Genomic DNA, 114128 nt, shown 5'->3' on the forward strand with positions numbered 1-114128 from the left:
TGTCGACTTCATCCACGCCTATACGGGCTACATCGCGCCCTCCCTGCGGGACATGCCGCGCGGCGGGATGGCGGAACGGCAAATCGACATCAGCTACCGCGGGTCGATCCAGCCGCTGGAATTCGGCGGCCTGGGTTTCGAGAAGCGCGGGATCGGCTATGACGTTGCGGCAGCGACCGCGGGCGTGAGCGATCTCACCATCGATATTTCGAGCCGGTGGGAAGACCGCATCAACGGCACCGCCTGGTTCGATTTCCTCGGCCGCTCGAAGGTTGTGCTGGGCGTGGAATCGGGATCGAACCTGTTCGATTTTGACGGCAAAGTCGCCGCCTGGTGCCGGACCTATGAGGCGGAGAATGCGGGACTCGATCGCGATTCCCGGGAGTTCTACACCAAGGCGCACGACGCCTACCTCCATCGCTTCGAAGGGAACGTGAACTACGCGCAGATTTCCCCCCGGCACTTCGAGGCTGCCGTCTGCAACGCCGCGCAGATCCTCTACGAAGGCACCTATTCGGGAATCTTCCTCCCAAATCGACACTTCTTTCCGTTGAAGCGCGACCTGTCGAACCTCGCGGAGGCCCTGGATTTCGCCCGCGACGAGGCGCGTCTGAAAGAGTTCGTCGACCGCACCTACGCCGAGGTGGTGCTGAACCCCGCCTATCACTACGAGCATTTCGTCGCGACCTTCGACGACGCCGTCGAGCGGCGGATGGAGCGCAAGGCCATCGCGCCTGCCAGCAGCCCGGCACGCAACGCCGTCTCAAAGACGCCCAAGGCGCTGCTGTTGATGGCCCACGAGCCGAGCATCGATCCCCGCATCGACTGGTTCGCCGACAGTCTGGCAGAGACGTTCGAAGTCTGCGAGATCGGCGTCTACCGCCACGATGCGGAAATGACAGACCCGACTGTCGAGAGAGTGACGGACCGCCGCTCGCGCGTGCGGGTCAACGGCCATATCACCAACTGGAATTTCATCAACGCGGACGCGAGCAATCCGGCGCAGGGGCATCTCGGCCTCGACACGATCAAGAACCTGTTCGTCCTCGCCCAGTTGCCGGCGCGCAGCCTTGGCGATGCCATCGGCGCGCTCGATGCCGACGAGGACGATCTCTATCGGTTCCGCTGGTTCTGCCGCTATTTCGTGATGCGCAATTCCGCCCTGCTGCACGCGGCTCGGCTGATCGGCGGGTTCGACGTGGTTGTGGCGGTCGATCTCGACACGCTACCCGCAGCCATCGCCCTGGCGGAGGAATACGGCGTTCCGGTCATCTACGACGCCCATGAATACTGGCCATACTCGAACCCGGACACGCGCCATTGGGAAGTCGAATTCTGGTCGAATCTGGAGCGGACACTTCTCGCCCACACGGCTCTACGGGTGACGGTGTCGCCGCAGATGGCGCACGCCATGGCCGATGCCTACGGGTGCTCATTCGGCTATATTCCAAACTGCACCGCACTCGGCTCGGAAAAGGCGGTCGATCTGGAAGCCGCCCTCGCCCAAAACGCGGAACGATCAGACGTCATTTTCCTCTTCCAGGGAAATTTTGCCCCGTTTCGCGGCATCGAGAAGCTGATCGAGGCGTGGGATTCCGTCGACCCGCGCGCGAAGCTGTGGCTGCGCGGACCCGACAGCAACCTCAAGACCACGCTGATGCAGCAGGCTCGCAGCAAGGGCCTGCTGGATCGGACCGTCTTCTTCCCCGATGCGGTCGCCGAGAAGGATCTCATCACCTCAGCGCGAGAAGCCGATGTCGGCCTCATCTCGTATGAGCCGCAGAACATCAACTATCGGTTTTCATCACCCAACAAGCTGTCGCAGTACATGGCAGCCGGGATGCCGATCATCACGAACGAGATCGAGTTCGTGAAATCCATCGTGCTCGGCAATGGCGTGGGCTCGGCGGTCAATTTCAGCGACAAGGCCGCGCTCGTTCGCGAGATCAATCGTTACGTCGCCGACCGCCCGCTCATCCAGACCCTGTCCCGAAAAGCCAGAGAAGTCTTTACCTCCCTGTTCAACTGGCAGGTGGCGAGCGCTCCGACCTACAAGGCCATCAACCAGATGGCAGAAACCCTGGCGTTGAATCCGCGGCCGTTTTCATTCGAATGGATGAGACACAAGGATGAATGGAAGCCTCAGGCGGCGACGATGGAGGCGGACCTGCAGCGCCTCAGCGACGAGATTCACCGTCTCAACACCGTTTATCCCGAACACATCAGCCGGCTCACGGCCGTGATCGAGGGGGCGAGCATTCGCAACATCGTGGTGTACCGGCTGAAGGTGGCGGCGCGCCCGATGGCGCTGGCGCTCTACCACTCGCCTGTGTCGAAGCCGCTTCGGCCGTTCTTCGATACATTGGTCGCCAAGCGCAGGGCACGCCAGCAGGCTGCCAAGAAGTCCTGAGGTCCGGATCGGCGGTCCAAGGCTCGCCGATCCGATGTCGTCATCTGTCCGGGCGCTCCTCGCGAAGCGCCACGTGTGACCGCCTTAGCGGATCACTCCCGGTACGGTCGGGCCGTAATTGTACAGGCGGCACTCGCAGTAATCGCCCGGCTGCTTGCCGTAGCCGCCCACCTGGCACGATGCGCGGCTGCGGCGGTATTCGGGATCGACCACACAGACCAGGCCACGGGACGGACGACGATTGTCCTCACGGTAGCGCGGCGGCCCCTGCGGGCCGGGAGGGCCCGGCGGATAGTATTGAGCCTCGGCGGAGCTCGGCGCGAAGGTCGTAAAGCTTGTGAGCGCCACAGCGACCGCCAAAGCAATCTTGGTCGCATTACGTTGCGTCTTCAACAGAGTCGTCGTCATTCTCAATCCTCACACTTTGCAAGCGGCCCAGAGGCCGGCGGAGCGCTATCAAGTCCCGTCAAAGGCTGCACCAATCCTCGTGAAATCGCTCCCGAACGCGGGTGTGGCTCCTCGAAGCAGCAGATTCGGTCAATCTATCGCGTGGATGTTAACGGCAAAGCCAACAACTGGTTCAGTCCACATTCAAGTTGTGGCCGTCCTCACTATGTTCTGTCGCGAATGGCTTCCTCGTAAGCCTCGGTGACTTCTCGAAGATCCCCAAACGCCTTGATGGCCCCCCCGTCGAGGAAGAGGCCCTTGTCGCAGAACTGCTCGAGCAGCCCAGGCGCATGAGACGCGAATACAAAAATTCGCGCCTTGTGAATGAGGTCATGCATACGATCATGGGCCTTCTTGAGGAAGGTCGCATCGCCTGCGCCAAAAACCTCGTCCAGAACCAGAATCTCCGGATCAATCGCAGTCGCGATAGCGAAGGCCAACCGTGTTCTCATGCCGGTCGAATAGGCGCCCACATGCAGGTGAATGAAGTCGCCCAATTCCGCGAACTCGACGATCTCTTCGCGCTTCTCCGGGATCTCATCCACGGAGACGCCGAACAACAGAAGGCAGAAGTCGATGTTCTTGTAGCCGGACACGTCGTCCCGCAGGCCGAGGCCCACCGTCAGCAAGGCGCCGACGCGCCCCTTGACCTCGACAGACCCCGAGGTCGGCGGATAGATCCCCGCCATCACCCGCATGAGGGTCGATTTGCCGGCCCCATTCAGGCCGATGACGCCCACCCGATCGCCATCCTTGAGATTGAGGTTGATGTCGCGCAGACCGCGCACGATCATCTTGGAGCGATCGTCGAGCCGGAACCGCGATGTGGCAAGCGGCGCTGACAAAATTCGCTTCAGCGATCGTTGGTCCTGCTGAAGAATTGGAAAATCGATAAAGACGTTTTCCATGACAATGCTGGACATATCAGGACCTCAAAGCCAATAGACAATACGATTGCGAAATTTACTGTAGAAGAAATAGGCCGCCACAAAACCAGCCAGCGTAAAACAGCTCGCGAAGACGTATGAGAACACCTCGGGATTCTGGCCGAGCATAGGCGCGCGCAGCAACTGGATGAGGTGATAGAAGGGGTTGATCGTCGCAATCCAGCTGTTGTCGCCGAGCGACGTCGGCATCCACAGGATCGGCGTGACGAAGAACGACACCTGCATGATGTTCTGAACGACCTGCGTCAGGTCGCGAAACCGCGTGCCCAGGATCCCGAGGAAAATGCTGATCCAGACAGCCTGGAGGAACAGAAACATCAACCCGATCGCAACCAGCGGCATGTGGGCGAGGGAGAACTTGCCAAATACGACCGCGACAAGAAACGCGACGATCAACTGATTCCCGAAGATGATCAGGTTTCGCCAGACCACCCGCAGGGTATAGATGATCGGCGATCGATGGACCTGCCGGATATAGACTTCCGCCTCGACAAAGGTCTGCAGGCTCTCGGACGTCACAGCCGAGATATACGACCATGTCACGGTCCCGATGGCCACGTAGGGCATGTAGTCCCGCAGCGACATCTTGAAGAGGATGCTGTAGACTGCGCCCAGGGAGACCACGAAGATCACGGTGGTGGCGAGCATCCAGAACGGTCCGACCCACGATCGGCGGTAGCGCGCCACGACGTCGTACCAGCCGAGCCGCAGCCACAGCCGCCAATCCATAATGCCCACAACCATGTCGTTGGCCGCCGAGCTATGGCCGGATTTTATCAATTTCATTCCTAAGTACCTTCCGCGCCTGACGGAGAACGGCGCGATTCACGCGGGGTCCGGAAACAGCCTGCCATCGAATAAGGGGGAACTCCGACGGAAGCAAAGGGTCGGAACCATGGATCCGTCAGAAAAGACGTGACGACCTGCGTAGAAAATGCCCGACTCCAGCCTCGCGCTAATCAACACCTTCCCAAGGCATTTGCGCGATGAGCAGACGTGGAGCGGCCAAGTCCGTCGCTTGGTCCAGTGAGGGGCATTGCGCCGCCTCCTATGCACATCGTACACACGAAAACGCCCAGCTTGTCAGGCTGCGTCTTTCTACAAAGGGGGAATCAAGCTGTCAATCGACTGGTTATTTGCGGTTCCGACTCCGCCACCGGCCCCTCTGGGAGATGCCCGTTTGTCGCACCTGGCAAGGCTTTCGCGCGGCGGCAGGCTCGTCTTTCAGTGCGTCATTCCGTATGGTCAGGCGTGGCGACGCGGCGTCCGCCCCTGCCCGGGCGGGGATGACCGCGCCTCCCGCCAAGTCGGACCGATTCGTCCCTCGCCGGGCGTTGCCAGCCCCCTCCCATGACCATGATCGTGCGCCCTTCCCGATGAAGCCTGACTCCCTGCCCCCCGATTTCGACGCCGTCGTCATGCTGACGTGGTCGGATTGGAAGACCGAACCGCGGAGCAACCGGTACCATTTCGCCACCCGGTTCGCGCGCGACTGCCCGGTCATCTTCGTGCAACCGGACCTCATCGGGGACGGGACGCGCGTCGAGCCGGTTCCGGGCCATGCCATCACCATCCTCCACGTTCCGCACACTTACGGCCCAGCCCAGTCGCGCGCGCTCTCGGCCGCCCTGAAAGCGCTGGGCGTCAGGCGGCCGTTGCTGTGGATCTACAACGTCTATTTCGAGCACTTCATCCGCAGGGCATCGGCACGCCTGCGGGTCTACCACGCGACCGAGGACTACCTGTCCCCGGAAGAGACCCTGAAGGTCACGGACGCGCCGGTGCAGGCCGCTCTCAGGCGTGTGCTCGCCTCCGTCGACCTCCTGGTGAGCGTGAGCGACGGCGTCGCGCGGACCTATGAGCGCCATGGCGGCTACAGCGGCCCGTCGCTCGTCCTGCGCAACGGCTGCGATTTCCCGTTCTGGCGCGACAGTCAGGCGGCCGACTATCGCCCACCGTCCGACAACGCCAAGGTCGTGCTGTTCCAAGGGGGTATCAACAGCCGGCTCGACTACGATCTCCTTCTGGACCTGACCGCTGCCCTCCCCGATTTTCAGTTCTGGTTCTGCGGCAAGGCGGTCGATGCGCCGGCCGCCTGGGCGAGCCTGAAGGAACGGCCGAATGTCCGGGATTTCGGCCTGGTCTCGTCCGATGAGATCGCCGCCCTCTCCCGCCAGGCGCTCGTCGGCATCATCCCCTTCAGGCAGGACGCGCTCATGCGCCGGTCGCTGCCGCTGAAGGCGTACGAATATGTCGCCTGCGGCCTGCCGGTCGTCACCATCCCCATCGATGAACTGGAACGGGAGCCAGACCTCTTCGCCTTCGCCACGACGGCGTCGGATTTCGCCAGCGCCATCGTGGCCGCAGCGCCGACGCGAACCGACCCCGGCCGGATCGCCGAGCGTCTCGCCGCCGCTTCGCGCCAGTCCTACGACAATCGGTTTCCGGCCCTTGTAGAGAGCCTGTCCGCCACGTTGCCATCCCGGCTGACCCGCAAGCCCCGGGGCAGCCTGCTGATCCTCTATGATGACCAGTCCATGCATGTGCGCACCATCGAGGAGCACCTGGCAGCCTTCAGGGCCTATTCCCGGCATACGGCGTTCTACCTGCCCGCCACAGGCTTCGTGCAGGGGCTCGACGATTCCCGCGAGCCGTTCGATTTCTCGGCTTTCGACGCGGTCATCATCCACTATTCGGTGAGGCTCTCCGTGCCGGAGCACCTGTCACCGGCGATCGCGTCCATTCTGACGGCCTATGACGGTCCCAAGCTCCTCTTCATCCAGGACGAATACGACGCGACCGAGACAGCGCGCGCATGGATCGACCGGCTGGGCATCGACGCCGTCTTCACCACCGTTCCGGAGGCCTTTGTCGAGGCGGTCTATCCGCGCGACCGCTTTCCCAACGTCGATTTCATCCCGACGCTCACGGGCTACGTACCGGAAGATGCGGCCGTCGATGCGCTCGCGACACCGCTCGACGCACGCACCACCCTGATCGGGTATCGCGGCCGCCAACTGCCCTACCATTACGGCGATCTCGGGCGCGAGAAATACGAGATCGGCATTCAGGTGAAGCGGCTCGCGCAAGAGCGCGGCCTGCCGGTCGACATTGAGGTCGAGGATGCAAGCCGCATCTACGGCAACGACTGGTACCGCTTTCTCGGCTCCAGCCGGGCGACGCTCGGGACCGAAAGCGGCTCGAACGTCTTCGATTTCGACGGTGCCCTCGCCAAGGCGTCCGCCGACAATACGGCGTTCGACTATCCGACCTTCCGGGAGCGTTACCTGTCGGGCCTCGAGGGACTGGTTCAGATGAACCAGATCTCGCCCAAGATCTTCGAGGCGATCCGGCTGCGCACGGCACTGGTGCTGTTCGAGGGCGATTATTCAGGCGTCGTCACGGCCGACCGGCATTTCATCCCGCTGAAGAAGGATTATTCCAATTTCGACGCCGTGGTGAAAAAGCTTCAGGACGATGCCTATCTGCGCGACCTGACCGAGCGTGCCTACGCTGAGATCATCGAGAGCGGCCTCTACAGCTACGAGTCCTTCATCCGCGGCGTCGACACCTATCTGGATGGTCGCTTCGAAGGCCGGGTGAAAGGTGAGCTGCTCACCACGCCGGCGCTCAATGCCTTCGCGGAATTCGACACGATCGGCCATTCGGGAAGCGAGCACCCGGCTTCCCTGTTGATCACCAACACGGCGCTGCGGCACCGCCTCACGCTCGACGATTACGGCGCGCTTGCACGCCGTCTCGCGAATGCATCAGGCCTCTCGCCTGCATCGGGCTCCGTTTTAACGCTGCTTGCGCGGGGTCTGTGGAGATCGCTGCCCGACGGCTTGCGCCATGCGCTGGGACAGCGGGTGAGACGGAGCGTCCTGGCCCTGCGGGCCGCGGGCTCGGAGAACCCGCATATCAAAAAGGCGTCGCGGCTCGTGCCGACGCGACTGCGCAATCTGGTGCGCCGCTCGATTCGGTAGAAACGCGCTCCCAAAGCATGCACGACAGGAGGGCGCGGGCCATCCTGTCAGTGGTGGTCGATCAGGCCGCGTAGGATTTGACGGCCGGAAGGAACTTCACGTGCTGCATCATGCAGCGCATCACCGCGTCCTTGTTCGCCTTGGTCCACTCAACCGTCCTGCGCAGGCCTTCCTCGTGCGAGATCTCGGCCTGGAAGCCGAGCTTCTCGCGGGCCTTCGTCGGATCGCCGAACCGCTGGCCTGAGCGGTCCCAATCGCGGGCGGGGGTCATGGCGATCGGCGTCGGGTTGCCGGTCAGGCGATTGACCCGCTCGGCCAGTTCGCGGATCGTCGTCTCGACGCCCGAGCCGAGATTGTAGATCTCACCGGCTTCGCCGCGCAAAGCGCAGGCCATCAGGCCCCGCGCCATGTCCTCCACGAAGATGAAATCGCGGCTGGCGATACCGCCATTTTCCACCGGCAGTTCTTCCCCATGCAGGGCCTTCCACACGAAGGTTGGCGTCACGTTCCGCCACACGGTCGCGGGCGTTCCCCGCCAGCGGCCGGCGCCGAGAATTTCTCCCGGCCCGTACACGTTCTGGAAGCGTGCTTTCACGAACGGCATCGCGTGCCGGGTGAAGTAGTAGTTGCCGTACATCTCGCCGACGAGTTTCGAGATCGAGTATGGGCTGTCGTGGAAGAGCGAGACCGGCGCATCCTCGGTGGTCGCCTGCGCGCCGTCGAAGGTCTTGGCCGCAACCGCGCAGCCCGCTGCCGCATACACGACCTTCTTCAGGCTCTTGATGTCCTTCAGACGCTCGAACAGCTTGAGGCTGGTGATGTTGTTGTTGTCATGATCGGCCAGCGGGTCATGAATGGACGACTGGTTTCCGTGGTAGCACGCCAGGTGATAGGCGTAGTCGAGATCGTCATCGAGTTCGCGCAGGATGCGCTCGTTGGTGATCGACCCCGAGACCAGCTTGACGACCGGATCATCCGGCACGTTGACCGGGTCTGCCGACAGGAAGCTGTCGACGATCGTCAGCTTGCGCGGCTTCTCCTTCAGGATGAGCTTGACCAGGTTCGATCCGACGAACCCGGCGCCCCCCACCACAAGAACATTCTTGCCCTCAAAGCTCTCGGCCATCATCAATCCGTTGTTGTATCAGCGCGCCGGAGGCGCTTTCAGGTGGCTGTAAATCGCCGTCACGCCATGCTGGTCGTACCAGGCGAGCATGCGGCGGATGGTCTGTTCGAACGTGTAGCGGGGCTTCCAGTCGAAAGCCCGCATGGTCTCCGACGGATCGAGCACGACGGCCGGGACATCGTCGGCGCCCGCATCGACCTCCGGAACCGGCTCGGCAAGCGTGACGCCCAGATGATCGACGACGATGTCGAAGATTTCCTTGATGGAATGTCCGGTGCCGGTCGACACGTTGAAGGCGCCCGTGGGGGCCCCCTCCGCCATGACGAGATCCATCACCGAGAAGAAATCATCCATGTCGATGAAGTCGCGCACCGTGCGGGAGCAGAAGCAGCCCTTGCCGGCTTTCAGGCGCGTGTAGAAGGTCGGAATGGGCCCGATGGCAAGGCGCGGTCCCGTCACATTGGCAAGGCGCAGCGACACATACGGCACGCCCGCAATGGCGAGATAGGATTCGCCCGCCTGCTTGGAGATGCCATAGCTCGTGAAGGGACGCGCCGGAGCGGAGACCGGGATCGGCAGGGCGTCGGGCCGGCCGTAGCCAAGCGCCGTGTGGAAATTGACGAAGCGCTTCACACCGGCCGAACGCGCGGCCTCCACCACATGGATGGTGCCTTCCACATTGGTGCGGACATCCTCGATCCAGTTATCGGGATCCTTGTAGGCGGCTGCCGAATGGATGACGTGCGTGGGGCCAAAATCCGTGAACACGCGATCGACGAGCGCGCGGTCATAGACCGATCCCTCGACGACCGTCATGGCCGAATGCGCTGCGGGCAGCGATTCACGCTGCCCGGTGGCGAAATTATCGAGGATGCAGACGGTATCGCCCCGCTCGAGGTAACGCTCAGTGAGGTTCGAGCCGAGGCAGCCGGCCCCGCCGGTGATCAGGATGCGCATGACAGACTTACTCAGGTCCGGATCTCGGCACGGGCTTCCTTGAGGTGGGTGTAGCCGCCCACGACGCCTTCGTTCTGCCAGCGCTCCACCGAGAGCCGGGCGATCTCGTCGAGCGAGGTGAATTCCACGTCGCCAAAATCCGCGAAGGTGCGCGAGGGATCGAGCAGGATCGACGGCGCATCGTCGGGTCCGAGCGGCTTCACCTCGGGCTCCGGATAATCGTTGATCTTCATGGCCTTCACGACCGCGTCGTAAAGCTCCTTGATGGCCACGTCCTTGCCGGACGAGAAGTGGTAGGTGCCGTGTCCCTTGCCCTGCGCCGCCTCGACCACGACCTTGGCGAGATCACCCGCGAAGCAGAAGTCGCGGCGCGCGGGCGTGATGAAGCATTTCTGCCCCTTCGACAGACGGCCGTAGAAGATCGGCAGCGGACCGGACACGTTGCGCGGGCCGATGACGTTGGCGAGGCGGAACGTGACCCAGTCGACGCCCGAGAACTGCACGTAATGCTCGCCCGCGGTCTTCGAGATCGCATAGCTCGAATTGACCGGATTGATCGGGTGATCGAGCCGGATCGGCTGCTGGATCGGCTTGGTGCCGTAGCAGAGCGCGGTCTGGAAATAGATCAGCCGGTCGACCTTGTGGACCTTGCAGGCCTTGGCGATGTTGGCCGTGCCCACCGCGTTGACGGCAGCATCGGATTCCCAGTCGTCGGGGTCCTTGTAGGAGGCCGCCGTGTGCACGACCACGTTCGGCTGGAACTCGCCGAAGAGACGATCGACGAGGGCGCCGTCGACGATGGTGTCCTCGATGAGCGTCAGGTTGGGATGGCTCGTCAGGTTGTCGCGACGGCCGGTCGCGAAATTGTCGATGGCCATGACCGTGTCGCCACGGGCAAGGAACATATCGACCACCGTCGAGCCGACCTGGCCTGATCCGCCGGTTACGAAGACTTTCATGTCACATCCCTGAATTTACTGGGCCGCGCTCAGCTGCGGCGGTGTTTCGTCAACCATGCGCTTATACTCTGCGGCACGGTCGTGGAAGATCTGATGCCACAATTCCAGGCTCAGCAGACCCCAGGTCTTGCGCGAGAAGCGCTCGGCCTTGTCGAAGTTGCCCAGAATGACATCCGTGTTGAAGTACGGCCGCGAGCGGTTCTTCTGCGTCTGGAAGATATCCATGGCAAAATCGTGCAGCTCGCCCGAAAACCACTCTTTCAGCGGAACGGGGAAGCCCATCTTGTCGCGACGGTTCATCAGTTGCGGCGGCAGTTCGCGGCTGAAGGTGGACTTGAGGAAGTGCTTCATCTGCCCGCCCTTGAACTTGATGTCGGCCGGGATGGTGGCGGCGAATTCGACCACCGAGTGATCGAGCAGGGGCACACGCGATTCAAGGCCATGGGCCATCGACATGCGATCTTCCACCTGCAGGAGCGCCGGCAGCAGGCACTTGAAATCGAAATGGGTCATGGAGTCGAAATAGGCTTCCTTGCGGACATTCCGCTCGGAATTGAAGATCGACTGGAACCGGCCGAAGACCGCGCTGCGGTCGAGCGACGACCAGTCGACCTCGTTCTCGAGGTCGGTCGAGCGGTCGATGAGGCGGAAGTAACGCTCGTCGATCGGACCGAACAGGCCCTTTGAGAAGAGCTGCCGAATCAGCGGCTTGTATTCCTGCAGGACCGTCAGATGCGGGATAATGGATTCCGGCGTGACGACGAAATTGCCGTTGCGGTGGTTGCCGTCGATGGCCGAACTGATCGCCTGTTCGAAATACGCGATGAGGTAGCGGGCATAGCCGCCGAAGATCTCGTCACCGCCCTGCCCGCCCAGCACGACCTTCACATGCTCGGCCGCAAGCTTCGACACCATGTATTGCGGAAACGAGCCGGGACCGGCCACAGGCTGGTCGAGGTGGTAGATGACCTTCTCGATGGAATTCTGGAAATCGGACGCCGTGATGTCGATCTGGTGCAGATCGAACCCGGCCTGCTTGGACACAGCCTCCGCGTAGGGGCTCTCGTCATAGCCCGGAAACTCGGTGAACTTTCCGTGGAACCCGACCTTGCCTGAGGCTTCCTCGCGGCCGGCCAGAATGGCGATCAGGCTCGAATCGATGCCGCCCGACACATAGGCGCCGACGGGGACGTCGGAGCGCAGGTGGACCGCGACGGAATCCTCCATGATCCCGGCCATCCGCTCCTCGAACCATTTCGGCGTGTGGTCGAAATCCACGTTGTAGTGGACGTCCCAATAGCGCCGCACCCGGATCTCACCGTTTTCCACGATGATGGCGTGGCCGGGAAGCAGGACATGGACATGTTTGAAGAGGCTGCGGTCACCGATCGTGTACTGGAAGGTGATGTATTCGCTGAGCGCCTCCGGATCGGTGGCGATTTCCGGCAGCACCGGCAGCAGCGCCTTGATCTCGGACGCGAAGTAGAAAACACCATCGACGACGGCATAATAGAACGGCTTGATGCCGAACCGGTCGCGGGCCGCGAAGAGGCGGTCGCCGTCCCAGATGGCGAAGGAGAACATACCGCGCAGGTGATCCAGGCAATCGGCGCCCCAGCGGTCGTAGGCCGCGAGGATCGTCTCGGAATCGGAGCGCGAGCGGAAATTCCACGAGCCTTTGAGCTCGTCCATCAGCTCCAGGTAGTTGTAGATCTCGCCGTTGAAGGTCAGGACCGCCCCGCTCGGGGCCGTCATCGGCTGATGGCCGGATTCGGAGAGATCGATAATCGAAAGACGGCGATGGGCGAGGCCGCAGATGTCGTTGGGCGCATGCCAGAAGCCGCGGCCGTCCGGCCCGCGGTGCGCGATCAGGTTACTCATCGCCCCGAGGACGGATGACAGGTTCTTGATCGGTGTCCGGTCTAGGGCAACCGCCCCGGCAATTCCACACATGGCAACTTAGCCCCGTTTCAGGTCGTCTTCAGGAGTCAGGCTCGCCGGCCCGTTGGGGCCCTCGAACACGTCACTTACCAGCTTGGCGAACAAAGTGCCAATTGGCCGGCGTTACAACGAGATGTTGAAGCGCTCGCCCCACATGCCGAGATTGGCGATCCGCCAGAGCGAGAAGTCGACCTCGCGGCGCCCTTCAAGCATATCGCTGGCGAGCGCGCGAGTGCCTTTTTCGTCCAGAAGGCCGGGATAACGCTTGAGAGTGGTCTCTATTCCCTCGGTAATAAGGCCTTTCAGAGGCCCGCGGAGCCAGGTCTGCTCAGGCGTTGCAAAGCCGAGCTTGTCCCGGCGCTGACGCACGCTTTCCGGCAGAATGCCCTTCATGGCCGTGCGCAGGACCCTCTTCGTGTCGCCCCGGACGATCTTGTGGCTGTTGCCCAACGCCAGATTGAATTCCACCAGCCGGTGATCGAGGAACGGCACCCGCGCCTCGACCGAATGGGCCATGGAATTGCGGTCCTCCCAGTGCAGCAGCATGGGAAGGTTGGACGCCATGGTCAGCACGAGGCACAGGCTTGCAATGTCGGTGATCTTGGGCAGCCCGTTGGTCTCGGACGCGATCTCGAGCACGGAGCGGGCAGGCCCCAGGGTCCGGAAGACGTCGGAATTGGTCCAGTCGTGGAACACCAGGCTCTGCCGCTGGCGGATCAGGAACGCGCGCATCTGCGGCGGCAGCAAAGGCGCCATGTAGCGCGAGATCTGGCTCGTGAACGAGACCCCGTGATACTGGCTGCGCTCGGCCATGGTCCGCAGCAGGGTTCCGTACTGGCGCTGCCGGATGAGATTCGACATGTAGTACATGTACCCGGAGTGATAGCCCGCGAGCTGCTCGTCCGCCCCCTGCCCGTCCAGCATCACCTTGATGCCGACGCGCTTGGCCTCCTCGAACACGCACCATTGGGCAAAGATCGAGGTGGAGCCGAAGGGCTCGTCCTGATGCCAGGTGATGTCGGAGGCGCGCGCAAACACGTCATCGGGCTTGGGAAAGATGTAGTGCGGCAGGGCATTGGTCTGCGCCACCACGGTTTCCATGAACGGCTTCTCGTCAACGCTCTTCTCTGCGTAGCAGGCCGAGACCGTGTTGACCCTGGCGCCATTGCCCTCGCGGGCCAGCATGTCCGACATCACGCAGACAATGGACGACGAATCGAGCCCCCCGGACAGGCACGAGCCGATCGGAACGTCGGATCGCAGGTGCATCCGGATGGAATCCGTGAACAGCTCGTGGAAACGCTCCGCCGCATCGGCTTCCGATAGATCGAGGCCGGAGGAAGCGGGGATCGCGTACCAGCGTCGCGGCGCGACCGATCCCGTGAATTGTCGTCCTGCCTCGATGCTCGCGCAACAGCCCGGCTGGACCTGAAGCACGCCGTCGAACAGCGTCTCGGGGGTATGGTTGGTGACGCCGCTCGACAGGAAATCCCGCACCCGCGGCAGGTTCATGCTGCCCGACAGGCCCGGCAGACCGAGAAGCTGCTTGATCTCCGATCCGAAGGCGACCCCGTGACGGTTGGCCACCACATAGAGTGGCTTGATGCCGAACCGATCCCGCGCCGCAAACAACCGCTGGTCTCGCCGGTCCCAGAGCAGAAAGGCAAACATGCCGAGGAAGCGGTGAAGGCACTCCTCGCCCCACTCCGCATAGGACGCGATGAGGACTTCGCTGTCGCTGTCGGACACGAAGACGTGGCCCTTCGCGCGCAGCTCCTCGCGAAGCTCGAGGTAATTGTAGATTTCGCCGTTGAAGACGAGGTGGTAGCGCCCGGACGGATCCGCCATGGGCTGCAAGCCGGCATCGCTCACGTCGATGATCGCGAGGCGGCGATGGCCGAGGGCGATGGGTCCCGATCGCGAATCGAATTCAGCCCAGCCGGACCCGTCAGGCCCGCGATGGGCGACGATGTCGATCCGCTTGCGATCGGGCGCGAAGCCGAGAGAGCCGTAGAGTCCGCACATGCTAGGAACGATACCCTTTCACGAGAGCCGAGCAGCGAGCCACGAGCTTCTCGCCTTCGGTCTCCCAATTGAGCTGACGCGCCGCCGCCAACGCGTTGCGCTTGTAACAATCAATCGTCGCAGGGTCGAGCGCGTTGATCTGCGCCGCGATTGCCTCAGGCGAGAGCCCTTCCACAAGGCCTCCGAGGTCGTGCCGGCGAACCAGCCGCGCCATTTCCGGCAGGTCGGACACGCACAGGGCAAGCCCGGCCATCACATACTCGAAAAACTTGTTGGGCAGGGCGAAGCGGTTGTGGCGGGAATAACCGGGCAGGATGAAGAGGCCCACATCGAACGCGTTCGCCTCGCGCACAAGCTCCGTCATGGGAACCGCCGGAACAAGCCGGACCCGGTCGCCGAGGCCTGCGGCGGCGATCCGGCGCTCCAGATCGGCCCGATAGGAATCGGATGCCGGGCCGCGGATCGTCAAATCAAACTCGGGCCGCCACAGGGCGACACTCTGGATGGACGCCTCAAGCCCCCGCCCCGGCGCGACGATCCCGTGATACAGCACGCGGATCCGGCCCTCGGTCGGGCGAAAGGGCATGTCCTGGAAAGAGGGGGTGTTGCAGACCACCATGGGGCGCTCCTTGGGCCCATAGAGGGCCTGAAGTCGCTCCGCGATTCCCTCGGACACACAGGTGACAAGCGCTGCCGCTCGGATGCCCGGCCCCTCCAGCGCCATGACGAAGGGCCTGTGCAGAAACCGCCAGGCCCACCGCTCAGCGAATTCATCGGCGGCCAGCTCATGGGTGTCGTACACCACGAGGCCGCCCTGTTCGGCCGCAAGGCGGCGGGCGATGGGAAGAACCGTCCAGTCATTCGCCAGCCAGATGTCGGGCTTTACCCTGGTCGCGCGCTCGTAGAGGCTAGCGTAACGCGCATTGCGCGCCCAATAGGTCGCTTCCGCGGCCCCCGGGGAGAGGCGCGCCCGCTGGGACGCAAAGGCCCGGCTGGCCACGCCTCTCACGCGGTTCAAGGCGCTTCCAGGCGGGCGCGACCAGTCGAGGGCGGGCGTGTGATCGTCCACGGGCCAGGCCGGTGGGTTGGAGAGGGCGCCGGAGAGACCGATCCCGACCACATCCCAGCCGGCCTTCGCGAACGCATCGCCCTGGCGCCGAACCCGCGGATCGTCTGCGATGGCCGACAACGAGAGCAATCCAATAGTTCGACGGTCTGTCACGGCGGCCCGCTCTCGTGGTCCTGTCGGGCCCGCGCAGGCTTGTGTGCGAGGCCTTACCAGTCCGGCAACAGGTCGCGGCGGGACGGTCTTCCGACAAAAAGGAAGCCCGCGTTAAAACAAAAGACGCAAGGGGTCAATGAACCGGGCCAACAGCAGCTTGAGCCAGGGCGAGGATCCCCGCGGGTGACGGAGAGAAAGTCTTCCGATTGGCCCGCCTGCCGCCAGCAAGATGCGGAGATTTCTCGAATACTTGATCCTGCGTCGTAGGAGAACCCCCGCAAGGTCTTCGACGATTCTCTTTTTTCCAACAGCTAAGATAAATTGTTGTTTGCTTACGGCCAAGCTTAGTCTTGAGGGATGCCAGAACCGTGTCGGCGTCTTGTTGACGGAACCATCCCCTCGCCCCGCGGTTTCCAAAGCAGACTCAACCTCGAGGAGGGTTTGTGATGACGACAGGTAGTTCGACTTCGAAGCGAGGCTTCGCGTCGATGGATGGCGATCGGCAGCGCGAGATCGCGAGCAAGGGTGGAAAGAGCGTTCCGGCCGAGAAGCGATCCTTTTCGCAGGACCGGGAACTGGCTTCCGAAGCAGGGCGCAAAGGCGGTCAGGCATCGGGCACCAACCGCCCAAACCAAGAATAGGTCCGGACCGCCCCAGCGATCCGGACGAGCAATGAGGGGGACCTGCACGTCCCCCTTTTTGCTGTCCGGGTGACGGATGGACGGTGTCTTAGACCTTGAAGGTGAAAGCCGCGTCGTCAGCAGATCGGATCGGATCGGTCTGCGCAGACAATGGCAGTGTCGCGGAACCCTCGGGAAGAACGACATGAGGCCACACAAGGCCGGCGCTCTCGAGGGCGTCTGCGAGGGATTGAGCCAAAGGAGCCTGCCGGGATGAGGTGTCGGGATCGGCAACGAGGCTGATGAGCCGGCGATCCTGCACCGTCGTGTGGCGGGACCCCGTCTTTCTGCGGTCCGTCGGCAGTTCCGGCCAATCGAGAGCACTTGCCAGGAGCAGAGCGTGGACAACAATGTTTTCTGCGTGTTCCGGCGAAGTCCAACTCTGAAGGCGAAGTTCCGCGAGTTCGATGGCGCGAGCCCGGTCGTCCGATCCGAAGGCCGCTCGCCCACGAAACACATCCATCACCGGCACCAACGACGGGTGAAGCAGCACAGACACGACATCCGCGTGGTTTGCCTCCGAAACGTCTCCAGTCATCGCGATGACAGTCTCCTCGTTACAGTGTCGCACCTCGCGCTGATCCTATGCCGGCCCCGGAACCTGGAACCAGAAGATGGCGGCGAAGCATCAGCCGACACATTACACCGTCCTCGTCCTGCGTTGGAACCAATCCGCTAAAGACCAGAACAGACATTGTGTCGCCGGGCGGTGAACTTGACGCCAGCCTCGCGAACTCGTCGGGCAGATCCTCATGGCAGAGGCAAGCATCGATTTCGTTAGTGGCCGTCACATTCACCTCCCAAGGCTTAGCCATTGTGCCGATCAAGGGCAACGTATGGTCATGGGGAGAGTTCCTGCTGCGTCAAAGCGCGCAGGCGCGCAAAAGCGCGCGGGGGACACCCCGCACGCTTCTGGACACTTCTTACCGGGCTCTGGGATCAGGGCTTCGGCGCAGGGGTAACCGGGGCCATGGGCGTCGCGGAGCCGCTGGTCGAGGTAGACTTGGTGCTGTCGCGATCCGTGTCGAACGCCGGAGCAGCCTGGAGCTCTGCCTTTGTCATCCGCAGGATGACCCGCTCCGGCTCGCCGTCATCGGTCGTGGCGGTCGTCGTCGTTGTGGTGGCGCTCGGCGCCGGAGCGTTGACCGTGCCGGTGGTCGAGCCGGTGGTCGTGACAGCGTTCTTCTTGGTCATGGCGCTGACCTGCTCGCGGGTCGCGAATTCGAGGGCCGCGAAGGGGACGGCGACGTCCTTTTCGCCGATGCCGAGAAACCCACCGACGCCGACAATAGCCGCTACCGTCTGGCCGTTGCGATCAAGAACGACGTCGTTGATATCGCCGACCGATTCATTGTTGGCGCTGATCACCTTGGTGCCGATCAACTCGGACGCCAGGAGCTGATGGTGCTCGATCTTGGTCATCACCTTTGTAGGAGCGCCCGGCATGGTGGCCGAGGGCGCAGGCGCCATCATGGTCGAACCGGGCATCGCTGGCGACGCCGAAGGAGCTGCGGGGGTCTGCGCAAGTGCCGGGACTGCAAAAACGGTCGCGAGAAGACATGCTGCGATATGTGTCCTGGTCATGGGGAGAACTCCTTCTAGAAAACAAAATAAAATGACGTCCGTGCGTGTCGCACTTGCCACTGTAACGGCGAAATTCTGAGATCGTTCCCGGATCAATGCGATGCTGCGCAGCTATATCGATATTTCTTAGGAGCCATAATAGCCAAGTTCATCCATTATTATCTTATAACGTACTATGGAATAATCCAAAAACACTCAGAAACAACAGTTGATTAGCCTTTGCTTACGCAAAGCTCCCAACGATCACCGACTGCGGGCAATTGGGCGCTTGCGGAAGATCAGCGAAAAGGCCCGCCGCAGGGCGAAAGTTGCAGGCGTCAGCGCTTCGTCGGAGACCAGCCTCGCCCCATCCTTGCGTCGGGCGAGCACCAGCCGCCGGTTGTGGAAGGCTTCCAGTTCCGGCCGGTGGCCGACACTGATCATGGCCGCGTGGGGGAGACGCTGCGTGATCCGCTCCATGAGCGTCTCCTGCGCCTCGCCGTCGAGGGCCGAGGTCGCCTCGTCCATCACGATGATGTCGGGCTTCTGGATGAAGAGCTGCGCGAAGGTCAGGCGCTGCTGCTCGCCACCGGACAGGGTTCTCTCCCACGGACGCTGTTCGTGGATGCGATCGACGAGATGGCCGAGCTCGGCGTCGCGCAGAGCCTGCTTCACATCCTCGTCATCAAGGCTTTCGGTGGGGTTGGGATAGGCCACCGCATGCTTGAGCGAGCCGATCGGAACATAAGGACGCTGCGGCATGAAGAAGAGTTTCGCGCCCTTGCGGATGATGATGGCGCCCTCCCCCCATGGCCACAGACCCGCAATTGCGCGGATGAGCGTGCTTTTTCCGGCGCCCGACTCGCCGACAACCAGCACACGCTCACCCTGGTTGATTCGCACCTGCGTCTCGCCCACGACCGCCGTACCGTCATCCAGATTGACCGATAGCCCGCGCAGTTCGAGGGAAGCCTGCTCGCCGTTCTCGGAGCGTACGATGTGGCCCGTGCCGGGCTCCTCCGCGCGTTCGAGACGATCGAGCGAGACGATGAGGCCGGCTACCCGGTTGGCAGAGGCGGTCCAGTCGGCGAGCTTCGGGTAATTCTCCACGAGCCAGTTGAAGGATTGCTGCACAGTGACGAACGCGGTCGAGGCCTGCATGACCTCCCCAAGCGACATGGTGCCGGCAAGGTATTTGGGCGCACAGAGGATGATCGGGATGACAGGGGCCAGGATGAAGTTGCCGTAGGACACCACGGTCGTTCGCAGATACTGACCGCACAATTCGCGCCAGCGCATGATGACGTTGCCCAGCGCAACGCTCAATCCGCTGCGCTCCTCGGGCTCGCCTCCTAGCAGCGCGATGCTCTCACCGTTCTCGCGCAGCCGTGTGGCCGCGTAACGAAACTCGGCCTCCGCCTGATTCTTGCCCTCGGCCACCTGGACGAAGCGCCGACCGATGAAGAGCATCGCCGTGGTGGTAATGATCGAATAGATCACGGCGATGAAGACGAGGTAGCCGGGGACGTTGAATTCTCGCCCGCCCCATTCGAACGAGATCGACCCGCCCACAGCCCATAGAACGCTGATGAACGTGATGGCCGTGAGAATGGCTGTCGTGACCCCGAAGGCGAAATCGACCGGCGACTCGGTGGCGATTCGCGTGTCATCCGCAATGCGGAATTCGGGGTTCTCGTGCTGGCCCTTGACGAGGTTGAGCTGATAATACCGGCCGTTCTTGAGCCAGCGGTCGATCTGGTAATCGGTCAGCCATGCGCGCCATGCCCGCTGCGTGGTCAGCCGGCCCCAGACGGATGCGACGTTGAAGGCGATGGCCGCAAGGGCCAACGGCACGAAGACAAGCGCGAGTGTGCCCACGACCGAAATGTCGCGTTTCTCCAGCGCATTGAAAAGATCCCGGTTCCAGACGTTGAGCCGGTACTGGACGAAGAGTTGTCCGAGGATGATCGCCAGCAGAGACAGGGTGAGAATCCACGCCTCGCGACGCCTCAACCCCGTCCAGAAACCTGATGCTGCTTTCCAAAACCGGGCGAACAGCCGGCGTCTCTCGAGGGTCGCGCCGTCGTCGTTCACTCTATTCTCCGGCAATGATCAGATTATTGGATGCTGCACCGACAGCGCAGCAGGCCTTCAGGCCCGTGTCGGGATAGCCCTGTCGAGGTGGGTGACGCACAGGCTCGGGCCGGATTCCTTGCCGGCCTGCGCAAGCGGGCTGACCGAACCCAGGCAACCGTGCGGTTGGGCACGGCGTTTCGGCGCCGCGTCGTCCTCGCTTGCGCCGCGGGAGACGGGCTGCCGCTTCACGAGACTGGCGGGCTCTTCCTTCAGCGTCAGCACTGGAAGATCCGTATCCTTGGAATAGTACGTGGTATTGGACTTGGGATCAGAGCTGAACAGCACGTTGCCATTGTCGTCTTTCAAAACCACACGAACATTGGAGACCCCGACAAGCTCCACCACAGAAACGCCATGGCGAGACCCGGCGGGCGACGCGGGAGCCAACCGATCGGCCTTGGCAAAGGACTCCACCCCTCGGCTGACGGCAATCGACGAGGTTCCGACCGCATCCCGCCCGACGTCATCACTGATCGCACCCGGCGCGAAGCTCGCGACCATAAAGGCACTCCCGATCATTCCGGTGACGGCTGCTGGCAGATGGAACATGGTCGTCTCCCGCCGTTCCAAGACTTTGTGGAAAGAGGCTTTCTCGGCAAAACAACGCCACTGTTTCGCCTAGGTTCCGGCACTTCGCGCGAACCTTCGTCAAGGTCCCACATCGGAACATTCGCGGTCTGGACAGCATTATGTTACGACCGGCCTCCTGGTCCTCCCCCGCATTCCCCTTGTGCATTGGCCGGCACCTGACAGACGGGCCCTCGGCCCGTCTGTTTTGTGGGGAGAGCATGAAAAAACCCGGCGGTGAGGCCGGGCTTTTCGAAGACGGCGACGCCGAGGCGTTTAGGCGGACGCCCTCACGTCGCGCCGGCGTGCGCTCTGCTGGAAGAACAGCGCTTGGCTGATGACCGCCGAGACATTGGCGGGCTGGAACGGCTTGGCGATGAGGAAGGCTGGCTCGGGACGCTCACCGGTCAGGAAGCGCTCAGGGTAGGCCGTGATGAAGATGACCGGCACTTCGAAGGTTTTCAGGAGGTCGTTGACCGCATCGAGCCCCGAGCTGCCGTCGGCGAGCTGAATATCCGCAAGGATCAACCCCGGGCGCTTGGATGCCGCAAGCTTGACCGCCTCGGTGCGCGTGCGCGCCACGCCGGTCACGTTGTGGCCCAGACCCTCGACGAGCGCTTCCAGATCCATCGCGATCAGCGGTTCGTCCTCGATGATCATGATGTCGGTCGCCATGTCGGCGGCCAGCTCCCGGCCCGCTTCATCGACAAGGTCACGGACCGAACGGGCATCGGTGGACAGGATCTTGCCGACCTCGTCCTCGCCGAACCCTTCCAGGCAAGACAGCAGAAACGCCTGACGGGGCAGTGGGGTGATCTGGCCAAGCCGAACTTCAGCCGGCAGGTCACGCTGGGTAAGATCGCTGCGGCCATTGACCGAAAGCGAGTTCCAGATCCGTGTGAAGACCTGAAACAGCTCGACCTTCACGTTGCCGTTCGGCGCGATGGTGTCAGGCTCGCTGACCAGCGTCTCAAGAGTTGCCGCAACGTAGGCATCACCGGCCATCTGGCTTCCGGTGAGCGCCCGTGCGTAGCGCCGTAGATATGGCAGGTGTTGGACGACAAGCTGCGCTGTCGACATTCGCGTCCCCTTGAATTTGGCTTTTTGACTTTTGGTTTCGATACGAACCCTCCAACTCGGCAGGTCCGGAAAAGTTCCCGCGCCTGGAACCGAACCACGCGGCGTGCGTTGGGAACTAGGTCACTATGCGCTTACTGCCAAGTTTTGCAAACTGCGACGATTAAGATCGACGGCCAGAAAACACGGTCGCTAGGGGAATTATATGACGGCTGACAAGGGCAATAAGAGCGCCCGTGTTCTTCGGGAGGACGATTTCGGCGATAAGCTCGCATCCGATCCCAAACTCGACACCGTCAGCCAGAAGCGAATCGGCGACCAGTTGAGAGCGATGTACGACGACCTGGTCCAGCAGCCTGTTCCCGACAGATTCAAGGATCTTCTGGCCGCACTGGAAGGGAAAGGCGCGGAGACAAAGAAGTGACCCTCGAGCCCGATCTGCGGGACGACCTTCTGGCCGCTGTGCCGAGCCTGCGGGCCTTCGCGATTTCTCTCTCCGGACATGTGGACCGCGCCGACGATCTGGTCCAGGACACGCTGCTCAGAGCATTGTCCAACCTCCACCGCTTCGAGCGGGGCACGAACCTTAATGCCTGGCTGTTCACGATCCTCCGCAACCTGTTTCACTCTCAATACCGCAAGCGGCGACGGGAGGTGGAAGATCCGGACGGGTCTTACGCGAGCCGGCTGACCGTGCAACCGGAACAGGGCGCACGCCTCGATTTCGAGGATTTTCGGACGGCCCTTTCCACCCTCCCTCATGACCAAAGGGAAGCTTTGCTTCTGATCGGCGCATCGGGATTCTCCTACGAGGAGGCTGCTGTCATCTGCGGATGTGCTGTGGGAACCATCAAGAGCAGGGTCAACCGGGCGCGCTCGCGCCTGAGCAGCATCTTGAAGGTGGATGCGACGGAAGCCATAGGCTCCGACCCCGTGATCCGGGCAGCTCTCCACACCGCGCGATAACTGTCGCCATGAGCCACCTCAGCATACAAAAACGCCGCCCGAAGGCGGCGTTTTCAAAATCATCCACTGACTAGAGCGGTCGACGGCCGCGCAGCAATCCGATGACTGCCGAAATGGCGAAGAGGACGATGGCGACGAAGAAGATGAGTTTCGCGATCTCAACGGCAGTACCGGCGATTCCGCCGAAACCGAAGAGCGCTGCGACAAGTGCGACGATGAGAAAAGTGACTGCCCAGCCCAGCATGATGTTACCTCTACAATTGATAAATCGGCACCTGCCGATGACACAGCGGTAACTCCAAGCGGAACCGTGGAGTTCCGTGAAAAAGACTCATTCGCGCCGTTTGTTACAGTCGAAGCCTCACTCAGCAGGAGTTGAAGACAAACATGGAACGGACCCATCGCCCCCACGTTGCCAACAGGAATGGGGAGAGAACTGACATGAACCATCCGGTTGCCCTGCGCGCCTTTATCGCCTTTTTGGCCGTCAGCGCTGCTGCGGCCGTTGTAGGATTTTCATCTCAGGCGGCTCTTGCAGAGGCGGCGTTTCTGATCGGTGGATCCGTTGCGGCGATGATGTTGCTGCTCGCCGCAGCTGCCAGGCAAAAACACCCTGAGCCGAAGCTCGTGCCCATTCCCATCCGAATTCGGCGCTGAAGCATCTCCAGAAAACAAAAGGCGGCCGCAGGGGCCGCCTTTTTTATGGCCGGTGGTTTTCACACGTCTGCCCGCAGAGCAGGATTGTCGCGCTCAGCATCCGCGCCCCGATTGAGGAGGTGAAACAGGATGATTGCCCCGAAGGTCGCCGTCCCGATCCCGTCCAGAGTGAATCCGCCGATTGAAAGCTTGAAGTTGCCGGCTCCCAGAACGAGGGCCACGGCGACTGTAATCAGGTTGCGCGGATTGGAGAAATCCACCCGGTTTTCGACCCAGATCCGCCCCGCAGTCGCGGCAATCAAGCCGAACACCACAATCGACAAGCCGCCGAGGACCGGACCGGGGATGGTGCCGATGAATGCGCCAAACTTTGGCGACAACCCGAGCACCAGCGCGATGATGGCCGCAATGACGAACACGATGGTCGAATAGATCCGCGTGACCGCCATCACCCCCATGTTTTCCGCATAGGTCGTCATGCCGGTGCCGCCTGAGGCGCCGGAGATCATGGTCGCCAAACCGTCGCCCATGAAGGCCCGGCCGAGATAGGGATCGAGATTGCGCCCCGTCATTGCCCCGATGGCTTTGATATGACCGAGGTTTTCCGCCACGAGAATGATCGCCACAGGCGCAATGAGGCTCATCGCCGAGAGGCTGAACACCGGCGACTGAAACGTCGGCAGGCCAAACCATGCCGCCTGCCCAACCTTGGCGAAATCGATCGCCGCGCCATAGCCGAGCCCATTGGCACCGATCAGATACGCGATGTAGCCAACCGCTCCCCCGACCAGCACCGGCAAGCGCCGCCACATGCCCGGCGCATAGACCGCCACAAGCCCCACGGCGATCACGGTGATGAGCGCGATCCAGCGGGCGAAGGCCGTTCCGGCGGCATTGTCCGGCGTCATTCCCGATGCGCTCGAAATGGCGATGGGTGCGAGCACAAGGCCGATGGCGGCGACGATTGCACCCGTCACCACCGGCGGCATCAGCCGCTCGACCCAGCGATGGCCGGCGATTTGCACCACAATACCAATGAGGAAATAGAGTGCCCCCGCCGCGATGATTCCGCCGAGCGCAAGGGGGATGTTGGGATTTGGCGCGCCCACAGACGCGCCGGTTGCCACGAGAACAGGGCCGATGAACGCAAAGCTCGATCCGAGATAGCTCGGCACCCGGCCGCCCACGACGAAGAAGAAGATGATCGTCGCGATACCCGAAAAGAGGATCGACACGTTGGGATCGAATCCCATGAGAATGGGAGCGAGCACCGTCGCGCCGAACATGGCGACCACATGCTGCAGACCCAGAACGACCGTCTGCCCCATGGGCAGCCGCTCGTCGGGCATGATGATTCCCTCTGTCTTCAGAGTCCATCGTGGAAAGAAGCGTTCTGTCATGGTCGTCCCCCAACTGCGCCTTACGGCATTACATCGTAACGCCGGGTCCCGGCGACGGCCATAAAAGAGGGCAGCGGTACACAGGAGTTCGCGGATAGGCTGCCCGGCCGCCACTTCGCGGGACGCTTCGCAAGCTCGGCCGGCGGATATGACGATCAGGGCATTCTCAGCGGTCACTACAAAGGGCGCGTCGAACCGCAGGCCGTGATGATTTCCATCAACCGGGCCATGTGATCGTTTGAGAATGGACATCGCGCCGCCGCGCCGCCAGACTTCCGTCCTTCACCGATGCGAGACTTGACGATGCGGAAGAATTTCGATGGACCGACGGGCGATGTCCACACTCTCTGGATCGAGGGAACGAGCCTTTCCGGGAACCTTCTCGGAGACCCGGCGCGACGCCGGGTCGATGTCTATGTGCCGCCGGGGAGAGACGACAACGTCCCTCTGCCGCTCCTCGTGGACCTGGTCGGTTACACGTCCGGAGGGCCGGCGCACACGAGCTGGAAGAACTACGGCGAGAATGTTCCAGAGCGCCTCGACAGGCTCATCGGCACCGGCGCGATGCCGCCGGTGGTCGTGGCGTTTCCCGATTGCTTCACGCGGCTCGGGGGCAACCAGTATATCGACAGCCTCGCCACCGGGGCCTGGGAAGGCTTCCTCATCAACGACATGCTGCCGGCAGTCGAGGCGCGTTTTGCCTGTGGGGGCGACGGCCGCCGAGGCGTGTTCGGAAAGAGCTCGGGCGGATTCGGCGCGCTGGTCCATGCCATGCGGCATGGCGGCTCCGTCTGGTCGGCGGCGGCCTCCCATTCGGGCGATGCCGGATTTGACTGCCTTTATCACCTCGGTGAATTCGCCGGCGTGCTGCGCCACCTGGTCGACCATGACATGTCCGTCGAGGCCTTCTGCCGGGCTTTCGAGGCCGGGCCGAAGGCCAAGGACACGGACTGGCACACCATGATGATCCTGGCCCAGGCCGCGACCTTCGATCCCGATCCGGACGCATTCTACGGCATCCGCCTGCCGGTCGACATGCGGACCTGCGAGATCATTCCCGAGCGTTGGGCCAACTGGACGAAATGGGATCCCTTGCGCATGGCCGACGAGGCGCAGCACCTGGCAGCTTTGCGCAGGCTCAAGCTTCTCTATTTCGATTGCGGCGACATCGACCAGTTCAACATGGTCTATGGCTCTCGCCGCCTTCACGACACGCTGGAGAGTGCGGGTATTGCGCATGTGTACGAGGAATTCCACGACAACCATTCGTCGGTGGATTACCGCATGGATGTAAGCCTGCCGCTCCTGGCCAAGGCGCTGAGCTAGTCACGGTCCGCCCGTCGGCGCCATGTCCGATGAGACAATATGTCCGAGGACGGAATTCAGGTGTCCGCTGTGACAGGATCTTGCCTTGAGCAGCACGTGTCCGCATTCCCCGCCTCGGGCGCCCAGTGCCCAAAGCTCATCGTCGGACCACGTCATGCCCACGTGTCCGCCCGCCCCGGCTGACGGACCAATGGCAGCGGCTGCCCTTGAGCCCGCAAGGCCTTCGACCTATGGTGCCGGCCAAGTTGACCTTACGGAGCGGCTCTCTTTATGACTTTCTTTTCCAAGGCGGCGTTGAATCAATTGGCCGCCAATCCTGACTCCATGGCCGCTTTTTATACGACGTCGCGCGCTGCCTTCAAGAAAGCCCTCGGGTCAGCCTTCTCAGGGCAGCCGGAAGATCATATCAAGCTCGCCTTCTGCGCTCTGGTTGCCTACGAGCTCAAGCCGTACGGCTCCAGCGTCGCCTCAACCCTGCCGGCCCTTCTGGCGGAACCCGGTCTCGATTGTGACAATTACGCCCTTCTGAGCTGGTACCTCTATAAGAAAATGGCCTCGTCCGGCGCCGATATCGCGCTTGTCGGATGGGATGGCGGCGCGGTTGGAAACCATGCCCAGCTGCTGATCAGCACCCCTGGCAAGCAAGCCATGCTGGTCGACCCGACTGTGGGCCTGTTCTCGATCGTCGGAAGCTATAATGCACTGGTTGCAGGAGAGCCCGTAGCCACGACGGACCGGGTGTCCTTCTACAGCCGCGACGACATCGACTGGTTCAACGGCAAAGTCGTCAAAGCCGTCACCGATGGCCTGTATGAGCCGGGCGACTTTCTCTATTATTATACGAGCCCCGACGAGTTGCTGTCCTATCTGCCGCTCGCCCGCACGAAGATCCTCGGCGTCGATGACAAGATCCTCACCCTCACCGGAAGCAGCAATCTCGACGGCATCGGCAATGGGCTGAACAACGTGCTGAACGGCAATGCCGGCGCCAACACCCTGCGGGGCCTCTTCGGCGACGATCGGCTTTTCGGGAAGTCCGGCAATGACGTCCTCTACGGCGACCACGGCAACGATTATCTCGACGGTGGCTTTGGCTACGACAAGATGATCGGCGGCCGCGGCAACGACACCTATGTGGTGAACTCGTTGCTTGACGTCGTGCGCGAAGAGGCCGGACAGGGGATCGACACCGTCCGCGCGAGCGTGAGCTACACGCTCGATGTCAATGTCGAGAACCTGGTGCTCACCGGCAGCGGCCATTTGACCGGCACTGGCAATGCGGCCTCCAACACGATCACCGGCAACGCCGGCAACAACGTGCTGAACGGCATGAACGGCTTCGACTTCCTGTACGGCGGCGCCGGAAGCGACACGCTCATCGGCGGCGCCGGAAACGATTTTCTCGATGGCGGCAACGGCTACGATCTCATGATCGGCGGCACCGGCAACGATACCTATGTGGTCAACGGCTGGGCCGACATCGTCCAGGAAGAGGTGGGCGAGGGAATCGACACGATCCAGAGCTGGATTTCCCTGTCCCTGACATCCTTTGCAAACGTCGAGAACCTGACCCTTCTGGGCAAGGCCAACCTGACGGCGACGGGTAATGCCGATTCCAATGTCATCGTTGGCAATGAGGGACGCAACGTCATCGATGGCGGCCTCGGCAACGACATCATCATCGGCGGTGGCGGCAAGGACCTGCTGCGGGATTCCGAGGGCAATGACCGCTTCGTCTTCAAGGCGATCACCGATTCCGGCGTGAGGTTTGCCGACCGGGATGTCATCACGTCCTTCGACCACGGCGACATCATCGACCTGTCGGCCATCGACGCCAACACGAAGATCGGCGGCAACCAGGCCTTCAAGCTGGTGACGGCGTTCTCCGGCACAGCGGGCGAGCTCACCGCGACGCTGACCAATGCGGCCTCACGGGGCTTTCTCATCTATGCGGATGTCGACGGCGACAAGAACCCCGACTTCTCGCTGCAGGTCTACGGCGCGCCGACCTTCGACAAGCTCCATGCGTGGGATTTTATTCTTTAGGCTGCGGGGAACAGCGATCGTTTCGACCCCCCGATCTGCATGCGCATGCGCGAGATGGTGAAGATCTGTTGAGGATGAGCGGGCGGGGGATCAGCATGCCAGTCGCGTTGTCGCTGTATTTGAAGTGTGATATCAGGCGGGCGCTTCCAAGGGCGACCCTTATTCTTCTTGGGAGCGACCTTTCAACCGCTGGAAGACGCGTCTCCTCTTAGAAAGAATGCCCATGTCCGGAGCTTTGAACCAGATCACCAGCTGTGAGGTCTGCGGAAGCAACGATCTGCGCCCCGTTCTGGATCTCGGCAAGCACCCGATGTGCGATGACCTGGTCGCAATCGGCGATAACCGTATTTGCAAAGAATATCCCATCGATATCCTTTTCTGCGATCGCTGCATCACGGCCCATCAGCACTTCCAGATCCCCAAGCATGAGCTGTTTCCGCCGACCTATCACTACCGCTCGCGCCATACGGCGGACGTGATCAACGGCATGCGGCAGCTGGTCGAGGCCTGCGGCGACATGCTCGGGAATCTCGACGGCAAGAAAGTTCTCGACATCGGCTGCAACGACGGGAGCCTGCTGTCCATCTTCGGCGAGCGCGGTGCGGTGACCTTCGGGATCGAACCCACCGGAGCCGCGAGCGATGCTGCCGAGCGGGGTCATACGGTGATCAATGACTTCCTCAGTGAGGATGTCGCGAGACGCTTCGTCAGCGACTTCGGCGCGCCTGACATCATCACGTTCACCAATGTGTTCGCGCATATCGAGGATCTGAAGGGCGTCATTCGATCCCTCAAAGTGCTCGCTGCGCCGAATACGGTCATCGTCATCGAAAATCACTATCTCGGCGCCGTCCTGAAGAAGGACCAGTTCGACACATTCTACCATGAGCATCCGCGTACCTACAGTTTCACCTCTTTCGCGTTCATCGCGGATGCGCTCGGCATGGTGGTGGCGAAGGTGGAGTTTCCCCAACGCTACGGCGGCAACATTCGCGTCTTCCTGAAGAACGCCGAAAGCGATGCCAAGCATGACCGGTGGGATGAGCTGCACGCCATCGAGCAGGCATTCGGGGCCGGTCTCGAGACGTTGTCGTCGCGCATCGCCACATGGCGCAAGAAAAAGCTTGCCGAAATCACGAACGAGGTCCAGCGCCATGGCACGCTTTCAGCCAAGGCGTTCCCTGGTCGCGCGGCGATCCCGATCCGGATGCTGGGTCTCAACGAAACGCACATCGAAGCGGTGTACGAGAAGCCGGCTTCCGGCAAGATCGGGCACTACGTTCCCGGTACGCGCATCCCCATCAAGTCCGACGATGATTTCGTTGCAGGCGAAGGGCCGGTTCTGAACCTCGCCTGGCATATCTCCCGAGAGATCCGATCCTACATGCTCGAGCGCGGTTATTCCGGGCGGATCATCGATATCATCGCGGAAGACGACTTTCGTGAAACGGATCGATAGCGGACTTGGCTAGGGCGTCGATGCATGATCACGGTCATGGATCGACGCTGAAGACTGCGACCGCGTCCGACCCGGAAGTCCGCGGCTCGGTCGGGCCGCCGGCCCATCGAATGACGAAAGCGCACAGCCCGGCCCGGTGATGAAGCACGCGACACCCCCCTCAGCCACACTCTCTGGAGCGTCGCACACCTTCGCCATCTTCCTCGCAGCGGCCCTCGCCTTCGTTGGCCTCGGCTATGTCCTCGCAGCGCTGGGCCCTGCCAATCCCGTAATCGTCGGACGCGGCGTCGATCCCATCCTCCTGCCCAACACCGTCGGCGTGTACCCGGAACCCCTCGACCGCTTCCTGTTGATCTCGCTGGTTCTGTCTGTCCCGTTCCTGGTGGGTGCGGCCATCGGGCTTTCCAAGCGGCTGGGAGAACCACTTGCCGATCCACGGCCCGTCTTTTTTTCTCTTGTCGGCTTCATGCTGTGGATCTGCATCATCCGCGGCGCGACCCCGGAGCTCGCGCGTTTTGTCGACGGCCTGCAATGGACCGCCACTGGTCTGTGCGTGGTCGGAGCCTGTCTGCTGCTGGCGCTTCCCCAGCACCTGCACGGAAAAGCGAACCGTATCTCCCTGCTGACCGCGATCGCCGTCAGCGCCTTGATGATCGCGTCACAGCGCATCTGGACGCTCGACAGCGCGGTCCACTATAACGGCCCGTTCTCATCCCACTACGAGGCTGTCACGTCCGCCCTGGTGCGGATTGCGGGCGGTGGCACCTGCCTTGTGGAGGTCATCCCGCAATATGGATGCCTCGGAGAGTATTTCTCGCCGTTCCTGCAGCTGCTCGGCAGCCGCATCGTGGTCATCACGTCGATCTTCACTGTCCTGTCGATCGTCGCTCTTTCCGCCGCGATGGTGTTCGCCTGGTGGCTCATCGAGCGGCCGCTCATGCTCATAGGATGCCTTCTCGGTTTGATAGTCGCCGTCGCCCTGAACCTGATTTACGACAACCCCGATCAGATCCTGCAGTATTTTCCCGTCCGGTTTCTGTTCCCATCGCTGAGCCTTCTGCTCGCGGTGTGGTACCGGCAATCGCCCGGGCTTGGGCGCACCCTGGCGGCTGGTGCTTTCAGTGGCGTCGCGCTGACGTGGAATTTGGAAAGTGGAATCGCGGTCACCGGCGCCCTCGGTCTTTTCGCCGGCCTGAAACCGTTCATCACCCCCGTAGAAGGGGCCTCATCGCCCTTCGCCGTCGCTGCCGGACGGGTTGCCGCATTCGCCGTGGCCGTGATTCTGGTTCTCGCGCTCTTCATCGCCTATCTTTTTATCAAGTCTGGCTCGACGCCGGATTTTCCGAAATACATCCTGTTTCAGACCGTGTTCTTCGTCACAGGGTTCGGCATGATTCCGATCCTGCCGTTCCCGGATTATTGGACGATGCATGTCGCTGTGCTGTTTTGTACGCTCATCCTGGCGACCGTCTGGGTCTCGTCAGGGACGCGACTTGCGGACCCGAAGCTGGAAATGGCGGCGTATGCTGCCGTCCTCGGCATCGGCCTTCTGCTCTACTATACGGGGCGGTCGCATATCCTGGTGCTGCGGCTTGTAGCCTGGCCCAGCATTCTTCTGTTCTTCTTTCTGCTGGACCGAACGGCTGCGCGCGTGACGAACCGGACCGGGCGCGTGGCAGTCGGTGCCGTCGCGGTTATCAGTTGCGCGTTGCCGGCAGCCTTCCTGCTCAACACGGCTCCAGCCGTCGCCCATCTGGCCGCGACTGTCAGGGCCGCGCCGCCGGACCAGAACGCGCTCGTTCGAGAGGACATCGCTTTCATCCAGGCGCATGCGGCCCCCGCGGAGCGCATCGCCATCGTCGGAATCAATCAAGGCGTTCTGTATGGCGAATCAGGCATGCGTCCCGACCTCGAGGGGCCGGGAGTTGCCGAGATGATCCGTCGAGTCGATCGAGACGACCAGGTCGACATGCTCGTGAAGCGCGGCCCGGATAAGGTCTTTCTCGGCACCGATCTGAGCGCAGCCGCGGAACGCGGTCTACTGGGAACCAATATCGACATCGATCTGGGCGAACTCCGGAAAGCGTACGCGCTAGAAGCTCTCGGCCCGGGCGGGCGGCTCATCCTTCTGCGGCGCAAGCCCTTCGCGGGCAAGGATCTGTTCGACGCCTATCCGGGCGAATAGGGTGTCGAGCTGAACTACGGAACCGGCGCGGACAACGCACGCCGCTGCCATCATTGTATCATAGGACGAGAACGCGCATGGCCTTCGGACCCGACATGTCGATCTACCGCCGAGAGCTGAGAGTTGCCGCTCTCACGGGGCTCGCCATCGTGGCAGCCTATGTGGTGTTCACGCTGCTGACGTTGCCCAAGCCCCCCGAAGGCATCCGCATTCTTGCCATCAACAAGGGCATCTTCGATTCCATGACGCAGGCATTCCAGACCAACTGGACGCGCCTGCTCTGGCCGATGGAATACGAGATGAACCGGATCTACTGGCCACCGGCAACGCTGTTTCCGACCTATGCGGCCGAGCGCTTCCTCGGCCCGCTCGCAAGCTATCTTCTGTTTTCGTGCCTCTTTATCGGCACGGCATTTGCGCTCGCGTTCTATGTCACGCGATCGCTCGTCTTCGCCGCGACCTTGGGTTTCATGTTCGCCTTTGGGACGCAGCTCAACTACACCTACACTTATGGCAGTCTGATCCCGCTCTACCTGATCCTCACCTTCTGCGCCGTGAACCTCACGATCGTCGTCATGCTGCTGCGTGAGGAGGTGACGGCAGGACGCGGATATCTGGCTTTCGCCGGTTCCCTGTGTCTGATCGCCCTGTCGAGCGAGTGGTGGATCAATTACGCCATCGCGCTGATATCGGCCGCCGCCTTCGGCGTGGTGTGGGCGCAATGGCATGTCAGGCCGGTTGTCACGCGGGTCTGCGCGTTCGTCATCGTTGCGACAATTGCGACCCTGGCCGTTTACCTGCTCATCCGCCTGCAATATCCCGGCCAGTTCACGCGCTACGGCGAGGAAGAGGAGTTGCTCCTCACCTACACCAGCCCGGTCATGATGGTGGAGGACTTCCTCACCAACTTCTTCACCTTCCTCTACATGTCGCTCGACAATTATCTTCCGTCATTCGTCTCCTCGTCGAACTCCCTCACCTATCTGGGCCCCGAGAAGATTATTGCCGAGCAGCACGGCTATCACGCGCAGTACCAGCACCTTGTTGTGATGAGCCACCTGTTCATGTGGCGCTTTTATGCGGGCATCGCCGCGACGGTGTTTGTGGGCCTTTTCATCCTCGTCGTCAGGCGCGCGTGGAAGAGCCCCGCTTGGCATCATGCGGTCATCGCCTGCCTGATGCTGATGGTGGCCACCGGGTTCGCGACCCATCTCGCCATCAAGATGCGACCCTACAACTCGGTTCCTGGGCTGTCGTATAAAGTTGTCTTCAGCGTCAGCGCGCTCACCATTCTTGTCGCCTATCTCGTCATGACGGAATGGCGGCGGCTCTCGTCGCCGCGGTCCCGCTGGGTTCTCCTCGGAGCCGTATGGCTGTGTGTCGCTGCTGCGGCAATCACGCGGCCCGGCATGCAGCAGCAGCTCCTGGGTCAGGTGGGCCTGGTCGGCTTCAGGGACCCGCTGGGACAGATCCTGTCCGTGAAATAGCCTTGGGCTCGGCACGCGACGCTTGCCAACTCGCGTGCGCCGACGGGAGCGCATTCCGGGCCGCCGCCGGGCCTCTACTGAATTCGTATCCGCTCAAGGCCGAAATAATTCGCATCCTTCATGGCATGGGCCTTGATCCGCCAAAAGCGATGCGGCGTGGTGACTGGAAGCGTAAAGGTCTCTTCCCAGCGATTTGTCCCCTGATTGCGGCTTGCCACATCAGCCGGCTCCTTCACGGGGAAGATACCCAGGCTCTTCCACGCGCTGCCATCGTCGGACGCCTCGATTTCGATGCTCTCCGGACACCAGTGCCAGGCGACCCATCGGACGACGATGGTCTTTGGAGCGGCGGGCGCGAAGGGCAGTTCAAACCCGACATATTCGCCGACGGCTTCCAGCCCCTGTTTGGCGCTCCGCCAATTGTCGTTCCCGAGAATGATCGAGTCGGGCGGCGCGTCTGGCGCAGACGAACTCGCAAGAGGTCTCGCCGAAGAAATCTGCATCGCGACGGGCACAGACTGCATGAAGACTTCGCGATCGAGTTTGAACAGCGAGACGTGGCGGTCGAACTTCACATCCCTCCAAGCACGGTAAGCCGCTCTTGTGACCAAGGGCACCTCATCGAGCACACGTCGCACCGTTGCGGGTAGATATGTCCCGTCTGGGTCCCAGACTGCCCCCTCGCCTGAGCCCACTTTCATCCACCCGAAAGATGCGACGTGGGAAGCGAATGGTGTGGAGCGCGTGTCGACATCGATCGCGTCCTTGTCTCCCCCCAGCAGATCTTGATACAGCCGGATATTGAACAGGTCCGGATCCCAATGGCCTGGTTTGGGGCCGGCGATTTTCTTGGCTTGCCAGTTATCCACATAACGGGTCAGCAGAAAGTAATCCGGCAGGAATTTGAGAAGATCTTCGTATCTGACCGGCCCTCCGCGGAGGTAGACATCCCGGATCTGCGAGGGATCGAAATAGGCTGGCCCATCGATCAGAATTTTAGGATTGCCGACCGCTTTCAAGTTCGCCGAAGCCCAGCTGCCGACGATGTAGTTAGGAGCCTCTCTCCAGAAAGCGTAGCGGATAGGATAGACGAGTGCGGTCTCGAGACGGCTCAGACTGAACAGCGAAATCGCCAGAACGACACCGCCAGCAACGACCCCCTGATATCGCCCTTGGCCAAAAGCAGGGACAATCGACACCACAAACTGGACGCAATACGCCGCAGAGAGCGCCACGACCCAATAGCAGATGACGAGGTATTGCGGCTGGACCCAAAACTTCTGAAACAAGGCGTAGTAGAGGAAGATGGTGAGCCCGAGGAGCGCGGCAAAAATAAGGGGGAGTCGGTTGCGTTCGCGAAGGATAAAGAGGCAGGCCCCAAGCAGGGCAGCCGCGATCAAGCCAGTGCCAAGACGCGTCCTGAGCGTCGAGAGCCAGTCCCAGAAGGTTGTGACAGAGATCGGAGACTCGCTGGTAAACGTCGATGCCCACGCCCGCCAAACGCGGAAAAAATAGGAATCAACGAAGGCGTATGGGGTCGTCAGAGCAAAGACAGCAAGCGCGATCACGAAGACAGCTGCGCCCCGCCGCGATATACAAGCGATCAGACTGATCGCAGTCCTTTCCTGGACGTGCCGCCAGGATCCCAAACATATGGCCAGCACTGTGACAGGAACCAACAACGGGCCGCCCATTTTCGCGCCCTGCGCCAAGCCGGCCGCGATTCCGATGGCCACAAGGCTCCCGGTTCCGCCGTCGGCTGCGTGGCGAAGGCACACGCCAAGAGAAACGATCATCAAAAAAAACAGCAAGCTGTCTGGATGGATGACGGTTCCGATGAATATCAGTTGGCTCTCCGTTGCGAGGAAGAGCAAACTCACCATCGCGGCGGTCCGTCCAAAGGACCGTCGCGCAAAATTATAGGCTGCGAGGAGCGTGCAAACGGAAAAGCCGATCGCCAGCAAGCGCAGAATGATCGGGCCGGTCGGAAAAAGTGGCAGTCCCGCGAGCTTCAGCGGCATCCAGATCAGAAAAGCCAGATCCGGGTAAAGTCCTCCGTAATACGGCAGCTCCTGGTAATTGATGTTGTACCAGTGGGCCGGAATCACACCCGGCGCGCCTCCGGGCCCGAGGTATTGGGCCGGATTCCCATAAGGCCATGCCGTCATGCCATCGAGTTGCATCGTAATAAGCGCATCATCGTCGATAAACGTCGCCAGCATGAGGGCATCGTCGGCATGTCGCGCGATCGTGGGAAGAAATAGCGCCAGGAAGATCACGAGAACGACGCTGGAGAAAAGATCCGGCGTCAGCAGGTCTCGAATTTCCCGTCCGAAGACTCTGCAGCCCTCTGCCATATTTCGGCGAAAACGCAGGAGCGCCGCCGTTCCCGGCACAGCGCGTGCCTCGATCGTGGAGGTTCCAGTCATGACGGGCGTCCGATCTTAGGGTCTCTCAGCGCTTCGATGGCTGATTGCCAGTTGCCGGCAGCATTCGCTGAGACGAGCGTCCGGACCGAATATTCGAGCTGCTGATCGAGGGCTGCCCGGTCGCCTGGGCGGACCGCGCCACTGTCGTCCCACCGAGAAGCCATCAATTCCCTTACGGCGTATTTCACGTCGTCATCGAGGCGGGAAATCGCCTGGCCAGCGAGCCATGATTCCTGCTCGCGCTTGAGAAGGCGGTCCGCGCTTTCGGAGATCGCCACGGAACTTCTGGCAGCGGCGTCGGCTCTGGCGGATACTGGTCCGCCGATACGCGCGACAAATGCCTGCAACTGCCGTTTGACCGGTCTCGCGACGCGCTCCCAATCAGGGTCCCCCGTGACCACATGAGTGCCTGCGGTGACCGTTCCCGGCTCAGTCGTGAAATCGAGCGTCAGCGTTGATCCCGACGAAAGCGCAACCGCGATCGACCGCTGTCGCGCGAGGCCCTCTCGCTGGAGCGTCACGCGACACGGCATCCCGCCGAACACAAGGTCGAACGCAGCGCTACGTCCGCCGCCAGCGATGTCGCAGGCGTGGACGTCGACCCGCACGTCGACGTTCGGCCCGCCTAGAACCGTCGTCAGGATCGACCAGACATGCGGCATGACATCCTGCGCCACGCTGATACCGGCATCGTACATCTTGTCCTCGCCGTAGCGGACCTCGGCCGCCGCATCGCACCAATCAATCCGGGCAGAGACCGGCGTCCCAGCCTCAGCGACCGTTCTCGCGAACCGATGCAGATACGAGCAATGCAGGAAGGTCAGCGCCGGCATCACATGCACGCCGTTCTCGGCGGCGCGCAGGAAGAGAGTGTCGACGTCGTGCAGGTCCAGGGCCACGGGCTTCTCGACGAGAACCGATATGCCGGCCTCGACCAGACGAAGCGCGGTCTGCGCGTGAAGCCGCGCAGCGTTGACGACAACAGCCGCCACCACGTCATAGGCGTTAAGGGCGTCATCGATCTCCGGCACAACCACGAAATGCGCGCCGGTCGCTCGGCCGAGATCCGCAAGTCGTGCCGGGTTCGCTTTCGACACCACGACGAGCTCATACGGCAGGTTCAGCGTCGCGAGGACCGACAAGAGAATGCGCGCCCATCGCCCGCCACCGACGACAGCAACAGCCTGACGCTTCTCCTTGTCGCTGCTCACGGCCGATCGGGTACGCGAAGGTGCGCTCCGATGAGCGCATGAGAGCGCACGCGCTCGGCATAGGCGTCGATCTGGCTGTCGGTGAATGCCCGCATATCGGCGCCCGCCTGGAACGCCTTGTACCACGCGACAGTCCAGCCGATCGCCTCGTCGACCGGCAGCGCGGTCGACCAGCCAAGGGTTGTCTTGGCAAGCGCACTATCGATGGAAAGAAAACGGCTTTCGTGAAGGCGATCCCGCGAGGTGTCGCACGTCCAGAGGCTATCGGCGCCGAAGGATGCGGAGACCTGCTCGGCTACTTCCATCACAGTGCGGACCGGCTCGCGCGGCGGCCCGAAATTGACCGATGTCGGCGCGGCGGCGGGCGCGCTGAGGCAGCGCTGAATGTAGAGAAGGTAACCGTAGAGCGGGTCCAGCACATGTTGCCAGGGCCGCACGGCATCCGGGTTTCGCATGAAGACCGGGCGTCCGCTCTCGTGGGCGCGAAAGAGATCGGGCAGAAGACGATCGGGCGCCCAATCCCCTCCCCCGATCACATTGCCGGCGCGGGCGGTCACCACCGGAATGCCCCGCTCCGCGAAGAAACTGCGCCGGTAGGCGCTTGTGAGGATCTCGGCCGCAGCCTTCGACGCCGAATAGGGATCGTGCCCGCCGAGAGCCGCACTCTCCGCAAAATCGATGCCGGCCTCGCGGTTCTCGTAGACCTTGTCGCTGGTGATCACGAGGACGGCGGAGACTGCATCCGACGTCCGGAGGCCCTCCAGTAGATTGACTGTCCCCATCACGTTGCTGGCGATCGTCCCGACAGGGTCGGCATAGGCTTCCATGACGAGGGCTTGGGCTGCCATGTGAATGACAATGTCAGGACGGGCCGTCCGAATGGCCTCATTCAACAAGGCCGGGTTGCGGATATCGCAGGTGGCGCTTGCGAGATCGGACCACGGGGACAACAGGCCAAAGAGATTGGGACTTGTCTGCGCGGGCAGCGATAAACCCGTGACGGTTGCTCCCAGGCGTGCCAGCAGCATCGCCATCCACGCGCCCTTAAAGCCGGTATGGCCGGTGAGAAGGACACGCCGTCCCTTCCACAGGTCTCGATCGAGAGCCTCGCCGGACATGCCTACCACCGCTTCCACGGCGCCTGGCCCGACTGCCAGAGTTGTTCGAGATAGCGGCGGTCGCGCAGGGTGTCCATCGGCTGCCAGAAGCCGTCATGAACATAGGCCCCGAGTTCGCCGCGCTCGGCCAATGTCTCGAGCGGGCCGCGCTCCCAGATCGTATCGTCTCTGTCGATCAGATCGAAGACAGAGTGGTTGAGCACGAAGAAGCCACCATTGATATGACCCTCTCCGGAGATTGGCTTCTCGCTGAATTTCTTGACCAGCCCGTCCTCGATGACCGTCGAGCCGAAACGGGCGGGGGGTCTGACGGCCGTCAATGTCGCCTCAAATCCGCGTTTCCGGTGAAAAGCAATGACTTCGCCAAGGTCCACATCGGACACGCCGTCGCCATAGGTCAGGCAGAAGGGTTGATCCGGCTTCAGATATTGCTGGACCCGCTTCAGGCGCCCTCCGGTCTGGGTCAACTCGCCGGTATCGATGATGGTGACCTTCCAGTTTTCCGGCGCATCGTTGAGGTAAGTGATCTCGTTGCGGCCGATATCGATGGACAGGTTGCTGGTATGGAGGCGGTAATTGACGAAGTACTCGATGATGGCATCGATCTTGTAGCCACCGCAGATGATGAAGTCGGTCAGGCCGTAATGCGCGTAGCTCTTCATGATGTGCCACAGGATCGGGTGAGACCCGATCGACACCATGGGCTTCGGGATCCGATCGGTCTCTTCGGCGAGCCGCGTCCCGAGGCCACCTGCCAGCAACACAACCTGCATGTTCGTCATTCGCCTAAACCACTTTTCCGACTGCGTAATATTGGGCCCCGAACGGACACCAGCCCAGTTGCCGGTCGACAGCGCGGAAAAACGGACTGGCGAAGGGCGTGAACAGAATGTTGCGCGTCGCCACCTGCTGGAAGCCGGCGTCCTTCAAGAGGCCGCGCAGCGTTGATGTCGACAGCAGCACGGCATCGTCGTCGATCTCGTTTCGCGACACCACGTAGCGCGTCAGCGGGTTGATCGGGTTGTGCTCGAAGATCGCAACGATCCCGCCCGGACGCAGGACCCGATGCATCTCCCGCGAGAAATTCGGCCATTGCTCCGGCGGCACATGGTGCATGACGCAGATGGCCATTGCCACGTCGAAGCTGTCATCCTCGAACGGCAAGGTCGTGCCGTCATAGCCCAGATAGGTCACATCCGGATTTGCCTCGCGGGCAAAGGGCAGGACCTCGGTTGCGACCTCAACGCCGACGATGTCGAAGCCGAACCGGCGCAGATCCGGATGAATGTAGCCGTGGCCGCAGCCGACATCGAGCAGGCGCGGCTTGTCGAGACCGGGCAATTCGGCCTGGACAATGCGGTGCAGATAGTCGGCTTTCACACTGGTGAAAAAATCGAGCCCCTTGCCGGCGAAGGCGATCGATTGCTCGATCGTGTCCCGGTAGGTCTGCTTGGTCTCATTGAAGTCCATGACGGCGCTCCTCTTTGTAGACTGCGCCAGACGCATTGATGTTCAGGGCTTTTTCGACAATGACTGTCGGCCTGTGCCTGACCTGCTGATAGATGCGCGCGACATACTCGCCCATGATACCGAGAAAAAGCGCATTCAGGCTGATGCCGAACAGGATCAAGACGGTCGTGGTGGCAAAGCCGGCCGGCCAGCCCTCCGGCCAGATCAGCCGCCCGATGACGTAGATGCCGGTGGTGAGCGCGGTTGCGAGGGCAATGGCGAGGCCGATATAGGTCGCGATCCGCAGAGGCACGGTCGAGTGTGCGTAGACGCCCTCGAGACCAAGCTTGACCAATTGGCGAAGGGGAAACTTGCTCTCCCCGAACTCCCGGCGGTTGCGGGTGTAGGCGATACTGCCCTGCTTTCGCGCAAGCTCCGATATGAGGCCGCGCACGTAAGGCTGGGCGTCGTCGATATGCTTGAGCTGATCGAGAATACTCCGGTCCACGAGCCGGAAATCGCCAGCGTCGATCTGATGCGGCGTGTCGGAAATGCTGTCCAGAAACCGGTAGAACGACTTGCGCGCGAGCACCATCAGCCAGCCTTCGCGGCGCCGCGCGCGGATGCCGACTACCACGTCATGGCCGTCCCGCCAGAGTCGGATGAAATCGCCAAACAGGCTCGGCGGGTCCTCCAGATCGCAGTCGATCTGGATCGCCGCATCTCCCCGCGCATAGCGATAGCCGGTAAGGATCGAACGGTTGAACCCGAAATTTCGCGCGAACCGCAACACCTTCACGCGCGTGTCGCGCGCGGCAAGCCGCTCGAGGACCGAAAAGGTCGAATCCGTGCTGTGATTATCTGTGAAGATGATCTCGAACGAAAGACCCGGAAGCGATTCCAATTCTGCAACAATCGCATCGTAGGCGCGATCGATGTTCGCCTCTTCGTTGAAGACAGGAACGATGATGGAGATGAGCTGCTTGGTCATGGAATGATCGATACCATCGTTCATCGAAGCCCAAGACACCATTCCCCGGGACTCGCGTTTCGAGTAAGGTTCGCATTGCGCGTTGCAATGCTCGACGAAAAGGCGAAAAGACGCTCCATTCAACAGACGCAGTCGCTAAAAACCAGACCAGATCCTGGACGACAAGCGAATTTGGCAGGGCGATCAGCGAACGATGTTTCAAGAGGCGTCTAGCTCAAGATCGCGTTGATGTCTATCAGAACGCACGAATCAGCCGCCCAACACCTTGAAAGGGCTCTCGCCGGCCTTGGTTGCCACGGAGTCGAACACTCGCTAGTAAATTTTCACGGGGCCGGACGGTCGGCTTCGAGGCGGCATTCCCGATTATGATGACATATTTCTATGTGTTCCTGACCATTGCGCTGACTGTTTACGGCCAGATCATCATCAAGGCGCGGGCGACCTTTCACGCGACCTCCGCCGAGGGAGCCGGTTTTCTCACCGCGATGTTTCTCGACCCTTGGGTTCTGACTGGCCTGGCGGCGGCGCTCACCGCCAGCGCCACCTGGATGATGGCCGTGCGGGGAGCCGAATTGTCGGTGGTCTATCCGATCATGGCGCTGACCTTCATCGCCGTTCCGGCTCTGGCCGTTCTCATGTTCGGTGAGCGGCTCAGCGGCATGCAGATGGCGGGGCTTTGCCTGATCGTGGTGGGGGTCAGCCTGGCGGCTGTCCCACGCTGACTGCCATCCTGGCCCCCTGCCCCACGGGCTCGTCGTTCAATCGCAACCCTAAGGGCCAATATCCTCGAGAACCGGGAAGCAGCAAGTCCACCGGCCCGCGGGGGCCGCAGGGCTGATCGAGAGGATGGCTGGGGCGGGAGGATTCGAACCTCCGAATGGCGGTACCAAAAACCGCTGCCTTACCACTTGGCGACGCCCCAAAACCTTCTGCGGTGCGGCTGTTCATAGTCGGCACCGACAGCTCTGGCAACTACGATATGCGGCGCCAGATTATCGTCCAATCCGCTATTCTCCGCTTGCGGGGCGGGAGTCCCCCGGTTATAAGTCCGGCCTTCCCGATGCTTAGAGAATGTCGGAGTGTAGCGCAGTCTGGTAGCGCACCACGTTCGGGACGTGGGGGTCGTAGGTTCAAATCCTATCACTCCGACCATTTCTTCCAACGCCAACAGCCGGGGCAGCGACCTCTCTCGCGACTTGTGCGGGCGACCCCCCCCCCCGAGTGCTGCCGCCGATTAAGCCGCCGGTTGGTTCGAGCCTCCCCGGCCGGGGCATTCGTCCAGATCGTCGTTCCCGCCCATGGTCACAAACAGGTCCGTAACCTCAGGATATTCAGCCCGGTTTTGCTGGCGATTCTGGAGGTGGCGGGCTCCGTTTCCGACCCTTGCTATGGCAGCTTTCCCTGTCAGGCGGCTTCACCCTGCAGGTCCGCCGACCTTCTCGTCCTAGGCCCCAGCCGGTCTTTCAGCCTCAGGAAAGGTCGCTCAATGAGGTAATAGGAGGCCGTCGCCAAGGCAAACGTACCCAGCAGGGCGGCGGAATTCTGCAGCCACAGCATCTCGGGAAAGGACTTAGCTGACAATTTGAACATCGGGATATGCCAGAGGTAAAGGCCATAGGAAACCCTGCCAACCCAGCGCAGCCACTCGCTCTCGAGAAGCAACTTCATTGGCCACGCCGGTCTACAAGCGGCCACGGCAATGTAGAATGCCGACATCGACCCGACCAAACTATATCCCCCCAGATACAGGAAACCGTTGGAGAGGAGATCAAATCGAGCCAACCCGAAAAAAACCACCAGCGCCGCAAACCCCAACCAAGACAGTGGGCCGTTGACTTGATCAGACCGCGACCAATAGCCTTCGTGCAGCAACCAAGCGGCAAGCGCGCCCCACATAAGGTTGTCGATTCGTAAATCGGTTCGGAAGTATAGATCGAGGGAAGGACCTTCTTGCCATAGAATCACCCGCCCAATGGTAGGCCATGCCATCAGGACCCCCATTGCAGCCAAGACCGCCATTTTCCTGAAGCGCGTCGCGCAGAGACCGACCAATAGAATCGGCCAGATCATATAAAATTGCTCCTCGATCGAGAGCGACCAAAGATGCGTGTACATGACCTGATGCGCGCCAGCATTGCCGCCGGAAGCCACAAGCAGCCAGTTAAAATAATAAAGGCCCACCCCTAGAGAATCGGTCAAGGTCGTTGCAAGACGAGCCCCTTCGCCTGTCAGCGCCGTGTAGCTGACAACAAAAGCAATGACCACTGCAAGCGCCGGAAGAAGACGGCAGGCACGCCTGAGATAAAATCGCCTGAGATCGACCGTTCCCGTCGCTCTCAACTCTTCGAGAAGAATAGATGTTATCAGAAATCCACTGAGAACAAAGAATAAGTCAACGCCGATATTTCCGCCAGGGAACAATTGCGGATTCGTATGACAAAACAGAACTACGAGGAGAGCAATTCCGCGGACGCCGTCAATTGCTTCAACTTTACCAAGAGTGAATGTATCACCTCATGATCAGATGTGCTCACTCTAGAACCCCAAGCATCGAGATCGATATACCGGACAGGCGAAGTGCATCCCTCTGCCACATTATATCGCTTCGTGCAATAGAATAACATTAAGAATGTTTTCCAGCACGCGGCCGCCGGCAGAAACGCGGCATTCAGCCAGCGTTCTGGTCCAATCAAGCTCGGATCGGCTCTAGCCTGTCCGAATGATTCTGCCGAACCGTCTCAGGTGGTGTCCGGTCGACCGCTCGTTCAGCTCCGGGGACCGCGGCCCACCAGGCGTTTTCCCATGGTTACGGCCCGCCGAAAGACCTTGCGCGGGAACGACGCCTTCAGTCTTGCGATTTCATCAAGATAAACGGTGTTGAGTCGCTTGATTTCTTCAGGATAGACGGTGTTGAGCCGTTCAATCTCGGTTGTGAGTTCCCGGTAGGTCCGGTCGATTTCCGATTGCAGGGCCTGCTGATTTTCGCTCATCCCTTCGATATGAAGCTGCATCTCATCAATCAGAATTTCGTGAGCCGATTTCTCTGCTTTGGAGACGGTTTCCGTCGGCTTGTCGCGGTTCTGCGCCCGGGCGATCCAGTCGAAATCGAACGATGAAACCGCCGTCCCGGGGCGCGTGACGAGTCCGCCGATTTCAAGGTAGACGGGCTGGCTCATCTTTTCCCAATTGAGCGACGACCTGAAATAGGCCTGCGCGTTTCGCGACATTGCCGGGAGTTGGTCGCGCCGCGCGACAAAGGCGTCGATCGCCGCCACAAGCGCTTGGCCGTCGTTGAAATTGACGCAGGTTCCCAGATCCTGTCCAACGACGATGGATTTCACGAAATCCAGATCGTTGCAAAGGACGGGCAATCCGGCTGCCAGATACTGGGACAGCTTATTGGGTGAGCAGAACCGGTTGTTTGCGGTAACGGGCTCGTAAGGGACGATGCCGACATCCGCCTCGCGGGCGCCCTGCAGAAGGTCATCCTCTCGAACCGCATCAGGAAAGAAAACGGTCCGATCAAGCAGGCCCTTGTCCTGAGCCGCCGCCATCAGTGCCGACTTGAAGTCGTTATCCGGCCCCCGAAGCCAGAGTTTTGCGCGCGGGTCTACTTTGTCCCACACGTCGATCAGCTTGTGGAATCCTCGCGTGGGTGCGAACGCCCCCTGGACTATAAAGATCACATCGTCCCGTTGCGCCTGCTGAACAAGCGCCCCTTCGAGATCAAACGCACCCGCCTGTTCCAATGGAACGCAATTGGGAAGTGAGCGGAACGGGTATCCGTAATCCCTTTCCATGAGGTTGGCGAGTTGCGGCGACACGGTGATCGGGAGCGTCACACGCTGGAGCAATCTCTGTTCGAGACCGGCCCAGAATTCCACCTCCCAGTGCCTGAACTCCGCCAATGAAAACGGCCAGTACTCGTGCGCGTCGTAGACGAGCGGGACATCGAACTCCTCGGCGAGGGCAACGGCCGCTGGAAGGGTGTGAAAATCGACCGCAACGATGAGATCAAACCCGCCGGTTCGCCGTCCGGCCTCGAGCAGAGCAGAATTGTGGGTCACGAAAAATTGGCAGAACCAGCGAAAGCGTTTGAGGTCATCGTCGGTCGCATCGAGCGCACCGATGGCATCAGCAAGAGGCCGCAACGGCAACTGCGCGGAGAGGTAGATTTCCTTCATCGCATCCAGTCCCAGCGAGGCGCTCCCGTCGGGCAGGGTGTCGCGGGCGATGAAATTCCAGTGGTTGAGCCCGGCATCGACGCGGACCCGCGTTCTGCGCTCTGACAGCTTCTCGACTGTCGGCGCAGGCCATTCACCGGATTTGAGATCGGTCCCAATCTCGCAAACCTCGAAATTCGCCGCGAGGCCATTTGAGAACCAGTCGACGCGCGGATCGAGGGTCGGCTCATGAGCCATCAACATCAATGCGGTCCGCAGGGCCGGCTTGCTGCCTTGCACCGCCTCGCGGGCGCCGCGTGCCGACCGGGTGCGCAGCAAGCGGTGCGCGACGACCCGGTCGAACTCGTTGACAAAATTTTCATAGTGGTAGGCAGGGTTGCAAACGATTTCCTCAAAGGCGCTATCGGCGAATGCCTTCAGGCGCTTGTCGTCGCGCGCGAAGTCAATGGCTTCAGCCATGTTCGAGAGATCGCGCTTGAGCGGGAAAAAATGGCGGTGAGGAACAAAGATCCCTGAATACTCGCCCTCGAATAGGATTTGGGCTGCCCCGCACGCGGCTGCTTCGAAGTGCCTTGGCGAAATCTGCGCGTAGTTGACGTTGCCCTCGAACCGATGAAGGTATTCGTCATGAGCCCGCCTGTAGAATTCGTAGGCGTACCGGTCCGCATCGGGATAGCGTACCTCGTAGCCCCGGCACCAGTCTGCAACCTCGCCAGTGAAATCAAACAGATTCGAGCCCGATTCGACACCGAGCACCACTTTGGAGCGCCCGAGGAAATCGAACCACGCCGTGCCGTTGATGCGGTCCTCCCACCGGCTTGAAATGTCCACGGTGAGATCGGGCATCGCTGCCGTGGCGGCGGACACATCGTAGCCGATGCCGCGCTTCTCATAGCCCAATCGCCCGAACTCGAGCGGCTGGATCGAGCCGCGATAGCTGATGTCGATCGGCCGCTCGGACATGGGCCTGCGGGTCAGGCCACGGAGCTGGGTGGAGATGTATCCCGTGTAGGCATGAATGAAGTCGACGTCGCCGACGACCTGGCGCGGATAGACTTTCTCTCGTTCAGAGGGCGGCAGGCATGTAATGACGATATCGAATTTTTTCTCGGCAATGTACGCGGCAAACTGCGCCGTCTCGACATGTTCATCCTGCTTCATCAGGATTTTCAGGCCCTCGAAATCCTGAAACGGCCGTTCGAGCACTTGATCGAGCGAAAACAGGTTGGCGGGGGAATACGCGATAGCGCAGTGGATGATGACCCCGGAATACTGGGCCATATCGACCGTGGACGGCAGCCGAAAGGCAGCGCCTCCACGTCCCGGCCAGAGGTTGAGAATCTCGATGTCGTATTGACTGAAGCGTTGCCAATTGCCGATATTCTCGAAGATCGTTGGGATCCCCTGCGGATCGTAATAGCACACCATGAGGAACCGCTCACGGTCCGAACCCGCGCGTCGGCCGACGATCGGCCGGGGACAAGCCGACTGCATATCAATATCCACGCCTTAACCTCCCATACCGGCCAGCAATGTCGGCCATAACGCAGGCCCATGGCCGCGTCGTCGCAAACACCTTTGGCCCGAGCGCGCTCCGGTCGGAGACACGCATACGCAGATTGCGCGACGAAGACTAGGTCGCTGCTCGCTGGCAGCAGGTGTCGCAACACTCGACGGCTCGCCATCTTGAACGCAACCGGGCCGATTGGTGATGCATTGATCTCGTCTTCGCAACAAAGTCATTGGCGGAGATCGCCCTCCGGTTCGCTCACGACCGCCAGGATTTGCTTCGTGCAGGCTTGCCGTTACGGAATGGGGGGACACGACTGATGCGCGCGGGCGCGCCTCATTCGACGGCCTGCTCCCCCTCATTTCGACGCGCGCCTGCCAAGGATCGTTGTTGCGGCACGAACGACGGCCGCTTGGAAGGATCCAGACCAGACATCGCGCGCGACCTTCAACTCTTCGACGGCGCCACACAGCTTATTGTAGGCATGATTCAATTCAGCTACGTTATTTTTGACTTCGCCAGCTCGATTTTCAAGAAATTCGACATAGCGATCGACGTCATCCGGCGGAGCATCAATCGTTTCTGTCCAGAAATCCGCTTCTTCGATTTCGAATTTTAATTTCTCAGCGTCGTATTTCTGAATCAGGCGAGAAAGCTCATTGCAGAGGCGGCGAGAGGCCTGGACATGAGGCCACAACGAGGGCGCGTATTTGAACGTATCGCGGATCTCCGCCTCCGCCCAGCGGCACGTCCCGAGATAGGCTTGGCTCGTCCGCGCCTCTCGCCCTGTCACTTCAGACAGGATGCTCTTCCAGTGCGAAACAAAACTATACTGGGTATGACGCCGAAAAAAATCACTCCCGATTTTGATGCTTGACGTCGGTCGCTCGCGCAACAGCTTGCGCAGAGGATCCGACGGCTCCGCGTATTGCGGCGCACTTGGCTGCTGCGCGACGCGACGCGACGTCATACGTGCGTCGATCAAGCGGCCAATGCTTTCGACGAAGGTCCGATAGCTGAAGCGACCGGACAGCACGACATCGTCGTAGGTCCGCTCCGCCATGGCCGCCAGACTCTCCAGGTCCTCGATCCTGGCAAAGACCTCATCGATATTCGAGAAGTCGGGCTCCAAGGGGATGTAGTGGCGCTCGGGCTGCACCACGTCGGAATAGCGACCACGGATCAGAACCATCGGAGTTTTCAAGGCGGCACACTCGAAAATCCGCGGCGACACCTGCCCAATCGAAATCTCACGCTCGCGCGCTTCGATCACAGGCCTGAGTTCCTCGTAGGTCGGTTTCCGCCCTCGTTCGGCAGCCAACGCAACGTAACGCGCGTGGATCGAGCCGTCGAAGTCGAACACGTTCGATCCGGACTCTGATCCGAGCATCACACGACAGTCTGCGATGAAATCGAACCACGCCTCTCCGTAGATTCTGCTTCGTTCGTCCATGGCAATGTCGTGGGATATCCCGCGAGCCTCGCAGGCTTGCCGCATGCGATTGCCGACCTCGTATTTGAGAAAGCCGAGCTTGCCGAACCTGGCTCCCAGATCGCGCCCTCTGTAGCCAAGTGTGATCGGTCGCTGGCTCAGCGGAAGCAGGCTCCGGTTGGACAGGAGATCTTCGGGAACGTATCCGGTCAGAACCGTGACAAATGTGACGTTAGGAAATTCAGATCGCGGATAGACATAAGCGATCGAATCCTGCGGCACACATGTCAGAACGTAGTCAAATCCAATTCTTTTCAGGGCATCTTTTAGAACATTGGTATCTTCATATTCGTCTTGGACCGCAATGAGCTTCGTCCCGTTGTAGCTTCGCAATGCATCGACGAAGGTTTCCGACACAAATCCCCTGATGGACAACCTCGCACAGTAGTTTAGAATGACAGCATCATAGCTATCCAAATTATCAGGCGTCATCGCATCATGTGTGACGTGCAGATATGCGACATCGGCGTCTAAGTGCCGCCCGAATGCCTCAAGATAATCTAGTGTCGTCTGAACATGTGTGCTCGATGACGTATAGGCAACAAGAACTCTCGGTCTCATAAATCATCCGGTCAGGCGGGTTTCGCAATCAGCAGGGTGTTAGCATGAAACATGTAACAAACTAAGCACCCGAGACACTGGGGGTGGCCGCGAGATAAATATACCACACCTGACGAATGACGCTCGGCCACACGGTCGATCTCATTCGCTTCCGCAACCGGTTTGCGCGCGGGGCGGCTGCCTCTTCCAGCCACGCGGGCCTGTCACCCCGCATCGGTAAGCAACTCGTGACCGGCTCCGCTGTCCGCGAAGGGTGGCCCTGGCGGCGGTGGACCTCTAGACGGGCGCGATGGCCCGGCTTTGCATTGGGCCCTCCTCCCTCAATCCGTCATGGAGTCGACCCGATGAATGCTGCTCACCTGAACATGGTCTGGGCACCGCGCCTGCTGAGTGTCCTGCGAATCGTCGCAGCCCTGATCTTCATGGCCCATGGCACCCAGAAGCTGATGGGCTTTCCGGCCTCGCTCAGTGGCGGACCGGCGGCGATGAGCCTGCCGTGGATCGCTGGGTGGTTCGAGGTGATCGGCGGGGCGATGCTCGTGGTCGGGTTGTTCACGCGGCCCGTGGCCTTCGTGCTGTCCGGCGTGATGGCATTCGCCTACTGGCTCGCCCACGCACCGCGCAGCCCCTTCCCCGTGCTCAATGGCGGCGATGCGGCAATCCTGTTCTGTTTCGTGTTTCTCTACCTGGCCGCAGCCGGCGGCGGGACCTGGAGCCTCGACCGGATGCGCGGCTCGGCCCAGACCGCCTGATCCTGAAAAATGCACCGCCCATGAAAAAGCCGCCCTCGGGCGGCTTTTTTTGATGCCTGGCGGCAGCGCCCTGTTCAGGCGGCCTTGCCGCTTCGCCGCGTCACCGACCAGGCGGCCTGCATGAGGGCGACGGCGAGAGCCGTCTTCACCACGGTGCCGGCAATGAACGGCACGATGCCGACGCTCCAGGCCTTGGCCACGGGCAGAAGCACGCTGAGCCAGCCGAACCCGCACAGCAGGATCACCGCGTGGCCGAGCGTCATCATCAGGGCGACGCGCAGGAGCGACCGGTCCCAGCCCCGCTCGGCCATGAAGCCCATCACGAGGGCCGCTGCCAGAAACCCGACGAGGAAGCCGCCGGTCGGGCCGGCAAAATAAGCAAAGCCGGCGATCATGGGCGGCGTGTTGGCGAAAACCGGCATGCCCATCGCGCCCTGCAGCAGATAGAGCGCCACCGTCGCGCCGCCGAGACGCCAGCCGTAAGACGCGCCGATCATCAGAACGACCAGCGTCTGCAGGGTCAGCGGCACGTAAGGGAGAGGCACCTGCACCTTTGCCGAGATCGTCAGCAGGGCCGAGCCCACCACCATCAGGATGGCGGCCCGCAGCGCCATGAAACGGGCATCGGTCCGGCTGGGCCACAACGAGCCGACGAGGGTGGGAGAAGACGGGAGGGTTGCAGCGCCAGCAGACATGGATGGATCTCCGAATCGCGTATCGGCCATTCACAATGCGGCCTCGCTAGCCTTATAGGTGCGTCCGGCGGGGGCCTCAAGCCGCAATGCGCCGGGAGCATTCCGGCCCATCTCCCGCGCCGCTCCCCAACCCGGTGCCCGAATTTCGCCATGCGCGCATCCCAGTCAGGATCCCGATGTCAGACGATCTCCTGTTCGATACCTCCTCGCCTGCCCGCTCGGGCGAATGCGTGCGGCTGAGCCCGCTCGTGCGCCGGGTCGTGGCCAACAACGCCGGACCGATCACCTTCACGGGCACATGCAGCTACGTGGTCGGGACGGGCCATGTGGCGATCATCGATCCCGGTCCCGACTTGCCCGAGCATGTGGATGCGCTCCTTCATGCGGTGCGCGGCGAGACCGTCACGCATATCCTGGTGACCCACACCCACAAGGATCATTCGCCGGCCGCCCGCGCCGTGAAGGCCGCCACGGGAGCCACGCTTGTCGGCTGCGGGCTGCATCGCAGCGCCCGCGAGCTGGCCCGCGGCGAGGTCAGTCGCCTCGAGGCGAGTTCGGACAAGGAATACGCCCCCGACTGGGAGATGCTGGACGGCGAGGCGATTGCCGGGCGCGGCTGGACGCTGGGCGCGCTGGCAACGCCGGGCCACATGGCCAACCATCTGGCCTTCACCCTTTCGGAGGAAGCGAGCCTGTTTTCCGGCGATCATGTGATGGCCTGGTCGACCTCGGTGGTGGCGCCGCCCGACGGATCCATGAGCGACTACATGGCCTCCCTCGACAAGTTGCGCGGGCGCGACGAGACCATCTACTGGCCCGGGCATGGCGGTCCGGTGCGTGATCCGCAGCGTTTCGTGAGAGCCCTGTCGCACCATCGCAGACAGCGCGAGGTGTCGATTCTCAACCGCCTGGCGGCGGGGGACGTGACGATCCCGGCCATTGTGGCGGCGATCTACCAAAGCCTTGCGCCGGCGCTGATCGGTGCTGCCGGCCTGTCGGTCTTCGCCCATCTCGAGGACCTCGTCGCCCGCGGCGCGGTGGTGACGGACGGGCCGCCCGTGCTGGATGGGCGCTACCGGCTGGCCTGAGCAGGCGCTGCCAGACACCGGGCGACGGACCTGATCCTCACCCGCCGGCAAGGGCGAGATTGGACGTCTCCTCGAGAAAAGCCCGGATACGCGCGGCATTGCCGCCGAGATCGTGCTGGACGACGCGGGAGACCGAGCGGATATCGATGCGGCTGCCATCGGCCCTGGGTCGGATGCGCACGGTCACGTCGTCGGGAAGGCGCAACACGAAAGTGCGCGCCACGGCCTCCAGCCGCCCGGCCCCCTGCCGGCCGCCGGGCGGAATGGCCTCCACGACCTGCCACCCGAGCGTGGTGGCGGCCTTCTGGACAAGGGCGAAAGCCTCGGTAGGCCCCACATCGAGGGTCAGGGGCGCGATCTGCACATAGGCCTGTCTTTGCGCCTCGCGCACCTCCGGCGGGGCATCCGGCGGAACCCGCCCGCCGCGGGCGTCCAACGAAATCCGCGAGCGGGAATAGGCCGGGGGATTGTCCGTATCGGTGGAGATATCGTGGATCGGCGGAAGGGTCGCGGCCTTGAACGCCATGAGAGCCGGATAGGCCAGCACCAATGCGGCGATCGCCAGACCCTTGATCGCGCTGCCGAGACCCTGTCGTCCCTCCTGCCAGATCCGAATGAACGCCACAAAGGAGAGCAGGACCGCCAGCAACGCCATCCCCACTCCGGCTCCCAGCGCGATAAAGCCCGCATCGTATTCGATCAGCCTGAAGCGGATCATGAGGGAAGCGATGCACGCCACTGCAAGGCCGAACCAGGCCACCTTGGGGGACCACCGGGCAGGCCGGGAGAAGGGTTCTTCGATGATCACGTGGCGCATGGGGACGTCATACAAATCTTGTCGCGCCCACGCCACTCTTGTTGTGGCAGTGCCACGCCCGAAGTGGCCGGGATGACGGGCCGCTTGGTTTCGATGTAAACTGTCGCACGCGACCTCAGGAGTTTCCGTCGGTGACGCAGCCCGCCTCTCTCCAGACCCTCGACCCGGATGCCGATTCCCTGCGCGTCTGGTTCCGGTTCATCCGCCTCCATCGCCGGGCCACGAGCACGGTTGCGACCATCCTGCGGTCCATCGGCCTGTCCATCCCGCAATTTGACCTGCTCTCCACGCTGACCGAGCAGGAGGGCCTCAGTCAGCAGGAGCTGGCCCAGAGGCTGTATGTGACGAAGGGGAATGTGTCGGGCCTTCTGGACCGTATGGTGGAGGCCGGACTCGTGGAGCGTCGCGCCATCCCGGGGGACCGGCGCTCAAATGCCCTGCACCTGACGACAAAGGGCCGGCATCTGGCCGAACAGGGGATCGCGGCGCAACAGGCCTATGTCGAAACGACGCTCGGCTCCCTGCCTCCGGAGGATCTGCGGGACCTCGAACGGATCGTTCTGTCCTGGCGCGAACGGGCGCGCAAGGCGGAGGAGGCCCTCCGGGCCGATGAGACGCTGGGGATGATAACCGCGCCGCCCCGTTAGCGTCTTGCAGACGGCTCACTGGTTCACTATTGCGAAAGTTACAGTACTACGGGACCGCACAAGGGAAGCAGCATGACGCCGCATTGGATCAAGACCATTTTGTCGAGCCGGATCACCGAGACCGTCGCCAGGGTCGTGTTCATGTTTCCGTTCTGGGGCAGCGGTCTGGCCAAGCTGATCGACTTTTCAGGCGGCGTGGCCGAGATGGCGCATTTTGGCCTGCAGCCCCCGGCCCTGTTCAATATCCTCACCATCATAGTCCAGCTCGGCGGCTCGGCGCTGGTCATCGCCAATCGCTGGACCTGGCTGGGCGCGGGAGCCCTCGGGGTGTTCACCGCCCTGACCATCCCGATCGTCCATGCGTTCTGGCGGTTGCAGGGCGAGGAGGGGGTTGTGGCCTTCCACACGGCCACCGAGCATGTGGGCATGATCGGCGCGCTGGTCGTGGTGTCGATCCTGTCGGTTCGCCCACGGCCCGAGGCACTTCGTCGCTGAATCGGCCGTTTCCCGCCCGAACGCAACTTTGTTAATCCCGGATTAAGCTTGTGGCGGTCATGTGCTGAAAGCCAGCAAATGATCATGCGGCCGCCCTGAAGTTGTCACCTCACAGGTGGCGAATGTCAGGCCCAGTGCTGCCGACGTGGGAGAACCTTGATGAACCGTCTCGCCGACCGTACCGTGCACGTCCCGACCCGATCTGGAACGCGCCACGATCCCGTCCGGGTGGCTGCAGGCCTGCCCCCGGCTTTCAAACCGGTGGCGCTGCCTGCCCTTGCGGCTGCCGTGGGCGCTGCCAAGATGTCGCCCGCCCGGGCCCCCAGGCCCGACGTCTCGGCCATCCTCCTCCGGCAGGAAGGCGACGACTGACACGTCCCTCCAAACGGAAACGAGCGCCCTCATGGGGCGCTCGCAGGATTGACGATGGGATCTTCTGGTCGAAGCCGGATCGCGTGACCTTCAGCGGACGATGACCGTCGCGTTCGTATCGGTGCGGTTGTAGAGATCGATCACGTCGATGTTGCGCATGCGGATGCAGCCGGACGAGACGGACAGGCCGATTTTCTCGGGCTCGTTGGTGCCGTGGATCCGGTACAGCGTGTCCTTGTTGCCCTCATAGAGATAAAGCGCGCGGGCGCCGAGCGGATTGTCCGGGCCGCCCTTGGTGTGCTTCACATGCGGCCAGCGGGCGATCATCTCGGCCGGCGGGTTCCAATCCGGCCACTCGGCCTTGCGTGCGACCCGCGAGACACCGGTCCAGCCATAGGCCTCGTCGCCCACCGCCACGCCATAACGGATGGCCTTCTTGTTGGGCATGACGAAATAGAGGAAACGGTCCTTGGTATCGACCACGATCGTACCCGGCTGCTCTCCCGTGGGATCGTCGATGAGGTAGCGACCGTAGCGCAGATCCTCCTGCGCCTTCGGCACCAGCGCGATGTATTCCGCGTCACGGGCCGACACCTGCGGCTCGGGGACGCCTTTGAAGTTGCAGGCCGACAGCAGGGCGACGGCGGCCAGAGCGAGGGACAGGCGAGACAAGCGCATCGGTAAAGCTCTGCTGTGCGGCCGCATGGCCCATTTTCGGATCGGCGGCGCCAATCGGCACGTGGACCGAGGGACGAATCGACTCCACCATTGCACGGACTGATGGAAAAATGTGTTGCACCGCGACAACATGGACGCGCACTCGTTTCACTGCAACACTCCCGCCATCGTGTCCTCCCGCTTGAAGATCCCCATGTCCACCCTGTATGTGACCCACCCCGCCGCCCTCCGCCACGAGACGCCCCTCGGCCACCCGGAGCGGGCGGACCGGATCCGCGCGATCGAGACTGTTCTGGAAAAGGAGCGCTTCGCGTCCCTGATCCGGGAGCAGGCTCCGATGGCCGAGATGGAAAGCCTGACGCTGGCGCATCCGGAAAGCCATGTGGTCGCCCTGCGAGACCTGTCGCCCCGCGAAGGGCTGGTGCGGGTCGACGACGACACGGTGATGTCGCCCGGAACCTTCGAGGCTGCCCTGCGGGCCGCCGGCGGCGCGGTCCGCGCTGTCGACGAGGTCATGGGCGGCGCCATCGACAATGCCTTCGTGGCCATGCGTCCCCCGGGCCATCACGCCGAGCGTACCCGCGCCATGGGCTTCTGCTTCTTCAACAACGCGGCCATCGCGGCGCGGCACGCCCAGAAGCGGCATGGCGCCGAAAGGGTGGCGATCCTCGACTGGGATGTCCATCACGGCAACGGCACGCAGGATATTTTCTGGAGCGATGCCAGCGTGCTGTATTGCTCAACCCACGAGATGCCGCTCTATCCCGGCACCGGCGCTCCCTCGGAGCAGGGAGAATTCGGCACGATCCTCAACGCGCCGATGGCGCCCGGGGAAGGCAGCGCGGTGTTCCGGGATGTGCTGACACAGGTGGTGCTGCCGCGCATGGACGCGTTCCAGCCCGACCTCATCGTCATTTCGGCCGGGTTCGACGCCCATTGGCGCGACCCGTTGGGCAGCCTCAATTTGACGGAAGCCGATTTCGGGTGGGCTACCCAGCAGGTGATGGCTCTGGCAGATTCCCGCTGCTGCGGCCGGGTCGTGTCGGTGCTGGAAGGCGGTTACGACCTGGAAGGGCTCGCGAAGTCCGCTGCGGCCCATGTGGACGCCCTGATGGGTCGCGAGATCAAAGCCTAGGCCCGGAGGACACATCCGCCTGCGTCCGGGCGAAGGCGCGGTGACTCATGCCCGACAGGGCGCGCAGCAATTCCCCGAGCGCCAGCATCCGGCCACCGGCAACCAATGCCAGAGCGAGCAGGGCCGCGGCCGGCGATAGCACCAGCGCGATGATCGCCGCCACGCCGCCGCCAGCAAGGGCAAGGCCCTGGATGATGACGAGGCGGCGCTGCTGCGGAAAGAGCGCGCAGGAATCGTTGAGCGGAGCCGCCAGCGCAACGAAGAGCTGGAACAGGGCGATGATGGGAACCGTCTCGCCGAGGCCCGCCAGCGCGGTCGTCTCGAGCCACGGATCGGCAAGCACCAGCGCGCCCGCCATCGCCGCGTAGGCGGTCCCGACCAGCAGCACCAGGCCCACCAGCATGAACCGTCCGAAGACCGGGGTCTGACGGTGGTACGAGGGTCGCAGCTGGTTGAGAAAGACCGGCGTCGAGGCAGCCGTGATGATCTGCGTCGGCACGTCGAAAATCCGGTATGCCAGGGCCGCGTGGCCGGCGAAGACGGCGCTTGCGGCCATCGGCATGATCAGCAGCGGCGACATGACGAAGGCGAGGGAAAAAAACGCGCTCGGCAGATTGTAGAACGGCAGGCTCTTCCAGCGTTTTGCCGTCACGATGATCGCCGTGGCTGACCAGCCCTGAAACACCCCCTGGCGATGCCGCCTCTGCCGCCACATGAGATAGAGCACACCACTGCCGTGACCGACGATATCGGCGACGGCGAAGCACAGGACGTCCTCCACCGGCGAGAGGACGAGCGCCACGAGCGTCACGGGCTGCACGAAGGACTGGATGATCGAGGCGCGGCCGAGCGCCTTGAAATCGCCGTCGCGGGTCGTGCGCGCAAAGGTAAGCCGCAACAGGCCCCGGGCGAGGATGGAGAGAGGCAGCATGGCGGCGAGCTCGAAGCGCATCCACCCGATCTCGGCAGCAGTCAGTGAGGCGGCGGTGAACACGAGCCAGAGGCCTGCGCCGACGCTCATGCACAGATGAAGGGCCGAGCGTGCCTCCGCCTCGTCGCGGGCGGCCACGATCGCCGCATCGTATCGCAGGAACAGCGCGATCCAGGCCAGCATCGCCAGGGTCTGGTAAACGCCGAATTCCGCGAAGGCCTGGATGTCGACGAGCCACGCGGCCACGATCAGCGTCACCAGCGACATGCCGCGGGCGCCGATCAGGCGCAGCGCCAGCGAGGCCGCGTCGCGAAGCGACCTGCCTGCGACCATGCCGTCGATCGCCGCTCGCAGCGAGCTCAGAAACGAGGACGACATCACTGGCCGAGCGCATCTGGCAAACAGCAACGACAAGACCTTTGCCGGCGGCCCGTCGCCGGGCGGCGGACGAGGCTCCGGCTTCCTGTGAGCCTGGTACACCGTATTGTCATCGTCCGCTTGATGAGAAATGTCCCGGGTCTCAGAGGGAGACCGAGCTTTCAGGACTCAATTTGCTCTTCACCGAGCAGCTCGATCCCGAATCCGCTTAACCCTACGTAAGATCGGTGGGAATTGGCAAGGTTGCGGATGGACGCAACGCCGAGGTCGCGCAAAATTTGCGCGCCGAGGCCGATCTCGCGCCATTGACTGGACCGCTGCGCCTCTGATTCCGTCTCCTCGCTCTCGTTAAAACTCGTGGTCGGCACCCCGGCGGTTCCGTCGCGCAAGTAGACCAGAACGCCCTTGCCCTCTTTCGCGAAGCGCTTCATTGCCGCGTTGATGATCTTGCCGCCCTCGAAGATATCCGCCACCGAATCGGCCCGGTGGAGACGCACGGGAATGTTCTTGCCGTCGCCGATCCGCCCGTGAACGAGCGCCACGTGCTGCACGCTGTCGAACGGGGTCGAATACGAAAAGCCGGTGAAGGGTCCCCACTGCGTTTCGACCGGGAACGTCGCGATCCGCTCGACCAGTTTTTCCCGCGACTGGCGATAACTGATGAGATCCGCAACAGAGATGCGCTTGAGGCCGTGCTTCTGCGCGAAGACGTCGATCTGGTCGCCACGCATGACGGTGCCGTCGTCATTGGCGAGTTCGCAGATCACGCCCACCGGCGGCAACCCCGCAAGCTTGCACAGATCCACCGCCGCTTCCGTATGGCCCGAGCGCATGAGCACGCCGCCATCCTTGGCGATGAGCGGAAAGACGTGGCCGGGGCGAACAAAATCCGACGCGCCCATATTGCCATTGGCGAGCGCCCGCACGGTGTTGGTGCGTTGCTCGGCCGAGATGCCGGTGGTGAGCCCGTGCTTGGTGTCGACCGTGACCGTGAAGGCGGTGCCCAGCGGCGCATCGTTGGCCGCCACCATCGGGTCGAGGCGCAGGCGCCGCGCCTCGGCGCCGGTCAGCGGCGCGCAGACGATGCCGCAGGTGTTGCGGATGATGAAGGCCATCTTCTCGGTCGTGCAGAGCGAGGCAGCAACGATCAGATCGCCCTCGTTCTCGCGATCGTCGTCGTCCGTCACGATGACGATGTCGCCCTGCGCAAAAGCTTCGAGGGCCTCGGTCACGCTATGGCACGTCATGGTCAATTTCCCCTGCTCGCTTTCCGGGCCTGTCTGAAACGCGCATGCGCGGACGGCCGGCCTTCGGTTTTTGGCTATGTGGGTGTCTTCTAACGGAAAGGCCAGGCGAGGGCATCTCCGACCTGCGCGCGATGACGCAAGACGTGGTCTGCCAGAACGCATGCCACCATGGCCTCGCCCACCGGCACCGCGCGGATGCCGACGCAAGGGTCGTGGCGTCCCTTGGTCGACACATCCGTTTCGCCGCCGGTGCGGGTAACGCTGGCCCGCGGCGTCAGAATCGAGGAGGTCGGCTTGACCGCGAAGCGGCACACCACCGGCTGGCCGGTCGAGATCCCGCCAAGCACGCCGCCCGCATGGTTCGACAGAAAGGTCGGCGCGCCGGCATTGCCGGGCCGCATCTCGTCGGCGTTCTCCTCGCCGCGAAGCGCCGCGGCCGCGAACCCCTCGCCGATCTCCACGCCCTTGACGGCATTGATCGACATCAGGGCGGCCGCAAGGTCCGCATCGAGCTTGCCGTAGATGGGCGCGCCCAGTCCCGGCGGCACCCCCTCCGCGACGATCTCGAGGACCGCACCGATGGACGAGCCGTCCTTGCGCAAGCCGTCGAGATAATCCTCGTAGAAGGCTGCGGCTTCCGCATCCGGGCAGAAGAACGGGTTGAGGAGCACCTCGTCCCAATCCCAGCGGCTGCGGTTGATGAGATGCGGCCCCATCTGCACCAGGGCGCCCCGGATCGTGATGCCCGGCACGACCTTGCGGGCGACTGCACCGGCCGCCACCCGGGCGGCCGTCTCGCGCGCAGAGGACCTTCCGCCGCCGCGATAATCGCGGATGCCGTATTTCACGTCATAGGTGTAGTCGGCGTGGCCGGGCCGATAGGATTCCTTGATCTCGGAATAATCTTTCGAGCGCTGGTCGACATTCTCGATCAGCAGGGAGATCGGCGTTCCGGTCGTCACCTGCTGGCCGGTGCGCTCGTCGACGAACACCCCCGACAGGATCTTGACCGCGTCGGGCTCCCGCCGCTGGGTGGTGAAGCGCGACGTGCCGGGGCGGCGGCGGTCGAGTTCGGCCTGGATCTCCGCCACATCCAGCGGGATGCGCGGCGGACAGCCGTCGATGACGCAGCCAAGCGCCGGCCCATGGCTCTCGCCGAAGGTGGTGACGCGGAAAAGGTGACCGAAGGTGTTGTGTGACATGGCGCTGACCCCGTGCGCGTCTTTACGAACCAGCGTCCCGAAGGTCAAACACTCTGCGGCCGCAAAGCCGCCGGGATCACTCGACGCGGATGCGGTAGGTCTGGGTCATGAGCGTCTCCGGACCGGAATCGGTGGAAGACCACGGGATATCGATGCTCACCTCGTCGGCACCCTTGAACCCCTTATCGGGCGTGTAGATGTAGGCGAGGCCGCGCACCTTCGTGTTCGGGCAGCGATTGTCTTTGCCCAGCACCTGCTCGTGCGGAACGATTTGCAGCGTCCCGTAAGACGGCTTCTGCCGGATTTTCACCGCCGGTATCTGCGAGGGGTAACAGGTGTCGACCTCGTACCCGAGGAACCCGCCGAGGGCGGAGCGCCCGTTGGCCTTGACCGTGCGGTCGGTCGTCTCGGCCGAAACGGCGGTTGCCAATGCGATGAAGCCTGTCACTGCCAGCACCAGAAAACGCATAGCCCACCCCGTATTTATTTCGCAACTAAGTTGCATAAACGGGTTTGAGGCGTCAACGTTTCCTTTGGATTTATTCCCAGTAGTGCTTGCGCCCCTCGATGACCAGAACCTTGCCCTGCCAGATATCGATGCTGGCGGCATGGCGGGTTGAGACGCCGCAGGCGACGGCGAGGAAGGCGCGTGCGACGCCCCCATGGGCCACCAGCACGGTGTCGCGGGTCAGGTCGTCGAGGATCGGGCGGACGCGGTCGGCCAGCATCGCGTAGCTTTCGCCGCCGCCGGGCGGGGCGTAGTTCCACTTGTCGCGCTCGCGCAAGGCGGCGAGTTGCGGCTCGTGCTTGCGGACCTCTTTCCAGGTCATGCCCTCCCACGATCCGAAGGTGAGTTCCACCAGCCGGTCGTCGAGGCGGTAATAATTGGGATAGAGGCCGATCGCCTCGCGCAGGCGCTCCATGGTCTCGCGGGTGCGGGTCATGGGACTGGCGACGTAATCGAGATCCTCGAATTGCGGCACCAGGGCGCGCAGCCGCCGGCCGGCCTCCTCGGCCTGGACCCGGCCGACATCGTTGAGCGGAATATCCTTCTGGCCCTGCAGGCGGCCTTCCAGGTTCCAGTCCGTTTCGCCGTGCCGGATGAAGTAGATTGTCGGCCTTGTGTCGCTCACGCGCCCTCTTTGTCCAGTGAGAGGTCCGGCGCTTCGGGGTTCTTCATGCCAACCACGTGGTAGCCCGCATCCACGTGGAGGATTTCGCCCGTCACGCCGCGCGACATGTCCGACAGGAGATAGGCGGCGCTCTCGCCGACCTCCTCGGTGGTCACGGTCCGGCGCAGGGGCGAATTGTATTCGTTCCACTTCAGAATGTAGCGGAAATCGCCGATGCCCGAGGCGGCCAACGTCTTGATCGGCCCCGCCGAGATGGCGTTGACGCGAATGTTCTGCGGTCCGAGATCGGCCGCGAGATAGCGCACCGAGGCCTCGAGCGCGGCCTTGGCGACGCCCATGACATTGTAATGCGGCATCCACTTTTCGGCGCCGTAATAGGTCAGCGTGAGCAGCGACCCGCCATTGGTCATCAGCTTCTCGGCCCGCTGGGCGACGGCCGTGAAGGAATAGCAGGAGATCAGCAGGGACTTGGTGAAGTTGCCTTCGGACGTTTCGACATAACGGCCGGTCAGCTCATCCTTGTCGGAGAACGCAATGCAGTGGACCACGAAATCGACCGAACCCCAGAGCGTCTTCACCGCGGCGAAGACCGCGTCGATGCTGTCGGGATCGGTGACGTCGCAATGGCCGACGACTGCCGCATCGAGTTCCTTCGCCAGCGGTTCGACGCGCTTCTTCAACGCATCGCCCTGATAGGTGAAGGCGAGTTCGGCGCCGTGCTTGCGCGCTGCCTGCGCGATGCCCCAGGCGATCGACCGGTTGTTCGCGACCCCCATGATCAAGCCGCGCTTTCCGGCCAAAATGCCGGGCGCCGATGTGTGCGCCATAGTCTCACCTAAATCGTCGCTGGACGGATCTGAAAGATGGCTTCTTTAACCGACCCCGCCGCCAGGGGGAAGGGACTCGGCCCCCGGCAACGCGGATTTGCGGAATTAGGAGTGGAGGATCCTACTCGGCGTCTGTTCCGCGCCGCTTGCGCGCATAGGCGAGAAGGTCCTCGTCGACCACATCCGGCAACTGGATGGCGGCGGTTGCCAGGATATCGCCTGCGCCGGTCTTGCCCGGTAGCCCCTTGCCGCGCAGACGGAAGGTGCGGCCTGAATTGGTCATCGGCGGGATTGTCATCGACACCGCGCCCGTGAGGGTGGGGATGCGCACGGCGCCACCCAGCACCGCATCCTCGATGGCAATCGGCAGCGTCAAACGAAGATCGGAGCCGTCCGGGGTGAACCGCTCATGAGGTGCGAAGCGGATCGTCAGCAGGGCATCGCCGGGCTCCGCATGCGGTCCTCCCTGGCCGAGCCCGCGCAGGCGGATGACCTGGCCATCGGCGACGCCCTTGGGAATCACCACGTCCACGTCCCGGCCGGTGGGCAGCCGCAGGCGCTTCTTGGCTTCGCTTGCCACGTCCTCGAGGCTGACCGTCAGCACCGCCTCGACATCGTCTCCCTTCTGCTTCTGCGCCCGTCCGCCCCGGCGCTGCTGCGCCTCAGCACCCGGCGGAAACCCGCCACTGAAGAAATGCGAGAAGATGTCCTCGGCCGGGTCCGGGCCGCGGGTGGTGCGGCGACCGCCGAAAGGCCCGCCCGCGTTGAAATTGAAATCCGAAAAATCCTGCTGGCGCCCGCCGCCGCGTCCTGCGCCGAAGCCTTCGAAGCCCTGGAAACGCGGCTTGCCCTCGGCGTCGATCTCGCCCCGGTCGAACTGCGCCCGCTTTTCCTTGTCGCCCACGATCTCATAGGCCGAGTTCAGTTCGGCGAACTTGTCCTTGGCCTTGACGTCGTCCTTGTTGCGATCCGGGTGATGGACCTTCGCAAGCTTGCGGTAAGCCTTCTTGACCTCCGCTTCCGTTGCAGAACGAGGCACGCCAAGGATTTCGTAGGGGTCACGCATCATGTCATCCATTCGCCGTCGAAACTTTGGCAGACAGGCATGACTACGCAGCCGTCGCACTGCCGTCCATATGGGAAAAGTGTTGCGTCTTTGCAACGCCTCTCTTGAGACGGCAGTAACACCTTGGACGATTTAGACTTTGGCGGCGGCCTTGGCGGGCTTGACGTCCTTGATCGCCCAATCTCCGCCGGATGGCCGGCAGGCATGACCCGAAAGGGACGCGGAGGTGTTCCCGCTGACCTGGGCCGAGAACGCGCGGCAGATCTCGTCGTTCTTGACGTAGGGAGCGCCTGTCGGGGTGAAATGACCCTTCAGGGCGGTGTCGGGATTGTCCCAGGATACGAGGGTGCCGGGCCCCTGTGGGTCGAGGGCTACCGCGAGGGCTGCCTTGGCGCGCCGCCAATCCTCTTCGTTGAGATCGGCCGACAGGGGCGATGACGCCTTCTTCGGAATGGATCCGGTGATCTCCGGGCCGTCCTCGGACAATCCGATCACCGAATAGGAAAAGCTGCAGCCGGCCGTCGACAGGAGCAGCATGGCGGCGGCCAGAATTCTGGTCGCTTCGCTCATGCGGAGGTATGCTCTATAACGGCGCGCATCAGATCCTACCACGCGTCGATCTCCGGAAACGTTTAAGCCACAGCGCAGGATAAAGCCTTGAATCAGTTAATATCCGGTGACTTCACCGAAACGGATGAGCCCTTCGCGCTGTTCCGCCATTGGATGGAAGAGGCCAAGGCCTCCGAGTTAAACGACCCCAATGCGATGGCGCTGGCCACGGTCGATGCGGACGGCCTGCCGGACGTCCGCATGGTGCTGCTCAACGGCTTCGACGAGGCCGGGTTCGTTTTCTACACCAACACGGAATCGGCCAAGGGGCGCGAATTGCTGGGCCAGCCCAAGGCAGCCCTCGTGCTGCACTGGAAAAGCCTGCGGCGGCAGGTCCGCGCCCGCGGCGAGGTCTCCATCGTCAGCGATGCGCAGGCCGACGCCTATTTCCAGGGCCGCCCGCGCGAGAGCCGGATCGGCGCCTGGGCGAGCCAGCAATCGCGGCCGCTGGAGAGCCGGTTCGCGCTCGAGAAGGCGGTTGCGCTCAACGCCGCCAAATATGCCATCGGCGAGGTGCCCCGCCCGTCCCACTGGACGGGCTTTCGCATCGCGCCGGCAGCCATCGAGTTCTGGCAGGACAAGCCGTTTCGCCTGCACGACCGCATCCAGTTCACGAAGGAAGCGGATGGCTGGCGCAAAGTCCGACTCTATCCATAAGGCCCGGGCAGCCCTATCTGAGATCGGACAGACCAGGGCAGCGCCCTCAATTCCAGGTTCACCATGTCGTCCTCTCCCACCCCTCCCCGCCGCATCATGCTGCTCACCGGAGCAAGCCGCGGAATCGGGCATGCGACGGTGAAGCGTTTTTCGGCTGCCGGATGGCGGGTGATCACCTGTTCGCGGCATGCCTTCCCGGAGAATTGCCCCTGGGAGATGGGTCCCGAGGATCACCTCCAGGTCGATCTGTCCGACCCGGACGATACGCGACGGGCGATTGCTGACGTGAAGGAGCGGCTTGCCGTCGAGGGCGGGCTGCTGCACGCGCTGGTGAACAATGCGGGCATTTCGCCCAAAGGCAGCGGCGGGTCGCGGCTCGCCGCGCTGGATACCCGCTACGAGGACTGGCTGCACGTCTTCCAGGTGAACTTCTTCGCCTCGATCATGCTGGCGCGCGGCCTCGTCGACGAATTGACGAAGGCCAAGGGGTCGATCGTCAACGTGACGTCGATCGCAGGTTCGCGGGTCCATCCCTTCGCGGGCGCGGCCTACGCCACGTCCAAGGCGGCACTCGCCTCCCTGACCCGCGAGATGGCGGCCGATTTCGGGCCGTTGGGCGTGCGCGTCAACGCCATCTCGCCCGGCGAGATCGACACCGCGATCCTGTCGCCGGGCACCGAGAAGATCGTCGAGCAACTGCCCCTGCGCCGGCTCGGCACGCCAGACGAGGTCGCCAAGGCGATCTATTTCCTGTGCACCGACGCCTCCTCCTACGTGACGGGGGCGGAGCTGCACATCAATGGCGGCCAGCACGTGTGAGGATCGGCGCATGACGGCCGATCGTTTCTACCCCGCACGGCCGTTTCTGGCTGCCTCGGTGGCGGTTTTCCGCAACGGAAAGGTGCTGCTTGCCTCCCGCGGCAAACCGCCCTGGGAGAACCAGTACTCTCTGCCCGGCGGTCAAGTCGAAACCGGCGAGACCCTGGCCGAGGCGGCCTTGCGGGAATTGCACGAGGAGGTCGGCGTGACGGCGGCCCTGACCGGGCTCATCGCGCCGTTCGAAGTGATTGAACGGGGCGACGATGGGCGTGTAAAGCATCACGTGGTCATCGCCGTGTTCGCGGCGCGGTGGCTTTCCGGCGAGCCCCGGACAGGGCCTGAAGCAAGGGATGTGCGGTGGGTAACGGAGCCGGAGATCGCGAGTCTGTCGACGACGCCGGGTCTTCCCGGCATTCTCGAACAGGCGTTCGCCCAAGACCGGCGGCATCAGCCCGCATGAGGGGTCGCTGGCGCCTCGTGGGCGTAAATCCCGTCGCCCTCGCCCTGATCTTTCTGGGATCCGGACTGGTCGTGCCTGGACCGGCCAGCGCGCAGAATTTTTTCGAACGCCTGTTCGGGCTGCCGCCGGGCCAGGCGCCGCAGCAGGTGGCGCCGCGCCAGCAGCCGCAATTCCGTCCGCCCACCCAGCGCCGGCAGCCCGCAACGCCGCCCGCCCAGCGTCAGGCTCCCGCCAAGGAGAAGGCCGAGACCGTCCCGGTGGAACCGCCACCGGCCCCCTACGAGAAGGACCTGCTGCGCCTTTCCGAAATCATGGGTTCGCTTGCCCTCCTCCGGCCGATCTGCGCTGCGGCGGATGGTCCGGAATGGAGCCGGCGGATGCAGGTGCTGCTCGAGGCCGAGGGGACGACTCCGGGACGGCGGGAACGGCTGGCTGGCGCCTACAACAAAGGCTATCAGGCCTTTGCGCTCACCTATCGGGTCTGCACGCCCTCGGCGCAGGAAGCCTCTGCCCGTTACCTCAAGGAGGGCGAACGGCTCGCCCGCACCATATCGGGCCGGTATGGAGGCTGATTTATCCACATGGAATCAAGGCCGCGCCTCTCGCATTAACCGCTTTGCAAGGTGATGCTGGCACCGGGCTGGTGGGCCGATTAAGTTCGCTTCAACCGAACTCGCGCCCGCCCCTCACAAGGGGCCTTGATCATGAATGAAACCGACCTCCCACTGAGTGAACTCCAGGAACTGAGCGCCATCAAGCAGGCGGCCCTGAACTATGTGACCGAGGCTTTCGCCGAGGCCGAGTTCGACGGGCTGGATGCGGATTGCATGGCGCAGGCCGCGCTGTTTGCGGCCTTCATGGAACTCGTCACCACCTATGGCGAGGAGGCCGTAGCCGAATACGCCCAAGGCCTGCCGGACAAGATCCGCAGCGGCGGTTTCTCGACCTCGCTCAAGCACTAGGCTGCGCTGCACGCCGCCGCCGGTCGTCAGAGCCCCATCATCCCGTCGTAATGGTGCTGAATCTGCGTCGGCGTCAGTTCGTGATCGTAGATCGCGACCTTGCCGATCGCGCCGTCAAAAAACGAGCGGAAGTCGCGGGTGCCGATCCGAAGCGGCGCGTTTCCATCTCCTGGTTCGACGCGATGCGTCGATGAAGGATCGGGCCAGGATTCGGCGAGTGGATCCATGTCGTCCCAGGGCGTGCCCTTGGGATTGGCCCGTGTGGTGTTGACCCCGTCGCGATAGATCCGCGTGTAACCGGAATCGCTCGGATCTTCGGGCGTCGTGTTGATCACGAACACGAAGTGCATCCAGGCGCCGGCCTTGACCGGCTCCTGCGTATACGAACCGATGCCGCGCCCGCCTTCCATGTTGAAGGCATAGCCGGAGAGCCGGTTTTCCCGATAAGGCTGGTCGGTGTTGTCGGCCCCGTAAAGCCGGGCGGCCCATTCCATCTGATCGGCGCCGTCCTCGCGCGCCAACTCGCCCTTTCCCATCCAGTGGACGTACCCGCTGCCCTCGTCCTTGGGAAAGACCAGCGCGTCCGGTCGGAGCCAGGCTTCCACCGTGAGAATGCCCGTCTTGGGCACCGACAGGTCGGGCCCATCGGCCACCTCGACATAACTCTCGGCGCCGTCGAACCGCGCGGCGTGATCGCCATTGGGCATGGTCGTGGCGGAGACGCCGGAATGAAAGATTCCCGTCCGGCCAGGCTGCGCGAGATCCGTTTCCTGCGTGCAGAGGCCAGCCTTGGACAGGGGCAGATACAGCGTCGGCTGATCAGCCAGAACAGCCTTGTCGTATGGGCTCGCCAGCGGGATCTTGTCGATCGGCGGCGCGGGCGGATGGGGCAACCGACCGCTCCCTGTGTAAGAGGCTCCGTGCGGCTTCAAAGCGGCTGTCGCGCCTGTCTTCATGCTGCAAGCTCCCCCTGAACACGCCATGACGATTGCGACCGTGCATTGCGTATAGGGGAAGATGTTCACAGTTGTCGGTGCGATTCGGCACCTTGCGGGCAGTCGTTCCCGAAACAATCGAGAATGAGGAGGCTATTCCGATGCTAAAACTACTGGATAATCCAAGCATTTCAAAGCTTGGAGGATGCCGGGATGGTTCCAGCCGGGCCAATGCGGTCAGCGCGCGGCGTCACCTGACAAAGTCTCCTCGAAATGCACCACTTCGCCTTGCGACGGTGTCTCGAGAATCCCGTCCCACATCACCACGTTGCCGCGCACGATGGTGCCGATGGGCCAGCCCGTGACCTTCCGGCCGTCATAGGGGGTCCAGCCGCATTTCGAGGCGATCCAGTCGTTGGTGATCGTCTCGATCCGATGAAGATCGACGATCGTGAAATCGGCATCGTAACCGACGGCGATCCGGCCCTTGCGGGCAATGCCGAAGAGACGCTTGGGGCCCGCGCTCGTCATGTCGACAAAGCGCTCCAATGTCAGGCGGGAGGCGTTCACATGGTCGAGCATGATGGGCACCAGCGTCTGCACGCCGGTCATGCCCGACGGGGTGTCCGGATAGGTGCCCTGCTTTTCGGCCAGCGTATGGGGCGCATGGTCAGAGCCGAGAATGTCGGCGATCCCCTCGTCGAGGCCTTCCCACACGGCCTGCCGATGGGATTCGTCCCGGACCGGGGGGTTCATCTGGATCAGGGTGCCAAGACGCGCGTAATCCTCCGGGCCCGCCAGCGTCAGGTGGTGCGGCGTCACCTCGACGGTGGCCACATCCTTGTACTCTTTGAGAAGCGCCATTTCCTGCGCGGTCGTCACATGCAGCACATGGATGCGCGCGCCGGTGTCGCGGGCGATGCGCAGCAGGCGCTGCGTGCAGGCAAGCGCCACTTCGGGCGAACGCCAGACCGGGTGGGACGACGGGTCCCCCGTCACGCGCAGATCCTTGCGGTCCCGCAGCATCTGCTCGTCTTCCGAGTGGAACGCCGCGCGCCGGCGCGTGCGGCGCAGGATCGACGCGATGCCCTCGTCATCCTCCACCAGCAGGGAACCGGTCGAGGAGCCCATGAAGACCTTGATGCCCGCAGCCCCGGGCAACCGCTCCAGCGTCGTCACCTCGGCGGCGTTCTCGTGCGTGCCGCCGACCCAGAATGCGAAGTCGCAATGCATGCGGTGATGGCCGCGCCGGATCTTGTCGGCAAGCGCCTCGGCGGTGGTGGTCTGCGGATTGGTGTTGGGCATCTCGAACACCGCCGTGACACCGCCCATGACGGCCGCCCGCGATCCGGTTTCGAGATCCTCCTTGTGATCGAGCCCCGGCTCGCGGAAATGCACCTGCGTGTCGATGACCCCTGGCAGGATATGAAGGCCGCGGCAGGCCACGATGCGGGGCGCCGTGGCGCGGGAAAGATCGCCGATGGCGGCGATTCGGCCTCCCCGCACGCCGACGTCGCGTTCCGCCCGGCCATCGTGATTGACGACGGTGCCGCCTTGCAGGATCAGGTCGAAGGATTGGGGCATGGCGATCTCATCCCTTGAGGCTTGGGCCATCCGCGCCTATGTGACGTTGCACGTAACACAACCGGAGCAGGACATGCCTTCAGCGCATTTGGCCGATCGGGGCGTGGTAAGGGTCTATGGCGACGACGCCAAGACTTTTCTCGACGGCCTCGTCACCTGCGACCTCGACAAGGTCACGCCGCAGACCGCGCGGCTGGGCGCGCTGCTGGCGCCGCAGGGCAAGATTCTGTTCGACTTCATCGTCTTTGCGGCTCCGCCCGAGATGGGCGGCGGCTATTACCTCGACGTCCTGAAGGTCCATGCGGCCGATCTCATCAAGCGCCTCGGCTTCTACAAGCTGCGCGCGAAAGTGACCCTCGAGGACCGCTCCGGCAATCTCGCGGTGCTGGCGGGCTGGGACGAGCCGGAGCCCGACCACGAGCGCGGCCTCGTCTCCCTCGATCCCCGCCTCGAGGCTCTCGGCTGGCGGGCGATTGTGGCGGCGGATGATATCACCGACGCCACCCAGGCGTCGGCACAGGATTATCACGCCCGCCGGATCTCCCTGGGGATCCCCGAGGGCGGCCGCGATTTCCTGTTCGGCGAAGCCTTCCCGCACGAGGCGCTGATGGACCAGCTTCACGGCGTCGATTTCGACAAGGGCTGCTATGTGGGGCAGGAAGTGGTCTCGCGCATGGAGCATCGCGGCACGGCCCGCACCCGCCTCGTTCCTGCAACCTACGAGGGCGGATTTGCGGCGGAGGTGGGCGTCGACATCCGCGCGGGCGAAAAAGCACTCGGCACCACGGGCACGGGGGCTGGCGGCCGCGGTCTGGTGATGATCAGGCTGGATCGGGCAGCCGACGCCATCGCGGCAGGCCACACCATTCGCGCCGGCGGCATCCCGATCACGCTGGAGAAGCCGGCTTTTGCGACCTTTGCGGTGCCGGACGCGCTGGTGACGCCCTAGCGGCCGTTGATCGGTCGGCGGGGAAAGTTTCATTGGTCGTGCGGAGCGTGCGCCGATAGGCTCGCCCTGCCCCTGGGATGGAGTGCCGATGTACCAGCCGCCGCACTTTCGTGAAGACCGCATCGAGATCCAGCACGCGCTGATGCGCGCTCACCCGCTCGGAATGCTCGTGACCTTGGGCGCGGATGGCCTCATGGCCAACCCGATCCCCTTCACGCTCGATTCGCAGGCCTCCCCGCACGGCACGTTGAAAGCGCATCTGTCGCGGGCCAATCCGCAATGGCGGGACGTCGACGAGAGCAAGGATGCGCTGGTGATTTTCCAGGGCATCGACAGCTACGTCACGCCCTCCTGGTACGCGATGAAACGCGAGACCGGGAAGGTGGTGCCCACCTGGAACTATGCCATCGTGCAGGCTTACGGGCCGATGATCGTGAGAGACGATCCCCTATGGGTGCGCGAGCAGATCGGGGAACTTACCACACGCCACGAGGCCGGCCGTGCCGAGCCCTGGGGCGTCACCGACGCGCCGGCGGATTTCGTCGCCGCGCAGATCAGGGGCATTGTCGGAATCGAAATTCCGATCCGCCGGATCGAGGCCAAGTGGAAAGTCAGCCAGAACCGCCAGGAATCGGACCGGAGGGGCGTCGCCGAGGGCCTGCGGGCGCAGGGCGACGAAGCCTCGCTGGCGATGGCCATGCTGGTGGAGGCAAAAGGGGCCGCAGGATGAGGCTGGCGGACCGTCCGCAAAAAGCGTTCGGCCTTTCCGTATCGGCCCGCTTCCCGTTTGCTTCTGACCTCGCTACACCATGCCCATGACCGACGGATTGATCCTTCACGCCGACAACAAGATGCGCTGCTGGTGGCCGGGAACGGACCCGGTCTACGTGACCTATCACGACACCGAATGGGGCGTTCCTGAATTTGACGACCGGGCGCTGTTCGAGAAGCTGATTCTCGACGGCTTCCAGGCCGGCCTCTCGTGGATCACTATCCTGCGCAAGCGCGACAATTTCCGGAAGGCCTTCGCGGGTTTCGATCCCGCCGCCATTGCGCGCTTCGACGAGCGGCATGTCGAGCAATTGATGGGCGACGCGGGCATCGTGCGCAACCGCGCCAAGATCCTAGGCACGATTTCCGGGGCCCGGGCGTGGCTTTCGCTGCAGGAACGGGGCGGCTTTTCCAATTACCTGTGGGACCACGTGGACGGCCGTCCGATACAGAACAACCTGAAGACCCGCGCGGACATTCGCCCGGAGACCGACGTGTCACGGCGGATCTCCAAGGCGCTGAAGGCCGAGGGCTTCAACTTCGTCGGCCCGACCATCGTGTACGCGTTCATGGAGGCCGTCGGCATGGTCAACGATCACCTGACCGGATGCTTCCGTCATGCGGAATGCGCGGCCCTCGCCGAGCCATTGTAATGGCCAAGGAACCGCGCGTCTGGCAGCGCATGTTGTCGGGCCGGCGGCTCGACCTGCTCAATCCCTCCCCGCTCGACGTCGAGCTTGACGATATCGCCCATGGCTTGGCGCGGGTTGCGCGCTGGAACGGCCAGACAATCGGCTCGCATATCTTCTCGGTGGCGCAGCACAGCCTGCTCGTCGAGGCCATCGCCCATCATCAGGAACCCACCATGACGCGGGAGACGCGGCTGGCGGTGTTGTTGCACGATGCGCCCGAATACGTGATCGGCGACATCATCTCGCCCTTCAAGGCGGTGATCGGCGATGCCTACAAGGCGATCGAGGAGCGGCTTCTTTCCGCGATCCACCTGCATTTCGGCCTGCCCTCGGTCCCATCCGCGCCTCTCAAGCGTTTCATCAAGCGGGCCGACCGGCAGGCAGCCTTTCTCGAGGCGACGCATCTGGCCGGATTCGGCCGCGAGGAAGCCATGAAGATTTTCGGACGGCCCGAGCCTCTTCCGCGCCAGGCTCTGGCGCTCCTCGAGCCCTGGCCGGTCTCGCACGCCCAAACCAGCTATCGTGAGCGCCTGGCAGCGCTCGCAGTCACGGATTGATCCCATGCCAACCATCCACGTCTGTTCCCTCTCCCGCCTCCACGACACCGTCGCGAGCACAAAAGCCGCTCATCTCGTCACGCTCATGAATACCGGCTCGCTGGTCGAGCGGCCGGCCTCGATCCTGGCCGACAGGCACCTGTTCATCGGCATGAGCGACATCGTCGAGCCGCTGGACGGCCACATCCTGCCGGGCGGCGAGCACATCGACGCGCTGCTGGCGTTCGTGCGCGCCTGGGACCGGCAAAGCCCGCTCCTGTTCCATTGCTGGGCGGGAATCAGCCGCTCGACGGCGGCAGCCTTCATCACCGCCTGCGCGCTCGCGCCGGAGCGGGGCGAGGACGAGATCGCCCGCGCCCTGCGCGTCGCCTCGCCCAGCGCCACCCCCAATGCCCGCTTCGTCGCCCTGGCCGACGAAGCCTTGGGACGGCGTGGCCGGATGGTCTCGGCGGTGCGCGACATCGGCCGCGGGGCCGAGGCTATGGAAGGCACCCCGTTCATGTTAGGTCTCACCGCGGGCTGATCGATCTTTGGCGGCCCAGGCCGTCGCGCCGGGGGGCACGCATGGATGATCCGACACTGCTGCTGATCCTGCTCGCGCTCGCCTTTCCGGTCTGCGCGATCGCCGGCCTGGTGATTGCGATGAACGCCCGTCGCGCCACGCGGGCGCTGACCATCAGGGTCGATGCCCTCGAGGCCGAGTTGCGGCTGGCGCGGTCTTCGCTTGCCGCGCCGCCCGAGGCCACCTCTGCGGCCTTTGAGGCCCCGCCCGAACCCGGCCCAGCTGAGCCCGTCCCCGACCTTGAGCCACAGGCCGAACCCGTCCCCGCTTCCGTCCCGCCTGTCGCCGCACCTGTCCCCGAAACGCCATCGGATTCCGGCCTCGAGGACCGCCTCGGATCGCGCTGGGCGGTCTGGACCGGGGGGCTTGCGCTGGCGCTCGGCGGCATTTTTCTCGTGCGCTACTCGATCGAGCAGAACCTGCTGTCCCCCGGCCTGCGGGTGCTGATCGGCGGCGTGTTCGCGCTGGCCCTGATCGGCGTGGGCGAGGCCTTGCGGCGGCGGCAACGCGAAGGCGTGGTGCTCGGCATCCCATCCGCCAACATTCCCAGCATCCTCACCGCAGCCGGGACCTGCACGGCCTTCGCGTCCATCTACGCGGCCTATGCGTTGTACGATATCCTCAGCCCGGCAACCACGTTTGTCCTGCTGGGTGCGGTCGCCATCCTCACCATGGTGGCAGCGACCCTGCACGGGCCAGCTCTTGCGGGGCTTGGACTGGTGGGCGCGCTGGGCGCGCCATTTCTCGTCGCCGCGCAGGAGCCGCAGCCCTGGGCGCTGGTGATCTACCTGCCCTTCGTGGTGCTGGCGGCCTATGGCGTGGCGCGGCTCCGCCTGTGGCGCTGGCTCGCCTTGTCGGCAGCCGGCGGCGCGCTCGCCTGGGCGCCCCTCATCGCCGCGACGGACGGGACGACCGCCCTGCCTCTCATGATCCATCTCGTCCTGCAGACGGCCTTCGCTTGCCTCTTCTTGGTGGCCGATCCCTATCGCCGGACCTCCGATGATGACGCCATCGTCGACTGGCCCGCCAATGCGGTGCTGCTTCTCTTCGGCATCGCGAGCGTGCTGGCGGCAAGCCTTGTCGAGGCCGGCAGCGCACGGCCGTTCTTTGCCGGCCTGATTGCCCTGATCACGCTCGCGACCGCCTTCCGGTACGCCGCGGCAGCACCCGCTGCGGCCGTGGCCGGCCTCGTGGTCGTCGGCACCCTTCTCGCCTGGCCCATCGGGCGCAGTCTCGCGGGCGATCCGGAAAGCATCTTCTATTTCGGCGGCGACATCTTCGCCGCGCGGCCGGAGGCGCTTGCGACCTACCTGATCTTTGCCTGCCTGCTCGTGCCGCTGGTGGCAGGCGTGGCGCTGCTGCGCCTTGCCGTCTCCGACCGGCTGAACCCGCGGCTCGCGGCCTGGTACGCGGGAGCCGCCGCCGTCACGCCGCTTCTGGCGCTGGTCGCGGCCTATTGGCGGGTGGCGGGCTTCGAGCGGGACCTGTCCTTCGCGCTCGTCGCAGGATTCCTCGCCCTGGCATTCGTGCTGGCCGCCACTCGTTTCGCGCGGATGGGCGCCACATCGACCCTTCGCCTCGGTCTCGGGGCCGTGGCCTCGGCGGCATTGGGCGCGCTGGCGCTGGGGCTGACCTTCGCCCTCGACAAGGGCATGCTCACGGTGGCCTTCGCCCTGACGGGGCTGGCGACAGCCTGGATCGCCGACCGCCTCGCCCTGCCGGCGCTCCGCTACGCGGTCGGGGCCATCGGCCTGGTGGTGCTGGGCCGGCTGATCTGGGACCCTGCCATCGTTCCGGGCAATCCGGGGCCGGTTCTGGTGAACTGGCTGCTCTGGGGCTACGGCATTCCGGCCCTGTCCTTCTGGCTTGCCAGCCGGTTTCTCGAGCGGTCGGGACGCGACAGGATCGTCCAACTCACCGAGAGCCTGAGCTTCGTCTTTGCCACCTTCCTGATCTTTTTCGAGATCCGGCACGCCCTCCATGCGGGCGATCCCCTGGCGGCGGATCTCGGTCTCCTTGAGGCGGGCCTTGTCGCCACGCAAACCCTGGCGTTCGGGGTGCTTCTCACCCGGCTCGACCTGACCAAGCCGGATATCGTCTATCGGTGGGGCTCGGCGATCTTCAAGGCGCTGTCGCTCGTCATCTGTATCGGCGGGCTCTTTTTGCTCGAAAACCCCCTTTTGACCGACGATGCCATCGCCGGCGGGGTTCTCTTCAACGCCCTGATCCTGGCCTATCTGCTGCCATCCCTGGTGGCGGCGGTCCTGGCGATGTCCCAGCGCGGCAACAAGCCACTCGTCCATGTGTGGGTCTCGGCGGCCCTCGCCCTGGCCCTGCAACTGGCCTACATCGTGCTGGCAATCCGACGCCTCTTCCATGGTCCCGAACTGGGCCTGTGGCGGGGAGTCACGCAAGGCGAGCAATGGAGCTATTCGGTCGCGCTCCTGACCCTGGGGATCGTGCTTCTCGCCATCGGCCTCCTGCGCGACAATCGCTTTGCCCGACTTGCGTCCGCAATCTACCTTGTTCTTGCCGTGGTGAAGGTCTTCATCGTCGACCTCGCCAATCTGGAAGGCGTCATGCGGGCCCTGTCGTTTATCGGGCTCGGGCTGGTTCTCATGGGGATCGGCCTCGTCTATCAGAGGCTCTTGTCGCAACGCCCGGGCCGCGCCCTCCCCCGCGAGGGCTGAGGCAGCCCTTTCAACGAACGAACGGATCCGCATGACCGAGCCAACCCCTCTCACCGACCTTCCCTTCGAAAAGGCCCTGGCCGAACTCGAGGACATAGTGCGGCGGCTGGAGCGCGGCGATGTTCCGCTCGAGGATTCGATTGCCATCTACGAGCGCGGCGAGGCCCTGAAAAAGCACTGCGAAGGTCTGTTGAAGAAGGCGGAGGCGCGCATCGAGAAGATCAATATCAGCCCGGACGGCAAGGCCACCGGCGTCACGCCCCTCGACGTCGACAGCTAGGCTCCACAGGGGAAACGGACCCGCTTGCGGTTTGACCCGGCGGTTCGTCCACCCTATCTCACTTCTTTCCGGCCCGATTTGGGCCAGAGCGAGAGTTCACCCGTGTCCACACCCCTCCTCGACACCATTGCCACGCCGGACGATCTGAGGGCGCTGCCGGAAAGTCAGCTGCGACAGGTCGCCGACGAGTTGCGGACAGAGACGATTTCGGCCGTCTCGGTGACCGGCGGGCATCTGGGGGCGGGACTCGGCGTCGTCGAATTGACGGTCGCGCTCCACTACGTGTTCGACACGCCGCGCGACCGGGTGATCTGGGACGTGGGCCATCAGGCCTATCCCCACAAGATTCTCACCGGCCGGCGGGACCGCATCCGGACCCTTCGTCAGGCCGGCGGCCTGTCAGGGTTTACCAAGCGGTCGGAGAGTGAATACGATCCGTTCGGGGCGGCCCATTCCTCCACGTCGATTTCCGCAGGGCTCGGCATGGCGGTGGCCCGCGACCTCGACGGGCGCAAGAACAACGTCGTGGCAGTGATCGGCGACGGCGCCATGTCGGCCGGCATGGCCTACGAGGCCATGAACAACGCGGGCGCGATGCATTCGCGGCTGATCGTCATTCTCAACGACAACGACATGTCGATTGCCCCGCCCACCGGCGCGATGTCGTCCTATCTGGCCCGCCTGGTGTCCGGCGGCACCTATCGCTCCTTGCGCGAGACCGCCAAACAACTGGCCAAGAAACTGCCGAAATTCATCTACGAAAAGGCCGCCCGCGCGGAGGAATACGCCCGTGGGTTCTGGACCGGCGGCACGATGTTCGAGGAGCTGGGCTTTTACTATGTGGGCCCGATCGACGGCCATAACCTCGACCACCTGCTGCCGATCCTCAAGAACGTTCGGGATTCACAGACCGGCCCGATCCTCGTCCATGTGGTGACCCAGAAGGGCAAGGGCTACGCGCCGGCGGAGGCCGCGGCCGACAAGTATCACGGGGTGGTGTCTTTCGACGTGGTGACCGGGACCCAGGCCAAGGCCAAGGCCAATGCGCCGGCCTACACCAAGGTCTTCGGCGAGAGCCTGATCAAGGAGGCCGCAAAGGACGACAAGATCGTCGGCATCACGGCCGCCATGCCGACCGGCACGGGAATCGACCAGTTCTCCAAGGAATTCCCGACCCGCACCTTCGATGTGGGCATCGCCGAGCAGCATGCGGTGACGTTCGCGGCCGGCATGGCGACGGAGGGCTACAAGCCGTTCTGCGCGATCTATTCGACGTTCCTGCAGCGGGGCTACGACCAGCTCGTCCACGATGTAGCCCTGCAAAACCTGCCCGTGCGTTTCGCCATCGACCGGGCCGGGCTCGTCGGCGCGGATGGCGCCACCCATGCGGGTTCGTTCGACATCGCCTATCTCGGCTGCCTGCCCAACATGGTGGTGATGGCGGCCGCCGACGAGGCGGAACTCGTCCACATGGTGGCCACGGCGGCTGCCTATAATGACGGGCCGATCGCGTTCCGCTATCCCCGTGGCGAGGGCGTCGGCGTCGACATGCCGGATCATGGCGTGCCCCTTCCCATCGGCAAGGGCCGCATCCTGCGGGAGGGCAACCGGATCGCCATCCTGTCGCTTGGGACACGTTTGGCGGAGGCGCTGGTCGCGGCCGAGGATCTCGAGGCGCGCGGCTTGTCGACGACCGTCGCGGATGCCCGTTTCGCCAAACCCCTCGACGAGGAGATGATCCTGCGGCTCGCGCGCAACCACGAGGTGCTGATCACGGTCGAGGAAGGGTCGGTCGGCGGCTTTGGCTCCTATGTGCTGAACCTGCTTGCCGACCGCGGAGCGCTTGACCAGGGCACGCTCAAGGTGCGCTCCCTGGTCCTGCCCGACGCCTATCTCGACCATGACAAGCCGGAGCGGCTTTACGGCAAGGCCGGCCTTGATGCGGCGGGGATCGTCGCCAAGGTGTTCGAGGCCCTTGGCCGCGAGACGCCGCATCAGGCGAGAGCGTGAGCCGCAGACTCAGATGGTGAGGGTGCCGGCCTTGGCGGCCGCGTAGCGTTCGCCGATCTTGGCCCAGTCGAGCACGTTCCACCACGCCTTCAGGTAGTCCGGCCGGCGGTTTTGGTATTTCAGGTAATAGGCGTGCTCCCACACGTCGTTCCCCATCAGGACCCTTTCGCCCTCCATGAGCGGCGTGTCCTGGTTGGGTTTGGCGACGAGCGCCAGCTTGCCGGCGCGATCGACGGTGACGAAGACCCAGCCGGAACCGAACTGCTTTTCGCCGGCGGTGTTGAAGGCCGTCTGGAACGCCGCAAAGCCGCCAAGATCGCGCTCGATGGCGGTTTTCACCTCGCCGGTCGGCATGCCGCCTGCCCCGCCCATGATCTGCCAGAACATCGTGTGGTTGGCATGGCCGCCGCCATTGTTGCGGATGACGGTGCGCAGGCTGTCCGGCACCTTAGCGAGGTTCGCCAGCATATCCTGCAACGGCATCTTGGCGAGGTCGGCGTTGCCGGCCACGGCATCGTTGAGGTTTTTCACGTAGGCCGCATGATGCTTGTCATGGTGGAGTTCCATGGTCATGGCGTCGATATGCGGCTCGTTCTTGTTGACCGGATACGGCAGCGGCGGCAGCGTGAACGGCCCTGCCGGGGCTTGCGCGAAGGCGCGCGGGATGGCAGCGCTAGCGCTGATGAGGGCTGCTCCGGTCAGGACGAGGCGGCGGCTGATCATGGGGTCGTATCCTCTGGTTGGCATGCGATCGTGTGAGGAGATGCGGGCCTGCCCGCCTTTGTTCCGCACCTGAAAGGAATGTGATCCGTTGAGGACGAGACGAGAATGAGCCGTAGACGGGCCGACGTCGCACTGGTGGAGCGTGGTTTCTTTGCAAGCCGGGCCCGCGCGCAGGACGCCATCGCGGCGGGCCTCGTGACGGCCGATGGCGCGACAGTGCGAAAGCCCTCGGACATGATCGCCGTCGATGCGGCCATCACGGCCCGGGCCGTGCACCCTTACGTGTCGCGCGGGGGCGTCAAGCTGAAGGCGGCCCTTGAAGCCTTCGCCATCGACCCAACGGGCTGTGTGTGCCTGGATCTGGGCGCCTCGACGGGCGGGTTCAGCGAGGTGCTGCTGCTCGGCAGCGCGCGCCGGATCTACGCGGTCGATGTGGGCCATGGCCAGCTCGACGCGAAAATCGCGGCCGATCCGCGCATCGTCAGTCTCGAGGGCACGGATGCCCGCAAACTCGACGCCACGCTCATTCCGGAGCCAATCGATCTGCTGGTGGCGGATGTCAGCTTCATTTCCCTGAAACTCGTGCTGCCCGCCGCCCTTTCCCTGCTGCGCCCGGGTGCCGCCATGGCGGTTCTGGTCAAGCCGCAGTTCGAAGCCGGGCGCGACGCGGTGAAAAAGGGTATCGTGCGCGATGAATCCGTGCATCGCGCCGTTTGCGAGGATATGACGTCCTTTGTCGTCTCCCTCGGCTTGTCGCCGATGGGTCTGATGGCCTCCCCCATCGAGGGCGGCGACGGCAATCGTGAATTTTTGTTGGGAGCGCGCCTTGGCTGAACAGGTAACGATCGGCCGTCTTGGCGCCAAGGCGGACGGCATTGCGGAAACCGCCTCGGGACCGATTTTCGTGCCCTTCGCCCTGCCGGGCGAGACGGTCACCATCGCGCGCGAGGGGACCCGTGCCCATCTGGTGAGCGTGGACGTGCCCTCGCCCGAGCGCATCACCCCGTTCTGTCCCTATTTCGGCGAATGCGGCGGCTGCACGACCCAGCATATGCGCCACCCGTTCTATCTTGCCTGGAAGCAGGGCACGCTCGCCCACACGCTCTCCCAGGCCCATCTCGATGCCCCGATGGAGCCGATCGTCGATGCGCATGGCGAGGGACGGCGGCGGCTGACGCTGCATGTGCGCTTCCCCGACGGGGAGATGCATGTGGGCTACATGGCGGCCCGCAGTCATCATGTGGTCGATATCGACCATTGCCCCATCGCGGTCCCGGCCCTGCAGCGCCAGGCCCCCATCGTGGCGCGCGCCATCGGCCGGCAACTGGGCGCCGGGCGAAAGCCCCTCGATGTGCAGATCACCGAGGTGGAGACGGGCCTCGACGTGGATATCCGCGGGCATGGTCCGCTCAACCCGAAGGACCGCCAGCGGATGATCGATCTGGCGGGCGATCTCGATCTCGCGCGCCTGTCCATTCACGGCGACATCGTCGTGGAACGCCGCCCGCCGGCGCTGACCATCGGGCATTCCTCCGTCGTCCTGCCGGCCGGATCGTTCCTGCAGGCAACGCGCCTCGGCGAGGAAAGCCTTGCGTCCATCGTGCTGTCCGCCTGCGAGCGCGCCAAGCGGGTCGCCGACCTGTTCTCGGGCTGCGGCCCCTTCGCCCTGCGGCTGGCGGAGCGTCATGCGGTCCATGCGGTGGAGAACGACAATGCGGCGATCGTGGCGCTTGATCGCGCGGTCCGCGCAACGCCGAACCTGCGCGCCGTCACGACGGAAGTTCGCGACCTTTATCGCCGGCCGCTGCTGACGACGGAGCTGAACACCTTCGACGCCGTTGTCCTGGACCCGCCCCGCAATGGCGCGGAGGCGCAGGCGCGTCAGATCGTGTCGTCGAAAGTGCCGCTGGTGGTCAGCGTCTCATGCGACGCAGGAACTTTCGCGCGCGACGCCGCTATCCTCACAGCCGGCGGCTTCCGGCTGGAGCGCGTCTACGCGGTCGATCAGTTCAGCTATTCGCCGCATGTGGAAATCGTCGGCATCCTGCGCCGCGATCTGGTGAAGAAGCGGCGGCTCTGACGGCACCAGGCTAGAACAGCTGCCCCTGCGCGTCGTCGTTGCGCGACGCCCTTTTCTTCGCCGGCGCGGCAGGTGGGCCTTCCGGAACTGCAACGGCCTCCATCAGGCCCGCATCGTCGTTGGCGACGGCATTCACGCGGCGGCTCACCGGCACCATCTCGAGCCAGTCTTCGGGACAGGGCCGCACGAGGCGCATGGCGTCTGTCGTGCGCTCGTTGGTGGGGTCGAGCCAGGCCGCCATATCCTCCTTCGACAGGATGACCGGCATGCGGTCATGAATCGCGCCGACGACGCCGTTCGCATCGGTGGTGATGATGGCCGCGGTGTCGATCTCTCCGCCGCTCGCATCGCTGTAGGTTTCCCACAGGCCCGCCATCGGCAGCGGCGCACGGTCGCGGCGGCGGATGAGATAAGGCGCGGACAAGCCGCCGTGACGCTGCCATTCGTAGAACCCGTCGGCGAGAAAAATGCAGCGCCGCCGTTTCAACGCCGCCTTGAAGGTCGGCTTCACGTCGAGCGTTTCGCCGCGGGCATTGACCAGCAGGGGAAAGTCCTTCGGGTCTTTGGCCCATTCGGGCAAAAACCCCCATCGCACGAGCTGGAAATGACGCCCGCCCCGATCCTCAACGACGATCGGCACCGGCTGTGTCGGCGCGATGTTGAAGCGGGCGGGAAAATCCGGGCGTTCGGAATAATCGAAGAAGTCGCGATAGACTTCCGGCAGCAGGGTGATGGCGAAGCGGCCGCACATTCCCTTACAGCCAGCGCTTCCAGCGGAAGATCACATAAGGCAGCACGGCGGCGAGGATCATCAGCACGATGGCGAAGGGATAGCCGAACTGCCATTGCAGCTCGGGCATGATCTGGAAGTTCATGCCGTACATGGACGCGATCAGCGTCGGCGGCAGGAAGATGACGGACATCACCGAGAAGAGCTTGATGATGTCGTTCTGCTCGATGGTCACGAGTCCGAGCGTCGCGTCGAGCAGGAACTGCACCTTGCTCGACAGGAAGGTCGCGTGCTCCTCGATGGATTGCACGTCGCGAAGCGCGGTGCGCCATTCGGCCTGAAAGCCGTGCGTGCGCTGCGGGCGGGGCATGGCGGCGGACAGGAACAGCAGCATGCGCTCGACCGACACCATGCTTTCGCGAACGTTCGAGATGACGTCGCCCTTGCGCCCGATGGAGCGAAGCGCCGTGCGAAACACCGTGGTCTGACGCGCCTTCTTGCGCTCGGTCTCGAAGATTTCGCGCGACACATAGTCGATGCGCTTGCCGACCGTGGCGAGAATTTCCGCCGCCCGGTCGATGATGGTCTCGATGAGCCCGTCAAGCACCGCCTCCGGCTGATGACGGCAGCCACCGGGCTTGACCGCCCGCGACATGAACATGGTGAAGGAGCGCGGCTCGCCGTAGCGGACCGTCACCAGGGCCTTGTCGGTGAGAATGAACGACACGTCGAGCAACTGCGGCGTCTCTGTGTCGGAACTGCACAGCACGCGGGCGGTCATGTAGAGCGCGTTGTTCTCGCGATAGAGAATTTCCGACGGTTCGATGTCGGCCATTTCCTCGCGCGTCGGAATCTCGATGCCGAGATGGCCCTCGACCAGGCGATCTTCCTCGCGGGTCGGCTCGATCAGGTCGATCCACAGGGTGTCCTGGGGAATCGGTTCCCCCGGCTGCAGCATGTAGCGATCGAGCGATTCGCCCGCGGGCCCGGTGGCTGAAGCCGGCTTGTGAATGACGATCATGATGTCTGCCCTTTCGTCCGGACCATCATCAGGTTTTCATGACGATTGTGTGGGCGGGACACTGTCATCGGGAACGAAGAAGTCCGGCATCAACGGGACCGACGGATCGACCCGGTAGATTTCGAAATCCGTCACGCCTTCGCCCGCAAGAAACGTGTCGTCGATGAGGAAGTTGCCGGCGAATGTCCGGGCGGGTTTTTCGAAGATCGCATGGGCCGCATCCGCCAGGATCGCAGGAGTCCGGCTGGCCTGAACGATACGCTCGCCGCCGAGCAAATTCTGGATCGCGCTCGTGGCGATGGTGGTGCGGGGCCACAGGGCGTTGACGGCGATCCCCTTTGGTCGCAACTCGCCCGCAAGCCCCAGCACGCACAGGCTCATGCCGTATTTGGCCAGCGAATAGGCCACATGCGGCGCAAACCATTTCTCCTTCATGTCGAGCGGCGGCGACAGCATCAGGATATGCGGGTTCTCCGCCTTCTCGAGATGGGGGATCGCGTATTTCGACACCATGAAAGTTCCGCGCGTATTGATGTCGTGCATGAGGTCGAACCGCTTCATGTCGGTCTGCGGTGTCGGCGTGAGGCTGATGGCGCTCGCGTTGTTGACGACGATGTCGAGGCCGCCAAATTTTTCGACCGTCTGGGCAATGGCGGCCTTCACCGCCTCCTCGTCGCGAATGTCGACCTGCAACGGCAAGGCCTTGCCGCCCGCCGCCTCGATTTCGGCGGCCGCCGTGTAGATCGTGCCCGGAAGCTTCGGATGCGGCTCCGTGGTCTTGGCCGCGATGACCACATTCGCGCCATCGCGCGCCGCCCGTAACGCGATGGACAGACCGATGCCGCGTGAAGCGCCGGTGATGAAGAGGGTCTTGCCGCGCAGGGTCATGGGATCAACTCGCCAGTGCCAGATGGGCGTCTTCGAGGAAACCGGCGCCGCCCAGAACCACATCCTCGAGGCCCCGTGCGCCGACCGCGATGTTCTCGGCGAAGAACCGGCACAGGGCGATCCGCGCCGGCAGGGCCGGATCCTTGTCGCCGTCCGTCATCAACGCACCCGCCGCCATCGCCATCTCGGCCAAAGCCGCGCCGCCCTGCGCCAGCGCGAAGAGGCGCAGATACGGGGTGGCGCCGGCCAGCGCGTCGCCCGAGGCGTTGCCGGCCACGGCCTTCAGCAAAAAGCTCGTGGCACGATCAAGGCTTTCGGTCGCATCGCGCAGGCGCGCGGCGGTCTGGCCCAGTCCGGGGACCGTGCTCTTGGCGGCCCGCGCCACCGTTGCCCGCATGTTGGCAATCTGGGCCTGCACGGTCGCGCCGCCCGACAGGGGTAGCTTGCGCATGACGAGGTCGATCGCCTGAATGCCGTTGGTGCCCTCATAGATCGGCGCGATGCGCGCATCGCGAAGGTGCTGGGCTGCCCCCGTTTCCTCGACATATCCCATGCCGCCATGCACCTGCACGCCCAGCGAGGCCACCTCGACGCCGATATCCGTCGAGAAGGCCTTGGCCACCGGCGTCAGCAGCGAGGCCCGTTCATGCGCCACACGCCGGCGCGCTTCGTCCCCGTCCCGGTGCGCCCGATCAAGGCCCTCGGCCGTCATGTAGCAGATCGCGCGCGCCGCTGCGGTCAGCGCCTTCATGGTCAGCAGATTGCGCTGCACGTCCGGGTGCAGGACGATCGGGCTCATGCCATCGGCGGCGCCGGCGGCCCGGCCCTGCCGGCGTTCCTGCGCATAGTGCAGCGCCTGCTGGTAGGCGCGCTCGGCAATCGCCACGCCCTGCAGGCCAACCGCCAGGCGCGCGTTGTTCATCATCGTGAACATGCAGGCCAGGCCGCGATTCTCCTCGCCGACCAGCCACCCGACAGCCCCGCCCTCGTCGCCGAAGATCATCGTGCAGGTGGGCGAGCCGTGAATGCCGAGCTTGTGCTCGATGCTATGGCAGCTCACGTCGTTGCGCGTGCCGTCCGCCAGCACCTTGGGCACGAGAAACAGCGAGATCCCGCGCGTCCCGGCGGGCGCATCAGGCAGGCGTGCGAGCACAAGGTGAATGATGTTGTCGGTAAGGTCGTGCTCGCCGTAGGTGATGTAGATCTTCTGGCCGGTGATGCGGTAGGTGCCGTCGCCGGCGCGCTCGGCGCGGGCGCGAATGGCCGCGAGATCGGAACCGGCCTGCGGTTCGGTGAGGTTCATGGTGGCGGTCCATGTTCCCGCCACGAGCTTCTCGAGGTAGCGCGCCCGCAGCTCGTCGGTGCCGTGCTGGACCAGCGCCTCGATGGCGCCCATGGTGAGGACAGGGCCGATGCCGAACGCCATGGAGGCCGAGTTCCACATCTCGACGCAGGCCGAGTTGAGAAGGGTCGGCAGGCCCTGTCCGCCGAAATCGACGGGTCCCGGAAGCGCGTTCCAGCCGGCCTTGGTCCAGGCGGTGTAGGCGTCCTTCCATCCCGGCGCCGTCGTCACCGCGCCGTCGCGGAAAGTCGCGCCGACAGTGTCGCCGACGCGGTTGAGCGGCGCGATAACGTCGTTGGCGAACCGGCCCGCCTCGTCGAGGATCGTGGCCGCAAGATCGGCCGTCAGATCCTCATAGAGGCCATCCGCCACCGCGGCGTCGAACCCGGCCGCGTGGCGCAGGGTGAAGACAATGTCGGAGACAGGGGCGCGATAGGCCATCGTATTTCCTCGTAGCATGGGTATTTGTGTTGACGGCTGCCGTCGCGCGGATAAACCGCCCGACGATGGGCCCCCGACGGGCACAGCCTCGGCTGAAGGTAGGTTAGACGTGAACGATCCCGGGTCAATGGTCCAGACTGACCGTCTCTCGCCCGACGAGGCAGGCCTCGCCCGCGCGGCGACCTTGCTTCGTCAGGGACGTCTTGTGGCATTCCCAACCGAGACGGTCTACGGCCTCGGCGCAGATGCCACCGATGCGTCGGCGGTTGCCGGCATCTATGCGGCCAAGGATCGGCCCCGGTTCAATCCCCTCATCGCTCATGTGGACGGGCTGAAGGCTGCACAGGAGCAGGGCGTCTTCGAGGATGCGGCCCTGCGTCTCGCCGACGCCTTCTGGCCGGGTCCGCTGACACTCGTCGTGCCCGTGGCGCCCGGCGGAACGGTCTGCGATCTCGCCCGCGCCGGCCTCGACAGTGTGGGATTGCGGGTGCCGTCTCATCCGGTTGCGCGCGCGCTCCTGTCGGCGGTCGGCCGGCCGGTGGCTGCCCCATCGGCAAACCGGTCCGGCCGGGTCAGTCCCACCACGGCGGCGCATGTGCTGGCGGATCTCGACGGACGGATCGACGCCGTGCTCGACGGCGGATCGGCGGATGTGGGGGTGGAATCGACGATCGTGGCCTGCCTCGATGGCACGATCCGCCTGCTGCGCCCCGGCGGCGTGTCCCGCGAGGCGATCGCGCAGGTGATCGGTGGGATCGGGAAAGTCCTGACCGAGGACGACAATCACGCCGACGCACCGCTCGCGCCCGGGATGCTGGCCTCGCACTATGCGCCCCGCGCCCGCGTGCGGCGCGACGTCGCGGAAATCATGCCGGGGGAAGCAGCCCTGCTTTTCGGCCCGATGCGACCCCGCCATGCGGAGCGGGCCGTGGCGAGCCTCAATCTCAGTCCCACCGGCGACCTGCGCGAGGCCGCCGCTGCGTTGTTTTCGGCCCTGCGGGCCCTCGACCAGCCCGGACTTGCGACCATCGCGGTCGCGCCCATTCCGGAGGCCGGCCTCGGCGAGGCGATCAACGACCGCCTGCGCCGCGCTGCCGCCGAGCGTTAGAGCGCTCGCTTACTTGGAAAGCTTCATTGGCGAGTTTACTTGGCAAGCTTGCCGGCGATCTCGGCCACATGCTTGCCCTGGAAGCGCGCGCCGTCGAGTTCGACCTGGCTCGGCTGGCGCGATCCGTCGCCTGCCGCGATGGTCGATGCGCCGTAGGGCGAATTGCCCATGACCTCGGACACGCCCATCTGGCCCGCGAACGAATACGGCAGGCCGACGATGACGAAGCCGAGATGCAGCAACACCGGGTGGAAGGTGAGGATCGTCGATTCCTGGCCGCCATGCTGGGTGGCGCTCGACGCAAAGACCGACCCGACCTTGCCGACGAGCGCGCCGCTCGCCCACAGGGCGCCTGTCTGATCGAGGAAGTTCTTCATCTGGGCTGCCATGTTGCCGTAGCGGGTCGGCGTGCCGAAGATCACCGCGTCGTAATCGGCGAGCTCCTCGACCGTGGCGATCTCCGCCTTCTGGTCGAGCTTGTAGTGGGAGGCTGCGGCAACATCGTGCGGGACGAGCTCGGGCACGCGCTTGACCGTGACGTCGGCTCCGCCGGCGCGAGCGCCCTCGGCCACCGCATAGGCCATCTGTTCGATGTGACCCCATGACGAATAATAAAGGACCAGAACTTTGGCCATGACGATCTCCTGTTGAGTGAGCGATGGTTGACGAGGATCGAAGCGCCGCGAATGGCAGCAGACGGACCGCTCCGCATCCCGGCGCAAAATGATTGCCCACGCAGGATAAGATTTCCAAACTGCAAATCCAATGGTAGGATTGCATTGTCCTTCTTGCACGGATGCACGATGACGAAGCCTCAACTGGTCTGGGACGACTTTCGCTTGGTCAGAATCATCGCGGAGTCGCACGGGCTCGCGGCCGCAGCGGATCGGCTCGGCGTCAATCACTCCACCGTCTTTCGCCGTCTCGGCCAGCTCGAGGATGGGCTCGGCATCAAGCTCTTCGAGCGTCACCGCACCGGCTACGTGTTGACGCCGGCCGGCGAGGAAATGGCGGCCCTTGCCGAAACCATGGAGGAGAAGGTCGAGACCTTCACCCGCAAGCTCGACGGCCAGGCGGTCGCACCCGCGGGCGAGTTGCGGGTGACGACAAACGACACCCTGCTGGTGCATCTGCTGACGCCGATCTTTTCGCGTTTTCTGGCCGCCAACCCCGAAATGCGCCTCGATGTGGTGCTCGCAAACCAGGCGCTCAATCTGTCCAAACGCGATGCCGACGTGGCGATCCGCGCCACCGACAATCCGCCCGAGACCCTCGTCGGCCGACGGGTCGCCACCATTGCCTGGGCGATCTATGGGCAGGCTGCCGACTTCCCCGATCCTGACGCCGTCGATCTCGCGCGGCTCTATGACCGACCCTGGGTGGTTCTTGGGGACAATCTCGCCATGCTGAAAGCGGCGCGCTTCGTGCGGGACCGGGTGGCTCCGGAAAAGATCGTCTACAAGGTCAACACGGTGCTGGGCCTCTCGGAGGCGGTCGAGGCGGGTGCGGGGATCGGTCCCCTTCCGTGCTTCATCGCGGACCGGCGTCCAAACCTCGTGCGCCTGTCGGAGATCAACCCGGATTTTTCCACCGGGCTGTGGCTGCTGACCCATTCCGATCTCCGGCAATCGGCGCGGGTGCGCGCCTTCATGGAGTTTACCGGAGCGGAAATCAGCAAGCAGAAGCGCGCCATCGAGGGCTTCGGCGCCTAGGAGCCTTCGCCCGCCACGTCCACCACGATCCGACCCCGCACGCGACCGGCGACGATCTCAGGCGCGGCGGCCAGAACGCCGTCGAGGGGGATGGTGGTCGTCATGGCGGCGAGCTTGGCAAGATCGAGGTCGCGCGCGAGACGTCCCCACGCCTCGATCCGCCGCGCCTTCGCGGCCATCACCGAATCGATCCCGAGCAGAGCGACACCCCGCAGGATGAACGGCGCCACGGAGGTTGGCAGGTCCATGCCGCCCGCCAGGCCGCAGGCCGCGATGGCCCCGCCCGCGCGCGTCATCGACAGGAGATTGGCAAGGGTGGTCGAGCCGACCGAATCGATGCCCGCAGCCCAACGCTCCTTGCCCAGCGGCCGGGGCGTGCCGGAGAGTTCGGCCCGCGCGACGACCTCGGCAGCGCCCAGATCCTTGAGATAGCCCGCCTCCCCGGGACGGCCCGTGGAGGCGATGACGTGCCAGCCTGCTCCCGCGAGCAACGCGACCGATACCGAACCGACACCACCCGCGGCACCGGTGACGATGGCGGGTCCCCGGTCCGGCGTGAGGCCGTGCCGCTCCAGTGCGATCAGCGCCAGCATGGCGGTATAGCCGGCGGTGCCGATGGCCATCGCCTGAGACGGGGTGATCCCCTTCGGAAGCGGAATCAGCCAGTCGCCCTTCAGCCGGGCCTTTTGCGCGTAGGCGCCGAGATGCGTTTCACCGACACCCCACCCGTTCAGCACCACCGCATCGCCCGGCTTGAAATCCGCACGGGAAGAGCGCTCGACAATGCCCGCAAGATCGACCCCGGGAATCATCGGGAAGCGGCGCACCACCGGGGCCGCGCCGGTGATCGCAAGTCCGTCCTTGTAGTTGACGGTCGAATGGGTGACGCGGACGTCCACGTCCCCGTCCATCAGATCGGCTTCGTCGAAATCGCGGACCGCAACCTGCTGCCCGCCCTCGGTCTTGTCGATGACGATGGCCCTGAACGTACCCATCCTTGTCTCCCCGACCGGTGTTATTCGGCCGGCTGCAGGACGCCCGGGCGCGCGACCGGCTGTTCCTTGATCGGCAGGTTGATCAGGGCCGAGGCGATGCCCAACGCCACCGAAAGCCACCACACGAAGGTGTAGTTGCCGTAGGCCTCATACAGCATGCCACCGAGAAACACCCCGAGAAACCCGCCAACCTGATGCGAGAAGAACGCAAAGCCATAGAGCATGGCCATGTAGCGGGTGCCGAACATCAGCATGACCAGAGAGGATGTCGGCGGAACCGTCGACAGCCACAGCAGGCCGATGGAGATGCCGAAGAGAATGCAGGTCAGGGGCGTCGGCGGCACCATGATGAAGACCGCAATCGCCAGCGAGCGTCCGAAATAGATCCAGGCGAGAAGCCAGCGCTTCGACATGCGGGTGCTGAGCCAGCCTGACGTCAGCGATCCGAAAGCGTTCGCAAGACCGATACAGGCCAGAGTCCAGCCGCCGACGCTCGCCGACAGGCCGGCATCCTTGAGATAGGCCGGAAGATGCGTGGTGATGAACGCAAGCTGGAAGCCGCAGGTGAAGAACCCCAGCACCAGGAGCACGAAGGAGCGATGCCGCAACGCCTCGCCCAGTGCCTGCCGGATCGACTGGCCGGGGATCGCAACGGGCCCCGAACGGGACGACTCATCACCCGTCCCGCGCTGCGCCAGCGCGAGCGCCAGCGGCAGGACCAGCAGCACGCTTGCTGCGAATACCACCAGAGCCTGCTGCCAGCCGTAATTGGCGATGAGAATGTTGCCGATGGGTGGGAACAGGAATTGCCCGAAGGAGCCCGCCGCCGTGCCCGCGCCGAACGCCATCGGCCGCCAGCGCTCGGGCAGCAATTTGCCGAACGCACCGAGCACGAGGTTGAACGAGCAGCCCGACAGGCCGAACCCGATCAGCACGCCGCCGCCCAGTTGCAGCATTCCGGGCGAGGTCGCATAGGCCATCACCACGAGGCCCGCCGCATAAAGCAGCGCGCCGACGCACAGAACCCGCACCGCGCCGAACCGGTCCGCCACCGCGCCGGCGAAGGGCTGGCCCACGCCCCAGAGCAGGTTCTGGACGGCGATGGCGAGACCAAAGACATCGCGCCCCCAGCCGAATTCGGTGGTCATCGGGATCTGAAACAAGCCCGCCGATGCACGCGGCCCGAAGGTGATGAGCGCGATCAGGCACCCCGACACGACGATGAGTTCCGGCGAGAAGCGGGAGCGGGCGAATGGTGCTGACATGGGGCGGACCTGGCGAAATGAAGCCCCCGACCTTAGCGTATGTCATTTCGTCACGACATCGAAACTTTGACGATATCGCCATGAGAAGCTGTGATGAGTGGCGCTCCGCAGAGGGGCCCCTCAGGTTTGTCCCGGCCTGAGCTTGTAGAAAATGTGCCGGCCGATCACGTCCATTTTCTTGAGCTTTTTGGCCCAATAGGGCCGGACGTAATTGGCATGATAGTGGGTCGCGCCGCCCACATCGGCGAGGTAGGTCTTGCCTTCCAGCACCGCGCTCGCGATCTGCTTGGCCGATTCCCAGGCTTCGCTTTCCGTGGTGCGCAGCGCCTTGCCCTCGCACGCGAAGGTGAACTGGCACGCCAGATGGCGGTTGCGGTTCTGGTAGACCACGCCGCAGACGGAGGCGGGGTAGAGGCCGCTCTTCATGCGGTTGAGGACGACCTGGGCGACCGCGGCCTGCCCGTCCGGCGGCTCGCTCCGCGCCTCGAAATACACCGCCTCGGCGAGGCAGCGCTGTTCCTTGCTCAAATTGTCGGGATCGATGAAATCCGCATAGCGGGGGCGCTCGGAATCGCGGCCCACGATGGTGCTGCCGATACCGTGCTCGATGCGCGAGACGGGCGCTGCCGCGATCTCGACCGGTGTCGTATCGGCCGGCGTCGGCGTGGTGGAGGACAGGACGACCGCGCGCCGGACCGACGGGGTCGTGGCGCCGGCTGCAGCGCCGGTCGACCCGGCGGCCGCGGCCATCGGCGATTGCACAGAGGAGGCCTGTCGGGTGGTGGTGAATTCAGGGCCCTGCCAGGGCTCGAAACCATGCTGCTGGGCGTCCGCGCCCTCGACCTTGCCTTCCATGAGGATCGTTGGCGGCAGAAGGTTCTCGTCGCGGGTGAACAGCATGCGCGAGCCGGGGGCCGCCATGCTGGCGCGAATCTGGTCCGCGCGGCGGATCAGGCCCGCGCGCTCCGACCGGTCGGGATCGCCCTTCCGGCTGCGCTCGACCACGGGCGCGGCGCCAGCGCCGGCCTTGCGGTCAGCGCGCAGAGGATCGCCTTCGATGGCGGCGGATTCGGGAAGATCGTAACGGGGCAGATTGCGCAGGATATCGCTGCCGATCAGGCTGACGCCGCCGGCGCCGATGAGCGCGCCCACCGGGGGCACGAGCGCCGAATCGCTCAGGCGGCTGGCTGCCGTGCGCGCCGTGAAACTGATGCCCGATTCCGCGTTGTTGCTGGCCGATGCGGTGAACGAGACCAGCAGGCCTGCGGCCAGCGCCCACGGGGCGGTGGTGGCGCAGATCCATTTCATTCGAGAGCGACGATACCGAGAACGCACGCGACACACCCCAACCAGAACCCGAGACAGGCGACGGACACGATCGCCCGGTTCCTGTCGGTTATCGCGGATTAAGGTTGATGGCGGGTTAAGACTCCGCCGCGTCGTTGCTCTCCGCCATGGCCCGGAATGCCGCCGCGGTGGCGGCATCGGCGGGGAAAAACGCCTCGATGGCGAGTTCGGACAGAGTGACGTCCACGGGCGTGCCGAATACCGTGGTGGTGCTGACCATCGTCAAGGGTCCGAAAGCGCTTGCCAGCTGGAGCGGCTCTAGCACGCCAACATCCTCCTGGCGCGGCGCGGTCGGATCGCGCGGTGTTTGCGGCGGGATCGGGTAGGCTCGCAACTCGGCCAGAAGCCGAACGAGAACCGGGTCGGCGGTGAGGTCGATCTGGTGATGCAGGCGGGCGAGAAGGTGATCGCGCCAGGTGCGAAAATTGAGGATGCGCCGCGCAAGACCGCCCGGATGAAGGCTCAGCCGCAACACGTTGATGGGTGGCTTGAGCAACGCGTGATCCACCTCGCCGACAAGCGGCATCAACGCCGCATTAGCGGAGACCATCGACCAGTGGCGGTCGATGGCGAGCGCGGGATAGGGCTCGTGGCCTTTCAGAACCAGGTCGACGGCCGCACGGGCTGCAGCCAGCGCCGGGTCGTCGAGGGCGCGGTGCGAATAGACCGGCGCGAAGCCCGCCGACACCAGCAGGATGTTGCGCTCCCGCAAGGGCACCTCCAGCTGTTCGGCCAGATGCAGGACCATCTCACGACTGGGCTGCGAGCGCCCGGTCTCGAGAAAGCTCAGGTGCCGCGTGGAGATGTCGGCCTCGAGCGCCAGATCCATCTGGCTCATGCGCCGCCGCTGGCGCCAGTCGCGCAGGTGGTCGCCGATCGTGGGAGTCGTCGTTGTCATCATCGGCCGGACGATAGCAAAGCGCGACGCCGCGTTCCATGACCTGCGAGGTTATCGACGGCCCTACCCGGGCCGCTCAGGATGTCGCCACGGTCACCGGACCGGCCGGGCCTTTCGCCCGCTGATGAACAGGAGACATGCCATGACCCTTTCGCCCTCCCCGTTTCTCCGCCAGGCGCTTCTGGCGGATGCCGTCACCACCGCCGCCTGTGGCGGGTTGATGCTTCTCGCCGCCAGCCCCCTTTCGACCTTGCTCGGACTGCCCATCCCACTGCTGCGGACGGCCGGCGCGGTGCTGCTGCCGTTTGCCGCCCTCGTGGCGTTCCTCAGCCTTCGGGAACATCTGCCGCGCGCAGCCGTGTGGGCGGTCGTGCTGGTCAATGGATTGTGGGTCGCCGACAGCATCCTGTTGCTGCTGAGCGGATGGGTTTCGCCCACAATCGCCGGCACCGTGTTCGTGCTCGTGCAGGCGGCCGTGGTGGCGTTGTACGCACAGTTGCAGGTGATGGGCCTGAAACGGTCCCGCCTTGTGGCGGTCTGAAGCGCCCGATCCCGCGGCGGCCACAGGAGCCGACCGCCGCGGTTTCAATCGTGGATCATGTGTTCCACTTTCGCCGCCAGCGCCTCCCCGGCGAACGGCTTGGCGATGACTTCCATGCGCGGACCGAGGAAGCCGTTCTTCAGGATCTCGTTGTCCACATAGCCCGTCATGAACAGGATGTTGAGGTCGGGACGCAATTCGCGCGCCGCATCCGCAAGCTGCCGTCCATTCAGGCCGGGCAGCCCCACATCGGTGAGCAGGAGATCGACAGGCTGCGTGGTCTGAAGCACGGCCAGGGCCGACGGCCCGTCCATCGCCTCGATGATGCGATAGCCGCGCTCCTGCAGCATGTCGACCACAAGCCTGCGCACCACGGGCTCATCCTCCACCACGAACACGATTTCGCCTGCACGCGCATGTCCCGCCGCGATCACGTCCGGCGCGGCCGAATGAGCCGCATCGCCACGAAAGCGCGGAAGGTGGATGGTCACCGTTGTGCCCTGCCCCGGCTCCGAGACGATGCCGACCTGCCCGCCGGATTGACGCACGAAGCCGTACACCATGGACAGGCCGAGGCCCGTACCCTGGCCGATGGGTTTGGTGGTGAAGAAGGGCTCGAAGACACGCTCTGTAACGTCCTGCGACATGCCCGATCCGGTATCGGTCACCGACAACATCACGTAGTCGTCGGCTGCAAGATCGCACCGGCCCGCAAGCGACGGGTCGTCCGCTGCCACGTTGTCGGACCGAATGACGATCGTGCCGCTCCCGGTCATGGAATCGCGCGCGTTGATGACGAGGTTCAGCAAGGCACTTTCAAGCTGGTTGGCGTCGCACGAGGTCAGCCAGAGGTCGTCCTTCGGCACGAAGGTCACGCGGACTGCCTCGGTGACCGTCCGGCGGAAAAGCTCGTCCATGGAGGCCACCAGATCGTTGGCATTCACGGGCCGCGGATCGAGGGGCTGCCGGCGCGAGAAGGCCAGCAGGCGATGGGTCAGGGCCGCGGCCCGGCGGGCGGACGACATGGCCGCCTCGATGTAGCGCGCGGCATCCCCCATGCGGCCCTGCCCGAGGCGGGATTCCAGGAGGTCGAGGCTGCCGATGACGCCGGTCAGGAGATTGTTGAAATCATGGGCGATGCCCCCGGTCAATTGTCCGACAGCTTCCATCTTCTGCGATTGGCGCAAAGCCGCTTCGGCTTCCCGCAACGCGTCGGAGGCCGCTTTCTCCGTGGTGATATCGCGGCCGACGGCGTGGATGAATTGTTCGCCCGGCACGGCCTTCCAGGCGATCCAGCGATAGGTGCCGTCCCGGTGGCGAAGCTGGATCGGGCCGTCGAAGGTCACGACGCCGAGGGCGAGGTCAGCCACCTGGGCCTGCACCAGGTCACGGGCGTCGGTATGGACCAGATCGACGAACGACCGCCCGTGGAGGTCATCGTCGGACCAGTCGAGAACGCGGCGCCAGGCCGGATTCATGGCGAGGATCCGACCCGACAGGTCGGTGACCAGCATCAGATCCGTGGACAGGCGCCACAGGCGTTCCCGATCGCGGGTGCTTTCCTCCACGCGTTCCTCGAGCCGCGAGTTGCGCTGGACGAGTTCGCTGGCAGCCGCCCGCTCGTCGTGGATCTCGGTATTCGTGCCGATCCAGCGGGTGATGGCTCCCTCGCCGTTGCGCACCGGCACCCCCTTGGCCAGGAACCAGCGATAGACGCCGTCGATCCCCCGGCGCAGGCGGATTTCGCGCTCGAACACGGAGCCCTGTTCGCGCGCCTGCCGCCACGCGCCGGCGATGGTCTCGTAATCATCCGGATGCAGCACCTGACGCCAGCCGCCACCCTGCAAAGCCACCAGCGACATGCCCGAATAGGCGCCGAAGCGCTCGTTGAACCATTCGATCTGCCCATCGGGCGAGGCTTCCCACACGAGGTGGGGAACGGCATCGACCAGCGCCCGAAACCGCTCCTCGCTTGCGCGCAGCGCCTCTTCCGAGAGTTTGCGGTCGGTCACGTCGCGAAAGAAGGTGACGATCCCTCCCACCACAGGACACAACCGCAGTTCCAGCCAACGATCTTTTCCGAAGCCGAGGTAGTGGCGTTCGATCGTGATCTGCCGCTGCTCGTCGAAGCATTGCTGGTAGACACCTTCGAGAAAAGAGCCCGCGGAAGTGGGCCACGCCTCCCAATGCGTCTTCCCGAGAATGGCGTTGGCCTCGCGCCCATCATAGGCGAGCGCCGCCGCGTTCAACTTGACGGCACGCATCTCCTCATCGAACGCCACGAAACCATCGCCGAGGGCGTTGAGGATGCTCTCCGCCCGCTCGAGCCCGGCCTGCATCATGGCTTCGGACGCTGCCTGGTCGGTCACATCGGTGCCTTGCAGCATCACGGCCACCACGCGCCCCTCTATCCGTATGGGCTGGGCGACAAAGTCGACGACGAGCGGCGCGCCGGACGGGGAGAGAACGGCGAGACGCCGCAATGCGGCGGGCTCGCCGGTGGAAAAGGCCCGCGCCACCTGAACGGACAGTCCCGGCAGCGCGGCCAGCGCCGTCTCGGCAAACGGCACGCCGAGGCTCGACGTTGGCATCAGGCGCTGGCAGGCCGCATTGGCAAAGGATACCAGTGCGGGCGCCCCTTCCAGGACGCAGAGAAACCCGGGCCATTGCGCGAGGATCTGGTCTGACAGCGGATCGCCTCCGAAACTTGCGCAGCCCTGAGCCCTTGCGGCCGCAGCGGGGTAAGCCTCTCGGGCTGTGGCCGCCCAATCGTGACGGTCGGAAACGAGGTTGTCGTTCGAAATGACCACGCCCTCCAGCATTCGGACCCTTCACCCATTGGCTGAAAGCCGCTTCGGGTGGACGCGTTCACCTCGCCTCATGGCAGGATCAGGAGCCTATGCAATATAACGTTGCACTTCAACATCACGCAAGCGCCCGTTTGTAGCAGGTGCGCGGTCGAAGGATCGGTCGGGACAGCCCCCGGCAGGCGTGGCCGATCTCTCGCGACATCGGCCACGGGAATGCCCGGGCGATCAGGCCTGGCTGGCGGCCTTTTCGCCGAGCGCCGCCTGGGCCGCGGCAAGCCGTGCGATGGGCACGCGATACGGCGAGCACGACACGTAGTCGAGCCCGGTCTCATTGCAGAAATGGATCGAGGCCGGATCGCCCCCATGCTCGCCGCAGATGCCGAGCTTGATGTCCGGGCGCACCTTGCGCCCCCGCTCGACCGCCATGCGGATCAATTCGCCGACGCCTTCCTGGTCGATGGTGACGAACGGATCGGCCGCGAGAATGCCCTTCTGTGTGTACGAGCCGAGGAACGAGGCCGCGTCGTCACGGGAGATGCCGAGCGCGGTCTGCGTCAGGTCGTTGGTGCCAAACGAAAAGAACTCGGCCGATTCCGCGATGTCGCCGGCCCGCAAGGCGGCGCGCGGCAATTCGATCATCGTGCCGACCTGATATTCGACGGCGACGCCGGTCTCCTTGGCGACTGCGTCCGCCATGGCGACGATGCGGGCTTTGACCAGGTCAAGCTCGGCCTTGGTCATGACCAGCGGCACCATGATTTCGGGTACCACAGGCTCGCCGCTTTCGCGGCCAGCCTCCACCGCCGCCTCGAAGATGGCGCGGGCCTGCATCTCGGCGATTTCCGGATAGGCGATCGCCAGCCGCACGCCGCGAAAGCCCAGCATCGGATTGAATTCGTGCAATTCCACCGCGCGACGGCGCAATTTCTCGACGGGCGCGTTCATGGCCTTGGCGACTTCCTCCATCTCCGCATCCGAATGCGGCAGGAACTCGTGCAAAGGCGGATCGAGCAGGCGGATCGTGACGGGAAGCCCGTGCATGATCTTGAACAAGGCGGCAAAATCCTGCCGCTGCATCGGCAGCAGCTTGGCGAGCGCCGCCCGGCGGCCGGCCTCGTCGTCGGACAGGATCATCTCGCGCACGGCAACGATGCGGTCGCCCTCGAAGAACATGTGCTCCGTGCGGCACAGGCCGATGCCCTCGGCGCCGAAATTGCGCGCCGTCTCCGCATCGAGCGGCGTTTCGGCGTTCGCCCGCACCTTCATGCGCCGCACCTTGTCGGCCCAGCCCATCAGGGTCGCGAACTCGCCGGACAATTCGGGCTCGAGCATCTTCACCTGGCCGAGCAGCACCTGGCCGGTGCCGCCATCGACCGTGATCACGTCGCCCTTCTTGAGAGTGACGCCCGCCACCGTCAGCGTCTGCGCCGCATAATCGACGCGGATCGAGCCCGCGCCGGACACGCAGGGCTTGCCCATGCCGCGCGCGACGACCGCCGCGTGCGAGGTCATGCCGCCGCGCGTGGTGAGAATGCCCTCGGCCGCATGCATGCCGTGAATGTCTTCCGGCGAGGTCTCGACGCGCACGAGAATGACCTTGCGGCTCGCTTTGCGCGCCGCCTCCGCATCGTCCGAATTGAACACGATCTCACCGCAGGCGGCACCCGGCGAGGCGGGCAGGCCCGAGGCCACGATCTTGCGGTCGGCCTTGGGGTCGATCATTGGGTGAAGGAGCTGGTCGAGTGCAGCCGGATCGACCCGGTTGATCGCCTCTTCCTGGGTGATGAGGCCTTCGCTGGCGAGTTCGACCGCGATCCGCAACGCGGCCTTCGCGGTGCGTTTGCCGTTGCGGGTCTGGAGCATCCAGAGCTTGCCGGTCTCGACCGTGAATTCCATGTCCTGCATGTCACGGTAGTGCTTTTCGAGAATGCCGTAGATGCGCACCAGTTCGCCATAGGCGATCGGCATGGCGCGTTCCATCGATGGCTTGTCGGAGCCGGACGCGATGCGGGCGCGCTCGGTGATGTCCTGCGGCGTGCGAATGCCCGCCACCACATCCTCTCCCTGCGCATTGATGAGGAACTCGCCGTAGAGCTCGCTCTCGCCGGTCGACGGATTGCGCGTGAAGGCGACCCCGGTCGCGGAGGTTTCGCCCATGTTGCCGAACACCATCGCCTGCACGTTGACGGCGGTGCCCCAGCTTGCCGGGATCGCATGCAGCTCACGGTACTTGATGGCGCGGTTGTTCATCCACGAACCGAACACGGCCCCGATGGCGCCCCACAATTGCTCCTGCGGGTCCTGCGGGAACGGCCGCCCGAGCTGCTTCTCGACGATGGTCTTGTAGCGCGGGATCAGCGCCTTCCAATCCTCGGCGGTCATGTCGGTGTCGAGGGTATAGCCGCGACGGTCCTTGTACTCGTCGAGGGCCTCCTCGAAATGGTGGTGGCCGATATCGAGCACCACGTTGGCGTACATCGTGATGAAACGGCGATAGCTGTCATAGGCAAAGCGGTCGTCACCGGCGCCGGCGGCGAGCGCTGCCACCGTCACGTCGTTCAGCCCGAGATTGAGCACGGTGTCCATCATGCCCGGCATAGAGGCGCGCGCGCCCGACCGGACCGAGACGAGGAGCGGGTTCTGCGCATCGCCGAACACCCGGCCGCTGAGGCGGCCCACATGGTCGAGGGCGTCGTCGACCTGCGCTTTCAACTCGGCCGGATAGGTCATGCCGTGATCGTAGTAATAGGTGCAGAGTTCGGTCGTGATGGTGAAACCGGGAGGCACCGGCAGGCCGAGATTGGACATTTCCGCGAGGTTGGCGCCCTTGCCGCCGAGCAGGTTCTTCAACCCTGCATCGCCCTCAGCCTTCCCATCACCAAAAGCATACACCCACTGCGTCATCGATCGACCCTTTGGCTAGACTTACCCTGCTGACATGCAGGTGCTGGCTTGAAGCAAACGGGCGCAAAACGCAACCTGAACGGCCAAGTTCCGGCCTTTTGGGAGCGTTGTGCGGGGGCGCACGGCACATCCTGGCAGCGCCAAAGAGTTCTTCGGAGATGACGTTACGTAAAGTACTCTTCAGGAAAAGCTGAACGGGGGCGTGCTGAGCCGCTGCCGGGCCGGGAGCCGGGCGTCGTCAATAGGAGCGAGGGATGGCAGTCTTCACCTACACGGTTACCGATCCGGGCGGGGTCGATCTCGGGCTGTTCTTTCCGGGAACTCTGGCGACACAATGGGGCGGCTCATCGACCCAGCCAACGACGGCCTCAAGCCAGTATCTTTTGATCGCGAAGGGGGTCCCCGACCCAACGTTCTCCTACTCGACCCGGTTCACCGGCACCACGTTCGGTATTGTGGCCGGAGATGGCGGGGTCGAAGGTCTGATCACCTCGGCAATCCTCGCCGTCAATGAAGGGGGCCTCCCCCAGCGCCAGCTTGCTACCTTGGCCATTACGCTGGGCAGCAACACCAGCCTGCTCGGCGGCGTGAGGATCAACGCATCTATGGACATGACGCCGGACTCGATGCTGCGGCAATCCCAGCGCATCGATACCGGAGGCTCGACCCTGATCCTCAACGGCGGTGGCGGCAACGACACGCTCCCCGGCAGCGGCTGGAACGACACCCTTGATGGCGGGCGCGGCGCCGACCGGATGGTCGGGCATGACGGCAACGACTTCTATGCCGTCGACAGCGCGCTCGACATCATTGTTGAGCAGGATGGCGAGGGCTTCGATTCCCTCGTCACCACCGCCACCTACCAGCTCGGCAGCGGCGTATCGGTGGAGCGGATGAGCGCGGATGCGGCGGCGGGCGGAATTGGCCTCACGGGCAATGCCTTCGCCAACGAACTCTTCGGCAACGCCTTCGCCAATCGGCTGGATGGCGGCGGGGGCGCCGACACGATGACGGGCAGGCTCGGCAACGACACCTATCTGGTCGACAACCGGGGCGATGTCGTCGTCGAGGTGTCGGGCGAGGGCGTCGACACCGTGCTCTCGAGCGTGAGTTACACGCTGGGAGCGCTCGCCGCCGTTGAGATCCTGCGCGCCGCCGATGCCGGCGCCAAGACAGGCCTGTCGCTCACCGGCAACGCCTTCGCAAATGCGATCTTCGGCAATGCGGGCGCCAACAAAGTGTCAGGACAGGCCGGCAACGACGCGCTCTATGGCGGCCTCGGAAAAGACATCCTGACCGGCGGCGCAGGACGGGACGCGTTCGCCTTCACCACCAAGCTCAACAAGGTGCTCAACGTCGATCAGATCAAGGATTTCAACGTCAAGGACGATTCGGTGTGGCTGGATAACAGCATCTTCAAAGGCATCGGCAGCGGCAGCGCCACCCACCCGACCAAGATCAAGGCGGCGGCGTTCTTCGCCGGCAAGGAAGCGCACGATTCCTCCGACCGCATCCTCTACGACAAGGCCTCAGGCGCTCTGTTCTACGATCAGGACGGCACGGGGGGGAGCGCGCCGGTGAAGTTCGCTCAACTGAGCAAGGGGGTGGCGCTCACCGCGTCGGATTTCTTCGTCATCTGAGCGCAACAAAAAAGGCCGGACAACGCCCGGCCTTCCGTCGTTTGGTCCCGCGCGAAGTGCTTAGACGCGGTTGCGGCCGTTGCGCTTGACGTAAACCGTCGTGCCGACGGGCACGCGATCGTAGAGATCGGCCACATCCTCGTTCAGCATGCGCACGCAGCCTGACGAGACCTGCTCGCCGATGCTCCACGGCTCGTTGGTGCCATGGATGCGGAACAGCGTGTCGCCGCCGTTCTGGTAGAGATAAAGCGCGCGGGCGCCGAGCGGGTTCTCGAGGCCGGCCTCGCGATAGGTCGGAAGGTCCGGCTTGATGCGCACCATCGTCTTGGTGGGCGACCATGCGGGCCAAACGCCCTTGCGGCCGACCGAGGCGACACCCTTCCAGGAGAAGCCCTGCTTGCCGACGCCGACGCCGTAGCGGATGGCCTTCTGGTCGGGCTGCACGAGGTAGAGATGGCGATCGTCGATATCGACGACGATGGAGCCCGGCTGCTCGCTGCCCTTGTATTCCACCACCTGGCGCGCGTATTGCGGCTCCATCTTGGTGCGGTCCACAAGGGGAATGTTGAACGGTTTGTCCTCGACAGCGCCCACATACCAACCCGCATAGGGATCGGCCGAGGCGTTGACCTGAGGTTGCATCTGGGCGGTCTGGCAGGCTGCGAGCGACGCGCTCATGAGACCGAGAACGAGAAGGCGGCGGGCGATCATGTGTGATTCCAAAGGAAACTGAGTTGCCGCCTGCCTAACCCGACTCAGTCCCCATGGCTGTGACAGTCGCGCAACAGCGCGGTGGAATGTCGCCCTATCCCGGGATGCACGAGAAATCTGCGACATTGTGCATCGTCTCGCGAATGGCGCTCAACAGGCGAAGGCGGTTCTGGCGGATGCGATTGTCGTCGGCATTCACCGTCACCGTCTCGAAAAACGCATCGACGGCGGGGCGAAGCTCGGAGAGCGCCAGCATGGCGCCGGCGAAATCGCCCCGCATCACATGTTCGCGAGAGTGCCGCGCCGTCGTCTCGAGAATTTCGGACAGCACTTTTTCTTCAGGCTGGCCGTGTTCACGGACGAGGTCTGCGTCGGGCGCTTCCACATAGGAACGCCCATCCTTCTTTTCCTCGATCCGCAAAATGTTGACCGCGCGCCGATAACCGGCCAGCAGGTTTTTCCCCTCGTCGGATTCGAGAAACCGCCCCAGCACGTCGACCCGCTCCGGAATGACGATGAGCTGGCTTCCGGCCGCAAGCGAGTAACGTCCCAGAATGGCGCCCAGAAGCTCGTGCCGAGCGCCCTGATCCTTCAGCAGTACGGTAAGGCGATCCTCGATGAAGCTGAGCAGGTTTTCGACCAGAAAGGCGTTCTCGGTTTCCGAGCGATTTGCCGCGAAACGCGCGAGATGGCCGTCCACAACCTGCCTGAGATTGATCTTGAGACCGTTGTCGAGGATGAGCCGGATGACGCCCAACGCCGCACGCCGCAGGGCATAGGGGTCCTTCGATCCCGTCGGCTTCTCGTCGATGGCCCAGAAGCCCGTCAAAATGTCGATCTTGTCGGCGAGCGCCACCGCTACCGCGACGGGATCGGTTGGCACGGTGTCGGAGGGACCGACCGGCTTGTAGTGCTCTTCGATCGCCGCCGCCACGCTTGGTTGTTCGCCCTGCAGGGTCGCATAATAGCGCCCCATCAGCCCCTGCAACTCCGGAAACTCGCCAACCATTTCGGTGACGAGATCGGCCTTGGCAAGACGCGCGGCGCGCAGGGCGAGATCGGGATCCGCTCCTGTGAGCGGCGCAAGTTCGCGCGCCAGCGCGGCGATCCGCTCCACGCGCTCATATTGCGTGCCGAGCTTTTCATGAAACACGATGGATTTCAGCTTTTCGAGCCGGTCCTCGAGCCGCACCTTCTGGTCGGTCTCCCAGAAGAACTTGGCGTCCGACAGGCGGGCGCGCACGACCCGCTCGTTGCCGCCCACGATGGTGGCGCCGCCGTCGCTGGCGACGAGGTTCGAGGTCAGCAGGAACCGGTTGGCGAGCGCGCCCGTGCTGGCATCGCGCAGTACGAAGCATTTCTGGTTCGCCCGGATCGTCGTGCGGATCACCTCCGGGGGGATCGCCAGGAACGAGTCGTCGAAGGTGCCCATGAGCACCACGGGCCATTCCACGAGACCCGCGACCTCTTCCAGCAGGCCCTCGTCCTCGACCAGTTCGAGCCCCTGCGCGAAAGCGAGGTCTCTCGCGTCGTGCAGGATGATGTCCTTGCGCAGGTCCGCGTCCAGAATGACGCGGGCGCGCTGGAGCGAGGGCGCGTAATCGTCGAAACGGCGCACCTTGATGGGGCCCGGCGCCATGAAGCGGTGACCCTGCGTGATGTCGCCCGAGGCAAGTTCGTCGATGGAGAAGCGCACGATCTCGGGCTCCTCGGTCTCGGGCCCGAACGTGCACAGGATCGAGGTCAGCGGCCGCACCCAGCGCAGCGCGCCGGGCTCGACGGAGGATGCGCCCGAGCGCATGGATTTCGGCCACGGAAAGCTGCGGATGATCGCCGGCAGGATTTCGGCCAGCACGTCCTGGGTGGCGCGGCCGGGGCGCTCGATCAGCGCCACGTAGAATTCGCCCTTCTTGGGATCGGACACGATCGTCGCCTGGTCGATTGACGACAACCCGGCGCTTTTCAGGAAGCCCTGCACGGCCGCATCGGGGGCTCCCACCCGGGGGCCTTTTTTCTCCTCGCGCACGTCCTGGCCCTTGACCGGCAGGCCGACCACGTTCAGGGCCAGCCGCCGGGGCGTCGCATAGGCTTTCGCGCCCTCATAGACGAAGCCGCGTTCCACCAGCGCGTCCGTCACCAGCTTCTGCAGATCCTCCGCCGCACGGCGCTGCATGCGGGCCGGGATTTCTTCGGAGAAGAGTTCGAGGAGAAGGTCGGGCATGAGCGGGGTCCGTCCGGATCGTGTCGGGTATGGGATGGTGGCGGGACGACTAGGCCGAAGCGAGGCCGCCGCCTTCGGTGCGCAGCCACGCGGCGCCGCAGGCCTTGGCGAGTTCGCGCACGCGCAGGATGTAGCTCTGCCGCTCGGTGACCGAGATGACGCCGCGGGCATCGAGCAGGTTGAACACGTGGCTGGCCTTGATGGCCTGGTCATAGGCCGGCAGCGCCATGAGATGCCGGTTATCGTTGGCGCCGGCCTCGGGTTCCCCATCGGCCAGGTACTTGCGGCAGGCGGCCTCCGCATCGCGGAAATGGCGGAACAGCATGTCGGTATCGGCATATTCGAAATTATGCCGGGAGAATTCCTGTTCGGCCTGCTTGAAGATCTGGCCGTAGGTGACCTTCCGGTCGCCGTCGAGACCGTTGAAGTTGAGATCGTAGATCGACTCGACGCCCTGCAGATACATGGCCAGCCGCTCGAGCCCGTAGGTCAACTCGCCCGCCACCGGCGCGCATTCGAAACCCGCCACCTGCTGGAAATAGGTGAATTGCGAGACTTCCATGCCGTCGCACCAGCATTCCCAGCCGAGCCCCCAGGCGCCCAGCGTCGGGCTCTCCCAATCGTCCTCGACGAAGCGGATATCGTGGAGGGCCGTGTCGATGCCGATGGCCTCCAGGGACTTCACGTAGAGATCCTGAATGTCAGGCGGGTTCGGCTTCAGGATGACCTGGAACTGGTAATAATGCTGGAGCCGGTTGGGATTCTCGCCGTAGCGGCCGTCCTTGGGCCTGCGCGAGGGCTGGGCATAGGCCGCCCGCCAGGGATTGGGACCGAGCGCCCGCAAGGTGGTGGCCGGATGGAAGGTGCCGGCCCCCATTTCCATGTCGTAGGGCTGCAGGATGACGCAGCCCTGCTCGGCCCAGAAGCGCTGCAGGGTCAGGATCAGCCCCTGAAAGGAGCGCGCGGGGTTCATATGCGCGGGTTCGCGGGTCATGCTGGAAACCGGATTGGTGGTTGAAACGCTGGGCCGAACCCTTGGGATGACGTCCCCCGCAAGTCAAGGTTCGGCCTGACGCGAGATCCTCCTAAAGCCCAAGACGCGCCCAGCTCTGGCGCTCTTCCAGCACGCCGATCATCTCGGCCGGGTCGAGAAGGCTCACTTGGCTTACTTGGCCTACTTGGCCGAGCGCCCGGCGACCCATCAGCCTCCCGAGCAGCGGCGGACGGGCAGGCTCGATCATCCTGAGGTCGACCTTGTCGCCGAAGCGCAGGCGCAGGATGGAGCGGATATCGCCCAGACCGTCGATGAGACCTAGGGACAGGGCCTCCTGGCCCACCCAGAAGGAGCCCGAGAACAGGTCCGGGTTGTCGGTCGACAATTTCGCCCCGCGACGGGCGCGCACGAGGCCCTCGAAGACGTCGTGGATGCTGCGCTGCAGGGCCTTGAGCCGCTCGACGTCCTTGGGGTCTTCGGGCTGGAAGGGATCGAGCATCGCCTTGTTCTCGCCCGCCGTATGGACCCGGCGCTCGATGCCGAAGCGGGCGATGAAGCGGTCGAAGCCGAAACCGGCCGAGACGACGCCGATCGACCCCACGATGGAGGCCGGATCGGCAAAGATCTCGTCCGCCGCGCAGGCGATCATGTAGCCGCCCGAGGCCGCCGCATCCTCCACAAAGGCGAAGACCGGGAGACCCTTCTCCTCCGCCAGCGCCCGGATGCGCCGGAAGATCAGATGGGATTGGGCGGCGGATCCACCCGGCGAGTTGATCACGAAGGCCACCGCCTTCGCGTCCGGCACGGCAAACGCCCGTTCGAGCAGCGGCGCCACATTGGCCATGGCGAGGCCCGACCGCAGCGGCATGACGGCGCCGATCGCCCCGCTCAGCCGCACCACCGGCACCACCGGATGGCGCACGCGGAAACGGCGCGGGATGAGGAAATGAAGGCGCTCGGGCAGATAGGAGGAAATGGGTTTTGCGGACATCGCCCTGATGTAATGGCTTTGCGGCGATACGCCAGTCGGGAGCCGATGCTGAACGGTCGGCAACGGGATATCCGCCCAACCATTCAGTTACGATCGCTTAAACAATCCTGACTAGAACAGGGCAAGTCGAAACATTATTGCGATATGACCGCTGCCCCGGGTCAGGAGAGTTTTCATGCGTCAGATGCTTCTTGCCATCGCCGGCCTTTCTGCCATCGGGTTCGGCGCCTTGTCCGCGCAACCTGCGAGCGCCCAGCCCTACGAGCCCGGCTATCGCCATCCGCCGCGGGACTATCACGGCGACCGCGGCTACCGCCCAGCCTTCTATCCCGGCCCCGAGCGCGAAGGGTATGGCGACGGCTATCGTCATCGCCGCCACGGCTACTACCGCCCCGCCTTTGTGGGTCCGCCCTGCTTCGTTCGCATGGAGCGGGCGTGGAACGGCTGGCGCTGGGTCCAACGGCCGGTGCGCATCTGCCGCTGATCGGGATCGGCCGCCAACGGCTGAGCGGGCGCCTCGCGGCGCCCGTTTTCATGACAGGGTGGCCTCGCCCCGGTGAAGCGCTTCCGCCGCCGGCGTGAACCGCCCGGCGGCATCGTTGAGGATGACCGGCGGCAGCACGCTCAACGGTGCGCGGCTGCCCACGATTCCGGACAGGATCACCCGAATGGCGGGCTTGTCCGCCTGCGGATGGACGAACCGGATGGCCAGGCCGCCAAGCCGCCCGGCGAGACCAGAAAGGCACGAATCCAGCCTGTCCGCCCGATGGATGAGCACGAGGCGCCCTTTCGGCCGGAGCAAGGAGAGGCTGGCCTTCAGCCAGAATTCGAGGCCGCCGGCAGGCAGGGCGTGGGCTGCGGCGCGGCGCGCATCCGGCGAGATCCGCGACTGGCCCTCTTCCAGAAAAGGCGGATTGGTGAGCACCAGATCGGCCGAGTGGGCCAGAAGCCCAGCGCTCTGGCGCGACACCCGATCGAGGAGATCGGCCACGATCACGTCCGCGCCAAGTCCTGCCGTCCGGCAATTCTCGCCGCAGAGGCGCGCGAGATCTGGGTCGCGCTCGACGAAGACATAGCGGGCAGCCGGCACCCGGGACGCCACCATCAGCCCGACAGCGCCCGTGGCAGCGCCCGCATCGACGATCGTGTCGCCCGGCTGCGCCCCGGCCGCAGCCGCCAGCAGAACCGCATCGGTCCCCGCCCGGTGCCCCCGCGCGGGTTGGCGCAGGGCGACCCGTCCGCCCAGCAGCGAATCATCCGTGACGTCAATCATGCAGCAATTCGGCCTGCAACCCCGCCTCGCCGATGAGCCGGCGGGCCTGCGGAACATGGTCCTCCGGCACGAGGATCCGCCGGGGAAACGCCCCGATCATCCCCTCCAGCGCGCTCATGTGCACATCGGCGACGAAAAAGGGGATGTTGGCGTTCTCCAACAAGGATTGTAGGAAGCCGAGCAGAACGACATCGCTCGTGCGGACGATTTCGATCATCGGGACATGGTCTCCTTGCGGCAAGCTTTCGCGTTGCAGCACGGGAATCACCATGCCACGGTAACTTCATATTCCTACCGGCCTTCGGGACCGGCAACCTGGGTTTTCAGGCGTGGGCGTCGTCGTACCATTCGAAGAGAAGCATCCCGACCGGAATTCGAGCATCGAACGGCTCGTCTCCCTCGTGGCCGCCGACATGGAGCGCGTCAACGCGATGATCCTGTCGCGCACCGGATCCGAGGTGACGATGATCCCGGAGGTGGCCAATCACCTCATCTCGTCGGGCGGCAAGCGGCTGCGGCCCATGCTGACGCTCGCGACGGCGGGCCTCTCGGGCTATACGGGCGACGGCCACGTGAAACTCGCCGCCAGCGTGGAGTTCATGCATACCGCCACCCTCCTCCACGACGACGTGGTGGACGAAAGCGACATGCGGCGCGGGCGCGTCGCCGCGCGCATCAAGTGGGGCAACGAGGCGAGCGTCCTGGTGGGCGATTTCCTGCTGGGCCAGGCCTTCCGCATGATGGTCGAGGTCGGCTCGCTGCGCGCGCTGGACATCCTGTCGGCCGCCGCCACCGTCATCGCCGAGGGCGAGGTGATGCAGCTTGCCGCCGCCAAGAACACGGAAACCACCGAGGACGAGTATCTCGCGGTGATCCGCGGCAAGACCGCCGAATTGTTCGCCGCCGCCTGCGAGGTGGGCCCCGTCATCGCCGAACGGCCCAAGGCCGAGCAGGCCGCCTGCCGGTCCTACGGGATGAATCTCGGCATCGCCTTCCAGCTCGTCGACGATGCGCTGGATTATGGCGGCACCGCCGCCGTCCTGGGCAAGAATGTGGGCGACGACCTGCGCGAGGGAAAGATCACCCTGCCGGTGGTGCTGTCCTTCCGCCGCGGCTCGCCGGACGAGCGGGTGTTCTGGAAGCGGGTGCTGGAGGCAGGCGAGGTCGAAAAGGCGGATCTCGACAAGGCCATCGCCATCATGCGCCGGCATCGGGCTTTGGAAGACACGGTCGAGCGGGCCCGTCATTACGGCGCCATGGCGCGCGACGCGCTTGCCCTCTTCCCGGACGGACCGATGAAGCAGGCTCTGCTCGATACGGTCGATTTCTGCATTGCCCGCGCGCATTAGAGCACGGCAGGTCCGCTCGGTAGCGCCGTTTGACGGCAGCCGGATCGTTCAGGCTCTCGCCCGCCGGTCATCAAGCACGATCCCCGCGGCGAGCGCGCCTGCCTCGTGGCTCTCCGGCCGCGCCGTCTCGGCCAAAGCCGCTGCCTCCCAGTCCCGCATTCCCGGAAGCGCGAGAAGGCGGGAAACATAGGCGCGGGATGGCGCATCGAGGGGCAGGTCGTAGGTCTGGACGCGGAAGGCGACGGGGGCGAAGAAGGCATCCACCGCACTGAACTGCTCCCCTGCGAGGAACGGTCCGCCAAAAAGCCCGAGCCCTTCCCCCCACAATTCCTGGATGCGGGCAACGTCCTGCACCAGCGCGGGGGGAGACTCATGAAGCTGGACCCGGAGGCCGCAATTGGTCGGGCAGCGAGACCGCAGGCTCGCGAACCCCGCATGCATCTCTGCCGCCGCGCACCGGGCCCAGGCACGGGCGGCCGGATCCTCGGGCCAAACACCGGGATAGCGTTCGGCCAGATATTCCGTGATCCCGAGGCTTTCCCAGATCACCCGTCCGTCATCGTGCAGCGCCGGCACCTGGCCGGTGGGCGAGAACGACCGAAAGATGTCGTAACTCGCACCCTCGTCGAACGGCACGAGGCGTTCCTTGAACGGGATGGCGCATTCGCGCATCAGCAGCCACGGCCGCAACGACCAGGACGAGTAGTTCTTGTTGCCGATGAAAAGCTCGATCATGGCGAGGCCCTAAAAATGCAGCGCCGGGATCTCATAGGCGAAACGGAGCCGCTGGGAAACAGCCAAGCCTTAGCGCAACGTCGTCGGTTTCACCCACCAGCCGGGTCGCTGGGAGCCGATGCGGGCTGCAGCCGCGGCCGCCGAGGCGGCATCGTCGAACAGGCCGAACACCGTCGCGCCGGAACCCGACATGCGGGCAAGGCGGCATCCTGGCGTTTGCCCCAACAGGTCAAGGCTTTCACGAATGATCGGCTGCAGGCGGCAGGCCGGGGCCTCGAGATCGTTGCGCATGCCCTGCAGGACCGCCAGGAGATCATCGGCGGACGCCGCCGTCAGCGGCGCAATGGCGGGCGGTGCGGGGCTGCTCACCGACAGTCCGAGCGCGCGAAACATCTCCGGCGTGGACACGGGGACACGCGGATTGACCAGCACGGCGGACAAACGCGGAAGCCGCAGGGCCGGTCCGAGAACCTCTCCCGTCCCGCCCATGAAACGGGCGCGCGCCTCCAGACAGACCGGCACATCGGCCCCGGTGAGACGGGCAGCTTCGCGCAAAACCGGATGCGACAGGGGCAGATTGTTGTGGCGCGCCAGCAGCCGCAACGCGGCAGCTGCATCGGACGACCCGCCGCCGATCCCCGCGGCCACCGGAAGCCGCTTGATGAGGTGAAACGCTCCCCCCTTGAGACCGCCGACCAATTCGCCGAGCTGTCGCGCAGCCTTGATGACAAGATTGTCAGCGTGACCGCCAGCCTGCGAGGCCGTGGGACCGGTGACCTCGAGGACCAGTTCAGGGCCGGGCATCAGGCTCAGCGTATCGCCGGTGGTTGCGAAGACCACGAGGCTGTCGAGTTCGTGATAGCCATCGGGCCTGCGCCCGAGCACATGAAGGCTCAGGTTGATTTTGGCAGGGGCACGGGTGACGAGAGGGCGCGACATCGCCGTTCCATGCATGACAGGGGAGCCGATGGGAAGAGGAAGCGTCCTGCGGGGCGAGATCCGGCGCCAGCCGCCCATCCCCCCTCCCCGACGGGGAGAGGCATGAGCGAGCTGAGGCAGGGACGAGGCATCCCGATCAGGTCGGAGGCGTCTGTTTCTCGCCTTCGGCCTCAGGCTTGACGTCAGCAGGCTTGGGTTCAGCCGGCTTGACGTCGGCAGGCTTGAAATCGACCGGCTTGGCGTCCGCCGGCTTCAAATCGGGCATGCCGTTGTCGATCTTCTTCAGGATCTTGATCAGATCCTCCTGTTCGGGATTCGAATCCTTGGCGTGATTCCACTGGAACTTCGCCTCGTTCGTCCGCCCGACCCGCCAATAGGCGTCGCCCAGGTGATCGTTGATGACTGGATCGCCGGCCTTCAGCTCGACCGCCTTTTCCAGCTCGCGGACCGCGTCGTCATAGCGGCCCATGCGGAAATAGGCCCAGCCGAGCGAATCGATGATCATGCCGTCGCGGGGCGCGAGTTCCACCGCCCGTGTCAGCATCTTGAAGGCGTCATCGATGTTCAGGTTCTGGTCGACCCAGGAATACGCGAGATAATTCAGCACCTGCGCCTTCCCTTGCGGGAGATTGTCTGGAACCAGTTCCATCGCTTTCTTCAGGTCGGCTTCGCCCTTCTCCCATTGCTTGGCGCGCTCATAGGAGGTGCCGCGATAGAAGAAGAGCAGCCACTGGCTGCGATCAGGCGTCCCGATCAATTCGATCGCCTTGCTGTAGGTCTCGGCGGCCTCGGTGAATTGCTTGCGCGAGCGCTGCACGTTGCCCAGCGCGACCACCACCTCCACGTCCTGCGGCCGCTCTTTCATGAGGCGGCTGAGATGGCCCTCGGCCTCCGCGCCGCGACCGAGCATCTCGAGATTCTGCCCCATGGTGATATCGGCGCTTGCGCGGACCGGCGAATCCTTGGGAACGCGGGCAAAGACCTCGTTCGCCCGGTCATATTGCTTCAGGCGCTCGTAGACGTCGCCCAGAGTGACCAGCGCCAGCCCATGATTGGGATCGAGATCGAGACCCAGCCGGAGATAGATAATCGCCGTGAGTTCGTCGCCCTGGGTGTTACCCACCACGCCGAGCCCATACAGGAGCTCCGCCGCACCTTCCTGTGCGGTGGTCACCAGCGGCGCCAGAGGCTTTCCGGCCTTGAGGGTCTCGATAGCGGAGCGCACGACCGGGTGACGGGGAAGGGCCTGATCGAAGGTCGTGTAGATCGCCAGAGCCTCGTCGCGCCGTCCGCGCTTGGCGAGGAACCGGCCGTAGGCATCCACGACCTGAAGCGTGTTCCGCTCCCCCTCATAGGCCGCCTTGAAACGCTTCTCGGCCTCCACCGGATTGCCCACAACGTCGGCGATGAGGGCCGCGTGGTATTCGCGAAACTGGTTGAAAGCGCGCTCGTTCTTGAGGCGGTCAACGGCGGCGAGCGCGCGCTTGCCGTCCTTGGAGCCCGCATAGGCCCAAGCGGTCAGCAGGGTCGCGGTGAGGTCGGCCTGGCGGCCGCGCCCGTTTCCGTTGATCTTGGCCCGGGCTTCCGCGTAACGCTTGTCGCGAATGTCGCGCACGCCCAGCGCGAACTGGGCGAGGTTGTTGGACGGATCGCGGGTCGCCAGCCGTTCGGCCGCCCGGTAGGCCTCGTTCATGGAGCCATTGCCGAGGAACGCCACGAAACCGCGCTCGAGCAGTTCCTGGTTGCGCGGATCGTCCTGGATCGCCTCGCGGAAGAACACCGTGGCGGCCGCCGTGTCGCGGGCCGCACCCGCCACATAGGCGGAGAGGAAATTGCCCTCGAGGCTCGCCGCGGGCCGGACGGTTTCGGATGGATCGGTGCTGGCTGCGAAAGCCGGAGCGGCGACAAGGCCGGCCAATGAGAGCGCAACGACGGACAGGCCTTTGCGGGCCGAAGGCAGATTGAAAGTTGGCACTAAACGCGGCTCCACTGATCGCAGCATCCCGGCAGGAGGGGATGTGCGCCAAATCAGGCCGGAGAATGGCGTTTCCCGGCCAAGGGGGCAAGGGGCACAGCCCTGCCGGTCAAGGTCTCGTGATGGGCGGCGCCGGGCCACGGCCGGAAAGCGCCATCGGAACACCCTTTCGGAGGCCGAAAGGGTGTTTTGACGATTACATATTGACGTAATTGGGCCCGCCGCCGCCTTCCGGGGTCACCCAGTTGATGTTCTGGTTCGGGTCCTTGATGTCGCAGGTCTTGCAGTGGACGCAGTTCTGCGCGTTGATCACGAAGCGGGGATCACTCCCCTCCTCGACCCATTCATAGACAGCCGCCGGGCAATAATACTGCGACGGACCGCCATAGACGTCGTGTTCCGACCGCTTCTGCAGCGCCATATCGGCGACCTTGAGGTGAATCGGCTGATCCTCCTCGTGATTCGTGTTGGACAGGAACACCGAGGACAGCTTGTCGAAGGTCAGCACCCCGTCGGGGCGCGGATACTTGATCTTCTCCACCTCGGCCACCGGCTTCAAGGTCTCGAAATCGGCCTTGCCATGCGTCATCGTGCCGAAGGGCGACCAGCCAAAGAGCTGGTTGAGCCACATGTCGAGCCCGCCGAGACCGACACCGATTACAGTGCCGAATCGCGACCAGAGCGGCTTGACGTTGCGGACGCGTTTCAGATCCTGCCCGATGGGCGAGGCGCGCCAGGCGGCCTCATAATCGGCAATCTCGTCATGCTGGCGACCCGCCGTGATGGCGGCAAACACATGATCGGCGCACAGCATGCCCGACAGGACGGCGTTGTGGCTCCCCTTGATGCGGGGCACGTTCACGAAACCGGCCGAATCGCCAACCAGGCAACCGCCCGGGAAGGTGAGCTTGGGCACCGATTGCCAGCCGCCCTCGACGATGGCCCGGCCGCCGTAGCCGATGCGCTTGGCGCCCTCGAAGACGTCGCGGATCATCGGATGGGTCTTGAACCGCTGCAATTCCTCGAACGGCGACAGGGTCGGGTTGGAATAGTTGAGGTGGACCACAAACCCGACCGACACGAGATTGTCGTCGAAATGATAGAGCCACGAGCCGCCGCCGGTATCGTTTGACAACGGCCAGCCCATGGAATGGCGCACCAGTCCCGGCTGGTGCTTGGACGGATCGACCTGCCAGATTTCCTTGACGCCGAGACCGTATTTCTGGTGATCGCGGCCCTCGTCGAGCGAGAAGCGCTTCACCAGGCGCTTGGTCAGGCTGCCCCGCGCGCCTTCCGCGAACACCGTGTACTTGGCCCGCAATTCCATGCCGCGCGTAAAGCCCGCATGGGGCTCCCCGTCCCGGCCGATGCCCATGTCGCCGGTCGCGATGCCGACGATGCGGCCGTCTTCCTCGAGAACTTCAGAGGCCGGAAAGCCCGGATAGATCTCGACGCCGAGCTCTTCCGCCTTGCGGCCGAGATAGCGCGCCACATTACCGAGCGAGCCGATGAAGTTGCCGTGATTGTTCATGAGCTTGGGCATGAACAGGTTCGGCAGGCGGATGCCGGCCGCGGGTCCGAGATAGAGGAACTGGTCCTCGGTCACCTGCGTGGTCAGGGGACGGTCGCTGTCCTCACGCCAACCGGGCAACAGAGCGTCAAGGCCGGTGGGATCGACGACCGCGCCGGACAGGATGTGAGCGCCGACCTCCGAACCCTTCTCGACCACGACCACGGAGAGCTCCGCGCCCTTTTCGGCCGCGACCTGCTTCAGGCGGATCGCCGTCGCGAGACCGGCTGGACCGGCGCCGACGACGACGACGTCGAATTCCATCGATTCACGGGCGGGCACATCCATCGTTGAACTCCTGGCGGGCGAACGCGGTTGACCGCGCGATTTGTTTACATATGAACAAGTTACGGCCTGTTCTCAACCTTCCGCACCGGAAAGATTTGAACTGTTCCATTTGACGCAAACCGGCACGGACGCAAGGCTTGCCTGTGAAATAATGCCGAGTTGTCCACGCCGCGCGACCGGCCTACATAGCTTTCATGGACAGCACCCTCGACCGCGACGCGCTGCACGCGATCCTCGATTTTCATGTCGAGGCCGGGGTCGATCTTGCGCTCGACGAGACGCCGCACAACCGGTTCGCTGAGACGCCTCCGCCGCGGGTGCCCGCCGCTGAGACCAACCTTCCACCAGCCTTGAACCGGCCAGTGGAGAAAGCTGCCCCCCCTGCGACGTCATCTCCAAGGCCCCTGCCCGGCAACCCAGCCCTGGCACCCGAAGAGGCAGTCCTTCTCGCCCGAGAGCAGGCCGCGTCTGCGCCAACGCTCGAGGCACTGGAAGACATCTTCGGACGCTTCGACGGCTGCGCCCTCAAGTTCAGCGCGAAGAACCTCGCCTTTGCGGACGGCAACCCGGCCGGACGGGTGATGCTGGTGGGAGAGGCGCCTGGCGCCGACGAGGACAGGATCGGCAAGCCTTTCATGGGGCGGGCGGGCCAGCTCCTCGACAAGATGCTGGCCGCCATCGGGCTTGGACGCGACGATGTCTATATCGCCAATGTCGTGCCTTGGCGGCCGCCTGGTAACCGCACTCCGACGCCACAGGAAATCGCGATCTGCATGCCGTTCATCACCCGGCAGATTGCACTGGCGGCTCCCGAGTTTCTGGTCTGCCTCGGTGGCCCCTCGGCCCAGAACCTGCTCAACCTGAAGGACGGCATCCTGCGCACGCGCGGACGCTGGTCGACCTATACGGCGGAAGATGGCCGGGCGATCCGGGCGCTGCCGACCCTGCATCCGGCCTATCTCCTGCGTCAGCCGCTCCAGAAGCGGCTCGGCTGGCGCGATTTTCAATCCCTGAGACGGGCCCTCGACGGGCGCGACTGACGTCCTCTTTCAATCGCGAGGGAACCCGCGTTACGCTCCAGCTTTAAGTGTGCAGCGGAACGTCGCATTTTTGAGGAAGAGTTTGAGCCATGCGCTGGGATGATTTTCGGACGTCGTCGAATGTCGAGGATCGGCGTGGGATGCGGATGCCCGGCGGCGGGGCGGGCGGCCTCGGGATCGGCACCATCATCGTCCTCGGCCTGATCGGCTGGGCGTTCGGGATCGATCCGCGCATCCTCATCGGCGGCGCCGAGATGCTGGGCGGCGGTAATTCCGGCTATGAACAGCCCCAACAGCAGCAGGGCCGCCAGGGTGCGCCAACAGATGAGACCGGCCGGTTCGCAGCAGCGATCCTCGGCAATACCGAGGATGTCTGGAAGGACGTGCTGCCGAAACAGGCCAACATCGCCTACAAGCCGCCCAAGCTGGTGCTCTTTTCGGACGGCACCCGCTCCGGCTGCGGCAATGCCCAATCGGCCATGGGGCCGTTCTACTGCCCGCTCGACCAGACGGTCTATATCGACCTGACGTTCTTTGAGGACATGAAGCGCAAATTCGGCGCGAGTGGCGACTTCGCCTACGCGTATGTGCTGGCCCACGAGGTCGGTCACCACGTGGAAAACCAGCTCGGCATCCTGCCCAAGGTTCAGGCCCGGCAGCGAGAGGTGGGACAGGCGGAGGCCAACCAGCTCTCGGTTCGCGTGGAGCTGATGGCCGATTGCCTCGCAGGCGTCTGGGCCCATCATTCCCAGGCCAAGTGGCAGTCTCTCGAGCCCGGCGACATCGAGCAGGCGATCGGCGCGGCCGAGGCCATCGGTGACGACCGCCTCCAGCGCAAGACACAAGGGCAGGTGGTGCCCGATTCCTTCACGCACGGCTCATCGGCCCAGCGCGTGCGCTGGCTGACGACTGGATTGAAGGAAGGCACGGTCCAGGCCTGCGACACGTTCCGCGCCAGCAGGTTGTGAGGCCTTGACGGCGGGGCCGGATGAGACCCTAGTCAAACCGTCACCCCCACCGCGAGAGCCCATGCCCCGTCTCGACCAGACCCGTCCGTTCGTGCCCCTCTCCATCGCCGTGCTC

At 63.9% G+C, this 114128-nt stretch carries 103 protein-coding genes and 2 tRNA genes (1 of these 105 running past the window's edge); 44 read left to right on the plus strand and 61 right to left on the minus strand.

Going from position 1 to position 114128, the window contains the following annotated elements:
• The coding region (locus tag J4G32_RS19025) for a glycosyltransferase (protein ID WP_210497142.1) at positions 1–2410 on the plus strand (2410 nt) is incomplete at its 5' end.
• Between the two features lie 84 nt (positions 2411–2494).
• On the opposite strand, the gene J4G32_RS19030 is transcribed toward J4G32_RS19025, so the two are convergent.
• From J4G32_RS19030 to J4G32_RS19040, 3 genes are all read right to left on the minus strand, one after another.
• Entirely contained in the window at positions 2495–2818 is a 324-nt protein-coding gene (locus J4G32_RS19030; RefSeq protein ID WP_210497143.1) for a hypothetical protein, read from the minus strand.
• 203 nt (positions 2819–3021) lie between these two features.
• Positions 3022–3780, minus strand: coding sequence for an ABC transporter ATP-binding protein (locus J4G32_RS19035; protein ID WP_210497144.1), 759 nt, complete (start codon positions 3778–3780; stop codon positions 3022–3024).
• A gap of 9 nt (positions 3781–3789) precedes the next feature.
• Positions 3790–4590, minus strand: coding sequence for an ABC transporter permease (locus J4G32_RS19040; protein WP_210497145.1), 801 nt, complete (start codon positions 4588–4590; stop codon positions 3790–3792).
• A 590-nt stretch (positions 4591–5180) separates the two neighbouring features.
• On the opposite strand from J4G32_RS19040, the gene J4G32_RS19045 reads away from it, so the two are divergent.
• On the plus strand, positions 5181–7790 hold the full coding sequence (locus tag J4G32_RS19045; RefSeq protein WP_210497146.1) for a glycosyltransferase: 2610 nt from the start codon (positions 5181–5183) through the stop codon (positions 7788–7790).
• 61 nt (positions 7791–7851) lie between these two features.
• Here J4G32_RS19045 and J4G32_RS19050 read toward each other — a convergent pair whose 3' ends face one another.
• From J4G32_RS19050 to J4G32_RS19075, 6 genes are all read right to left on the minus strand, one after another.
• Positions 7852–8916: an NAD-dependent epimerase/dehydratase family protein gene (locus tag J4G32_RS19050; RefSeq protein WP_210497147.1), complete on the minus strand. Its 1065-nt coding sequence runs from the start codon at positions 8914–8916 to the stop codon at positions 7852–7854.
• 18 nt (positions 8917–8934) lie between these two features.
• A complete protein-coding gene (locus J4G32_RS19055) occupies positions 8935–9873 on the minus strand; it encodes an NAD-dependent epimerase/dehydratase family protein (protein WP_210497148.1) in 939 nt (312 codons plus the stop codon).
• Positions 9874–9884: 11 nt separating this feature from the next.
• A complete protein-coding gene (locus J4G32_RS19060; RefSeq protein ID WP_210497149.1) occupies positions 9885–10832 on the minus strand; it encodes an NAD-dependent epimerase/dehydratase family protein in 948 nt (315 codons plus the stop codon).
• Positions 10833–10847: 15 nt separating this feature from the next.
• Positions 10848–12785, minus strand: coding sequence for an asparagine synthase (glutamine-hydrolyzing) (gene asnB / locus J4G32_RS19065; RefSeq protein WP_210497150.1), 1938 nt, complete (start codon positions 12783–12785; stop codon positions 10848–10850).
• 111 nt (positions 12786–12896) lie between these two features.
• Positions 12897–14798, minus strand: a complete 1902-nt coding sequence (gene asnB, locus J4G32_RS19070) for an asparagine synthase (glutamine-hydrolyzing) (protein WP_210497151.1) — start codon at positions 14796–14798, stop codon at positions 12897–12899.
• Position 14799: 1 nt separating this feature from the next.
• Positions 14800–16020 (minus strand): glycosyltransferase, encoded by a 1221-nt coding sequence (locus J4G32_RS19075; protein WP_210497152.1) that lies wholly within the window; start codon positions 16018–16020, stop codon positions 14800–14802.
• A gap of 446 nt (positions 16021–16466) precedes the next feature.
• Here J4G32_RS19075 and J4G32_RS19080 point away from each other — a divergent pair, with 446 nt between their 5' ends.
• Positions 16467–16661 carry a con-10 family general stress protein gene (locus J4G32_RS19080; protein ID WP_210497153.1) on the plus strand — a complete coding sequence of 65 codons (195 nt, stop codon included), beginning with the start codon at positions 16467–16469 and terminating at the stop codon, positions 16659–16661.
• An 88-nt stretch (positions 16662–16749) separates the two neighbouring features.
• Here J4G32_RS19080 and J4G32_RS19085 read toward each other — a convergent pair whose 3' ends face one another.
• From J4G32_RS19085 to J4G32_RS19105, 5 genes are all read right to left on the minus strand, one after another.
• Positions 16750–17238 (minus strand): hypothetical protein, encoded by a 489-nt coding sequence (locus J4G32_RS19085; protein WP_210497154.1) that lies wholly within the window; start codon positions 17236–17238, stop codon positions 16750–16752.
• Between the two features lie 401 nt (positions 17239–17639).
• Positions 17640–18284 (minus strand): PRC-barrel domain-containing protein, encoded by a 645-nt coding sequence (locus tag J4G32_RS19090; protein WP_210497155.1) that lies wholly within the window; start codon positions 18282–18284, stop codon positions 17640–17642.
• Between the two features lie 243 nt (positions 18285–18527).
• Complete coding sequence (locus tag J4G32_RS19095) at positions 18528–20357, minus strand: ABC transporter ATP-binding protein/permease (protein WP_210497156.1); 1830 nt, start codon at positions 20355–20357, stop codon at positions 18528–18530.
• Positions 20358–20414: 57 nt separating this feature from the next.
• The gene (locus J4G32_RS19100) at positions 20415–20948 is read right to left on the minus strand and encodes a hypothetical protein (protein ID WP_210497157.1); all 534 of its coding nucleotides are present in this window, start codon (positions 20946–20948) and stop codon (positions 20415–20417) included.
• Between the two features lie 294 nt (positions 20949–21242).
• Positions 21243–22046, minus strand: coding sequence for a response regulator (locus J4G32_RS19105; RefSeq protein ID WP_210497158.1), 804 nt, complete (start codon positions 22044–22046; stop codon positions 21243–21245).
• A 202-nt stretch (positions 22047–22248) separates the two neighbouring features.
• Here J4G32_RS19105 and J4G32_RS19110 point away from each other — a divergent pair, with 202 nt between their 5' ends.
• Together J4G32_RS19110 and J4G32_RS19115 are read left to right on the plus strand one after the other, a co-directional pair.
• Positions 22249–22467: a NepR family anti-sigma factor gene (locus J4G32_RS19110; RefSeq protein WP_210497159.1), complete on the plus strand. Its 219-nt coding sequence runs from the start codon at positions 22249–22251 to the stop codon at positions 22465–22467.
• Entirely contained in the window at positions 22464–23009 is a 546-nt protein-coding gene (locus J4G32_RS19115) for a sigma-70 family RNA polymerase sigma factor (protein WP_210497160.1), read from the plus strand. The genes J4G32_RS19110 and J4G32_RS19115 overlap by 4 nt, the downstream gene beginning before the upstream one ends.
• Positions 23010–23079: 70 nt before the next feature.
• On the opposite strand, the gene J4G32_RS19120 is transcribed toward J4G32_RS19115, so the two are convergent.
• The gene (locus J4G32_RS19120; protein ID WP_210497161.1) at positions 23080–23253 is read right to left on the minus strand and encodes a DUF1328 domain-containing protein; all 174 of its coding nucleotides are present in this window, start codon (positions 23251–23253) and stop codon (positions 23080–23082) included.
• Positions 23254–23450: 197 nt separating this feature from the next.
• Here J4G32_RS19120 and J4G32_RS19125 point away from each other — a divergent pair, with 197 nt between their 5' ends.
• Positions 23451–23666 (plus strand): hypothetical protein, encoded by a 216-nt coding sequence (locus tag J4G32_RS19125; protein ID WP_210497162.1) that lies wholly within the window; start codon positions 23451–23453, stop codon positions 23664–23666.
• 59 nt (positions 23667–23725) lie between these two features.
• Here J4G32_RS19125 and J4G32_RS19130 read toward each other — a convergent pair whose 3' ends face one another.
• Positions 23726–25066: a solute carrier family 23 protein gene (locus tag J4G32_RS19130; protein WP_210497163.1), complete on the minus strand. Its 1341-nt coding sequence runs from the start codon at positions 25064–25066 to the stop codon at positions 23726–23728.
• A 303-nt stretch (positions 25067–25369) separates the two neighbouring features.
• On the opposite strand from J4G32_RS19130, the gene J4G32_RS19135 reads away from it, so the two are divergent.
• The 5 genes from J4G32_RS19135 to J4G32_RS19155 all read left to right on the plus strand — a co-directional run bounded on the left by J4G32_RS19135 (position 25370) and on the right by J4G32_RS19155 (position 33569).
• On the plus strand, positions 25370–26392 hold the full coding sequence (locus J4G32_RS19135) for an alpha/beta hydrolase (RefSeq protein WP_210497164.1): 1023 nt from the start codon (positions 25370–25372) through the stop codon (positions 26390–26392).
• A 270-nt stretch (positions 26393–26662) separates the two neighbouring features.
• Complete coding sequence (locus J4G32_RS19140; protein WP_210497165.1) at positions 26663–28438, plus strand: calcium-binding protein; 1776 nt, start codon at positions 26663–26665, stop codon at positions 28436–28438.
• Positions 28439–28661: 223 nt separating this feature from the next.
• Complete coding sequence (locus J4G32_RS19145; protein WP_246505338.1) at positions 28662–29897, plus strand: class I SAM-dependent methyltransferase; 1236 nt, start codon at positions 28662–28664, stop codon at positions 29895–29897.
• A 139-nt stretch (positions 29898–30036) separates the two neighbouring features.
• On the plus strand, positions 30037–32082 hold the full coding sequence (locus J4G32_RS19150) for a hypothetical protein (RefSeq protein ID WP_210497167.1): 2046 nt from the start codon (positions 30037–30039) through the stop codon (positions 32080–32082).
• 77 nt (positions 32083–32159) lie between these two features.
• Entirely contained in the window at positions 32160–33569 is a 1410-nt protein-coding gene (locus tag J4G32_RS19155) for a hypothetical protein (protein ID WP_210497168.1), read from the plus strand.
• A 74-nt stretch (positions 33570–33643) separates the two neighbouring features.
• Here J4G32_RS19155 and J4G32_RS19160 read toward each other — a convergent pair whose 3' ends face one another.
• From J4G32_RS19160 to J4G32_RS19185, 6 genes are all read right to left on the minus strand, one after another.
• Complete coding sequence (locus J4G32_RS19160) at positions 33644–35848, minus strand: ArnT family glycosyltransferase (protein ID WP_210497169.1); 2205 nt, start codon at positions 35846–35848, stop codon at positions 33644–33646.
• A 146-nt stretch (positions 35849–35994) separates the two neighbouring features.
• Positions 35995–37209: a Gfo/Idh/MocA family oxidoreductase gene (locus J4G32_RS19165; protein WP_210497170.1), complete on the minus strand. Its 1215-nt coding sequence runs from the start codon at positions 37207–37209 to the stop codon at positions 35995–35997.
• Positions 37206–38327 carry a CDP-glucose 4,6-dehydratase gene (gene rfbG / locus J4G32_RS19170; RefSeq protein ID WP_210497171.1) on the minus strand — a complete coding sequence of 374 codons (1122 nt, stop codon included), beginning with the start codon at positions 38325–38327 and terminating at the stop codon, positions 37206–37208. The genes J4G32_RS19165 and rfbG overlap by 4 nt, the downstream gene beginning before the upstream one ends.
• A gap of 2 nt (positions 38328–38329) precedes the next feature.
• Positions 38330–39100 (minus strand): glucose-1-phosphate cytidylyltransferase, encoded by a 771-nt coding sequence (gene rfbF, locus J4G32_RS19175; protein WP_210497319.1) that lies wholly within the window; start codon positions 39098–39100, stop codon positions 38330–38332.
• Positions 39101–39113: 13 nt separating this feature from the next.
• Positions 39114–39797 (minus strand): class I SAM-dependent methyltransferase, encoded by a 684-nt coding sequence (locus tag J4G32_RS19180; protein WP_210497172.1) that lies wholly within the window; start codon positions 39795–39797, stop codon positions 39114–39116.
• The gene (locus tag J4G32_RS19185; protein WP_210497173.1) at positions 39784–40767 is read right to left on the minus strand and encodes a glycosyltransferase family 2 protein; all 984 of its coding nucleotides are present in this window, start codon (positions 40765–40767) and stop codon (positions 39784–39786) included. The genes J4G32_RS19180 and J4G32_RS19185 overlap by 14 nt, the downstream gene beginning before the upstream one ends.
• A gap of 365 nt (positions 40768–41132) precedes the next feature.
• Between J4G32_RS19185 and J4G32_RS19190 the strand changes: the two genes are divergently transcribed.
• On the plus strand, positions 41133–41489 hold the full coding sequence (locus J4G32_RS19190) for a hypothetical protein (RefSeq protein WP_210497174.1): 357 nt from the start codon (positions 41133–41135) through the stop codon (positions 41487–41489).
• 125 nt (positions 41490–41614) lie between these two features.
• Here J4G32_RS19190 and J4G32_RS19195 read toward each other — a convergent pair.
• Positions 41615–41689: transfer RNA gene (locus J4G32_RS19195), tRNA-Gln, on the minus strand.
• A gap of 153 nt (positions 41690–41842) precedes the next feature.
• Between J4G32_RS19195 and J4G32_RS19200 the strand changes: the two genes are divergently transcribed.
• A tRNA-Pro gene (locus tag J4G32_RS19200) sits at positions 41843–41919 on the plus strand.
• Positions 41920–42171: 252 nt separating this feature from the next.
• Here the strand turns inward: J4G32_RS19200 and J4G32_RS19205 are convergent.
• The 3 genes from J4G32_RS19205 to J4G32_RS19215 all read right to left on the minus strand — a co-directional run bounded on the left by J4G32_RS19205 (position 42172) and on the right by J4G32_RS19215 (position 48385).
• Positions 42172–43248 (minus strand): acyltransferase family protein, encoded by a 1077-nt coding sequence (locus tag J4G32_RS19205; protein ID WP_210497320.1) that lies wholly within the window; start codon positions 43246–43248, stop codon positions 42172–42174.
• Between the two features lie 284 nt (positions 43249–43532).
• Positions 43533–46445, minus strand: a complete 2913-nt coding sequence (locus J4G32_RS19210) for a glycosyltransferase family protein (protein WP_210497175.1) — start codon at positions 46443–46445, stop codon at positions 43533–43535.
• A gap of 374 nt (positions 46446–46819) precedes the next feature.
• A complete protein-coding gene (locus J4G32_RS19215; protein WP_210497176.1) occupies positions 46820–48385 on the minus strand; it encodes a hypothetical protein in 1566 nt (521 codons plus the stop codon).
• 473 nt (positions 48386–48858) lie between these two features.
• Between J4G32_RS19215 and J4G32_RS19220 the strand changes: the two genes are divergently transcribed.
• Positions 48859–49266, plus strand: a complete 408-nt coding sequence (locus tag J4G32_RS19220; RefSeq protein ID WP_210497177.1) for a DoxX family protein — start codon at positions 48859–48861, stop codon at positions 49264–49266.
• 74 nt (positions 49267–49340) lie between these two features.
• Here J4G32_RS19220 and J4G32_RS19225 read toward each other — a convergent pair whose 3' ends face one another.
• Positions 49341–49961: a biotin transporter BioY gene (locus J4G32_RS19225; protein WP_210497178.1), complete on the minus strand. Its 621-nt coding sequence runs from the start codon at positions 49959–49961 to the stop codon at positions 49341–49343.
• 176 nt (positions 49962–50137) lie between these two features.
• On the opposite strand from J4G32_RS19225, the gene J4G32_RS19230 reads away from it, so the two are divergent.
• Complete coding sequence (locus J4G32_RS19230) at positions 50138–51049, plus strand: MBL fold metallo-hydrolase (RefSeq protein WP_210497179.1); 912 nt, start codon at positions 50138–50140, stop codon at positions 51047–51049.
• Between the two features lie 37 nt (positions 51050–51086).
• Here the strand turns inward: J4G32_RS19230 and J4G32_RS19235 are convergent, their stop codons facing one another.
• A complete protein-coding gene (locus tag J4G32_RS19235) occupies positions 51087–51866 on the minus strand; it encodes a DUF1499 domain-containing protein (RefSeq protein WP_210497180.1) in 780 nt (259 codons plus the stop codon).
• 131 nt (positions 51867–51997) lie between these two features.
• Between J4G32_RS19235 and J4G32_RS19240 the strand changes: the two genes are divergently transcribed.
• The 3 genes from J4G32_RS19240 (at position 51998) to J4G32_RS19250 (ending at position 53380) form a co-directional block, all read left to right on the plus strand.
• Positions 51998–52513 carry a MarR family winged helix-turn-helix transcriptional regulator gene (locus J4G32_RS19240; protein WP_343232690.1) on the plus strand — a complete coding sequence of 172 codons (516 nt, stop codon included), beginning with the start codon at positions 51998–52000 and terminating at the stop codon, positions 52511–52513.
• 72 nt (positions 52514–52585) lie between these two features.
• Entirely contained in the window at positions 52586–53008 is a 423-nt protein-coding gene (locus J4G32_RS19245) for a DoxX family protein (RefSeq protein ID WP_210497181.1), read from the plus strand.
• A gap of 159 nt (positions 53009–53167) precedes the next feature.
• Complete coding sequence (locus tag J4G32_RS19250; protein WP_210497182.1) at positions 53168–53380, plus strand: hypothetical protein; 213 nt, start codon at positions 53168–53170, stop codon at positions 53378–53380.
• Between the two features lie 90 nt (positions 53381–53470).
• On the opposite strand, the gene J4G32_RS19255 is transcribed toward J4G32_RS19250, so the two are convergent.
• Positions 53471–54058 carry a L,D-transpeptidase gene (locus J4G32_RS19255; protein ID WP_210497183.1) on the minus strand — a complete coding sequence of 196 codons (588 nt, stop codon included), beginning with the start codon at positions 54056–54058 and terminating at the stop codon, positions 53471–53473.
• Between the two features lie 193 nt (positions 54059–54251).
• Between J4G32_RS19255 and J4G32_RS19260 the strand changes: the two genes are divergently transcribed.
• Positions 54252–55193, plus strand: a complete 942-nt coding sequence (locus J4G32_RS19260; protein ID WP_210497184.1) for a histone deacetylase family protein — start codon at positions 54252–54254, stop codon at positions 55191–55193.
• On the opposite strand, the gene J4G32_RS19265 is transcribed toward J4G32_RS19260, so the two are convergent.
• Positions 55183–56457 carry a hypothetical protein gene (locus J4G32_RS19265; protein ID WP_210497185.1) on the minus strand — a complete coding sequence of 425 codons (1275 nt, stop codon included), beginning with the start codon at positions 56455–56457 and terminating at the stop codon, positions 55183–55185. The genes J4G32_RS19260 and J4G32_RS19265 overlap by 11 nt on opposite strands.
• Here J4G32_RS19265 and J4G32_RS19270 point away from each other — a divergent pair.
• Positions 56456–56593 (plus strand): hypothetical protein, encoded by a 138-nt coding sequence (locus J4G32_RS19270; protein ID WP_210497186.1) that lies wholly within the window; start codon positions 56456–56458, stop codon positions 56591–56593. The two genes, J4G32_RS19265 and J4G32_RS19270, sit on opposite strands and share 2 nt — an antisense overlap.
• A 70-nt stretch (positions 56594–56663) precedes the next feature.
• Here the strand turns inward: J4G32_RS19270 and ribB are convergent, their stop codons facing one another.
• From ribB to J4G32_RS19305, 7 genes are all read right to left on the minus strand, one after another.
• Positions 56664–57749: a 3,4-dihydroxy-2-butanone-4-phosphate synthase gene (ribB, locus tag J4G32_RS19275; RefSeq protein ID WP_210497187.1), complete on the minus strand. Its 1086-nt coding sequence runs from the start codon at positions 57747–57749 to the stop codon at positions 56664–56666.
• 89 nt (positions 57750–57838) lie between these two features.
• A complete protein-coding gene (gene aroC / locus J4G32_RS19280) occupies positions 57839–58951 on the minus strand; it encodes a chorismate synthase (protein ID WP_210497188.1) in 1113 nt (370 codons plus the stop codon).
• 76 nt (positions 58952–59027) lie between these two features.
• Complete coding sequence (locus tag J4G32_RS19285; protein ID WP_210497189.1) at positions 59028–59420, minus strand: hypothetical protein; 393 nt, start codon at positions 59418–59420, stop codon at positions 59028–59030.
• A 70-nt stretch (positions 59421–59490) separates the two neighbouring features.
• Positions 59491–60084, minus strand: a complete 594-nt coding sequence (locus J4G32_RS19290; RefSeq protein ID WP_210497190.1) for a histidine phosphatase family protein — start codon at positions 60082–60084, stop codon at positions 59491–59493.
• Positions 60081–60911 carry an enoyl-ACP reductase FabI gene (gene fabI, locus J4G32_RS19295; RefSeq protein WP_210497191.1) on the minus strand — a complete coding sequence of 277 codons (831 nt, stop codon included), beginning with the start codon at positions 60909–60911 and terminating at the stop codon, positions 60081–60083. The genes J4G32_RS19290 and fabI overlap by 4 nt, the downstream gene beginning before the upstream one ends.
• 121 nt (positions 60912–61032) lie before the next feature.
• Positions 61033–61977, minus strand: coding sequence for a DnaJ C-terminal domain-containing protein (locus J4G32_RS19300; protein ID WP_210497192.1), 945 nt, complete (start codon positions 61975–61977; stop codon positions 61033–61035).
• A 132-nt stretch (positions 61978–62109) separates the two neighbouring features.
• A complete protein-coding gene (locus J4G32_RS19305; protein ID WP_210497193.1) occupies positions 62110–62547 on the minus strand; it encodes an RT0821/Lpp0805 family surface protein in 438 nt (145 codons plus the stop codon).
• Positions 62548–62634: 87 nt separating this feature from the next.
• Here J4G32_RS19305 and pdxH point away from each other — a divergent pair, with 87 nt between their 5' ends.
• The 5 genes from pdxH to J4G32_RS19330 all read left to right on the plus strand — a co-directional run bounded on the left by pdxH (position 62635) and on the right by J4G32_RS19330 (position 65484).
• The gene (pdxH, locus tag J4G32_RS19310) at positions 62635–63243 is read left to right on the plus strand and encodes a pyridoxamine 5'-phosphate oxidase (protein ID WP_210497194.1); all 609 of its coding nucleotides are present in this window, start codon (positions 62635–62637) and stop codon (positions 63241–63243) included.
• Between the two features lie 96 nt (positions 63244–63339).
• Complete coding sequence (locus J4G32_RS19315; protein WP_210497322.1) at positions 63340–64062, plus strand: SDR family NAD(P)-dependent oxidoreductase; 723 nt, start codon at positions 63340–63342, stop codon at positions 64060–64062.
• A gap of 10 nt (positions 64063–64072) precedes the next feature.
• Positions 64073–64522, plus strand: coding sequence for an NUDIX hydrolase (locus tag J4G32_RS19320; RefSeq protein ID WP_210497195.1), 450 nt, complete (start codon positions 64073–64075; stop codon positions 64520–64522).
• Complete coding sequence (locus tag J4G32_RS19325) at positions 64519–65094, plus strand: TIGR02301 family protein (RefSeq protein WP_210497196.1); 576 nt, start codon at positions 64519–64521, stop codon at positions 65092–65094. Before J4G32_RS19320 ends, J4G32_RS19325 begins: the two co-directional genes overlap by 4 nt.
• 132 nt (positions 65095–65226) lie before the next feature.
• Entirely contained in the window at positions 65227–65484 is a 258-nt protein-coding gene (locus tag J4G32_RS19330; protein WP_210497197.1) for a hypothetical protein, read from the plus strand.
• A gap of 26 nt (positions 65485–65510) precedes the next feature.
• Here the strand turns inward: J4G32_RS19330 and J4G32_RS19335 are convergent, their stop codons facing one another.
• Entirely contained in the window at positions 65511–66377 is an 867-nt protein-coding gene (locus J4G32_RS19335) for a LamG domain-containing protein (RefSeq protein WP_210497198.1), read from the minus strand.
• Between the two features lie 279 nt (positions 66378–66656).
• Entirely contained in the window at positions 66657–68003 is a 1347-nt protein-coding gene (locus tag J4G32_RS19340) for a dihydroorotase (protein WP_210497199.1), read from the minus strand.
• 73 nt (positions 68004–68076) lie between these two features.
• Here J4G32_RS19340 and ygfZ point away from each other — a divergent pair, with 73 nt between their 5' ends.
• The 8 genes from ygfZ (at position 68077) to dxs (ending at position 76514) form a co-directional block, all read left to right on the plus strand.
• A complete protein-coding gene (gene ygfZ, locus J4G32_RS19345; protein WP_210497323.1) occupies positions 68077–68952 on the plus strand; it encodes a CAF17-like 4Fe-4S cluster assembly/insertion protein YgfZ in 876 nt (291 codons plus the stop codon).
• A gap of 88 nt (positions 68953–69040) precedes the next feature.
• Positions 69041–69682 (plus strand): FMN-binding negative transcriptional regulator, encoded by a 642-nt coding sequence (locus J4G32_RS19350; RefSeq protein WP_210497200.1) that lies wholly within the window; start codon positions 69041–69043, stop codon positions 69680–69682.
• Between the two features lie 85 nt (positions 69683–69767).
• Entirely contained in the window at positions 69768–70376 is a 609-nt protein-coding gene (locus tag J4G32_RS19355; protein WP_210497201.1) for a DNA-3-methyladenine glycosylase I, read from the plus strand.
• Positions 70376–70972, plus strand: a complete 597-nt coding sequence (locus tag J4G32_RS19360) for a YfbR-like 5'-deoxynucleotidase (protein WP_210497202.1) — start codon at positions 70376–70378, stop codon at positions 70970–70972. Before J4G32_RS19355 ends, J4G32_RS19360 begins: the two co-directional genes overlap by 1 nt.
• A gap of 4 nt (positions 70973–70976) precedes the next feature.
• Positions 70977–71495 (plus strand): tyrosine phosphatase family protein, encoded by a 519-nt coding sequence (locus J4G32_RS19365; RefSeq protein WP_210497203.1) that lies wholly within the window; start codon positions 70977–70979, stop codon positions 71493–71495.
• A gap of 41 nt (positions 71496–71536) precedes the next feature.
• On the plus strand, positions 71537–74224 hold the full coding sequence (locus J4G32_RS19370) for a DUF2339 domain-containing protein (RefSeq protein ID WP_210497204.1): 2688 nt from the start codon (positions 71537–71539) through the stop codon (positions 74222–74224).
• A gap of 31 nt (positions 74225–74255) precedes the next feature.
• Entirely contained in the window at positions 74256–74504 is a 249-nt protein-coding gene (locus J4G32_RS19375; protein ID WP_210497205.1) for an exodeoxyribonuclease VII small subunit, read from the plus strand.
• A 102-nt stretch (positions 74505–74606) separates the two neighbouring features.
• The gene (gene dxs / locus J4G32_RS19380; RefSeq protein WP_210497206.1) at positions 74607–76514 is read left to right on the plus strand and encodes a 1-deoxy-D-xylulose-5-phosphate synthase; all 1908 of its coding nucleotides are present in this window, start codon (positions 74607–74609) and stop codon (positions 76512–76514) included.
• Between the two features lie 9 nt (positions 76515–76523).
• Here the strand turns inward: dxs and J4G32_RS19385 are convergent, their stop codons facing one another.
• Positions 76524–77237 (minus strand): superoxide dismutase, encoded by a 714-nt coding sequence (locus J4G32_RS19385; protein WP_210497207.1) that lies wholly within the window; start codon positions 77235–77237, stop codon positions 76524–76526.
• A gap of 105 nt (positions 77238–77342) precedes the next feature.
• On the opposite strand from J4G32_RS19385, the gene J4G32_RS19390 reads away from it, so the two are divergent.
• Together J4G32_RS19390 and J4G32_RS19395 are read left to right on the plus strand one after the other, a co-directional pair.
• On the plus strand, positions 77343–78071 hold the full coding sequence (locus J4G32_RS19390; protein WP_210497208.1) for a TlyA family RNA methyltransferase: 729 nt from the start codon (positions 77343–77345) through the stop codon (positions 78069–78071).
• Positions 78064–79317: a class I SAM-dependent RNA methyltransferase gene (locus J4G32_RS19395; protein ID WP_210497209.1), complete on the plus strand. Its 1254-nt coding sequence runs from the start codon at positions 78064–78066 to the stop codon at positions 79315–79317. Before J4G32_RS19390 ends, J4G32_RS19395 begins: the two co-directional genes overlap by 8 nt.
• 10 nt (positions 79318–79327) lie before the next feature.
• On the opposite strand, the gene J4G32_RS19400 is transcribed toward J4G32_RS19395, so the two are convergent.
• Genes J4G32_RS19400 through J4G32_RS19415 form a run of 4 tightly spaced genes read right to left on the minus strand, consistent with a single transcriptional unit; the run spans position 79328 to position 83739 of the window.
• Positions 79328–80068, minus strand: a complete 741-nt coding sequence (locus tag J4G32_RS19400) for an SOS response-associated peptidase (protein ID WP_210497210.1) — start codon at positions 80066–80068, stop codon at positions 79328–79330.
• Positions 80069–80072: 4 nt separating this feature from the next.
• A complete protein-coding gene (locus tag J4G32_RS19405) occupies positions 80073–81068 on the minus strand; it encodes a magnesium transporter CorA family protein (RefSeq protein WP_210497211.1) in 996 nt (331 codons plus the stop codon).
• Between the two features lie 36 nt (positions 81069–81104).
• Positions 81105–81956 carry an SDR family oxidoreductase gene (locus tag J4G32_RS19410; RefSeq protein ID WP_210497212.1) on the minus strand — a complete coding sequence of 284 codons (852 nt, stop codon included), beginning with the start codon at positions 81954–81956 and terminating at the stop codon, positions 81105–81107.
• 4 nt (positions 81957–81960) lie between these two features.
• Positions 81961–83739: an acyl-CoA dehydrogenase family protein gene (locus J4G32_RS19415; RefSeq protein ID WP_210497213.1), complete on the minus strand. Its 1779-nt coding sequence runs from the start codon at positions 83737–83739 to the stop codon at positions 81961–81963.
• 109 nt (positions 83740–83848) lie between these two features.
• Between J4G32_RS19415 and J4G32_RS19420 the strand changes: the two genes are divergently transcribed.
• Positions 83849–84847, plus strand: coding sequence for an L-threonylcarbamoyladenylate synthase (locus J4G32_RS19420; RefSeq protein ID WP_210497214.1), 999 nt, complete (start codon positions 83849–83851; stop codon positions 84845–84847).
• Between the two features lie 35 nt (positions 84848–84882).
• On the opposite strand, the gene wrbA is transcribed toward J4G32_RS19420, so the two are convergent.
• Positions 84883–85482, minus strand: a complete 600-nt coding sequence (wrbA, locus tag J4G32_RS19425; protein ID WP_210497215.1) for an NAD(P)H:quinone oxidoreductase — start codon at positions 85480–85482, stop codon at positions 84883–84885.
• Between the two features lie 168 nt (positions 85483–85650).
• On the opposite strand from wrbA, the gene J4G32_RS19430 reads away from it, so the two are divergent.
• On the plus strand, positions 85651–86559 hold the full coding sequence (locus tag J4G32_RS19430) for a LysR family transcriptional regulator (protein ID WP_210497216.1): 909 nt from the start codon (positions 85651–85653) through the stop codon (positions 86557–86559).
• Here J4G32_RS19430 and acuI read toward each other — a convergent pair.
• The 4 genes from acuI to J4G32_RS19450 all read right to left on the minus strand — a co-directional run bounded on the left by acuI (position 86556) and on the right by J4G32_RS19450 (position 91064).
• Positions 86556–87554 carry an acrylyl-CoA reductase (NADPH) gene (gene acuI / locus J4G32_RS19435; protein WP_210497217.1) on the minus strand — a complete coding sequence of 333 codons (999 nt, stop codon included), beginning with the start codon at positions 87552–87554 and terminating at the stop codon, positions 86556–86558. The genes J4G32_RS19430 and acuI overlap by 4 nt on opposite strands.
• Positions 87555–87574: 20 nt before the next feature.
• Entirely contained in the window at positions 87575–88819 is a 1245-nt protein-coding gene (locus J4G32_RS19440; protein ID WP_210497218.1) for an MFS transporter, read from the minus strand.
• Between the two features lie 120 nt (positions 88820–88939).
• A complete protein-coding gene (locus tag J4G32_RS19445; protein ID WP_210497219.1) occupies positions 88940–90127 on the minus strand; it encodes a cell wall hydrolase in 1188 nt (395 codons plus the stop codon).
• Positions 90128–90242: 115 nt separating this feature from the next.
• The gene (locus tag J4G32_RS19450) at positions 90243–91064 is read right to left on the minus strand and encodes a helix-turn-helix domain-containing protein (protein WP_210497324.1); all 822 of its coding nucleotides are present in this window, start codon (positions 91062–91064) and stop codon (positions 90243–90245) included.
• Positions 91065–91206: 142 nt separating this feature from the next.
• Here J4G32_RS19450 and J4G32_RS19455 point away from each other — a divergent pair, with 142 nt between their 5' ends.
• The gene (locus J4G32_RS19455) at positions 91207–91605 is read left to right on the plus strand and encodes a DNA-directed RNA polymerase III subunit RPC5 (RefSeq protein WP_210497220.1); all 399 of its coding nucleotides are present in this window, start codon (positions 91207–91209) and stop codon (positions 91603–91605) included.
• Between the two features lie 44 nt (positions 91606–91649).
• Here the strand turns inward: J4G32_RS19455 and J4G32_RS19460 are convergent, their stop codons facing one another.
• Positions 91650–94427, minus strand: a complete 2778-nt coding sequence (locus J4G32_RS19460) for a PAS domain-containing hybrid sensor histidine kinase/response regulator (RefSeq protein WP_210497221.1) — start codon at positions 94425–94427, stop codon at positions 91650–91652.
• A gap of 213 nt (positions 94428–94640) precedes the next feature.
• A complete protein-coding gene (gene ppdK, locus J4G32_RS19465; RefSeq protein ID WP_210497222.1) occupies positions 94641–97319 on the minus strand; it encodes a pyruvate, phosphate dikinase in 2679 nt (892 codons plus the stop codon).
• A 254-nt stretch (positions 97320–97573) separates the two neighbouring features.
• Between ppdK and J4G32_RS19470 the strand changes: the two genes are divergently transcribed.
• Positions 97574–98959, plus strand: coding sequence for a calcium-binding protein (locus J4G32_RS19470; protein WP_210497223.1), 1386 nt, complete (start codon positions 97574–97576; stop codon positions 98957–98959).
• 60 nt (positions 98960–99019) lie between these two features.
• Here the strand turns inward: J4G32_RS19470 and J4G32_RS19475 are convergent, their stop codons facing one another.
• From J4G32_RS19475 to J4G32_RS19490, 4 genes are all read right to left on the minus strand, one after another.
• Complete coding sequence (locus J4G32_RS19475) at positions 99020–99670, minus strand: L,D-transpeptidase (RefSeq protein WP_210497224.1); 651 nt, start codon at positions 99668–99670, stop codon at positions 99020–99022.
• A gap of 94 nt (positions 99671–99764) precedes the next feature.
• Positions 99765–101891 carry a glycine--tRNA ligase subunit beta gene (glyS, locus tag J4G32_RS19480; protein ID WP_210497225.1) on the minus strand — a complete coding sequence of 709 codons (2127 nt, stop codon included), beginning with the start codon at positions 101889–101891 and terminating at the stop codon, positions 99765–99767.
• Positions 101892–101940: 49 nt separating this feature from the next.
• Positions 101941–102885, minus strand: coding sequence for a glycine--tRNA ligase subunit alpha (locus tag J4G32_RS19485; RefSeq protein ID WP_210497226.1), 945 nt, complete (start codon positions 102883–102885; stop codon positions 101941–101943).
• A gap of 91 nt (positions 102886–102976) precedes the next feature.
• Complete coding sequence (locus tag J4G32_RS19490) at positions 102977–103876, minus strand: S49 family peptidase (RefSeq protein ID WP_210497227.1); 900 nt, start codon at positions 103874–103876, stop codon at positions 102977–102979.
• 175 nt (positions 103877–104051) lie between these two features.
• Here J4G32_RS19490 and J4G32_RS19495 point away from each other — a divergent pair, with 175 nt between their 5' ends.
• Positions 104052–104360, plus strand: a complete 309-nt coding sequence (locus J4G32_RS19495; RefSeq protein WP_210497228.1) for a hypothetical protein — start codon at positions 104052–104054, stop codon at positions 104358–104360.
• A gap of 48 nt (positions 104361–104408) precedes the next feature.
• On the opposite strand, the gene J4G32_RS19500 is transcribed toward J4G32_RS19495, so the two are convergent.
• Both J4G32_RS19500 and J4G32_RS19505 read right to left on the minus strand, forming a co-directional pair.
• The gene (locus J4G32_RS19500) at positions 104409–105149 is read right to left on the minus strand and encodes a tRNA1(Val) (adenine(37)-N6)-methyltransferase (protein ID WP_210497229.1); all 741 of its coding nucleotides are present in this window, start codon (positions 105147–105149) and stop codon (positions 104409–104411) included.
• The gene (locus J4G32_RS19505; RefSeq protein ID WP_210497230.1) at positions 105142–105366 is read right to left on the minus strand and encodes a putative signal transducing protein; all 225 of its coding nucleotides are present in this window, start codon (positions 105364–105366) and stop codon (positions 105142–105144) included. Before J4G32_RS19505 ends, J4G32_RS19500 begins: the two co-directional genes overlap by 8 nt.
• A gap of 112 nt (positions 105367–105478) precedes the next feature.
• Here J4G32_RS19505 and J4G32_RS19510 point away from each other — a divergent pair, with 112 nt between their 5' ends.
• On the plus strand, positions 105479–106498 hold the full coding sequence (locus J4G32_RS19510) for a polyprenyl synthetase family protein (RefSeq protein WP_210497231.1): 1020 nt from the start codon (positions 105479–105481) through the stop codon (positions 106496–106498).
• Positions 106499–106546: 48 nt separating this feature from the next.
• Here the strand turns inward: J4G32_RS19510 and J4G32_RS19515 are convergent, their stop codons facing one another.
• The 4 genes from J4G32_RS19515 to J4G32_RS19530 all read right to left on the minus strand — a co-directional run bounded on the left by J4G32_RS19515 (position 106547) and on the right by J4G32_RS19530 (position 112005).
• Positions 106547–107233 (minus strand): glutathione S-transferase family protein, encoded by a 687-nt coding sequence (locus tag J4G32_RS19515; protein WP_210497232.1) that lies wholly within the window; start codon positions 107231–107233, stop codon positions 106547–106549.
• A gap of 69 nt (positions 107234–107302) precedes the next feature.
• A complete protein-coding gene (locus J4G32_RS19520; RefSeq protein ID WP_210497233.1) occupies positions 107303–108172 on the minus strand; it encodes a 4-(cytidine 5'-diphospho)-2-C-methyl-D-erythritol kinase in 870 nt (289 codons plus the stop codon).
• 136 nt (positions 108173–108308) lie between these two features.
• Positions 108309–110147, minus strand: a complete 1839-nt coding sequence (locus J4G32_RS19525) for a tetratricopeptide repeat protein (protein WP_343232691.1) — start codon at positions 110145–110147, stop codon at positions 108309–108311.
• A gap of 196 nt (positions 110148–110343) precedes the next feature.
• On the minus strand, positions 110344–112005 hold the full coding sequence (locus J4G32_RS19530) for an electron transfer flavoprotein-ubiquinone oxidoreductase (protein WP_210497235.1): 1662 nt from the start codon (positions 112003–112005) through the stop codon (positions 110344–110346).
• 194 nt (positions 112006–112199) lie between these two features.
• Here J4G32_RS19530 and J4G32_RS19535 point away from each other — a divergent pair, with 194 nt between their 5' ends.
• The 3 genes from J4G32_RS19535 to moaB form a co-directional block, all read left to right on the plus strand.
• Positions 112200–113045, plus strand: a complete 846-nt coding sequence (locus J4G32_RS19535; protein WP_210497236.1) for a uracil-DNA glycosylase — start codon at positions 112200–112202, stop codon at positions 113043–113045.
• Positions 113046–113134: 89 nt separating this feature from the next.
• Positions 113135–114013 (plus strand): KPN_02809 family neutral zinc metallopeptidase, encoded by an 879-nt coding sequence (gene ypfJ / locus J4G32_RS19540; RefSeq protein WP_210497237.1) that lies wholly within the window; start codon positions 113135–113137, stop codon positions 114011–114013.
• A 61-nt stretch (positions 114014–114074) separates the two neighbouring features.
• Positions 114075–114128, plus strand: the 5' portion of a protein-coding gene (moaB, locus tag J4G32_RS19545) for a molybdenum cofactor biosynthesis protein B (RefSeq protein ID WP_210497238.1). It continues 489 nt past the right edge of the window; 54 of the gene's 543 nt are visible here — the first part of the coding sequence; its start codon is at positions 114075–114077; the stop codon falls past the right edge of the window.

The sequence above is a fragment of the Microvirga antarctica genome, assembly GCF_017921815.1.
Lineage (GTDB): Bacteria > Pseudomonadota > Alphaproteobacteria > Rhizobiales > Beijerinckiaceae > Microvirga > Microvirga antarctica.

Excerpts from the sequence above, each read along its gene's own strand:
- J4G32_RS19220 (WP_210497177.1), top strand. The coding sequence starts at position 48,859 with ATGAATGCTGCTCACCTGAACATGGTCTGGGCACCGCGCCTGCTGAGT.
- J4G32_RS19370 (WP_210497204.1), top strand. The coding sequence starts at position 71,537 with ATGGATGATCCGACACTGCTGCTGATCCTGCTCGCGCTCGCCTTTCCG.
- J4G32_RS19215 (WP_210497176.1), bottom strand. The coding sequence starts at position 48,385 with ATGACGCCTGATAATTTGGATAGCTATGATGCTGTCATTCTAAACTAC.
- J4G32_RS19360 (WP_210497202.1), top strand. The coding sequence starts at position 70,376 with ATGGCCAAGGAACCGCGCGTCTGGCAGCGCATGTTGTCGGGCCGGCGG.
- J4G32_RS19520 (WP_210497233.1), bottom strand. The coding sequence starts at position 108,172 with ATGTCGCGCCCTCTCGTCACCCGTGCCCCTGCCAAAATCAACCTGAGC.
- J4G32_RS19485 (WP_210497226.1), bottom strand. The coding sequence starts at position 102,885 with ATGACCCGCGAACCCGCGCATATGAACCCCGCGCGCTCCTTTCAGGGG.
- J4G32_RS19055 (WP_210497148.1), bottom strand. The coding sequence starts at position 9,873 with ATGCGCATCCTGATCACCGGCGGGGCCGGCTGCCTCGGCTCGAACCTC.
- J4G32_RS19180 (WP_210497172.1), bottom strand. The coding sequence starts at position 39,797 with ATGGACTTCAATGAGACCAAGCAGACCTACCGGGACACGATCGAGCAA.
- J4G32_RS19325 (WP_210497196.1), top strand. The coding sequence starts at position 64,519 with ATGAGGGGTCGCTGGCGCCTCGTGGGCGTAAATCCCGTCGCCCTCGCC.
- rfbF (WP_210497319.1), bottom strand. The coding sequence starts at position 39,100 with ATGCAGGTTGTGTTGCTGGCAGGTGGCCTCGGGACGCGGCTCGCCGAA.
- J4G32_RS19035 (WP_210497144.1), bottom strand. The coding sequence starts at position 3,780 with ATGTCCAGCATTGTCATGGAAAACGTCTTTATCGATTTTCCAATTCTT.
- asnB (WP_210497150.1), bottom strand. The coding sequence starts at position 12,785 with ATGTGTGGAATTGCCGGGGCGGTTGCCCTAGACCGGACACCGATCAAG.
- ygfZ (WP_210497323.1), top strand. The coding sequence starts at position 68,077 with ATGCCTTCAGCGCATTTGGCCGATCGGGGCGTGGTAAGGGTCTATGGC.
- J4G32_RS19385 (WP_210497207.1), bottom strand. The coding sequence starts at position 77,237 with ATGATCAGCCGCCGCCTCGTCCTGACCGGAGCAGCCCTCATCAGCGCT.
- J4G32_RS19390 (WP_210497208.1), top strand. The coding sequence starts at position 77,343 with ATGAGCCGTAGACGGGCCGACGTCGCACTGGTGGAGCGTGGTTTCTTT.
- J4G32_RS19305 (WP_210497193.1), bottom strand. The coding sequence starts at position 62,547 with ATGAGCGAAGCGACCAGAATTCTGGCCGCCGCCATGCTGCTCCTGTCG.
- J4G32_RS19350 (WP_210497200.1), top strand. The coding sequence starts at position 69,041 with ATGTACCAGCCGCCGCACTTTCGTGAAGACCGCATCGAGATCCAGCAC.
- J4G32_RS19515 (WP_210497232.1), bottom strand. The coding sequence starts at position 107,233 with ATGATCGAGCTTTTCATCGGCAACAAGAACTACTCGTCCTGGTCGTTG.
- J4G32_RS19375 (WP_210497205.1), top strand. The coding sequence starts at position 74,256 with ATGACCGAGCCAACCCCTCTCACCGACCTTCCCTTCGAAAAGGCCCTG.
- J4G32_RS19155 (WP_210497168.1), top strand. The coding sequence starts at position 32,160 with ATGGCCTTCGGACCCGACATGTCGATCTACCGCCGAGAGCTGAGAGTT.
- J4G32_RS19320 (WP_210497195.1), top strand. The coding sequence starts at position 64,073 with ATGACGGCCGATCGTTTCTACCCCGCACGGCCGTTTCTGGCTGCCTCG.
- glyS (WP_210497225.1), bottom strand. The coding sequence starts at position 101,891 with ATGCCCGACCTTCTCCTCGAACTCTTCTCCGAAGAAATCCCGGCCCGC.
- J4G32_RS19410 (WP_210497212.1), bottom strand. The coding sequence starts at position 81,956 with ATGACCCTGCGCGGCAAGACCCTCTTCATCACCGGCGCTTCACGCGGC.
- J4G32_RS19110 (WP_210497159.1), top strand. The coding sequence starts at position 22,249 with ATGACGGCTGACAAGGGCAATAAGAGCGCCCGTGTTCTTCGGGAGGAC.
- J4G32_RS19185 (WP_210497173.1), bottom strand. The coding sequence starts at position 40,767 with ATGACCAAGCAGCTCATCTCCATCATCGTTCCTGTCTTCAACGAAGAG.
- J4G32_RS19085 (WP_210497154.1), bottom strand. The coding sequence starts at position 17,238 with ATGACTGGAGACGTTTCGGAGGCAAACCACGCGGATGTCGTGTCTGTG.
- J4G32_RS19030 (WP_210497143.1), bottom strand. The coding sequence starts at position 2,818 with ATGACGACGACTCTGTTGAAGACGCAACGTAATGCGACCAAGATTGCT.
- J4G32_RS19455 (WP_210497220.1), top strand. The coding sequence starts at position 91,207 with ATGACCCTTTCGCCCTCCCCGTTTCTCCGCCAGGCGCTTCTGGCGGAT.
- J4G32_RS19080 (WP_210497153.1), top strand. The coding sequence starts at position 16,467 with ATGACGACAGGTAGTTCGACTTCGAAGCGAGGCTTCGCGTCGATGGAT.
- J4G32_RS19400 (WP_210497210.1), bottom strand. The coding sequence starts at position 80,068 with ATGTGCGGCCGCTTCGCCATCACCCTGCTGCCGGAAGTCTATCGCGAC.
- J4G32_RS19190 (WP_210497174.1), top strand. The coding sequence starts at position 41,133 with ATGATGACATATTTCTATGTGTTCCTGACCATTGCGCTGACTGTTTAC.
- J4G32_RS19445 (WP_210497219.1), bottom strand. The coding sequence starts at position 90,127 with ATGAAATGGATCTGCGCCACCACCGCCCCGTGGGCGCTGGCCGCAGGC.
- J4G32_RS19265 (WP_210497185.1), bottom strand. The coding sequence starts at position 56,457 with ATGGTCGCAGGCAGGTCGCTTCGCGACGCGGCCTCGCTGGCGCTGCGC.
- J4G32_RS19365 (WP_210497203.1), top strand. The coding sequence starts at position 70,977 with ATGCCAACCATCCACGTCTGTTCCCTCTCCCGCCTCCACGACACCGTC.
- J4G32_RS19460 (WP_210497221.1), bottom strand. The coding sequence starts at position 94,427 with ATGCTGGAGGGCGTGGTCATTTCGAACGACAACCTCGTTTCCGACCGT.
- J4G32_RS19225 (WP_210497178.1), bottom strand. The coding sequence starts at position 49,961 with ATGTCTGCTGGCGCTGCAACCCTCCCGTCTTCTCCCACCCTCGTCGGC.
- J4G32_RS19125 (WP_210497162.1), top strand. The coding sequence starts at position 23,451 with ATGAACCATCCGGTTGCCCTGCGCGCCTTTATCGCCTTTTTGGCCGTC.
- J4G32_RS19500 (WP_210497229.1), bottom strand. The coding sequence starts at position 105,149 with ATGATTGACGTCACGGATGATTCGCTGCTGGGCGGACGGGTCGCCCTG.
- J4G32_RS19415 (WP_210497213.1), bottom strand. The coding sequence starts at position 83,739 with ATGGCCTATCGCGCCCCTGTCTCCGACATTGTCTTCACCCTGCGCCAC.
- J4G32_RS19535 (WP_210497236.1), top strand. The coding sequence starts at position 112,200 with ATGGACAGCACCCTCGACCGCGACGCGCTGCACGCGATCCTCGATTTT.
- J4G32_RS19105 (WP_210497158.1), bottom strand. The coding sequence starts at position 22,046 with ATGTCGACAGCGCAGCTTGTCGTCCAACACCTGCCATATCTACGGCGC.
- ribB (WP_210497187.1), bottom strand. The coding sequence starts at position 57,749 with ATGACGTGCCATAGCGTGACCGAGGCCCTCGAAGCTTTTGCGCAGGGC.
- J4G32_RS19260 (WP_210497184.1), top strand. The coding sequence starts at position 54,252 with ATGTCCACCCTGTATGTGACCCACCCCGCCGCCCTCCGCCACGAGACG.
- J4G32_RS19270 (WP_210497186.1), top strand. The coding sequence starts at position 56,456 with ATGCCGTCGATCGCCGCTCGCAGCGAGCTCAGAAACGAGGACGACATC.
- J4G32_RS19330 (WP_210497197.1), top strand. The coding sequence starts at position 65,227 with ATGAATGAAACCGACCTCCCACTGAGTGAACTCCAGGAACTGAGCGCC.
- J4G32_RS19090 (WP_210497155.1), bottom strand. The coding sequence starts at position 18,284 with ATGACCAGGACACATATCGCAGCATGTCTTCTCGCGACCGTTTTTGCA.
- J4G32_RS19120 (WP_210497161.1), bottom strand. The coding sequence starts at position 23,253 with ATGCTGGGCTGGGCAGTCACTTTTCTCATCGTCGCACTTGTCGCAGCG.
- wrbA (WP_210497215.1), bottom strand. The coding sequence starts at position 85,482 with ATGGCCAAAGTTCTGGTCCTTTATTATTCGTCATGGGGTCACATCGAA.
- J4G32_RS19475 (WP_210497224.1), bottom strand. The coding sequence starts at position 99,670 with ATGATCGCCCGCCGCCTTCTCGTTCTCGGTCTCATGAGCGCGTCGCTC.
- J4G32_RS19315 (WP_210497322.1), top strand. The coding sequence starts at position 63,340 with ATGCTGCTCACCGGAGCAAGCCGCGGAATCGGGCATGCGACGGTGAAG.
- J4G32_RS19135 (WP_210497164.1), top strand. The coding sequence starts at position 25,370 with ATGCGGAAGAATTTCGATGGACCGACGGGCGATGTCCACACTCTCTGG.
- J4G32_RS19355 (WP_210497201.1), top strand. The coding sequence starts at position 69,768 with ATGACCGACGGATTGATCCTTCACGCCGACAACAAGATGCGCTGCTGG.
- J4G32_RS19210 (WP_210497175.1), bottom strand. The coding sequence starts at position 46,445 with ATGCAGTCGGCTTGTCCCCGGCCGATCGTCGGCCGACGCGCGGGTTCG.
- J4G32_RS19430 (WP_210497216.1), top strand. The coding sequence starts at position 85,651 with ATGACGAAGCCTCAACTGGTCTGGGACGACTTTCGCTTGGTCAGAATC.
- J4G32_RS19130 (WP_210497163.1), bottom strand. The coding sequence starts at position 25,066 with ATGACAGAACGCTTCTTTCCACGATGGACTCTGAAGACAGAGGGAATC.
- J4G32_RS19470 (WP_210497223.1), top strand. The coding sequence starts at position 97,574 with ATGGCAGTCTTCACCTACACGGTTACCGATCCGGGCGGGGTCGATCTC.
- J4G32_RS19045 (WP_210497146.1), top strand. The coding sequence starts at position 5,181 with ATGAAGCCTGACTCCCTGCCCCCCGATTTCGACGCCGTCGTCATGCTG.
- J4G32_RS19440 (WP_210497218.1), bottom strand. The coding sequence starts at position 88,819 with ATGTCAGCACCATTCGCCCGCTCCCGCTTCTCGCCGGAACTCATCGTC.
- J4G32_RS19250 (WP_210497182.1), top strand. The coding sequence starts at position 53,168 with ATGAACCGTCTCGCCGACCGTACCGTGCACGTCCCGACCCGATCTGGA.
- J4G32_RS19100 (WP_210497157.1), bottom strand. The coding sequence starts at position 20,948 with ATGTTCCATCTGCCAGCAGCCGTCACCGGAATGATCGGGAGTGCCTTT.
- J4G32_RS19405 (WP_210497211.1), bottom strand. The coding sequence starts at position 81,068 with ATGATCGTCATTCACAAGCCGGCTTCAGCCACCGGGCCCGCGGGCGAA.
- asnB (WP_210497151.1), bottom strand. The coding sequence starts at position 14,798 with ATGTGCGGACTCTACGGCTCTCTCGGCTTCGCGCCCGATCGCAAGCGG.
- fabI (WP_210497191.1), bottom strand. The coding sequence starts at position 60,911 with ATGGCGCACACATCGGCGCCCGGCATTTTGGCCGGAAAGCGCGGCTTG.
- J4G32_RS19050 (WP_210497147.1), bottom strand. The coding sequence starts at position 8,916 with ATGGCCGAGAGCTTTGAGGGCAAGAATGTTCTTGTGGTGGGGGGCGCC.
- J4G32_RS19140 (WP_210497165.1), top strand. The coding sequence starts at position 26,663 with ATGACTTTCTTTTCCAAGGCGGCGTTGAATCAATTGGCCGCCAATCCT.
- ypfJ (WP_210497237.1), top strand. The coding sequence starts at position 113,135 with ATGCGCTGGGATGATTTTCGGACGTCGTCGAATGTCGAGGATCGGCGT.
- J4G32_RS19150 (WP_210497167.1), top strand. The coding sequence starts at position 30,037 with ATGAAGCACGCGACACCCCCCTCAGCCACACTCTCTGGAGCGTCGCAC.
- J4G32_RS19530 (WP_210497235.1), bottom strand. The coding sequence starts at position 112,005 with ATGGATGTGCCCGCCCGTGAATCGATGGAATTCGACGTCGTCGTCGTC.
- J4G32_RS19255 (WP_210497183.1), bottom strand. The coding sequence starts at position 54,058 with ATGCGCTTGTCTCGCCTGTCCCTCGCTCTGGCCGCCGTCGCCCTGCTG.
- J4G32_RS19060 (WP_210497149.1), bottom strand. The coding sequence starts at position 10,832 with ATGAAAGTCTTCGTAACCGGCGGATCAGGCCAGGTCGGCTCGACGGTG.
- J4G32_RS19495 (WP_210497228.1), top strand. The coding sequence starts at position 104,052 with ATGCGTCAGATGCTTCTTGCCATCGCCGGCCTTTCTGCCATCGGGTTC.
- J4G32_RS19450 (WP_210497324.1), bottom strand. The coding sequence starts at position 91,064 with ATGACAACGACGACTCCCACGATCGGCGACCACCTGCGCGACTGGCGC.
- J4G32_RS19235 (WP_210497180.1), bottom strand. The coding sequence starts at position 51,866 with ATGCGCCACGTGATCATCGAAGAACCCTTCTCCCGGCCTGCCCGGTGG.
- rfbG (WP_210497171.1), bottom strand. The coding sequence starts at position 38,327 with ATGTCCGGCGAGGCTCTCGATCGAGACCTGTGGAAGGGACGGCGTGTC.
- J4G32_RS19040 (WP_210497145.1), bottom strand. The coding sequence starts at position 4,590 with ATGAAATTGATAAAATCCGGCCATAGCTCGGCGGCCAACGACATGGTT.
- acuI (WP_210497217.1), bottom strand. The coding sequence starts at position 87,554 with ATGGGTACGTTCAGGGCCATCGTCATCGACAAGACCGAGGGCGGGCAG.
- J4G32_RS19505 (WP_210497230.1), bottom strand. The coding sequence starts at position 105,366 with ATGATCGAAATCGTCCGCACGAGCGATGTCGTTCTGCTCGGCTTCCTA.
- J4G32_RS19340 (WP_210497199.1), bottom strand. The coding sequence starts at position 68,003 with ATGCCCCAATCCTTCGACCTGATCCTGCAAGGCGGCACCGTCGTCAAT.
- J4G32_RS19490 (WP_210497227.1), bottom strand. The coding sequence starts at position 103,876 with ATGTCCGCAAAACCCATTTCCTCCTATCTGCCCGAGCGCCTTCATTTC.
- J4G32_RS19230 (WP_210497179.1), top strand. The coding sequence starts at position 50,138 with ATGTCAGACGATCTCCTGTTCGATACCTCCTCGCCTGCCCGCTCGGGC.
- J4G32_RS19245 (WP_210497181.1), top strand. The coding sequence starts at position 52,586 with ATGACGCCGCATTGGATCAAGACCATTTTGTCGAGCCGGATCACCGAG.
- J4G32_RS19285 (WP_210497189.1), bottom strand. The coding sequence starts at position 59,420 with ATGCGTTTTCTGGTGCTGGCAGTGACAGGCTTCATCGCATTGGCAACC.
- ppdK (WP_210497222.1), bottom strand. The coding sequence starts at position 97,319 with ATGACGCAGTGGGTGTATGCTTTTGGTGATGGGAAGGCTGAGGGCGAT.
- aroC (WP_210497188.1), bottom strand. The coding sequence starts at position 58,951 with ATGTCACACAACACCTTCGGTCACCTTTTCCGCGTCACCACCTTCGGC.
- J4G32_RS19300 (WP_210497192.1), bottom strand. The coding sequence starts at position 61,977 with ATGCGTGACCCCTACGAAATCCTTGGCGTGCCTCGTTCTGCAACGGAA.
- J4G32_RS19145 (WP_246505338.1), top strand. The coding sequence starts at position 28,662 with ATGTCCGGAGCTTTGAACCAGATCACCAGCTGTGAGGTCTGCGGAAGC.